This is a genomic window from Lewinellaceae bacterium (genome assembly GCA_020636105.1).
GTDB lineage: Bacteria > Bacteroidota > Bacteroidia > Chitinophagales > Saprospiraceae > BCD1.
On sequence record JACJYL010000002.1, the window covers coordinates 1,676,030 to 1,791,372 of the forward strand.

The window sequence follows — 115,343 nt, forward strand, 5'->3', positions numbered from 1 at the left end:
GGGCGTGATGGATCTCATCTGGTTTACGGGTATCCACTGGCTTGAAAAATCGCTGGTGGTAGGAAAAGAATATGTCGTTTACGGCAGGATATCCGCTTTTCGCAACCAGTTCAACATGGCCCATCCGGAGATGGAGGAAGTCAATGAAGACAACATGGAAAAGGCTGCGACTTTTTCCCCGGTATATCCGAGCACTGAGAAATTAAACTCAAAAGGCGTAGAATCCAAGGCCCGGCGGCGCATGATGGAAGCCCTTTTTGAAAAGCTCTCCCCTGCCGATCTGCCAGAGAACCTGCCAAAACAGTTGGTCGCGGCATTCAAATTCCCTTCCCACTTCCAGTCTATGAAGCATATTCATTTTCCGGAAAATCAGGAAAGTTTGTATGCGGCCACCCGGCGATTGAAATTTGAAGAATTGTTCTTTTTACAACTGAGGCTGCTTCAATTAAAAATGGGCAGAAAACAGGCCGTCAAAGGCTATGTTTTTGAACAGGTAGGGGATCAATTCAACGGTTTTTATAATGAAAAACTGCCTTTTGAACTGACCGGAGCCCAAAAGCGGGTCATCAGGGAAATTCGCCGGGATCTCGGTTCGGGTATCCAGATGAACCGGCTGTTGCAGGGCGACGTAGGAAGCGGAAAGACGGTGGTAGCGCTCATGTGCATGCTCCTTGCCCTGGACAACGGGTACCAGGCCTGTATGATGGCTCCGACGGAAATCCTGGCACAGCAGCATTTTATTTCAATCAGTGAATACCTCGAAGGAATGGACATTGAGGTAGCGTTCCTTTCCGGAAGCATTAAAGGGAAAAAAAGGCAGGCCATTCTCGAAAAACTCGCCAACAATGAGATTCAGATTCTCGTGGGCACGCACGCCCTGATCGAAGATCCCGTCCAGTTCAAAAACCTCGGACTGGCTATTACCGATGAACAGCATCGTTTCGGAGTGGCCCAACGGGCTAAATTGTGGAAAAAGAGTACGCCCTACCCTCCCCATGTGCTGGTCATGACCGCAACGCCCATTCCCCGAACGCTGGCACTGACCCTTTATGGCGACCTCGATGTTTCTGTGATTGACGAATTGCCGCCGGGCAGGAAGGAGATCAGTACCATGCACAGAACAGAACATCATCGCCTGCGAGTCATCGGTATCATGAAGGAACAGATTAAGCTGGGTCGACAGATTTATGTAGTGTACCCTCTGATCGAAGAATCAGAAACACTGGATTTGAAAAACCTCGAAGAAGGATATGAAGCCCTATCCCGTGACTTCCCTAAACCTGAATATCAGATCAGCGTGGTTCACGGGCGCATGAAGGCGAAAGATAAAGATTTCGAAATGCAGCGGTTTGTTAAGGGCGAAACACAAATAATGGTAGCCACCACCGTTATAGAGGTAGGGGTAAACGTTCCCAATGCGTCCGTAATGGTCATCGAAAATACGGAACGTTTCGGTTTATCCCAATTGCACCAGCTTAGAGGACGGGTCGGACGAGGCGCTGAACAGTCTTTTTGTATCCTGATGACCGGCTTCAAACTAAGCGCTGAAGGCAAAGAACGCATTCAAACCATGGTTCGAACCAACGATGGGTTTGAAATAGCCGAAGCAGACCTCAGACTCCGCGGGCCCGGTGACATTGAGGGAACGCGTCAAAGTGGTATCCTGGATTTAAGGATTGCAGACATCGCCAAAGACGGGCGCATTCTGCAAACCGCACGGGAAATCGCCTCGCGAATCCTGGAAGAAGATCCCAATATTGAAAAACCGGAAAATAACCCAATCAAACACTACCTGGCCAAAAATAAAAAAGTGCTGAAAGGATGGATTAGGATTAGTTAATGCGGGAATGAGACAAATGAGACAATGAGGGAATGTTGGAGTTTCACCAGGTTAAAAACAACACTTTGAACAATCCCGACCTGCGGTACGGGATGAACTTGGATTTAATTCAAAAAAATAAGGTAACTCGAAATTAAAATACATCAATGAATAAATTAATGCTAAGCGGTCTGATGATATTTTTCATCCTGGCCTTTTCGATAAAAGGGGAAGCCCAACGATTTAAAGGCGGAGTGGTGGTCGGGGCCAATTTCAACCAGATTGACGGGGACGATCTCATTGGATTTCACCAAATAGGCTTCCAGGGCGGGCTGAAGGTGTACACCATCTTCACGGAACGCTGGGAAATGGGGTTGAGCATTTTATATTCCCAACAGGGAAGTAAGGCCGCTGCCACGGATTATAGCTCTTCTTATGATAAATTAAAGTTCAATTTAGTGGAAGTGCCCGTACTGCTGCACTTTAACGAATGGAAATTCAAGTTAGGCACCGGCTTTTCTTATGCCCGGCTGATCAACTATACAACAATAGACATCACCGGGACTGATATTTCTGCTTTACAGGATTATAATTCAAACATTTTTACCTTTATTGTGGAAACCAGTTTGATGACCAATGAGCACCTCTCTTTTAACCTGAGATGGTCCAAATCATTGAGTAATTTGCAGGGGAACTCCGATAACGGGAAATTCCTCAGCAGAGTGATCGGGCTGCGGGCCATTTATCTGTTTTAGCGTTATCTTCAACTAATAATATTAAGCAAAAAAAACTTTTTGAAATGAAAAATTTATTCATGCTAGCGATCTTATCTTGTATCATCTGGGCCTGTGGACAAGGTGGAACGCCAAAAGAAACTCCTGCTACCCAAAGTGCCCCCACTGTTACCCCTGGCGAAGCCAACACATTGCCGGGTTACCCGGAGGAAAAGGCTAAGTTGCTTTTCGACAGTGCTGATTATGTGGATGTAATCTTTTACTATGAGGACTTTTCCATCAACCAAAAAAACCAGTCAGACATCAGGGGAATGCTCAATTACATTTCCACCAATGTTCCGCAAACAATCAATAATTCCTGTCAACCTATTGGGAGGATTTTCTTCCAGATCCAGGGGCGGAATGAGGCCGAGGCCGATATATTCTTTAAGAATGAGTGTTTGTATTTCCTTTTTTACAAAGACGGGAAGTACGCTTATGCCAATAATTTCACCCAGTCAGGAGTAAACTTTTTTACGAATATTTTTGCCCAGGTCAATGCCCAGAAACAAAAGGCAGTCCAGCAAAATTTACAACAGGGACAATAAACACCTATGTACAGATACGCCGTCATGGACTTAGGAACCAATACTTTCCATCTCCTCATTGCCGAGGATGATGGGATTGACGGCTTTCGCGAAATTTACAGGGAAAGGAGGTTCGTTAAACTTGCGGCCAAAGGCATTGGCACCATTTGCCCTGAAGCTATTGAAAGGGGCCTTGAAGCCATGAAAGAGTTCAAAAATAAACTGGAAGAGTTTGAGGTTGAAATCCAAATGGCCCTGGGCACTGCAGCACTGCGTACCGCAACCAATGGTGAGGAGTTTATTAAGAAGGTAAAAAAAGTAACGGGTATCGACATCCAGCTGATCAGCGGATCAAGGGAAGCCCGCCTGATTTACGAGGGGGTCAACTATATGGTGCCCTCCCACAAGGAACCTGACCTGATCATGGATATCGGCGGGGGAAGTGTGGAATTCATCATCGTAAACAAATTCGGGATATTATGGGCACAGAGTTTTCCGGTGGGCATTGCTGTGTTGTTCCATGATTTTCACAAAAGCGACCCCATTTCCATGGAGGAGCGGGAGGCCATACACCAATTCCTGGATGAAGTCCTTACCCCCCTGAACCGGGCTTTTGAAAAATACAAGGTCAAAAGGCTCATCGGCGCAGCCGGTTCCTTTGATGTATTGCAGCATCTGAGTTTACAGGAAGATCCCACCAAACCCTTTTCCATAACCATCGACCAGTTCAAAACTTTTTTCCAGTCCATCGTTTCTGCCACTTTCAACGAACGCCTGGAGATGGAAAACCTGCCGGAGAAACGGGTGGATATGATCGTAGTGGCTTTTATCCTGATGCAACACATTCTCAAAAAAACAGGCGTTCAAAAAATCGTTTTTTCTCCCTATGCAATGAAGGAAGGGGTGCTCCTGCAGATGTTCAATACAAGCAAAAAACATCGGGAAGGAGAATTTCGTGTTTTTTACAATCACAGTATTTACCCGGAATTACTCCGCATGGAAAACAGCCGCAAGCGTTTATTAGTCCTGCTTGGCCTGTCTGCAACACTTCTCGTCATGTTATTGATCCTGGATATTTACATCAATATATTCTTTCTCACCCTGTTGTTATCTCTTCCGGTGGGCGTATATATATTTTTCCTGGCCTCAAAAATCCGGCAATTCGTCCGCACCTTTAAACCACGCATTGTAAACCTCATTCTCCATTTTATGAATGAGCAACTGGTCAATTACAGGGAACTGTCCTATGATCCCAAAAAATTCATCAGTAAAAAAAGATTCCTGCAAAGCGGTATCTTTAGTACAAAGGCTGATTTTTATAAAGGGGAGGATTATATCCATGGCAAGATCGGTGAAATGGATTTTGAACTCAGTGAACTCGATGTCAGGGAAGTATCCCCGGTGAGTAATAAACTACAAGGCATCTTTAAAGGCATTTTCCTCCACGCCATTTTCAACGAGGAAACAGAAGGGAAAATTATTTTGTGGCCCCGAAGTCAAAGACAGTACCTGACGAAAGCCATAAAGAATTTCACCTGGCAAGAGGGAATAAACGTGGATAATGAGATCCTCAATGAATCTTTCAGGGAAAAATTTACCGTTTACGCCACCGAAGACACCCATGTGATCAGCATCCTTTCCGACCCAATGCAGGAAGCCATTGTCCATTTTATCGAAAAGAACAAAAAAGACATCTATATTTCCTTTATCGACAAGCAAATTTATGCCGGCATTACTTCTAAAAAAGATATCCTGGAACCGCGTATCCTGCGTTCGAACCTGAGTTTTGTCCTGATCAAAGCATTTTATGACGATATTGACATGGCCCTCCGGATCGTCCAGGATTTTGACCAGACCCATTAAAGGTTTAAACGCAGACGGGATTCATATAAAACCATTTGATGAACCACCATTAAAAATTCAATTGGGAGCAAAACGACCTCCCTGATCCTAATAGGATGAATCAAAACGTAATTTAAAGGACCAAAGGGACTTTTCTCCAATGATCTGATAATTCAAAAGCTTTTTAATCGTTATTGCATTAAGCTTTTAAAACTCAACCATTATGTGGCAAAAGATATTATTATTTACATTCCTGATCAGTTTTATACTCTTAGGAAACAGTTGTAGTAACAGTTCAGGCAATGAAACAAAAGGCGGGCTGGAAAATCTTGAGGAAGCAGCGTCCGATGCCAACCGGCTGAAAAATTTTTCTTTCGACAAACTCGATGACAACCTTGAGGTGGTAACCATAAAAGACGAATACCACCACACCCTTGAATACAGCCGAAATAAATCGGATTATGCCCGTCAGGGATTGTTTTTACGCAAAGATTCTCTGGGCCGATTACTAGAGGCAGCCAATTACCTCAACGACACCCTGCACGGCAGCAGAATCCTTTTTTTTCCTGAAACAGAAACCAAACAAATTGTGGAACATTACGATCATGGCCAATTTCACGGCAACTTCCAGGCCTATTTCCCCAGTGGCAAACTGGAACAGGAAGGCAACTACGTCCATAATGTAATGGATAGCATCTGGGTGCGCTATTATGAAACCGGGCAAATTAAAGAAGAAGTGACGTTCCGCGACAATGACGAAAACGGCCCTTTTACAGAATACTACGCCAACGGTAACCTAAAGGCTGAAGGATTCTTCAAAGACGGAGATAACGAACACGGGCTGCTCAAACTATATGACGAAGAAGGGGTACTCGTAAAAACAATGGATTGTAAAAACGGTATCTGTAAAACCATCTGGAAAAAAGAAGACATTCAGTAACAAGCGACCACCAACCAGTATCATGACAAAAAAACTACTCCCTCTCCTGTTTTTGACCAGTATAATCGTCCCTTGTTTGGGGCAGATTGGCGGACAAACGACTTATGAATTTATGAACCTGGCAGCCTCCCCGAGGATTTCTGCCCTGGGCGGCCAGGTGATCAGCGTGATGGATGATGATGTGGCACTGGCCTACCATACGCCTTCGTTGCTGAACGAGCAAATGCACCAAAGTCTTACCTTCAACCAGGGATTCCATGTGGCGGGGATAAAATTCGGGTATTTCGGTTACGGTCATCACGTGGAAAAATGGAAAACGACTTTTCACGGGGGCATACAATACACCAGTTACGGGACTTTTGATACAACAGATGATCATGGAGATGTCCTGGGCACTTTTAAAGCCAAAGAGTTTGCCATCACCACCGGAGCCGCTTATCATTGGCAGGAACGGCTTACCATTGGAGCAAACCTCAAACTGATCACTTCTTCCTTTGAATCTTATCACTCTTTGGGGCTCTCTACCGATCTTTCGGTCACCTATTCCGATACTTCCAAAAGATTTACGGCCACCCTGCTTGCCAAAAATCTTGGGGCTCAACTTTCAACTTATGGGGAAGGCAACAGAGAAAGAATTCCTTTTGAAATGCAGGCAGGCATTTCAAAGCAACTTAAATACCTGCCCTTCCGCTTTTCGGTTGTGTACCGTTATTTTGATAAATGGAATATCCTGTACGACGATCCCAATGCAGAAGACCAGATCCTCTTTTTGGGCGAGGAACCCCAGGAACGAAGCCAGGCCTCTATCCTTTTTGACAATCTTTTCAGGCATTTTGTGTTCAGCGGTGAGTTCCTGCTCGGCAGGAAGGAAAACCTCCGGCTTAGGTTTGGCTACAGTCACCTTCGTCAAATGGAAATGACCATCCAGAATTATCGAGGATTCTCCGGTTTCTCTTTCGGTTTCGGCCTAAAAGTAAAAACTTTCCGCCTCGACTACGGCCGCTCGAATTTTCACTTAGGCCAAAAGGTCAATCACATAGGAGTATCTACCAATTTTGGAGACTACCATAGAAAAAGAAGAGTAGTTCGCGGATTTTAGAATCTCCATTCCCCGGCCCAAAGGATTTTAGGGCTTACCACCAGGGAAATTTGATCCCTTTTGCATCCGATTGCCCTGCTTTATCTTTTGAAATTTAAAATTTTACATGAATCATTAATACGCTCTTTCATTCTTTCCTTCCATATAATTAATAAAAGCCTTATTTACCACCTTATTTCCGCCCGGGGTGGGATAATTTCCTGAAAAATACCAGTCCCCCTTATTTTCCGGACAGGCGATGTGGAGGTTTTCTATCGACTGGTAAATGACTTGAACTTCAGGGACTATATTGGGCGGGCTGATGATTTCGGCAATCTTGTCAGACACCTGCTCATAGGTAAATTCATTATACAGTTCGATCAATTCATTTTTGATCTTTTCTTTCGGAAAATGCTCCGTTGCTTTACAGCGCTTATAGGTTTCCTGCAAAAGATGTTCTTTTTTATGGTCTTTCAACAATCCCACCAAAGCTCTGAAAGCTACAAATTCGTTGATTTTCGACATATCAATACCATAACAATCCGGGTAACGAATCTGGGGTGCCGATGACACAATGATGATCTTTTTAGGCTTGAGTCTGGCCACCATTTGGATGATGCTGTCGCGCATGGTGGTTCCCCTGACAATTGAATCGTCAAGCAAAACGAGCGTGTCTACATGATTTTGAACAATGCCATAGGTTACATCGTAAACGTGTGACACCATATCGCCCCTGGAGTCGGTGTCTGCGATGAAAGTGCGGAGTTTCGCATCTTTGACCACGATCTTCTCCACGCGGGGTTTTCGGGAAAGAATCTGTTCCAGTTTTGTTGCATCGAGTTGATCCCCGAGTTCGAGAATTTTCTGTTGTTTGATGACATTCAGTCGTTTTTCCAACCCCTCCACCATCCCAAAGAAGGCGGTTTCGGCCGTGTTGGGAACCGCTGAAAAAACCGTATGTTCAAATTCACCATCAATGGCCTGGGTCACCGTATCTGCAAGTAATTCCCCCAATTTTTTACGTTCGAGATAAATATCACGATCCGTTCCCCGGGAAAAATAAATCCGTTCAAAAGAACAGGCATTTCTTTCCAGTGGATGCTTAAATTGTTTCAGTTTCACCCGCCCGTCATGTTTAATGATCAGGGCATGACCAGGTTCGATTTCCTTGATCAAAGAGAAATGAACATCCAGGGCCGTTTGGATGGCCGGGCGTTCAGAAGCCGCTACGACGATCTCATCATCCGCATAATAATAGGCCGGCCGGATTCCCGAAGGATCCCGCATCATAAAAGCATCTCCATGGCCGATCATCCCAGCGATCACATACCCACCGTCGAACTTTTTAGAAGCGCGCTTGAGGATCCGGTTTACATTGAGCTTATGAATAATCAGTTTATTGATCTTTTCGTTTGAAATTTCGTTGGGTTTGTACCAGGTAAAAAGCCGCTCCACCTCGTCATCGAGGAAATGGCCGATTTTTTCGAGTACAGTCACCGTATCTGACTTCTCCTTCGGATATTGCCCCAATTCCACCAGGTGCCCGAACAATTCATCCACATTGGTCATATTGAAATTTCCGGCGAGGATGAGATTCCTGGTGATCCAGTTGTTTTGTCGCAAAAACGGATGGCAGGTTTCAATGGAATTATCCCCGTGTGTCCCATACCTCAGGTGCCCCAGCAAAACTTCCCCCACATAAGGCTTATTGCCCTTGAGCCAGGCGGAGTCGTTGAGTTTGTCCTCCGGAAGATTTTCAAAGTGCCAGTAAACCTGCTTGAAGAGATCCTCAAGGTAATTGGTGGCCACACTTCTTTTCCGGCTGATATATTTTTCACCGGGGTTCGGATTCAGTTTGATCGTTGCCATTCCGGCGCCATCCTGTCCCCTGTTGCGTTGTTTTTGCATCAACAACCGCAATTTGTTCAGACCGTAGAGTGAAGTACCATATTTTTCCTGGTAATATTCGAGAGGTTTTAACAAACGAACTAAAGCAATTCCACACTCGTGTTTTATTTGTTCACTCATGAAGTATGTATAGAGGTGATTCAAAAGCGCAAAGTTAAGCAGTACAAAAGAAAAATCACGCATTTTTAAAAACACTATTTTGGATTTGTTTTTTACTTTTGCATCAGGTTTAGTCAAACTGCACCATCAGGGTGAACTTTTCCTGACTTCAACAGGTTGAATAATCAGGATGAATGGGCAGGAATATGAAAGAATGCTAATAAACAAACAATGTGCATTCGCTTCATTTTTAAACGATTACAACATTATTAAACAGGCGAAAATAATTATTTAAAATGATAAAGGAACTCGAAGCGTTGAAGGCTGAAGAACGTGAATTGATGATGGATGCCATATCTTTGGTCACATTACTCGTCGCAGGGGCGGACGGTAAGATTGACTCCCGCGAAACAGAATGGGCCACAAAAATCACCAAAATCCGTGGATACAAGGAAAAAGCAGAACTCAAACCCTTTTACCGCGAAGTCGGAGAGACATTTGAGGAAAGGTTACAATATTACCTGGACAAGTTACCTGAAGATGAAACTGAAATGCACCAGTTCATCAGTGACAAACTGGCTAAACTCAACGATATTTTACCCAAGATCGATAGTTGGTATGCTCAATTGTATTATGAAAGTTTATTGAGCTTTGCCAAACACGTGGCCGAATCTTCAGGAGGAATTTTTGGATTTATGGCTATCGATGCCAAAGAAAAAAAGGTCATAAAACTATCGATGATCAACCCGATTGAATTCCCGGAATAATCCGTGCACGCCAGCAATTTCCTGATCCTTCCGGGCATTGGGAATCTGCATAAAACCTGTGTATCTTGGATAATAAAATAGTCGATAATATTGCTGATGCTTTCAACTCGGACCTGCCGCCTGCAGATACGATGGATGAGTATTTGGACAAGATCATCCCACAGATCAGACACCATAGTGAAGACCTGAGAGAAGAAAAATTCTACGTTGAAAAACACTGGATCGAATTCAGGGATGACGATGATTTTCATGAAATCACCATGCACATCTTCAACCCCGAAGGCGAGTACCTTCGATCCATTGACGGCGATTACCATGCCGGTGAATGGCGTTACCTGAGTAATAAACTGATCTTCGGGTTCAAGGAAAGTGAAGGAGAAATATACGAGCTGGCCTTTCTTGACGGCGATTTTTTTATCCTAAAAAAACACGGTAACCCCAAAGCCATGGAAAGGAGGTATTTTGTTCTGGTCAAGGAAGCTGTGGCCCGAAAGGTAGAATGGAGACAAGCCCTCGAACTGCTTTTCAACAAATACAAAAACAACAACAGCTTTTACATCACTGTGGCTGTCATCATTTTGTTGATTATCGCCATTATTTTCGCACTGTCGTAAACGAACTGATAAATATTAATCACCGGACTTGTTACGGCATACCCACCAAAACAGGAGTCATCCCGGCATTCCATGCCGAGGACAGGTTCCCGGAATTTCAAAAACTGTCTGAACTGGAAATTATATGATTATTTGAAGTATTTTTTAAATGTAAAACCTGCGTGCAGACGCAGGAAGGCAGGTTTTGCGGTTTATCTCTTTTTGTAAAAGAAAAATCCCGAATTATATCTAATCAGATAAAATTCGGGATGTCTCATGTTTTAAATTTCCTCTTTTTGCTTATCCATTCATGGAAGCGAGGAATTCTTCGTTGCTGGAGGTATGCAGCATATTCTTCCGCATGAACTCCATAGCTTCTACCGGTTTCATATCGGCAAGGTGCTTGCGGAGAATGATCATCCTCTGCAAAGTATCTTTGTCTAAAAGCAGATCGTCCCGACGTGTACTGGAGACCGTAAGGTCGATGGCTGGATACAGGCGTTTATTAGACAATGCACGATCCAATTGAAGTTCCATATTACCTGTTCCTTTAAATTCTTCAAAGATGACACTATCCATTTTCGACCCGGTTTCGATCAGTGCAGTAGCCAGGATGGTGAGGGAACCTCCCCCTTCAATATTTCTGGCAGCACCAAAGAATTTTTTAGGTTTATGCAGTGCGGTTGCTTCCACACCACCGGACAATACTTTTCCGGAAGCAGGGGCAACGGTATTATAAGCTCTGGCCAGACGTGTGATGGAATCCAAAAGGATCACCACATCGTGTCCGCATTCTACGAGGCGTTTTGCTTTTTCCAAAACCACTCCGGCAACTCTTACGTGATTATCGGCAGGCTGATCAAAGGTAGAGGCAATCACCTCCGCATTAACGCTGCGTTTCATATCCGTTACCTCTTCCGGGCGTTCATCCACCAACAGAACGATCAGGTAACATTCAGGATGGTTTTTAGCGATCGCATTGGCCATATCCTTCAACAGGAATGTTTTACCTGTTTTAGGCTGGGCTACGATCAAACCACGCTGACCTTTCCCGATCGGCGTAAAAAGATCGATCATCCTGTTGCTAAAGTCTCTGCCTGTAGGAGAAACTGTCAGGTTGAGTTTTTCATCAGGGAACAAGGGAGTCAGGTAATCAAAAGGTACCCGGTCACGAACATCCTGTGGATTGAGTCCATTGATCTTGCCCACACGAAGCAGTGCAAAATATTTTTCGCCTTCTTTCGGAGGACGAATGGCGCCTTTAATGGTATCGCCGGTGCGCAACCCGAATAATTTTATCTGGGAAGGAGAAACATAAATATCGTCAGGAGAAGTCAAATAGTTATAATCAGAAGAGCGGAGAAAACCATAACCGTCGGGCATCATTTCGAGGATTCCCTCTCCTTCAATGATCCCATCCAGTTCAATATCGAATCGTGGTTCATCGTCATTATCGGAATATTCCTGTCTGGAATCTCCTTCATATTTATCGTCCCTGTTGTATTTAGGTTCAATGTTTTTTGAAGGAATATCCTCCCTTTTACGTTCATGTTTTACATTACGCTCAGGCTTTTCAACACGTTCAGGCTTTTCGATACGTTCGACTTTTTCGATGCGCTCGGTTTTTTCAACCTGTTCAGGATTTTCGACGCGTTCAAGTTTCTGAATGACTTTTTTCTTTATGACCTTACGCGGTCTTCTTTTTTCTTCCTCAGTAGCCTCGTCATCAACCTTTGAATTTTCTTCAACCTGGGGTTTATTTCTTGCTTCTACAGCAGAGCGTGAGATGATTTTCTTTTTCGGGGGATTTTTGCCTTCCTCAGAAGGGGGGGTACTGGCCCCTACGACAGCTTGTTGATCCAGGATTTTATGAATCAGCTCTTGTTTATTAAACTTCTTATAGCCTTTAAGGCCAAGTTTTTCTGCCAGTTCCTTCAGTTCAGGAACCAACATGTCATTAAGTTGCAAAATATCAATCATAATATTTTTAGTAGATTTCTTTTTGAATGATCCCTTGCCGGGATGAGGGTAAGTAAAATGAAAAATTTAAAATGAAAAATTATAAATATCCGATCACCATTTCTTTACTCCGGATCATGCATTTTATCTTTCCACTTTTTCCCGTTAATAATATTTTTTCGAAAATGAACGTCAGTATTAAATGCCTGGAGGATTCGATTAATGTGAATTGTGTATTATCAGCAGCACAAAGTTTTCTATCAGGGTTATTTAAGAAAATGGCAAAAATCAAACTTTATTATCAACGGTAAACTTTGTGATGAATAAAGGGAAAATGCCAGAATTGGAACATAATCCCACCTTTCAAAATTTATACAAGGTTACAATTGAATTTTTGCAATAATAGTGGAAGATAGAATTGGCTTGGCGTGCCTTAAATGATAAATGCCCGGCAAAAATACATTTATTTTTTGATTTCAAATAGTATCTTTGCAAAAATTAATTAAAACTTAAGAATTAAACGCACAACCATTGTGTAATATTATAAAAAACCGTAAGGAAAATACGCTGAATTTATGTTACAAATAAGCTTTATCAAAGAGAACAAAGAAAGAGTCATCGAAGGTTTAAGAACCCGCAATTATAAAGAAGAAGACCTTAAGATAATAGATGAAGTTCTCGAAATGGACGACCTGCGAAAAGCCTCCAAAACAGACCTGGACAATTCACTGGCAGAAAAAAACAGATTGTCCAAAGAAGTAGGCGATTTGTTCAAACAGGGAAAAAGGGCGGAAGCGGATGCCATCAAAGACGAGGTATCCCTTTTGAAAGATAAAATCAGCGAGCTGGAAAACAGCCTCAGAGAAACCGAAACCAAGCTGGCGGATGCCCTTTACACCCTCCCCAACATCCCGCATCCTTCTGTCCCTAAAGGCAGTACTGAAGAGGACAATGAAGTGTTTCGGGCCTGGGAAGGCAAAATGCCCGATCTTGCCCCCGATGCCATTCCCCATTGGGAACTGGCCAAAAAATACAATATTTTCGACCTGGAATTAGGAACAAAAATCACCGGTGCCGGGTTCCCGGTCTATCGCGGTAAAGGAGCACGGCTGGAGAGAGCCCTCATCAATTTTTTCCTCGATGAAGCCACCGATGCCGGTTATGAAGAAATCATCCCTCCGCTGATGGTCAATGCTGAAAGTGCCCGGGCTACCGGCCAGTTACCTGATAAGGAGGCCCAAATGTATTATGTTGAACGAGATGACTTCTATCTCATCCCCACCGCAGAAGTGCCGGTAACCAACATTTACCGGGATGTCATTGTTGAGGAAAAGGATTTCCCTATGAAGCTTACGGCCTATACTCCCTGTTTCCGCAGAGAAGCAGGATCCTATGGTGCTCACGTTCGCGGGCTGAACAGGGTACACCAGTTTGACAAAGTGGAGATCGTTCAGTTTCAGCATCCTGATAAATCTTACGATACTTTACATGAAATGCTGGCCCATGTCGCAGGGGTACTCGACAAGCTGGGGCTCCCCTACCGTATCCTCAGACTTTGCGGAGGAGATTTGGGTTTTACTTCTGCCCTGACTTTTGATTTCGAGGTTTTCTCCGCCGCCCAGGAAAGATGGCTGGAAGTGAGTTCTGTCTCCAATTTCGAAACCTTCCAAAGCAACCGGTTGAAAATCCGGTTCAGAGACGGAAAAAACACCCGGCTGGCTCATACCCTGAACGGAAGTGCCCTGGCCCTGGCCAGGATCATGGCGGCATTGCTGGAAAACAACCAAACAGCAAACGGAATTGTTATTCCTGAAGTTTTAAGACCCTATACCCGTTTCGATATGCTGGATTAAAAAAAATGTGACCAAAACTTGCATGCTTTGTCCTAACCTCGAAGCGGAACCCGAAGCTGGAAATATTCGTTCACAAAATTTTAATCATGGGAGGATATTTTGGATATATTGTTTTAACGGGAATTTTATCCCTGATCGGAATGGCCGTCGGGAACAGGCTGAAAAGCAAGTTCGCCCACTATTCCAAAATTCCTGTAAAATCAGGAAAAAGCGGTCGGGAGATCGCCGAAACAATGCTGCGGTATTACAATATTAATGATGTGGTAATCACCGAAGGACAGGGCGCGCTGACAGATCATTACAATCCCCTTAAAAAGGTGGTAATGCTGAGCCCGGAAGTCTATCATGGCAGAAGCATTGCCTCGGCAGCTGTAGCCGCTCACGAGTGCGGTCATGCCGTACAACATGCCAATGCTTATGCCTGGTTAAAAATGCGTTCAGCTATTGTACCTGTTGTCAGTTTTGCCGCCAAAGCACAGCAATTTTTGCTGCTTTTTGCCCTGGGAATATTTGGCGTAGGAAATAATCCGACGCTCATTTTAATAACAATTGCTACCTTTGCCATCACGGCACTTTTTAGTTTTATCACTCTGCCGGTGGAATTTGACGCCAGCCGGCGCGCTTTGGCATGGTTGGACAACAGCAACGAAATGGCCGCTGCCGAGCATGAAGGAGCGAAAGATGCTCTTTGGTGGGCTGCAATGACCTATGTTTCTGCAGCACTGTCGGCATTGGTTGTACTGTTGTACTTCATCATGAGGTACAGGGACTAAATTAATTAGATTAAAAAGAGACCGGTTATAAAGGAAAGGACAAATTCCTTTTTTTTGATACACTAAAATTAGCAATGACCTGCCGCAGACCAGTGGTTTATGCCGGCAGGAATATTATAAATAAAAATTACTGATATGGTTAATCATGCGGAAGACATTAAGCAACTGATGATTGAAACAACGGATTCGATGAAACAGGCAATCAAACACCTGGAGCAGGAACTGTTAAATGTAAGAACAGGGAAAGCCAACGCAGGATTGGTGGCAGGGATTATGGTTTCCTATTATGGCAACCCTACTCCTCTGAACCAGGTCGGCAACGTGTCGAATCAGGATGCCCGTACGCTGATCATTCAGCCGTGGGAGAAAAAAATGATCGCCCCCATCGAAAAAGCTATCTTTGAAGCCAATCTCGGGGTGACCCCGCAAAATGACGGGGAAGTCATCCGAATCAGCATCCCTCCTCTGACGGAAGAACGGCGGAAGGACCTGGTCAAACAGGCAAAAACCCTGGGCGAAGATGCAAAAATAAGCATCAGGAGTGCCCGGCAAAAAGCTAAGGATGCCATCAAAAAATCAGTCAAGGACGGTTATCCAGAGGACATGGGCCATGACCGGGAAAATGAAGTACAAAAACTTACGGACGAACACAATAAGCATGTTGACGAAATGTTCGCTGCCAAGGAAATAGATATCATGACCGTTTAGAAAAGTAATGGGGAATTTCATCCCGGTTGAGTGCGGCAAAATCGAGTATTGGAAATTGGTTAAAGTGTTTTTTCTATTGAAAGACGATCCGCTGACTCAAAGGTTGCCGTTACGAAACAGTTACCATTTTTCTTTACCGTCAGAAAAATAATTGATTAATAAATAGAGTAAATCAGGAGGTTACGAGTTTCGGGTTCAGTGTTTATTAACCCTGAACCCGAAACAAATCGGTTATTACAGATTATTGATAATCAGCCAATTAAAATCCCTGAAAAAATTCGGGAACCTGTTTTCGGTATAAATTGCCGGGAAGACTCATGTTTTATCGGCTTATAAAACCCAATATGGCAACACCAAAGACCGTATCCTTTTATACCCTCGGCTGCAAGCTCAACTATGCGGAAACTTCTTCTATTGGCAGAATGTTTGAAGATGCCGGTTATGGGGAGATAGGCTTTCCGGACGGAGCGGATATCTGTGTCATCAATACCTGCTCCGTCACTGAATTTGCCGACAAGAAATGTCGGAAAATCGTGCGTCAGGCTTTGAAAAGCAATCCCCAGTCGCTGATTGTGGTTACCGGGTGTTACGCACAACTCAAACCGGAAGAAATTTCCGGTATTCCCGGCGTGGATCTCGTTTTGGGTGCCGCCGAAAAATTCCGCATCCTCGATTATATCGACGACCTTTCAAAAACCCAGAATAAGGGTATGGTTAGCGCCGGTGAAGTCAGCGCCGCCAAAGATTTTATCAATGCTTTTTCTTTTGGTGACCGCACCCGGTCTTTCCTGAAAATACAAGATGGTTGTGATTACAAATGTACCTTTTGTACCATCCCCAAAGCACGCGGGGCCAGCAGAAGTGATACGGTTGAAAATGTAATTTCCAATGCCCGGAAGATCGCTGCCATGGGGGTCAAAGAAATAGTCCTGACCGGTGTTAATATCGGCGACTTTGGCAATGGCACCGAAGTCATTGAAGGCCTGAAACCCAAAAAAGAAGCATTGTTTATCGATCTCATCAAGGAGCTCGACGAAGTAGAAGGCATAAACCGCTTCCGGATATCTTCCATAGAACCAAACCTTTGTTCCGATGAGGTGATCGAATTCGTAGCGCAGTCAAAACGGTTCGCGCCGCATTTCCACATTCCGCTGCAATCGGGCAACGACAAACAACTAAAAATGATGAAACGGCGTTATCCGCGTGAATTGTACGCACAGCGGGTGGCCCGTATCAGGCAATTGATTCCACATTGTTGCATAGGCGTGGATGTCATTGTTGGTTTCCCGGGGGAAACAAAAGAAGATTTCCTGGAAACCTACCGTTTTATCAATGAGCTCGATGTGGCTTATCTCCATGTATTCACCTATTCTGAACGGCCAAACACGCCTGCCTATGAAATGCAAGATATCGTGCCGATGGAAGAACGCCGCCGCCGGAATAAAATGCTGACCATCCTGAGTGAGAAGAAAAAACGCGCCTTTTACGAAAAACATTTAGGCGAAGACCGGACCGTGCTTTTTGAAATGCATAAAGACAAAAGCCTCATTTCAGGTTTTACCGATAATTATATCAAAATCGAGATGCCTTATGAAGAGGGGCTCGTCAATACACTCGGACAAGTTGACCTGGTCGCGATAAACTCTAATGGTGCGATGGATTGTCAGGTCAAAAGCATGGTTTGAGTTGGATCCGCTCTACAAATCCGGAGGGCGAAAACCCGGAATTTTTTGTTTTAAAAATCATACCTGTAACACATGTACCCTGATTTATCCTACATTTTCCACGACTTATTCGGCACGCCTCTTGATGGAGGGTTGTCCCTGATCAAAACATTTGGTCTGTTGCTCGTGCTCGCTATTCTGACGGCGGCCTACTTTCTCAATAAAGAGTTAAAGCGAAAAGCCAAAGAAGGGTTATTCCGGCCTATGCCGGTAAAAATAACAGAAGGAGCAGCTGCTTCATGGGGAGATATCCTTTCCAATGGAGCCTGGGGACTGGTACTGGGGCTGAAAATCCCCCACGTCATTGACCATTATGCTGAGATGCTGAAAGATCCTTCAGGGGTGTTGCTTAATGCACAAGGCAACTGGCCGGTGGCTATTGTTGGTGCGCTGATTTTTGGCGGATACACTTATTGGCAGGGTCAACGGAAAAAATTGCCCAAACCCACAACCATCATAAAAGACATGTACCCCCACGACCTCATTGGCCCAATCACCATGATTGCCGCCGTTTCTGGAGTCATCGGGGCCAAAATATTTGCCATCATTGAAGATTTGCCGGCTTTCTTTGCCGATCCGGCAGGAATGTTTTTTTCCGGCAGTGGTCTCGCCATTTACGGAGGGCTCATCGGTGGATTCTTAGGCGTTAGCTGGTATCTGAGGAAGAAAAAAATTCCCATTATCCATGTGTTGGATGCGGTGGCTCCTGCGCTGATCATTGCTTACGGAGTAGGTCGATTGGGATGTCACTTTTCCGGCGACGGAGATTGGGGCGTTCCCCACCTGGCGGCTACTCCGGGATGGTGGTTTCTGCCCGACTGGTTATGGTCTTATGATTATCCCAGAAATGTGATCAATGAAGGGGTATTAATGGAAGGCTGTACAAACCGCTATTGCCACCATCTGGCAGAAGCCGTTTATCCAACTGCTTTTTATGAAACCCTGATGGCCCTGGCTATTTTCGGTATTTTATGGTTCCTTAGAAAGCGCACCTCTATTCCGGGCATGTTGTTTTTTATCTACCTTATGTTTAATGGTTTTGAGCGTTTTTGGATTGAAAAGATCCGGGTCAACATCAAATACGATTTTGCAGGAATACAGGTGACCCAGGCGGAAGTTATTGCCGTGGCGTTATTTTTGATCGGGCTGGTCGGGAGCATAATCCTATGGAAGCGTGCACAAAAAAACAAGGCCACTTAACGCAACTCGTTATAGCCAATATTTATACCAACTGAATGCAAAAAGACAATCAAAAAAAAAATCACTCATCCCTGATCCTGCCAGAACCGGCAAAACCAGGGATGAGTTTTTTTTACTCTTCTTCTTCGTCTATATTTCTCTTTTTATATTTCTCTTTTGGCTGAGGTTTTAATTTTTTCCTTCTTACCCCATCCTGGCCTACTTTTTCTTTTGTGCCCGCAGGCTTTTGTTTCGTTTTTTTGTTCTGATTTTTCATCTGTTTAAAAATTAACTTTAGATATCATATTCATCTTCGTAACCGTATTCGTCGGCAATGTCGTCCAACGAAATGTAATGATCATCTTCTTCGTCATCGTCAAAATTCGAAATAAAATCAAATTCATCATCCTGAATCATACTTAAATCTTCATCCTCATATTCAAAGGCCAGATCCTCATCCGTATTTTTGGCTTTCATGCTGTTAGTTAAAGTCGGTTCCACCAAAAGCCGTTGCTTTTCAATCAGCGCCCCAGTCGCTTCGCAAATTCCATAAGTTTTATTACGTATGCGAAGGAGGGCACGTTGCAAATTTTCAATAATTTTCACCTGCCTTTGAGCCAGTTCGGTAAGCAATTCTAGATCACTCATGGCAGAAGAGCTTTCAGACCAGTCATCGCTATCGTCATTGACATTTTCACTTAGATCCATTATCTGCTCCTGGTAATACCCCAATTCACTTTTTGCCTTTTCCATTTTTGAATCGATAAGAATTTTGAATTCTGCCAATTCAGCATCTGAATAACGTTTAATTTTTTCGTCCATTAGTTTAAATGTTTTAATCAACCTAAAAACATGTTGTTTTTAATGCGCAATACCTGATCACATTTACTGAAACAAAAATAATGCCATTGACTTTCTTTTGACTCTCCGGGCAGGATATTTTTCAATCCAATCCATTCCCCCAAGTCACTATTCTGTTTGCTAAAAAGATTCTTTACGAATCAACATCAAGGATGTTTTTTTACGATTTTTAAAAAAGACGGTTAAATTTAGTAAGGTCACCAGTTTTTCAAAAAAAAAATCAAAAAATCATTTCAAAAAAAAAACAATTCATCCTGCTTTGTCCCTGTTGAATGGTGGTCAACCCTGAATCCCCCCTTCCTTTAAGTAATCTATTCCACGGGCGACCTTAAGGACAAATCAGCATAACTGCCCGAAAAGGTGTTGCCCGAACCTTCATTGTGCAATTATTCCGCACTCACAAACGGACGGTGGATTCTCTCCTGAAACCTGAAACTGGCCCAAAGCCGCTGCAATAATTTGCCTCCGTTTATCCATTTGTTCAAAACCCGGGTAGATGTTTTTCAACAGTATGCTATCCCCCTTTTCATCTATCCCTTGCAGGTCGTATCGGACGACCACTGTTGTTCCGACAGGAGCATGGTAATACAACCGCCACATATCTCCTTCCTTCATCCCTATACACCCATTGGAATAAGCTTTACCTAACGTTTCTGGATTTGTAGTGGGATGAATGAGTTGCCCGTAACGATGCCCGTCCAGCTCTGGTTCAATCCAGGGAGTTCGGGGCAGTTTGGTGATTTTTCCGTCATCCCTTTTTGTAGTGTAGTATTTTTTGTTATTGCTCGGATTGATGAAAGTCGGGGAACGATTGACCCTGATCACTTTACCCGTCCCTGTTTTTGTCCTCAAATCCACCTTTCTCCCCGCCATAGCGAGATATTTTTGCTGTACTCTTCCCACACGAACCGGAAAGGTGTACAAAACCCGTGAGTTTTCGATTATTCGGAGTTTAAACTCAGGAATATTTACATCAATAACAATGGACTCCAGCATTTTTTTTAATGAATCCGCCTGAAGCGAGTCGGGGATAAGCAATTTTTCGCCCTTGCGAAGGGCTGGCAGTTTTTGTGAATCTTCATTAAAAATACCTTTACTCATCTGGTAGTAATAATCGGTATGGGCTAAGGTATCGATCAGCCAGGGGTTCGCCAGCGCGACTAAATATTCATTGACAGGGTAATTTAAGGTAGAGTCCAGGTGGGCGGTAAGGGAGTCCATAAATTCAAAATAGGCCCGAATGGGAACATCGTGGGCAACAGGATAAAAAAGGACAACAATATCCTCCTCAGCGATAGCCTCCGGGAGCAGGATTTCATTTTTGGACTCATTTTTCCTCCCGCAGCACATCATCATCAATACCACGAGAGCCCATCCCATCCAGGGTAAGTCCAATCTAAAACCAAAAGACTTAACAGGTATTTTCATATGAACTGTTATAAAGTCAGTACAAACAGAATCATTCGTTTTTTAATCCCCCTTAATATACAAAAAACCGGGGATAATTCCACGGCTTTTAACCTTGATGAAACGTTAAATTATTCAGGAGTGCCCACTAAGTACCGTGTAACAATTTTTTTTTTATTTTTTTAATAAGTCCCCCAACAGAAATTTTTTCGCGCAGATGGAACAAAGTGACATACCGTACCTCTGGTCGGTATTCCGGAGATGGAACACCCTGTACCAATGGTCGGGGCAAAGCGCAGAATAAAAGGATTTTTCCTAAATATTTCAGCGATAATCTGCGAAATCAGCGTGACAAAAAAGTATCGGGACAGAACATTTAAACTATATAAATGAACTTTTGTTACAGTGTACTAAGGAACGGTGAAAAAATAAATTGACATTCCTAATCTTGTAAGTCACTGAACATCAGTACTTTTAAACCTGTTTTCCTGCGTCGGCAGCCAGGTTTTACATTTGCCTAAGGAGATCCATCCCGAGTCCGGGTTTATCCTGCGGGTATAAAATTCCGTTTTTCAGGATCACGCACCCCTCCGCGGGATCATTGATCAGATCGAGATGCCCGTCAAGGTCTGCAAATTCAACATTGATCCTGGAAAGCGCAAAATGCAGCCCTGCCGAAATGCCGAGGGCACTTTCATCCATACAACCTATCATGGCCTCCATTCCTGCAGCCATTGCAACAGAATTGATATGCTTGGCCGGGATAATGCCCCCGACTTTCATCAATTTAATATTCACCATATCTGCCCAATTATTCCTGGCAATTTTAAATGCATCAGGAAGGGTCAGCAGGCTTTCGTCGGCCATAACCGGAAGGTGGGTTTGGTCTGTCACAATGCCCATGGATTCCAGTTCCTTACTCGGCGTGGGTTGTTCCAGGATTTCAATATTACACCGGTGTGATTCACTGACAAAACGAATGGCCTCGTCAATGGAATACCCCTGGTTCGCATCAAAACGCAAAAAGATTCTGTGCCCCAGTTTTTCCCTGATTTTAAACAATCTTTCCACGTCGAGGTCCACATTCATGCCCCCTTTTATTTTCAAAATAAAAAACCCTTCTTTTACAAACTGGACCGCTTTTGCCACGGTTTCCTCAACAGGTAAAATGCCAATGGTGATGCTGGTGGGAATGGAATGACGATACCCTCCCAATAACTGGTACAACGGCAAATCGGCCTTTTTGGCAAGCAAATCATGCAAAGCCATATCCACCATGGCCATTAATGAGGGACTTTCATGACATACTTTCTTCAATTCCACCATAATCCATACCATCTGAAAGGGATTCTGGCCCTTCAGGAAAGGTTCCACTTTTTGGTGGAATTGTGACAATACCCTCTCCGGTGTTTCTCCTGTTACTTCCAGGTCCGGCGCAGCACATCCGAAACCGACTATCCCGGTATTCGTCTCCAGCCTCAAAAAAATATTACTGGTAGCGTCTATCGTCTCATAGGCAATGGTATAGGGTTCGGTAAGCGGCATTTTAACTTCCCATACCTCCAGGTGTTTTATTATGATCATGTCAATATCTCTTTTGGTAAATTTCTTCCTGGTTCAGTTGATCAATCACCAAAAGAGCAGGATAAATAACAACAGGCGAATGAACAGCTTTTTGATTCATTTTTGCGTTTTAAACAGATACATTTTGATTTTTCAAATGCTTTATCACCACTTCAGCCAAACCGTCTGCCCCCTGCAATAATACGTCAAAAGCAGGTAAATTTGTTTTCATTCTAATTTCCTCGCATACCGCGGGCACTTTGTGTTTATGGATATCTTCGTGGTTGACTGTTACCGCTACCACAGGTTTTGCCGACAGCATTTGCACCAACTTAATTTGTTTTGAAAGCGGGTGGAGCGGATAACCGGGAAAACCATCATATTCTTTCCTGGCCGGAGCATGTTGCATGATGACGATATCCGGTCTTCCTGCAGCCAGGATCTCAAATCCACCGGGATAGGCCGGGTTCATCAGGCTGCCCTGTCCCTCGATAACAATCACTTCAGCACCCTCCTTCCAGGCGGAAACGACAGCATGTTCGATCTCTCCGGCGACAAAATCATTGACGAGGCTATCCATCACCAGGCTGTATTTAGCCCCTTGCATCCAGGCAGTTTGGCCGGTGCCTACCATTTCTGCTTTGATGCCCATTTTGCGCAAAGCATGAACCAGGAACCAGGCAGTGGTTCGTTTTCCTACGGCACTGTCCGTACCCAGGATGGCAACTTTCAGGCAGGTTACCTTTTCAATATCCCCGGTAAAAAAGTGCAGATCTTTGCGATGGGGTGGTTTGCGGATATCTGTAATGGTTACCCCTTTTGACTGAGCAAAGGCGACCATTTCAGGATCTTCCGAAAGAAAATCATGCAAACCACATACGATGTTCATCTGTTTGCCAATGGCATCCCATACCACTGACCGGGCCTGCTCCGGCAATCGTCCGCCATCGGGAGCCAGCCCGACCACAAAATATTCAGGACGTAAACCATTTGCCATAGCGTCTGAATAAGCATCTTCCAGGCCGGCATGAACGGGAATACCGGCATGAATTTCATCCAGTACCTCTCCTGCATCTCTCCCTGCGTAATGACTGTCGAGGACAGATAAAACATTGAACCTTTCCGTAAAGCGCACCAGCCCATGGGCCGTTTTACCGTTAGGTGTATTGAAAGCACCCTCGCAATAGACGATGGCATTTCCGTCGAGTACTCTTTTCATATTTTTTTCATTAAAGGTTCGATAAAATGGACAATTATTTTCTACTGGTCAGGATGACGACAAACCGGTCATTCTGGACCAATTCGGGATTCAATGGTTCGGACAGAGCCGCCAGTCCTGCTGTAGCAGCAGGAAGTACATTCAAGCCTTCTTTTTCCTTGAGCATTTTTGCCATAGTCACCATCTTTTTATCGGTAACATCACAGGCCCAGCCTTTGGACTCGCGAATTGCCAATAAAGTGGCTTCACCATCGAAAGAATGCCAGTTGATGAGGGGCTCGTTGACTTCGGTTTCCCTTATTGTGAAAGATTCAAGATCCTCACAGAATGTTTTATTCTTTAAATACGCCTGCACAATCGGGTTCTTTTTAGCGGCAGAACCTGCCACCATCATAGGCATTCTGGAAGTTTTTCCTCTCCGGTAAAGGCTTTGAAAACCACGGTAAATCCCCGTCAGAACCGTTCCGTTGGAAACAGGTACAGCCACCACCCTGGGGGCGTCGCGCAATTCATCGTAAATTTCGTAAGCGATCTCCCCGTAAGCTTTCAGTTGCAGGCTTGTATTATCACTCCCTGGGTTGGCATCATACAATTCGTTTTTAGCGGCATATTCCTGGGAAGCAAAAACAGCATGCTCATAATCTCCGGGAATCCTTATGATCTGTGCCCCCATTTGTTCCATTCCCTCCACCCTGTTGGTATGGTAATTTTCAGGAATAAACACGACGCATCCCAGCCCGGCATATTTTGCGGCCAGCGAACAGGAAGTACCGTAATTGCCACAAGTGGCCAGGACAATTCCCTCATATCCGCGGCGCAAGGCATCCTCTGCCTGAGCAAAAGCGATGCGGTCTTTTTGGGTACCGGTGGGGTTGCCTCCTTCAAATTTGAGAAAAATCTGTCGGATCCCCAGCTCTCGTTCTACATTCCTGGCCCGGATGAGTGGCGTATCCCCCACTTCAGAGTCCGTAATAAATCTGAAAGCTTCCAGCCTTTCTTCGAGGCTATTGCTTTTGTCTCTCAACCGAAGGTATTGCTGATCCAGCTCTTTCTGGATATTAAAATTGCCGTTGACTTGTTCTTCCACCTGATAGTTTAAAGTTTAAATAAAAAATATACTTAAAGACTCAAAAAACTTTCCGGGTCACTTTTTAAATCCATACCTGAAAATTAGCCTTAGGTTGGGTTTGATCGAAACTTGGTTTAGGGCTCCAGTAGTTCCAGTTGAGCGCAGCGAAATTCCGTACCGTTAGGTCGGGAGAGTTCCAGTTGAGCGCATACTTGGCTTTAGGTGTTTTCAGAGTGATTTCATCTTTTTCAAGAAGTCAAAATGGAGTTTTTTTACGCGTGAAAATATGGTATCTTTGAAGCATAAAGCATCAGACCGGTAAATAGATCCGGTTGAACCAGACGGGAGGCACAAAGTCCCGTTTCAATGCCAGTTTCATGGAAGATAATTTTTCATCGGTTTTTGAATTCGGAGACGCTGTAATAAAAAGCCTGCCTTACGGGATAATGATCATTGACATTGAGGGCAGTATAATGAATTGCAATGAGCTGGCCCTGAAAAACCTGGGCCTCAACCCCACGACTTCTGAAGCGATCCACAGGAATGTATTTGAGTACCTTGATGAGTTCCCTGTCTTTAAAAAAGTACTTGAAAACCGGCTGATCAAAGATCAAAAAGCATTTGACCTACGGTCGATTTTTTTTCATGAAAAACATCTTCGCATCCAGGGGAACGGCCTCCCCAACGGTATGGTGCTCACCATCGAGGATGTCACCCAAAGGAAAAAACAGGCCCGGATCAATCTGAATGCGGTACTTGAAGGACAGGAAAATGAAAGGAGACGCCTTGCAAGAGAGATCCACGACGGGGTGGGCCCGGTGATGTCGATCATAAAACTCCATCTGGATGCCGTAAAATCTGAGTTAAAAGAAGTCCCCGAACCGGTCATGAAAAAGATCAACTCCATGAGCGAGCTCATCCATGAAGTTTCAGAAAGCATTCGCGACATTTCCCATGACCTTATGCCCAGTGCCCTGACGGACTTCGGCTTAGTGGCTGCTTTGGAAAATCTTTGCCGGAAAGCCAATGAAAGCGAAAAAATCCATGTTCGTTTTTACCATTCAGGCATGAAAAACCAACCCGACAGCCAGATCGCCCTTTCGATCTTTCGCATTACCCAGGAATTACTCAACAATGCCTTTAAATACTCCGACGCTCAAACCATAACCATCCAGCTGATCAGGCATCCGGAAAGCATTATCCTGATGGTGGAGGACGACGGCACAGGCTTTGACAAATCAGAATTGAACCTACTCCTGGAGAAAGGAATCGGGATCAGAAATATTCAAACCCGAACCGCAGCAGTCGGTGGCCTGTTTAACCTCGATACCCAAAAAGGAAGAGGGGTGCTGGCCACCCTGGAAATTCCGTTAAAAAACTAAAATCATGATTACCATTCTCATCGCCGATGACCACAAAGTATTCAGAGAAGGCATCATCTCCATTCTCAATGAAGTGGAAGATATTACGATCATCGCGGAAGCAGGCGACGGCAGAGAGGTCATGGAGCGCCTGAAAGAAGTCCGGCCACAGATTATCCTTATGGACATTTCCATGGGCGATACCAGTGGCATCGAAACTACCCGACAGGTCAGGGAAGCTTATCCCGAAATTAAAGTACTGGTGCTTTCCATGCACTCAGAGAGTGCTTACATCGTCAAAATGCTGCAGATTGGCGCCTCCGGGTACCTGCTCAAAGATACAGGAAAAGAAGAAATGATCCGCGCCATACGCACCGTGGCCGAAGGGGACACCTATTACAGTCAAAAAGTATCCTCCGCCATTGTGGAACATCTCTCTGCTCCGGGCAAAGCCAAAAAAGAAAAAGGCGGCATCCCGCTGACCAAAAGGGAGGTGGAAATCCTTCGACTGATCGCCGAAGAATACTCCAATCCTGAGATTGCCGAAAAACTTTTCATCAGCATCCGTACCGTGGATACACACCGCAGGAATTTGCTGGAAAAACTGGGCATTAAAAACACGGCAGGATTGGTAAAATACGCCATAAAACACGGCATTGCGGAATGACCCCACTAAGAGAATTACCTATAAATACGAGAAATACCGCTTTTGAAAAAATACGCTTTTTAACGCTAACACTGTTCAATATTCCCTACTACATTTGTATCAGCTAATCATTAAAATGCAGTGAATATGTCGGGTTTTGAAATTCATGACCTTTCCGATGAACAATTGGTGCTTCAATACCGGGAGACCCAAAACAATGAGTACTTCGCTGAAATTTATAACCGCTACTATAAGAAAGCTTATCATACATGCCTCGACATCGTGAAAGACCGCGATACTGCATACGATCTCGTTCAGGATGTAATGATCAAAGTGATGCACAAACTGCCCACCTTAAAAAACGGTTTCCTGCTGGGCTTTTGGATTTATCGTATTGCTCAAAATTACAGCATCGATTATTGCAAGGACAGGAATCATTTTGCAAGTATGGTTTCCGAGGACTGGCTTGAAGGGGCAGATGAGGGGGCGGACAAAGAAGCTCTTGAAGCCCGCGAACATCTTTTAGACAGCCTTGAACCTGCCCTTCAGCGATTGAAAGAGGCCGACCGGCAACTGCTCATCCGAAAATACCTTGACAATCATTCAGTAGAAGAGCTCGAAAACGAATACCAGCTTACCGGCAGTGCCGTCAAAATGCGTTTGTCCAGGGCCAGGAACCGCATGGCTGCCCTCTACCAAAAAGAAAAAAAATTTCGCGAACTCCGACCTGCCATGTGACCCAGATAAAAACCAGGGTCTTTCTTGCATAAAAAAATTTTCATGATGAGGAAAGCGGTTTTATTTCCTTTTAAGAGCTTGTCTAAATTTCCATGATTGAGCGAAAGTGAGCAAATTTTATTCTGATCAAGGCAAAAAACGCAGGCATACCTGGAAGGTAAGGCGAGGCTTTTTAACGCAGAGCAGGATGAAATTTGCCGCTTGCAGCCAATTGATGGAATTTTAGACAAGCTCTAAATTTCACCAACACAATGCAATGGATTTTTTCTATTCCAGAAAAATCCGGCAAAAGCCTGATAATCTACCCTGAAAAATATTCCCCCCGGACCAAAATGAAAAAATAATACTTTAGGAATGTCGGCAATCTGTTGGAATCTCCTTTGACAGGCGCCGGCCTCCTGAAGTTTTACTTGCGCATCTTTCGGTGAAAATAACCCTGTCTCATCCTGAAAGCCAGCCGCCCGTCCTCTCGTTTCATCGGAACGCCCAGCACTTCTTCACACGCAGGACATTGCAGGTTCTGCAGATCGGTTGCGTTTTTGACCGACTCGTCGTATTGAAGTTTTTCCAGCTTCGGCGGCTCAAGTATCCGGCTGAGGTAACAGCGAAGGATGCCTCCTTTGCCCAATTTAAGGTAAGTAAATACATAGTGCCCGCACTTGCCGCAGTTTATATCAAAGACTTTATCGTTACCGCTAAACCCTTTCTGTTTTTTTATCTTTGATTTTGACATGTCATGATTATTCTTCTTTTTATTCTCGAGATGACACCTTTTACAGGCCCGATAGCCATCGCACGAAGATGTCACCTCGTACCTAGAGGTGTCACTCCCCGGGGAGGTAAATATGTCCTGTGCGGTCGGCATATCCCTCGAACGGGCCGGTCTGAACCAAAAAGACGCCGTTGAAATTAAGGAACTTAACCCTGGAAAAGGTCGCATCAAACAGCCTTTTTCCGCTCCTGGCAGCTACGCCGAAAAGGTCTCCTTTTTGAAGTTCGAAGTAACTCCTGCCTCCTTTTTCGCGGATGACATCATATTCAAAAGGGGTGAGCACCTCCCCTGAATGGTGCACGATACCGAATTTTCCGTCCTTTTTGCCCATAACGATATCCACGCCATACCCTCTGGCGGAAGTGTAATTTCTATAGACTTCCACCACTTCATCAAACCCGGAAATGGTATCCAATACTGTTTTATTGGGTCGTCCTGCATAGGTGGTCATAAATTCAAAAGCTTCTTTATCCCCGACTTTTATTTTTTTGAAAGTCGTCTGCGGAGGGTTGGCCTCGGCAGGAGATTCCTCCACCATCAGATCATCGAATATCAAATCGTCATCGTCATAAGCATGCCCCGGAGCTCCTTTTTTGACCGGTTCGCCAAAGCAATCTATCGCAATGGCGGAACCATCCTCTCTGGTTAATCTGAGATTCGGAAATTCACCATAGGCATCCCGAACTTTTATGGATTGGTAAACGGGTTCCGCGATCAATTTCCCGGCTTCATTGATGGCACCATACCATTCCCCTTTTCGAATGACTGACACGCCCATTTTTTCTCCCTGGAAACGGCCGATGGATTTGTATTCCGTTTTGAGGATCTCCTTTTTATTTTTGGTTTTCACCAGTCCGTACAACCCTTCGGGGTTTCTAACGATAAGAAAATCACCCTTACCGTCGAGGTCAACGAATTGATATTTGATTTTGGCCACCAGTTTACCCTTTCTGTTGATGGCTCCCTGCAATCCCTGGTCATTGGTCACCGAAGCTATCGCGTTGGCCTGATCCTCACGAGTATACAATGAAATTTTTTGGTATTTGGGTTTGACCAGAATCTTGCCTTCCTTGTCGATCACGCCCCATTTTCCGTTTTCAGCATAAGGATAAACAGGCGGTAATTCAGCCTGGGCAAATAACCCAACCACTCCACTGAGCAGGAGCAATGATAAAATGTACTTTTGCATTTGTTTAAGTTTTTTAAACATCTGGAACTTTCTTTTCGCAAAGATGGTTTTTTTTTCAAAATAAAAACAAATTGAAAATAGATACAAGACATGAATAATGACCTGAAAAAAATAAGCAAAAAAATGTCTTACGCATTGAGGCATGCGCCGGAAAAATTCGGACTGCAACTGGATGCCCAGGGATGGTGCCAGGTACAGGACCTTTTGAGCGCTTTTCGGAAAAAGGGCATCGAAATGACGCAGGAACTCCTTGATGAAGTAGTGGAAAAAAATGATAAAAAACGATTTGCTTTTGACGATAGCCGATCCAAAATCCGGGCCAGCCAGGGCCACTCCATTCCGATAGACCTGGGCTATGAGCCTGTGAAACCTCCCGATGTGCTTTTCCACGGTACCGCCCGTCAACATTTGGATTCCATCCTAAGGGAAGGCCTTCAAAAAAGAAACCGACACCACGTACACCTTTCTCCAGACCGGGAAACGGCCACCCGTGTGGGCGGAAGGCACGGCAAGGCAGTGGTGCTTTTGGTCAATGCTAAAGTCATGCATGAACAGGGAATTCCTTTTTACCGCTCCTCGAACGGCGTTTGGCTGACGGAATCCGTAGCGCCTGAATTTTTATCCTTTTAATGTGATTAATTTTAAACACAAAAAATCATTTGTTTGCACCGGCTACAGATGGTCTCTATCTGATCATCGAACTTGTCCGATGGCCAAACAGACCCAAAGGGATCGGTGAGGATACCAGGCCATTTTAACTGATTTATTTAAGAAGGTACGCATCAGGTAAATTTAATATTCTTCTTAGCTTTGGGCGGGATTGAATTTTACTAAAGCAAATAGCACACCTTATGGAATCTTTTTTCAAGATGGTAACATGGCTTTTCAGGTATATCCCGTTTAAAGGACTGTACATACTTTCTGATATGCTCTACACCATATTATGTAGAGTCACAAAATATCGCTACCAGGTGATCTATGAAAACATCAAAGGATCCTTTCCTGAAAAATCGCCGGAAGAAATTGCAGCGCTTACTAAAAGGTTTTATAAAAACTTTACAGACATCCTCCTGGAAACGCTTAAAGGCCTTGCCATTTCCAAAAAAGATATCCTGGAACGATACCAATTCATCAATGGTGAACTGCTCGACAAAGACTTTGAAGCCAATCAAAATATAATTATCCTGGCCTGCCACCACACCAATTGGGAGTGGGCAGTCCTTTCCGTTAACCTTTGGCTCAGGCACCAGGTCGTGGGGGTTTATAAACCGCTAAAAAATAAAAAAATCAATGCATTTTTTAATGAACAAAGAAAAAAGTGGGGACTTGAACTGGTAAGCATGTCAAAAACGGCGCGGGCCCTCGCCCAAAAGAGAACCGTTCCCGCCGCTTTTGTATTCATCGCCGACCAAACGCCTTCCGATGTAAAAAATGCCCATTGGGTAGATTTTCTAAACAGACCAACCGCTTTTCATCACGGCATGGACAAAATTGCCCGCCGAACCAATTACCCGGTTTACCAGGCCGAAATCAAAAGAGTAAAACGAGGCTTCTACGAAGTGGAGTTTTCCCTATTATGCCTTCATCCGGGGGAACAAAAAGAAGGAGACATCACCACCCTCTACGCCAACGGCCTCGAAAAAACCATCCAAAAAGATCCCGCCAACTGGCTTTGGTCGCACCGGCGCTGGAAACGCAAACGAGAAGATTGGGGATAAAAAAGTGGTTCGTTACGCCTGGGAGTGATAGGGACTGTTCAACGTTCAACGTTCCATGTTCAAAGTTCAAATGTTATTAATTATCGCGAATATTAATTTAACGATGTCTCTCGCAATCATTTCCCTTAGAATATGTTTTAAAAATTAATTCCGAATTCTTGAAAGAATGATATCGATAAATGTAATTTGAACGAATGCCGGGTGAAATTTTAAAAAATGCAGCAGGTATTAAAATTGATGAATTTTCCTCAAAGAATTTATTTGAGCCTTTGGGAGGTGGTGAATACAATTCTGGGACAAACCAGTTTAACCTTTTTGAAGACTATATTTTGCCAGCAATGAAGTAAAAACGCAGTACAACATTTTGTATAAGAAATGGCAGGAGATATGGTAGGTTTGTAGCGCTACGCTGTTTGAGCGGGGAACTACCACGCAATCTGCCGCTACTCATACAATTTAGCGTTATCTGCAAGTAAAAAAGAAAATCAGTATATATTTACTAAATAAAAGAAATAATGTAATGAATTTACTTTCAATATTAAGCGATCCTAAAGCACTGTCTGCCATTGTTGCAACTTTAACTACTGTTTTAATTAATTTGATTTTCAAAGTTTCTCAAGAAAAGAAGATTCTAAAAAATAAACTTTTCATTGAACACCAAAATGAACAACAAAAGAAAATTAAAAATGCGTTGTCTAAATACAAAGTTCAAATACTGGAAAGCAGTGAATTTTTAAACCACCGGTTGATAAATATTTCAAGAAATTATAAAACTACTAGCCACTATGTTAATAAAAAATATCCTAGCATAGAAAACACTTTTTTCATCTCTAATATTTATAGAATATTACGTCTTTTATCAGGAATTAAATTATTAGAAAAGGAATTAATTTTTCTTGATACCACAGTAGCAGATAAAGAAGATTTATATTTCATAAAATGGATAAAGGTGCTTCGACAAGCACTACAAGACAACGATTTATATAATAATGTTAAAATTGATCCTAAATTAAAAGGGGAGAAAATAAATCGAGATGATTTAGAAGCAATGTCATTTGTGTTAATCAGGGATAATGACATTATTTCTTTTTTTGAATTTAAAAAGATAGCCCAGGAAACAATAGGTACTTATATTTCTATGTGTGAATTCTTTGATGGAATAAGCTTTGAAGAAAATAGATATAGGTGGGATAGATTAAAATGTTTCCATATATTATTGATTTCATTCCTTAATACATATGGCTATGATTTTCAAAAAGTAACTAAAAAGGAGATAGAGGATATATCCTCAAATATAAATTCATTTGAGATTATTAAAAATTTAAACAAAATGGTCATTCCATATAAATTGCTTGAAAATTATGAGTACAAACAAGTATTTGAGACAGTAAAAAGGAAATTCCTTAAAAAATAAGCAAGCAGGTAACGCCTTGGGGAACGACAAGCCTCCTAAACGTCGACGTGCGTCTCCATCCACGCACGTTACCTGCAAGCAAAACAATAAAAACTCTGAAATGAAAGAGATATTCGACATCAATAAGATTATTTTAATATTACAATTATGCCTGTGTAGTCTGGCAATCTCTGCACAATCTGTAGAATTAATAAATTTAATCAAAGGTGAAACTCAAGACTTGCCTAATGGAACAGAATTAAGTATAGGAGTTCTGGAGAATGGGAAGTGGGTAAAAGTTGAATATCGATTAGAAAATGATGAGTTTGTAGAAGTTAAAAATGACGATAAAATTTTTGAAATTGGATCAATTACTAAAACTTTTACTGCTTCGCTAATAATGAAACTTCTTAAAGAGGGTAAATTGGCTTTATCAGATCCAATACAAAAATATTTACCAATTCAAATGGCTCAGGACAGCTTCGAAGAAAAAACAATTACTGTGCAACACCTAATAACACATACATCAGGATTATCTTCGGGACCTTCAAGTTTCACATTACCATATCTGAGAGCCTTACTATTTACACCGAAAAATCCTAACAGGAATTTCAAAGTAAAGCACTATTATCGTTATCTTAAAAAGTTTGAGCTTGATTATCTACCCGGAAAAGAATGGAACTACAATAATGCGGGTTACGGACTTTTAGGAGAAATTATTAGTAACGTAAATGGAATGTCATGGGAAAAATCTGTTCAAAAAAATATTTTTATTCCATTAGGCATGCGAAATAGTTATTTTGAAATTGACAAACATAATAGAGATCAGCTTGTTGTCGGGATTACAGCGAAAGGAAAAAAGTCTAAGCCCTGGGAAATGAAATTTATTAATCCCGCAGGAGCAATAAAATCCACACTAAACGATATGATAATTTATGCATCTGCTCAATTAAATTCATCGCAAGAAAATCTTAATTTTTTTAAGTTAACTCAAGACCCTTTAAATTTTTCAATAAAAATGCCTGAAGATAAACTTTGGAAAGGAAATAAAATGGGGCTTGGTTGGTGGCACAACCTTGAAGATACACAAAATACATTCATGTGGCATGGAGGATCATCTGGAGGTTATACTTCATTTGTAGGATTCTCAAAATTAAAAGGAAAAGCTGTAGTAATTCTTTCAAATATTAGCAGTTCCAACCCCTCTGCTCGAGCAGAAAACCGTATTCCTAAACCTATTTTATTAGGTCAAAAAATATTGCGAATGTAATAGTAAATAGCAGTAAAGAAAGCCTACAGGCAACAATGTGGATAATGTTCAGTGCCTCCACAAGGTCGGCACCGCCATATCCACTCACGTTACCGCAAAGACACAAATATCTGAACGGAGCCCCTCTCCTTTTGTCCTTTTGTCCTTCTCAACCTGAATCAGGCTTTATTTAAAAAACCTTGAGCTCCCCCATATAAAAAATGACAATGTCCCGCACATCATTGGCTATTGTTTTATCCTGCACTTTGAAGGAATCAAATTCTTCGCGTTTCATCGTTCCCAGCATTTCGAGATTTGCCTCCTTGCCGGAAGCTAAAAATTGAGGCATAACCACTTTATACTTTTTCACCGGATCGATCCGTTTTCCGCTAACCCTCCATTGGCCTTCAGCCGTTTTATCAACCTTCCAGGTTTGAAAATAGCCGCCTTCTCCCTTATTGGTCCCAAGTCCGATATCGAGCATTTTTGCGAGGTCGGCACCGGTCATTTCGACTCTTGAAATGGGTCCGCCATAGGGATATACCCTCAGGATGTCGTATTCAGTAATAACGCCCAGGAGATTGTCGTCCAACCGCATGGAACCACTGTTCAATAAAAAAGCATCTGCCTGGGGTAATACTTTCTCGAAAGCCTTGGAAGTCAGGATGCCAAAATTCGTTGGCATGTTCCTGATTTTTTCTTCGGTGCAAATCAAGGGCGTTTTGGTCACCAGGATTTCGTTATCGGGATCGTAACCCATTTCCTCAATGATGCCATCCACTTTCCCTTCCCAGCTCATGACGACTTTATGGGCTTCAGGCTCATCCGCTATAGTATCATCAATGGTTTTGAGTGTTGATTTTATCGTCGTTTTGCCGGTGGAAGGATGGTAGGTAAACCGATGAATATAAACCGTTTTCGCATTGGCATCTGCTTTGGTGATGAGGGTATTGCCAATTTGATATTTCATATTCACATGTTCGTGGCCACCGAAAATAGCGCGATAATCCTGATTTTTCTGTGCCATTTCCTTATCCTCATCGATGGAAAGGTGGGTGATGGCCAGCATAATATCCGTCTGAGGTTTCATTTCCGAGGCGGTAGCCTTCAGGGCCGTTTCAAAAGAGGTATATTGAACATAAGGCTGCTTGTTGAAAGGCAGCACCACTCCTGTTATGCCCACACGGACTTGCTTCCCTGAAGCATTTTTAAACGTTTTTATTACATAGGAGGGTATGGCTTCTCCCCGTTGGGTGAATGGTTCTGTTTTGCCGTCTTCATATTGGCGAAATGCATTGCTGCACACATATACAAACTCACTTTGATCCATCCGCGTTTGAAGCAGATCTCCCGTTTTGAGATCAAACTCATGGTTGCCAAAAGTCACATAATCCAACCCAATGGCATTGAGCGTTTCCACCATTTGCCGGCCGGCAATTTTACCTCCGTCCTCATCATTGAGCATCCCGATCAGGGAAGGGCTTAAAAAATCTCCGGAAAGCAGTGTAATTGTATTTTCATTTTCTGCTTTGAGCTCTTTTATAAGAGTTCCTACACGGGCCAGCCCGCCGGATTTTCCCCCATCCAGGGGCGAAATTTCGTATACGTCATTCAGTTGCAAAACGGTGAATGTAATATCGTCCCTGGAGGCCTGTGGAAGATGACAACTCCACTGGAAAATCAGGGCCAGGAAGAGGATTGGTAAAAATCTGTTTTTCATAATGGAAAATTTAAACATTTAACTACTTTTCACTGTGAAAGATAGGCAAAACAAGGTTGTTGTTTTTTACAAAAATAAAAAAACTTGTCCATAAGGACGGATCAGACTCCGTGTTCCCTTTTGAACAAGTTTTTTATGCGACAAATCCTTAAGGGATCAAGCCGCCAAGCAAGGCATTACAAACGGGTTTGCTATTTCAGGTAATTCAACTCAAAGAAGGTATCATACCCTACTATCGTTTTATTTTTCAACACTTTACGATAGTTATCCTGAGAAATAGGCAATACGGAATAATCAATACTCCTGTCGATAAATTCGCCTTTATTTTTTTGGATGCCGTTGTAATATTCCATGGCTGTTTCTACGTCTTTATATCTTCTTAAAACGAGTACCGGGACATCGTTTTTCTCGCCAAGGAAGACATTGGATATCCGGATTTTATCCAGTTTATGGTATTTCCTGTTGTAGTCAGAAACCACGATCTTCTGATCGTTCAGTTTTACGTCTCCATTGAATACAATGATGACATAATGAAGAGCCTTTTCATTAAACTCAAAATCAAATTCACCTTCTGTATCGGAAGTGCCTCCCGGCAGCGCCGCCCCCCTTACGCCGAGAATCCTCAGGATCTCTTTGGCCCGGGTTTCCTCCTCGGTATTGGGATAAGAAGCGATCAGGGAATTCAGATTTTCAATATAAGTATCTCTACCTTCAGTGTTTCCGGAACAAATGGCCATTAAAAGAGCATATTTAGGTTTCAGAGGATGCTTTCCAAAGATGTTCTTGAGGTTTTCCTCGCTCACCTGAATAGCTTCAGCATACCTGCCCTGGGAAAACAAAACATAGGCCTGGTCGAACTTGAGATTTTGCTGTAACTCCTCATCCATGTATTTGGCTGCAAATTCAGGATCGGTAAGCATTTTCGCATAGTTCGTGGTAGGATATTTTTCAATTATTTTATCGTAATATTCGCGTGCTTTAACCTGATCATTCAAATCAGAATAGGCCAGATACAAGATATACCACGATTCAAGTTCGTAAACGTTAGCAGGATAGCGACTATTGAGTTCTTCGAGAATTTCTACTGTTTTTTGGTTATTTTTCAGTCGTTCCCGGTACAAGGTTCCCAAGGTGGACATCGCCTTTTTGGTGGCGAGGATCATGGCAGTCTTTTCACCGTTTGATTTAGGTACATCCCCTAATATCTGGTCAATTTCCTCCTGCGTCAGCGCACTTACGGCCTCAGTTGAAAAAGTAAGGGTTTCTTCGACCCCGGTAACCTGTTTTGCGGAACGGCGCCAGTCATCCTCCAATGGTCTGCTGCCCCATTTTCTTTGGAATTCCCTTTTGCCTCGTTTTACAGATTTATCGTTATAGGCAAAGAAGGAACTTTCTTTGGTGCTGCCGTTAAATCCGGAACCTCCCGTGTCAGGCAGTTTCTGTTTTTCAAGCATTTTTTTCTGCTCATCCTGTTCCGCTTTTTTGATATCAAATGCGAGCGAGCGCTTTTCTTCATCTGTCATTTCGGCTACCCGCAACAAGCTGTCGTTCAGGGCTATAAGCTTGATATTGTCAGCAATATCTTTCAGACTGAGGGCTTTGTTTTCCACTTCGGAATACCGATCATCCATTTTAGGAAGTACCTGCAATGTACTATCGTAATAAGCGCTGGCTTCGACATAATCCTGGTTCTCATAAAAAAGATTTCCCAACTGGTAATAAGCCTCCGCTTTTTGAGCCGTATTGCTGAGGTTGCTGGCCAGCGACTGGGAAAGGTAATTCATTGCGCTTTTACGGTCTCCTTGTTTCAGGGCAATTCCCGCCAGGGCATAATAAATCTGATCCTTGAATTCATAATTTTTCTGATCCTTGAGCATGCTTTCCAGGGTAGCAATGGCATCTTCAGCCGTTCCTTTGCCGGAAATCCATTCATTCTGGGCCATTTTCAGCTTACTGCTAAACTGCATTTCATAATTCGGACTGTATTTCAAGGCCTGTTCAAAAGCCTGGTAAGCCTCTGCGCCATTGCCCAGTTCCTGGTTGAGTTGTCCCATAACAAAAGCATATCTTCCTTTGAGTTCCCGGTTATTTTCCAGCTCAATGGCTTTTTGCAAATAGGTGGTGGCCAGGGCCAGGTTTTTGAGTTTAATATGAAGATAAGCCTGCACTACGGGAAGTTCCGTTTGGACGTTTTTATAAATTTTAGGGTTATCATTCAAATTTTTCAAAATCCGCTGAGCCTCGATAAATTTATCTCTTTCAATCAGCGTTTTGGCATACCAAAGTTGAATTTCCTGGAAAGCGGGCTGATGTTGAAGCGGGCCTTTCTTGCCGTCTTTTTTATCGGCAGATTCCTCTTCCTTATTGATTGAAATCAGTTTACTTTCTTCCACCTTAACAGGAGTGGGCGTTTCGGGCGTTTCCGCTTTTTTTTCGACTTCAGGTTTTTTTGAAACCGGCTTTTTACCTGAACTTCCTTTTTTCTTTTTCTTTAAGGCCCGATTGGCCGCTTTGCGTTTTTTTGCTGCGCTCGCCTTACTGTCCTTACCTTTGGAAGAAGATGTTTTTTTGCCCTTAGAGGAAGATGTTTTTTTATTTTTGGAAGAAACCCCCTTTTTCTGCTTGTTCTTTTTGGTGGCTCCTGATTTTTGTTCCGCCTTTTTAATCTTCTCCGGGCTAAATTCCGTCACGGCAAACTGGAAAGTTTCTTCAGCAGTTTCATACTCTTTTTTCAAAAACTGGGCCTTTCCTAATAGCAGATAACAATCGTCGGTCCATTGGCTGTAACGATGTTGATTCACCACCAGCCCTACCTTCTCAATAGCCTTGTCCAGATTGGGTGCAACGGCCTGGGCATTATCGGCAGCAATATATTCAAAGAGGTTTAATCTTTTATTGTAATTGTCCTGATGCTGCTGTTCGAGCTGATAAAAGCTTTCCAGCAAAAGTTCGTTCGCATTGAAGTAACCATTGTAATGGGCCGTGGTATTATGATAGGCCTTTCCCAAAGCAGAAAGATCCCCTCTTTTCTTTTGTGTGGTACATGCCTGAACCAACAAAAAAATCAACATAATAACTCCTAGCCTGTATATTCGTTTCAAACTAAAACTATTTTTATTTCGTTAAAAGTAAAATTCCCGGTTTGAGCGTAAATCGTGCACAGCTTTAAGTTGGTCAATAAATTTACTTTTTTAGCCTGTGGTGTATTTATCTCTCAGGAATCTTTAAATTTGCACCTTTGAAATACCTTCCGGGCGAATCCGGTCGGTTTTTATCAACAAATTGCCCCTTTCGGCATACAATATTAACCAATAAAGGGCAAATTTATTTTATTATCTACATACTACAAACACCGAAAACGATTTATTAGTATTTAAACTGGTGTATTTAATAAGTAAAATGACTTTAGCAGGCAACTTGTTTAGCCCCAGGCTAAAAGTTCTGCATATCAAAATAAATAATGGAAGAGAAAAAAATAAGCAAGTGGCAGCGGTTCAGAGAAAGAATGAGACATACCTACCGGTTGGTGGTGATGACGATGGATTCTTTTGAAGAGGTGGCTTCATACAAGATCAGCCTGATGAATGTTTATTTGCTCGTCAGCAGTGTTGTGGTAATTGTAGGACTTCTTGTCGTTGCGGCCATTGCATTTACCCCATTGAAAAAATATGTTCCCGGATACGGTGATGCGTCAAAAGACGAAGTGGTCCAGGAAGCATACAAAAGAATCACGGATCTCGAAAAATCACTGGAAGCCCACCAGGCTTATGAAGACAACATAAAGCGTATCCTGGTCGGTGATGTTCAAACGGAGGATGAAGTCCCCCAGGGCCATGAAACCCATATTGACTCTATTGTCGAAGTACTCCCCTCTGAAAAGGAACAACAGCTCAAGCAGGAACTCAAACTCGAGGAAGTAGCCGATGCCGCCCAGGAATCGAAAACCGTCAGTTTTATGCCCCGTGATGTACCTCTTGAACAATTATATTTTATCGCACCGGTAAACGGGGAGGTGAGTTCAGGATATATGCCTGATCAGGAACATTTCGGCGTGGACATTCTCGCTCCAAAAAATACGGCCGTAAAAGCCGCCGCCGACGGTTATGTGTTTTTATCAGACTGGACCCTGGAAACCGGCAATACCATTGGCATCCAGCATTCCAATAATACCATCACCTTTTACAAGCACAATTCCGTTAACCTCAAAAAAGCCGGTAGCTATGTAAAAGCCGGAGAAGCAGTAGCCATCATCGGAAACACAGGAACGCTATCGAGTGGCCCTCACCTTCATTTCGAGCTTTGGCACAAAGGAAAACCTGTCGACGCTACAGAATATATCCGGTTTTAGGGGATATGCTGTATCAGCGATGCGATGGGCTATGGTTTCAAGTAGGAATGCGGACAAAATTATTTTAAATGCCATAATTTAACCGCATTTACAATCTGCTTTTCTATAAGCCTCACACCAATTTGGGGAGCCCAAACAACATGGCGTCAATCAGGGCACCACTTTTATTCCTGAATTCATTCCGAAGGTCGCCTTCCCTTGAAAATTCACATTTTCGAGCCAGCCGTTGTGCGGGATAATTATCCATTGCTACCCTGAAGGCCAGTTTTTCGAGCTGCAACTGGTTAAAACTAAATTCTGTCACTTTTTTCAGCGCCTCCGTCATGATCCCTTTTTCCTTGTGTTGCATATCAATGAAAAATGCCAGCTCTCCTTTGGGAATATGCCAGTCGATACCAAAAACCTCAATATATCCGATCAACTCGGCTCCTTTGGTTTCCCAGATTCCGAAACAATAAGCCTTGTCCAGGAGCCAGTCGGCTATTTTCCTGCGGACAAAAGTTTCGGCACTTTCTTTGGAAATGCATTCTTCTACCATTTTAGGAAGGACATCATAGAGCATCGTGTAATTATCCTGTATCAGTTGATAGAGCGCACTCCCTTCATTTTCACGAAAACGACGAACGACTATCCTCCGGCCTACCAAAGCCGTGTCTATATCAAATAAATAAGTTCTGTCTCTGTCCATACTTCATTTTATTACGTTTCAACCTTTTCTCCTTAAATCATTTACAGTAACCTATGTGCGAAATCATGGATGATAATTTTCAATGATTTCATTGATAAAAATCAGTTAAATTTAAGCCTGAAAACCAAAAAATTGCAACCAGAGCCGTTTGACGTCCAGGCGGGGTATTTTTTTACAAAAAAAATGGCCTGGATGAAATATAAAGATATGGTTATCAGTAATTTAAAATAATGAATTAATCACTTTTAATTTATCATTTAAAATGATCATTTTCCTATCTTTGTGGCACTTTCCGAAATATACAATAAATAAAAACAAAAATAATGAACTACAGAAAAGAAAAAGACAGCATCGGTTATATTGATGTACCGGCTGACAAGTATTGGGGCGCTCAAACACAACGTTCTTTTCAAAATTTCAAAATAGGTGGGCATCTTATGCCGGTTGAAATCATTCGTGCTTTCGCCATTCTAAAAAAAGCTGCCGCCATCACCAACCTGGAAGCAGGGGTACTTTCCAAAGAAAAATCGGACCTTATCGGAAAGGTCTGTGATGAAATTCTCAAAGGCAAACTGGACGATCAGTTCCCGTTGGTGGTTTGGCAAACCGGATCGGGTACCCAATCCAACATGAACCTGAATGAGGTCATCGCCAACCGCGGACATATCCTCCACGGGGGAGAATTGACGGACGAGAAAAAATTCTTACATCCCAATGATGACGTAAATAAATCACAGTCTTCCAATGATACGTTTCCTACGGCCATGCATATCGCAGCCTATAAGATCCTGGTAGAGACCACCATCCCGGGTATCGAAGCATTGCGGGATACGCTTGATCAAAAAGCAAAAGCCTTTAAAGATGTCGTAAAAATCGGCCGTACCCACTTCATGGATGCTACCCCACTGACGGTCGGACAGGAATTTTCCGGCTATGTTTCCCAACTGGACCACGGTCTTGTTGCCATTCAAAACACACTGGATCACCTTTCTGAACTTGCCCTGGGAGGAACGGCAGTAGGAACCGGGCTCAATACCCCTCCGGGATATGATGTAAATGTGGCCAAAAATATTGCGGCCCTGAGCGACCTGCCTTTCAGAACCGCTGACAATAAATTTGAAGCACTCGCTTCTCATGATGCCATCGTGGAAGCGCACGGTGCCCTTAAAACCGTGGCCGTTTCCCTTATGAAAATAGGCAACGACATCAGAATGCTGGGCTCGGGGCCACGAAGCGGTATCGGCGAATTGATCCTCCCGGCCAACGAACCAGGCTCATCCATCATGCCTGGCAAAGTAAACCCTACCCAGTCTGAAGCCCTTACCATGGCCATGGCTCAGGTAATGGGCAATGATGTGACCATCAACATTGGCGGCATGACCGGACATTTTGAACTGAATGTATTTAAGCCGGTAATGATCTTTAACTTCCTCAATTCAGCCCGACTCATTGGTGACGCCTGCCAAAGTTTCAATACCAATTGTGCAGTGGGTATAGAGGTAAACGAAAGCCGGATCACTGAGTTGGTCAACAATTCACTGATGCTGGTAACCGCTTTGAATACGAAGATCGGCTACGACAACGCCGCTGCCATCGCCAAGAAAGCATACGCTGAAAATACTACCCTGAAGGCTGCCGCCATGGAACTGGGCCTGGTGACCTCCGAACAATTTGACGAATGGGTCAGACCTGAGGATATGTGTTAATATTAAGCCCCGGAAATTTTTATCGTTGTCACAAAATATAGATGTTATTGCCCGGAAAGTACCTTCATTTTTACCTTCCGGCAATAACATCTCCTGTGGTGGCTTTCATTTTCAACCCCTTCAACCTGATGTAAACAGTCAAACCTTTTCCCTTTGTTCTCGTAACACTGTACCTTTGTGCTTTTGCAAACATTCTTTCTATGTACAAGTTACACCTTGTTGGCCTTTTCTTGCTGATTACCCTCGTCGGATGTAAATCAAAACAGCACATTCCTGACCCCCTGACGGAAGATAATTTCCCTTTTGAAATCCTGGACAGTGTTCAGGCCTCCAAAGCCATTGTCGTGGATAAAAAAGATGGCTTTTTCGAAAATATCACTCCCCTGGATATGTCCATCCAAATGAAGTTCTCCTTAAACGGGAACGAATCCAGGGATGCTTTGCTGGAATCCTACCGGTCTTTTTTGCAAACCGAGGTGATGGATTTTTCGGAAGAAGAAAAGGTTTTCCTTAAAAAAGTAATGATCCGGGCAATGAATTTATGCAATGGCATGTCCGCGAACCTCGTTCCCGGCCCGGTCAGACTCATCAAAACACGAGGAAACCACTATGGAGACGGTGCCTTTTACACCCGCGAAAAATGTATTGTTATCCCTGAGAGTGATCTTGGCAATTTTAACGAGGATAAATTCCTGGCCATTTTGCTTCATGAGTTATCCCATATTATCACCCGTTATACTCCGGAACTTCGGGATCAATTGTACCATACCATAGGTTTTGAAAAAATAATAACCAATGAAGAACAGTTAGAGATACCGGAACCCTTAAAAAGTCATTTATTGAGTAATCCGGACGGACTCAGCATGTGTTACGCCATCCGACTGGTAAAACCCAATGGGAAACTGTTTTGGGCACTGCCCCTGATCCATTGCCCTTATGACCATTATTCAACCGATGTGAATTTGTTTTTTGGCCATCTTAAATTTGAATTGTTCGAACTGGACAAAAAGGCCGACGGAAGGTTTGAAGTAGTGACGAACCAACAGGGGCAATCAACTTTGCATATCCAGGAATTTCAGGACTTTTTTGAAAAAATCGGGGATAATACGCAATACATCATCCACCCCGACGAGATCATTGCCGAAAATTTTTACATGATGATCCTGGCCACCCATAAAACGGCCGGCTTCAGTATGGATAATTTTTCGGATCGCGGAAAAAAGCTGATCAATGAGGTAAAAAAAACAGTGATGGCTCATTAGCGTTTTGATAAAATTACGCCGACCTTCAGGTCGGCGTTGCTGAGTATCTAAGTTTTACTCAATTAATTTTGTCCATGTACTTAATTTTAAGGTTTAGATCGTTATGTTTCAGGTGGTTTAAAAAGTTTTCATCCTAATAATGAAAAAATTCAAATGGACAAGGCGTCGTAAGGTCATCCTCGTTGCTGCGGGGATATTATTCCTTTGGTATTTGTTCAGCTTACCGCTCACCTTATTTGACCATCCCACCTGTAGGGTGCTGGAAGACAAAGAGGGCAATCTCCTGGGGGCCCGGATCGCCACTGACGGCCAATGGCGTTTTCCTGCTGGCGAAAATATCCCCGAAAAATTTAAAACAGCTCTTATTGAATTCGAAGACCGCCGGTTTTTCAGGCATCCGGGCGTGGATCCGAGAGGCTTGGGAAGGGCTATTTTTCAAAATATTAAAAACCGAAAAATCGTCAGCGGAGGAAGTACCCTGAGTATGCAGGTCATCCGTATGTCGCGCGGACAGAAGTCCCGGAATATTTTTCAGAAATTTATTGAAATGATCCTGGCGACCCGGCTGGAACTGAGGTATTCCAAAAAAGAAATCCTTGGCCTGTATACCGCCAACGCCCCCTTTGGGGGCAATGTAGTTGGGCTGGAAGCCGCCGCCTGGCGATATTTTGGCAAACGCCCCAATCTGCTGAGCTGGGGGGAAGCGGCCATGCTGGCTGTCTTGCCCAATAGTCCAGGCCTCATTCATCCGGGCAGACAAAGGGAAGCCCTGCTCCAAAAACGCAACCGGCTCCTGGTCCGACTGAGAGATAACGGCACCATTGATGACCTGACCTGTGAGCTGGCCAGCAGTGAGCCGCTGCCTGAAAAACCGCTGCAACTGCCTCAACTGGCTCCCCATCTTCTCGACCGGAGCTTCAGCAGTTTGTCAGGAAAGTCGGCAACTCAAAAGTCGCGCATCCGCACCACCCTGGATGCCAATTTGCAATCCCGGATTACCGCAATTATCGAACACCATCACAAAAACCTGGCCGCCAACGAAATCCACAATCTTGCCGCTGTCGTTATCGAAGTGGAAACGGGTAATATTCTCGCCTATGTCGGCAACGCCCCCGGTGCAGGTGAAGATCACGAAGCAGCAGTTGACATTGTCAATGCACCAAGAAGTACGGGGAGTATTCTTAAACCTTTTCTCTATGCCATGATGCTTCAGGAGGGCCAAATTTTTCCGCAAACGCTCATTCCCGATGTTCCGACTATACTCAGTGGGTACCGGCCCGAGAATTTTCATGAAAAATACGATGGGGCAGTTCCGGCAAAAAAAGTACTGAGCAGATCACTCAATGTTCCAATGGTGCACATGTTACATGATTACGGGCTCGAAAAATTTCACCACAACCTGAAAAAATTCGGCTTCTCCACCATTAACAAACCTCCCGGGCACTATGGACTGACGCTGATCCTTGGCGGGGCGGAGATCAATTTACTGGAAGTGACCAATGCTTATGCCTGTATGGCGCGTATGCTCAATCATGTTTACCTGTTCGACGGCGAATACGACCCGGTAGATTTTCGGCCTGCGAACTATTTTCAAGACTTCAAAGTCACCCCGACCCCAAAAGAAAAGCTGGAAAAGACGCCCGACGTAATCAGCGCCTCTGCCGCCTGGCTCACTTTCGACGCCATGCAGGAAGTAGAACGTCCCAACTCGGAGGGAGGATGGGAAAACTTCCGGTCGCGGCGGCGGATCGCCTGGAAAACGGGAACAAGTTTCGGCTTCAGGGATGCCTGGGCCGTTGGCGTAACCCCCAAATATGCCGTTGGAATATGGGCAGGAAATGCGGACGGGGAAGGCCGCCCGGGACTGGTAGGAGTGCTGGCCTCCGCGCCGGTATTGTTTGACATTTTTAATGCCTTGCCCCCCGACAACAAATGGTTCGATCAACCATTTGACGATATGAAAAGAATCCCTGTTTGTCATGATAGCGGGTATCTTCCATTGCCCATTTGTCCCGTGGATACGGTCTGGGTACCGGCCAACTCCGTCAATGCAAGACCTTGCCCCTACCATACCATTATCCACCTGGATGAAAGTGAACAGTGGCAGGTCAACGCCGGTTGCGAAGCCCCTGATAAAATAGTGCACCGCCCTTGGTTTGTGCTGCCTCCCTTGTCCGAATATTACTTCAAAAGTAAAAATCCTACTTACGCCGTACTTCCTCCTTTCCGGAAGGATTGTATCAGCGAAGCGCAGGAAACCAATCCCATGCAGCTCATCTACCCTAAACACCCTACCCGGATTTACGTACCTACAGATCTGGACGGCAAACTCTCCAGAACGGTTTTCTCCGTAGCACACAGAGACCCGGCCGTGACCATTTATTGGCACATTGATGACGAATACATCGGGAGCACCAAAGACTTTCACAACATGGAACTCAATCCTCCCGAGGGCGATCATTACCTGACTCTTGTGGATGAATCCGGCAACCGTTTGGTGCAAAAATTTGTTATTATCAAGAAAAATTGATTGTTCAAGCATCAAAACAGGCCTTTGAAAAAACTGCTTGCTGTCTTATTCCTTTTTACATTTCTTCACGCCGCTCCGCTTTCGGCGCAATGCCCCATTTATGCCAAAATTCCCGATTCCGTTATCTATGACGTGGAAAAACTGGGCCTTGCCCTTACCCAAAATGTCGAAAAAGAAAACGACAAAGCCTGCCATATCTTCCAGTGGATACGTACAAATATCAAATACGACAGCGAAGCCTATCGCAGGAATAAAAAGCGGATCAACGCTACCACCGCCGATGTATTGAAACGAAGGGAAGCCGTGTGCCTCGGATATTCACAGCTTTTCGCTGAAATGTGCCAGGCAGCCGGGTTAAACGCGATGGTCATTGACGGATACAGCAAACAAGGAGCCATACCGCCGGATATGGAGGAAGGGGATCATGCCTGGAATGCCGTTCAGATCGATGGCCAATGGTACCTGGCGGATGTAACGTGGGCGGCGGATTCAAGGGGCGAAACTTATTTTTGCAGCCCTCCCGAAGATTTTATAAAAGAACATCTGCCTGCCGATCCCATGTGGCAGCTTCTGGACCACCCCGTTTCCGCCGACCAGTTCAGGCAGGGCACTGTTACCCCACAGAAAACCTATCCTGCCTTTTCTTTTTCGGATAGCATAAAAGTCTTTTTGGAGCTGTCTCCTGCAAACCAGAAAATAAAGAGCGCCGAAAATGCCTATATTTTCAATCCCACCGGGTCCAACCGGGAATTGCTTGGACACGCCTATGTCGATTTTGCCCTGTCAATGACCCCTGAAGCGGAGCGACTCCAATCCTCAGGAAGCATGGATTCACTTACCCTCCTACAATTGGAAATGATTCGCTTTTTCAGGTTGGCGCACCAATACACGGCATTGCTCGACTGGCAAAGAGATAATTTTGCTAATATCCTCATCAACCAGGCCGTCAGCTATGCTGCACAATTACCCAATGCGCCTTCCTTTCCGGAGGCCAAAGAGATCCTCGACCAGATGAAAAATTTGCTACTCGAAGCCAAAAACTTACTTGAACAAGAAAAAATTGAACATTTCCCTTCCCATACTTTAGAAATTTGCGAAGAATATTTAAAATGGGTGGAGACCTATTGGGATTAAAATCCTATGCTTCAAAGAAATATTTCAAGATGCCTTTTCTGTGAGAGATTAAACTGACCAAATTTAATTTTCCCACATTAAAATAAACGTTAGTGTAAAAATTACATAAAGTGTGCTATTTTTTTGCCTTAATAGTTGACTATCAACAAAATGAGATATATCTTCGCGCAAAATTTAGAAAAATCTTATACTCACGATGATTAAGAAACAGTATTCAAAAAGCAAATCACTTTGCAAAGTGACCTTTACTCTTCCCAAAGAAGCCGCTTCTGATGCAAAAGAAGTACGCATTTTGGGTGAATTCAACGACTGGAACTGGGAGAAAGCTCCTGCGATGAAAGCCGACAAAAAGGAATTCAAAGCTACCCTTGAGCTTGCCACAGGACGCCCATATCAATTTCGCTATATGATTGATCACGAACGCTGGGAAAACGATTGGAATGCAGATGACTACGTTATCTCTCCATTCACCGGCGCTGAAAATTCAGTGGTGATCGTTGAAGAAAAACTGGATGTTGCTCCTGTAGCGAAAAAAGCAGCTCCTGCCAAGAAAGCACCTGCTGCAAAAAAAGCAACTACTGAAAAGAAAGCAGCTCCGACGGCAAAAGCAACTCCGGTGGCTCCAGTCGCAAAAGCAACTCCGGTAGCTAAGAAAGCTCCTGCAACTAAAGTAGTTAAAGCTAAAGTTGAAAAAACGGCTAAAGCTACCGCCAAAGGAGGAAAAAACGCTAAGAAGTAATAAATAATAACGGACAAATAATTTATTTAAAATACTGGTAATCAGTAATTTATTTCAATTAATTATCCATTTATTTGACTTTCTCAGCAAAGTAAAGATTTAAAGAAAAAAGGCTAAAGTGGAATTTCCGCTCTAGCCTTTTTCTATTTCTATAAACTTTGCTCCGTCTTTAGCCTTTCTTCTCGGCCTTCATCTGAGGAAAGAAAAGCACCTCCTGGATGGACCGCTGGTTGGTCAGCATCATGGTCAATCGATCCATACCAATACCAAGTCCTGATGTCGGAGGCATGCCGTATTCGATGGAACGGAGAAAATCCTCATCCAGCACCATCGCGTCATGATCACCCCGCTCGGCAAGTTTGAGCTGATCCTCAAAACGCTCCCGCTGATCAATGGGGTCGTTGAGCTCTGAATAAGCATTGGCAATTTCCTTTCCATTGACAAATAACTCAAAACGTTCCACCAACCCCTCCACGGAACGGTGTTTTTTCGCCAAAGGCGTCATCTCTATCGGATAATCCGTGATATAAGTCGGCTGGATCAGGTTGGCTTCCACTTTTTCACCAAAGATCTCATCGATCAATTTTCCTTTCCCCATACTGTCGTCCACCGCGATGTGAAGGTCTGTGCACACTTTCCGCAAAGCCGCCTCATCCATTTCAGAAACATCGATTCCTGTAAATTCCTTGATGGAATCGTACATGCTCAAACGGCGGTAAGGTCCGGCAAAATCTATCTTTTTATCTTCATAGTTCACCACTGTGCCCCCGGTCACCTCTTTAGTGATATATTCCAGGCAGTTTTCCACCATCTCCATCATCCAGTTGTAATCTTTATAGGCCACATAAATTTCCATACTGGTAAACTCAGGATTGTGGGTTCTGTCCATCCCTTCATTCCTGAACATTTTTCCAATCTCATACACCCCTTCAAAACCGCCCACGATCAGTCGCTTGAGGTAGAGTTCATTGGCAATACGCATATACAAAGGCATTTCCAACGTATTGTGAAAAGTCTCAAAAGGACGAGCCGCTGCGCCACCGTGAATAGGCTGCAATACAGGCGTTTCTACTTCGAGCCATCCCTTGTCGTCAAAAAACCTGCGCATAGACGACAGGATCTTGCTGCGGGTGATAAAAATGTCCTTCACATGAGGGTTAACCGTGAGGTCCACATAACGCTGACGGTAACGCATCTCAGGATCTGTAAAAGCATCATGGACATTACCCTCTTCATCTGTTTTAACAATGGGCAACGGGCGAAGAGATTTGCTCAGGAATTTGAACTCGGAGGCATGCACGGAAATTTCCCCCACCTGGGTACGAAAAGCATAGCCTTTGATTCCTACAAAATCACCAATATCCAGCAATTTTTTGAACAACGTATTGTAAAGTTCTTTATCCTCTCCCGGAGCAATTTCATCCCTTTTGATATAGACCTGTATCCTTCCTGTTGAATCCTGGATTTCGGCAAATGCAGCTTTTCCCATCACCCTGCGGGACATGATCCTACCGGCAATGCTGACTTCCTTGAAGTTGTCCTCCCCTTCCGCCGGCTCATCTTTATAATTGGCCTTGATCTCTGTGGCGTATGCCGTAACCGGATAGGCTTCCGCAGGATAAGGGTCAATGCCCAGTTCTCTGATCTTTTGAAGATTCTCTCTTCTTACAATTTCCTGTTCACTTAATTGCATGTGTACTTTTTTTTAAAATACCGGATCTGTTCCGGTTAAACATAATTTTTTAAGAAGCGCAAAAATAAGCTTTTCTTCTGTTATTGCCTATAATAATCAAAGTCCTTCAAGGAAAGTTCCCCGCCTATCCTCAATTGAGGTCTATTTTCCTCCCTGGGATCGCTAAAATCTGACCAAACAAAAATATAATAGTCCGAAAATCTCCCGCTCTCAAAAAAATATCCCCTTTCAGTAACCTATTCTTTTTTCAGCGCATAAAGTAAAATCTAATAAACCTAAAATTTGACCACCATGAGAAAGTTAATCAACTTTTCTGGCACCGACGGTGCTCCTGCCTTTTCATTCTTAAACATTCAACATTCATCCACAAAAAAATTACTTTCCTTGAATGCCGGAAAACCATTCCGAGCTTTCGCCCTGCTCATGTTAATATGCTTTAGCGTGAGTTTTTCTGGTTTATTTGCACAGGCACTGAACATTAAAGAAGCCGTTCAAGGGGAAAACAGCGTATTCCCCGAACCTGACTGTTTTCAGGATCCATGTCCCTGTGAAGGGGGCATAAAACAAGTTAAAGTATTCTATTTCGGAGAAGACAACGTCGACATCGAAGTGTATGGCAACAACAGCCTTTCCATCTTTATCACTTCTTTTTCCGGGGTAAACAAAGGGGATTTACTGATCGTTGATGGCACGGGTACTCCTTTGGGAACCCTTTACACCAAAACATTCTTTAAAGTGACCAATTCCCTTGGGGAAACTTGTATCACCAGGATAGACACCAAATGCCCTACCAATGCATGGCCCGGCGCCCTGGAAGACCTCAAAATTGTGGGAAATACCTTTGCGGATTTCACTGTTTACTCGATTACTGACAATGGCAATAACAACGAATGTACCATAGACAATGTCGACCAGGATTGGCACGTAGGTGGAAACATCATTGGCCCGACCAAAAACACCATGGGCACCCGAAACAATGAGGACGTGGTTTTCATCACCAATGATACCCCTCGCGGGGTGATCACTACTTCCGGAGATTACGGGATCAACACCCTGACCCCTTCTGCAAAACTCGATGTGCAGGGCAATGTGCTCATCGAAGAAACACTTGACGTCAACGGCATTGCAAGCATGAATTCCGGTACAGCTTCCACCAATAGCACCAATGGGGCACTGGTCGTCACGGGAGGCGCCGGTGTAAGCGAAAACCTAAATGTGGGCAATGATGCCAATATTGGCCACAACCTGGACGTATCAAATGATGCAGCGGTAGGCAATGATCTTGCGGTTTCCAATAATACCGCCGTGGGCAATGACCTGAGTGTAACTGGCGACGGTACTTTCGGTGGAGATGTAAGGATATCTTCAAGCCCCGGATTATCCCTGGACTTAAGTACCAATGCAGCGGGAAACACCTTCAGTTCAACCGGTGCCAATTTAATTTTAAGTACCGTCAGCACAAACTTACTCATCAACACCCAACCCGGGGACGGCAAAGTAGCCATCGGAACCGTGAATATCCCGAATGCCGTGATGGGCACAGATGTGAGCGGGTACAAACTCTTTGTCCAGGGAGGCATTCTTACCGAGGAAGTCAGGGTCAGGAGCGATTGGGCGGATTTTGTTTTTGGGGATCAATATTACCTGCGTCCTTTGACTGAAGTGAAACAGTTTATACAAAAACACGGCCATCTGCCGGGCACTCCTTCTGCTTTGGAAATTCAAAAATCCGGACTTGAGCTGGCGTCCAATGCCACCAACCAACAGGTAAAAATTGAAGAACTTTTCCTTTACCTCATTCAACTCGACGAAAAGGTCAATGCGCTCGAAGCCGAAAATGCAAGGCTGAAAGCTTTATGGGAACAAAAATAATTCACCTCTAAAAACGTAATAAAATGCAGACCTTTTCAAAAATATTAACCATCGGGCTCGGTGTCAGCATCATGATACTGGCAGGAACTTTCTTTCTACAAGAAAGGATGCCCGGGCCAATACACCAGGAGGAAGAATTTGAGGAAGAAGAAGGCCTCATGGCCAAAATTGCAGGCAGGTACGAACAGGAATTCCTGATGACCAGGGATCCGAAAATCAACAGGGTCCCAACGGAACGACTGATGGCAGCAAAGGCCGTAGCCGACCAAAAACGAATCCTGAAATCAGCAGAATCCTTCCCTGTTTACTGGGAAGAACGCGGTCCCAACAATGTGGGGGGAAGAACGAGAGGCCTTATTTTCGATGCCAATGATCCCACGCAAAAGACCGTTTGGGCCGCCGGAGTGTCAGGAGGATTGTGGCGGACCACCAATATCGATGCTTCTCCACCCAACTGGACCCGGGTGAATGACCTTTTTGAGAACCTTGCCATCACCACCCTTGCCCAGGATCCCGGCAATCCGAACATCCTTTACTTCGGCACAGGGGAAGGATACTGGAACTTCGACGCCGTGGCCGGGTTAGGCATCTGGCAAAGCACCGATGGAGGCGTGACCTGGAACGTTCTGGGTTTCACATTGGGAAATGGCAACTTCAGCTGGGTCAACAAGATCGTCGTAGCCGCCAACGGAGATATTTACGCGGCAACCTCTACTGGAGGCGTACAGTTTTCCAACGACAGCGGCACCAGTTTCACCACCGTTTTAGCCAACGGGATTGGAGGAGCGAACACCAACAGGGCCGACGATCTGGAGATTGCGGCCAACGGAGACATTTATGCCGGAATGCGCAACGACGGTATTTACAAATTGACCAATGGCGTTCCGGGATGGGTGGCTTCTACCAATAACCTCCCGACCTCCGGATTTGGCCGAATTGAAATAACTTCCGCACCCGGCAATGCACAAACCATCTACGCCGCTTTCGCCGATACCACATCTGCCAACAATGGAGGATGTATGGGCGTTTTTCAATCCACCAACGGGGGAACCAACTGGACCGCCAAAACAGTTCCGGGAGCCATCGGAACCCAATGCTGGTATGATTTCATCATGGCCGTGGATCCCAACGACGCCGCACGCGTGTGGCTGGGGGGCGTCCGGCTTTTTGTTTCCGGCGACGAAGGCAGCAACTGGACACAAGCCAATGTCGATCATTCTGACCAGCATGCCATTGTTTACCGGCCTGGCAATTCCAATGAAATGCTTTTGGGGAACGATGGTGGGGTGGAACGCACCCTGGCAGGCAGTGCCGCAGTGCCCGCCTTTTCGCCAAAAAACGATGGCTACAATGTCACACAATTTTATGCCATTTCCATGAATCCCGTCAGCGGCTCCAACGAGATCATTGGAGGAACACAGGATAATGCCACCCCTGTTTTCAGTTCATCCGGACTGGGATCCACGACCTGTGTGTTGTGTTGCTGCGATGGTGGCTGGGCTCATATTGATCAGGATGACCCTACGATTCAAATAGCATCCACCCAGGACGGATCCTTTAACCTGTCCACCGGTGGGTCAGGCGGGGCTTTTAATAATATCGTGCCGGGGTCTCCGGATGTCCGGTTTTTCATCACCCCTTCCTCCTATGACAGCGGCAATGATGTATTCTATTTTTCGGATGATGTGGATAATTTTGGCCGGGTGACCGATATCGGAGGCACCAACACCCTTACCTTCGAGCCTGTTGCCGCTTTTGGCAACGGTCGGGTTTCGGCATTCGCGGTGTCCCCGAATACGGCTGACCGGGTTTTTATGGGCATTGAAAACGGCACCCTTTTCCAGATCGACAATGCCAACATGAACGGTGCCATTACGGTTACCAACCTGAATGCGCCAGCGGTTGGGTTTATGTCCTCCGTTACCGTGGCCGCCGGTGATGACCAGCACCTGCTCATCACCTACAGCAACTACGGCGTGCAAAGCATCTGGGAAACCACCAACGGAGGAACCAACTGGAGAAGCGTGGAAGGCAACCTGCCGGATATGCCGGTACGCTGGGCCATGTTCCACCCATTTGACCCGGAACAGGTTCTGGTGGCCACCGAACTGGGGGTCTGGACCTCGGCAGACATTACCGTGGTGTCCCCGGACTGGCAGCCCACCAATGGTTTTGGCCTGGCCAATGTACGGGTGGACATGCTCGTTTACCGGTCTTCCGACCATACCATCGCTGCCGCCACACATGGACGCGGCGTGTTCACAACCGATTATTTCGGGATGCTGGCCAACTGTCAGCCCAACCTGAATTTATCGGGTATCATTGCACCCGGAATTTACACGGCAGAGGATGTGCTTACCACCGACGGAACCGTCCAGGGAGCGACCGCCGTGATTCTTCAGGCCGGGGAAATGGTGGTTCTGGAACCCGACTTTACCGCCGAACGCGGCAGTGATTTCTGGGCGCTCATTTTACCATGCGCCCCTCCGGGAAGTTTCGCCCCGGATGAAGAGCAATACTTCCTGAAAATGCCTGATGAATCGGGCATGGAGGCGAAAACCATTGAGGATAAAAAGGATAAAACACCGGAAGGAAAATTAAGATGTTACCCCAACCCGGCGCAAACCTTTGCCACGGTGGAATTCGAGCTTACTGAAGCGACCAACATGCGCATCGTAGTGATGAATGCCAGGGGACAACTGGTTGATGTGCTGGCAGATGGAAACTTCACGGAAGGCACCCTGAAGTTCCCGTGGAATACCAATGCCCTGGAAAGCGGGTTGTATTTCGTACAGGCACAAATGGCCACAAAAGCCGTTACCGAAAAAGTTTTTGTGGTTAAATAGATTAATACGGTCGACGACGGACGGACGACAGCTGACGATTTTATATTTTTTACGTTAAAAAGTATAGTTATCCCGGATTTTGCCTTTTGGTAGAATTCGGGATTTTTCATTTCCCCCCATTACATTTTGTTAAATATTAATGGATAATGCGAATCAAGGGTTGAACCCCCTTTCGGGGTTCTAGCGATATTTTTTTAATTTCTACGGGTTACACCCGCAGTTATCAATATTTTATCCTTTCAGGATAGCTAAAATGTCTGAAAGACATTAATTTTAATAACCCAGGGCGAAGCTCTGGGGTTGTCAAATAATGAAATCAACCCCGAAAGTGGGTTGAATATGTTGATTCAGAAATCAAAATATTCAACCCTTGATTCGCATGGATAGTGAATCTCTATTGCACTGAAGCGTTTTATAGGCAACAAAATCAAAAGTTATGAGTGTGTAACGAAATTATTTAATTGCAATCCAGGTGATATTTTGTTCTTATCCCTCTTCCATTTTTATATTTACGTTGAAACTCCAAGCCAGTTTTTTAAAAAAAATGGTAGGAATACAAAAAATCTCTATCAGTAGAATTCCGAAATAAGTTCCTCTCATTTTCTTTAAATTTTTCAAGATTTGAAACTCTGCTTTTATTCATTTTTTTTTAATTTTTACCACATTTTCCGAACTTACCAGATTGTTGCAAAATGAAAAATGAGAAAAATGTGGCTTCATGATTCATTAGTCTATATTTAATCATTGAAGTTGTTTAAAGTTTTTTTGAATTTGGGATAAAAGTTGCAGAGAGTTAAGTTTGAAAATCCTACTTAACTCACAAAACCACCTGCAACGATGGTCAAGTTAAGCAAAAAGATGATTAACGAATATCTGATACTCTATTTAAGTGTGGACAAACGTGGCCCAAAATGTCAGTATGGATTATGGCGAATCGTAAGAGCCATTATGCATAAATTGAAAACTGGTTGCCAATGGCGAGAATTACCCCTTCGGCAATTCTTTAATCGGTTTTCAATTACCTGGAACACAGTGTATTACTATTTTCAAAAATGGAGCAAAGACGGTAGCTGGCAACGTCTTTGGACATCGTTTTTAAAACTTCATAAATCGCTGCTGGATATGTCAAGTATTCAATTGGATGGTTCACATACGCCAGCAAAGCGAGGAGGAGAAGAAGTTGGTTATCAAGGCAGGAAAAAGTCCAAAACGACCAATATGCTTTTTCTAACTGATAAACAAGGTATTCCGCTTGCTTGTGGCAGCCCTGTTGCTGGTAACCATAATGATCTATTTGAGATTGAAAAAAGCGTGTCCAAAATAGTAGACACTTTGAAAGCCTCAAATATTGATTATGATGGACTTTTTATGAATGCAGATGCCGGATTCGACGGGGTTGACTTCAGAGAATTTTGTGAATATTTTAGAATCATCCCCAACTTCGACATCAATAAAAGAAACTCAAAAAATCCAGATAAACATGATTATTACTTTGATTATCAATTATATAAAGAACGTTTCGTTGTGGAAAGAACAAATGCCTGGCTTGATGGATTTAAGGGACTGTTGGTCCGGTATGAAACTAAAGCCTCACATTGGTTATCTTTCCACTATTTAGCATTTACACTTATCTTGTTAAGGAAAGTGTTGAATACGGAGCGAAAACTTTAAACAACTTCAAAAAAAAATGAATCTGCAAAATTTTCTCCATGATTTTTTATTATTATTTTAATTTGGAAATATTCTAAATAATTTTCCGTTTCAGCCAATTTTTCACTACCTTTCCTCACCATCAAAACGATCCACATGGCCTACGACGAACACCTGGCAGAGCGCATCCGAAGCATCCTCGACGCACGTAAAATCAATTATCTCGATAAAAAAATGATGGGTGGCCTCGTCTTCATGGTTGACGACAAGATGTGTATTGGTATCGTAAAAGACAACCTCATGGCAAGGATAGGAGAAGAAAAATATCCTGAAGCCCTTCAAAAGGACGGCTGTAAGGAAATGAATTTCACCGGCCGTCCCTTGAAAGGTTACGTTTTTGTGGAACCCCAAGCCGTTGACATGGAGGACGAGCTTGAGTACTGGGTAAAACTTTGCCTGGATTTCAACCCGCTGGCCAAAGCTTCGAAGAAAAGGAAGTGAAGGAGGGGTTATTCCCCCCCATCATCGTCATCTTCCTCCTCCCCGTCTTGCTCTTCCTTTTCCTTTTTGATCACTTTACCTGAGGCATCAAGTAATACTTCTATGGTTTTCAACCCTGATTTTAGTTCTACTTCATAAGCCACCTCCATTTCCGGGTTGGACAATAAATTTGCCTCCTTGATTTTGTAATCTTTAAATTGATCGGCGAGGGTGGCTGTCACCGCTTCGGGCAGGTCTTTTTTGTCAATGGACTTTTCGGTTTCCATCCATTTTCCATCCATGGAATAATTAGCGCTGTATTCGGATTGCTGCCATTTGAATTCAGCTTCAAATTCACCATCTTCTTTTTCCCATTTTATGGAAGTGGCTCCGGGAAATTTTTCAGCAAAAGCTGCTTTAACAGCATTCGGAATATTTTTTTGAGCGCAGGCAGAGGCGACAAAAAAGAGTAAAAGGCCAAAACTCGTTGATAATTTCATTAATCTTTTTTTTGTTAAATAATAATCCAAAATTAGTCCCAAAATCTGTGATGAACCTGAACCGACTTTTTATGTATCAGAGATTAGGGAAAATAATATAAAAATGATGAAATCCTTTCTCAAATTGATAGCCCGGCTGACAATCGTTCAGGTCGGCTATTTTTTTTACAATGGCCAGTCCCAACCCCAGGGAATTTTCATTTCCTCCCCGGGTATAAAATCTTTTAAACAATTGGTCGGAAAACGCTAAAGGCTGATTTCCCGGATTCGAAAAAGCAAGCCTTCCATTTACGAACTCAACAGCAAGTGTATCTCCGGGTCGGCTAAATTTGATCGCATTGCCAAGCAGATTTTTAATGATAATGGCGAGCAGGGTTTTACTCATCCTTACCTCCCGGTTGTGGTCCAAATTTTGATTAACCGTTATTTCCCTCGTCGCCAAAATAGAATCTACTGCCGCCAATTCTTCCTGAATCAATTCAGCAACAATTATACTTTCAACATCATTAAACTGGTGGTTATCAATTCGGGTCAACAGAAGCAAATGTTTATTGAGCCGGCTCAACCGATTCGCCCCCTGGTAGATATCTTCCAGGACTTTCATCTGATGTCCGGGCATTTCTTCTGTTTCCATCAAGGCCTCTATTTTTGAAGTGATCAGGGTAAGTGGGGTCTGGATTTCATGGCTCGCATCTTCGCTAAATTCTCGGAGGCTTTGGTAATCATGATGCGCTTTTCCCGTCAATTGCACCAAAGATTTTCGAAGTTCTTCAAATTCATCGACCTGGCTTTTCTCAAAATCGAAAAGGTCTGATTTGCTAATATCGTACTGCCGAAGATGATCCAGGTATTGGTAAAAAGGACGCCAAAGTTTACGGGTGTATCTTTTATTCCACCAAAATAAGGCGCCCCCCAGAATAAAACACAAAACAAGCAGGCTAATCCCGAGTGCAAAAAACAGGTCCTCCGTTTCCACCAATGAAGCTCTTAGGGTAATTTGGTAAACATTTCCAATTTGATCAGCATAGAGGGAAGTCAATTGCCGAAAATTTTCCTTTTCCTTTTCCAAAGGGTCAAAAATCAGGGTGTCCAGTATTTTCACTTCAGGGCCAGTGGGCATACTGCCCCATTTCTTCACTTCTATTCCGGGTGGAAAATGCGGGATCGGCTCCCCTGCCTCAATCCGATTTTCCATACGCGTTAAATTATTTTTCAATTTCTCATCCACCTCATTGAGCACAATACGATTGATGACCCAGAAAAATAAAACAGCCCAGGCCAACAAAGCCAGCAGGGTAAACTGAAAAAAAATCTTATTATTTTTTTGAACCAATTTCATTAGATGGACAATTTATAACCCATCCCATAGATGGTTTTGATATAATCCTCGCCTCCGTTTTGAAGGATGCGCTTTCTCAGATTTTTTACATGGGTATAAACCAGGTCAAAATTGTCGGCGAGGTCCATATAATCTCCCCAAAGATGTTCGGCAATGGCTGCTTTGGTCAGTACCCGGTTCTTATTCATCACAAAAAACAAAAGTAAATCGTATTCCTTTTTATTTAACTCAACGGCCTTATCCAGGACAAAAATGGTATTGGAGAGCAGGTCTATCTTCAGGCTCCCGAATTCAATGATTTGATTTCCCTGGAAAAATCTGCGTCGGATCAGGGATTTTATCCTGGCGTTGAGTTCCGGAAAATGGAAAGGCTTGGTCAAATAATCATCAGCCCCTTCCCTCAGGCCCAATACTTTATCTTCCAGCGCATGCCTGGCAGAGATGATCACCACCCCCGTTTCCGGATGCAACATCTTGAGCCTGTTCAATACTTCCAATCCATTTCCATCTGGTAAACCGACATCAAGCAAAACAATTTCATACTGGTAAAGCTCAATTTTTTCAAGGGATTGCTCCAGGTCAATAGCCGTTTCGCAGCGGTAACCTTCCTTTTCAAGCTGGTCAACCATTGTCTCCCTTAAAACCGTTTCGTCTTCGACGATCAAAATCTTCATCTATGAAAACTTTTATTTTTCTTATTCAATAAGATTGGTCAGGATAAAATTAGGGCTTAATTCTGGAATGGGGCTGAAATACCGAAACAAGTAGACAATGAAAACCTGGACACTCGACTTCCACACGGCATTAGGCACCAAATTATGTACAATGCCTTTCAATTCTAATAAAAACACGGTACCCGACAAACACCAGTTTTGCTTTTCAAATCAAATTTACCTATCTTGCTCAGCGCTTATTACTCAACCATAAACCCATATAAGGTGAAACTAAACTTTTACGCCAGACTCTTTCTGACCCTGACCGCTTTCCTGACTTTTTCCATTTCCGGTTTCGGACAAACCGCCTCGATAGTGGAAGGATGTGCACCACTGGAAGTTCAGTTCTCCCCACCGGCGGGACAGGCTTCTTTTTTCTGGAATTTCCAGACCGGGGCCACCTCTACCCTTTCATCGCCCATCAATATTTTTATCAACCCCGGCACCTATGTGGTAGAGTTCAAAAACACTTCCGGCGGACCTGTGATTGGAACCGTAACCATTAACGTTTATCCGGAGCCTACCATCACCCTGGTAACCGATACCACAATCGGATGCCGTCCCTTGCTGGTCCAATTTACCGCGGTAACCGACTTGTCTCCGGAAATACAGATCCTTCAATACGAGTGGGTATTCGGGGATGGCAATCTTGGAATATCCGCGTCCAGCGTTTCACATCTTTATAATACTTCAGGCCATTTCAGCCCCTCGCTGGGCCTTGAGACCAATATTGAAAGTTGCAATACCACTGCTATCTTTCCCGACCTGATCACTGTTTCCAGCGTGGATAATGTCAACTTCGTCACCTCTCCGTTCCCGGCATTGGCTTGCGAACCGCCTTTGGAAGTTTCCTTTTTCAATTTCACCCCCGGAACAGAATACATGTACGAATGGAATCTTGGCGATGGTGGCACCTTTAGTGGTCTGACACCTCCTGCCCACACTTATACGGAAGAAGGTATTTTTGAGGTGAGCCTTACCGTGACGGATACCAACCAGTGCTCCGGTGTATTGACCCGCGTAGTGGCCATCGGTGGACCACTCGCAGATTTTATCGTTCCCGACACCGTTTGTATTCTGGACAGTGTCATCGTTGTCAATACCTCCGATCCGGGGCTTTATTCATGGAATACGGACCCAAGTGTTCATTATTTTCACAGGATAATGGCCGACGAGGAAGGATTTGTATTTTCAGAAGCCGGTTACCATGACGTGAGTCTTACAGTGACCCTGCCAGACAGCTCCTGTTCCTCCACCATCACCAAAACCGTTTATGTTGACGATCCTGACCCGTCCTTTGATTCTGACCCTTCCTATTCCTGTTATGTCCCCTTGACGGTCAATTACACGCCATTATCTCCGGATGCGATCGCCTGGGAGTGGGCCCTGCCCGACGGGACGGTTTCTTCCGATCAGTTTGCGACGGCAACCCTGGAATACCCTGATGAAGATCCTTTTTCAGAATACGGCAGAAAATTATATTATGCCCAACTGATCGTGACCAATCCTTCCGGTTGCCGGGACACCCTCGTTGCCGCGGATACTTTATTCCGGCCCGATGCCCTTTTTATGCCGGATGTGATCAATGGGTGTGCCCCGTTGACCGTTCAATTCAGCGATTCGAGCAGCTCTCACGAGGCCATCATGAACTGGTATTACACTTTTGGGGACGGGGAATCCATTTCGCTCGACAATTCGGGCGATGTTTCCCACACTTTTGAAAATCCGGGCACGTATGAAGTGCAGATGTCTATCATCAATGAGGCCGGTTGTGTGGACACTTCCTATGTGGTCACCATTGAGGTCGGCGGACCTCTGGATATAGATTTTGAAGTCGACCAGGCAGCGATATGTCCGGGCGACACCGTTCATTTTACGAGCCTTTTCGATACCGACGAAATAGATGCATGGCACTTTGAAACGGATGACGGGAGATCTTTCCATTGTTTCGGAGCCAATGATCTCGACTGGCCTTTCACCGCCGCCGCCGGTACCTACGACGTGACCCTGACGGTGGAATACAACGGATGTTATTCCTCGATCACCAAAGAAGATTTTATACTGGTCAAAGGCCCCATTGCCAAAATAGATTATGAAATAGACTGCGATCATCCGTATATCGTGGCCTTCAGGGATTCCTCTTACGAGGCTACTTCAGTGGTTTGGGAATTTGGAGACGGAGACGGTACCAGTACTCCGGTCACAGCACATGAATATCAGACCACCGGGAATTATACCGTTGTGCTCACCGCTTTCAATGAAAGTTCAGGATGTGCCGCTTCAATGGATACGGCCCTGGTTTGTGTGCGGGATTTACAAGCAGCCTTCACCACTGATAAGGAAAAATATTGCCTCGGCGTGCCCATGATTCTGGATGCCTCCGGTTCCGTGGATGTGGATGCCCATTGTGGTCAGGGTTACGACTGGTTTTTTGAGCATAGCAACAGACCGATCACCACCGATACCACCTACCTGGAAATTCCCAGCCAGGTCCCCGAGGAAGAAACCATCATTATGGTTGCGACCGACATTAACGGTTGTCGAGATACCGTTCGGCACACCGTCGATATTTTTCATACGGTAGCGGATTTTAGTTTTGATCATACCATTGTATGTGCCGGGGGCGACAATCCCACCTCATTCACGGATATGTCATTCGGAGACACTACCCTGGTTTCCTGGCAATGGACCTTTGGGGACGGAACAACTTCATCCCAGCAAAATCCGGTTCACCCTTTTAACAATAATCCCTTATTTCCGGACACCTCTTACATTGTAACTTTACTCGTCGATGACGTATTAGGGTGCGAAGGCCTCATCAGCTACGAAATAAACTGGTACCAGCCCGTTTCTCAAATTTCAACCTTTCCGGAAACGCCGAATATCTGTGTGGGAGATGAGGTAGAGTTTACGGCCAGTGATTTCACTGCGCAGGGATCGAACCTGAATTTTGCATGGAATTTCGGAAATATGCAACAATCTACGGCACAGACGGCCACCACGACTTACACTCAATCGGGGTTTTACCAGGTTATTTTGAATTACGAGGAGCAAAGCAGCGGGTGTAGTGGCACGGTCAACAGTTTTGTCAATGTGCAATCCTACCCGGATGCCGGTTTTACCACCAGCGTGGACGGGCAGGGCATTGTTTGCTACCCGGAAAACATCATCTTTTTTGATGACAGTGAATCAGAACATCCTTTAGCCTTTTTCTGGGATTTCGGCAACGGACAAACCGCCATAGGCGCGAACCCTGCCGCTTCGTTTGGAAAAGGAACTTTTACCATACAAATGATCGCCTCGACGGGCAATGGCTGCCAGGATACTGCCTACCAGCAGATCACCCTCGTTGGGCCGGAAGGTGACTTTTTTATGGATAACAATACGATTTGCCTGGGAGAATCCATCACCTTCCAGTTGATTGATACGGTGGATGTGAACTCATATACCTGGAACTTCGGCGACGGCACCCAGCAATCTGATGCAGATCCGGTCACTCATTCCTATGAGGTATTTCCTCCCGGCGGGCAAACCGTGGCCACGCTGGTATTGGAAGGCCAGAACGGAGCCTGTACCTATGCGGTGGAAAACCCGGTTTTCATCAAAAATCCGGTCGCCTCTTTCCTGGTCAACGGAGGCAATGAACTCGTGTTTTGCGAAGGAGAGGTAAATTTCAACAATACCTCCTCCGGGGCAAACAGTTTTTTCTGGAACCTGGGCAATGGTCAAAGTTCGACCGCTTTGAATCCATTTATGGTCTATGATCCCGGAGCTTACGATGTAGTACTGGTCGCCTCCGACAGCCAGTATGGGTGTATGGATACTACTTCCCGGCATATCGTTCTGGGCAACATTCCCGATGTTTTTATTTTGGAAGACACCCTTTGTCCGGGAGGTACGGCAACCTTGATGATCAACAGCCCCATTGAAAACGGAGTGTACATCTGGTCGCCGGCAAGTTTTTTTGAGGACCCTTTTGCTGAAATACAAGAAGTGACTTTGGATCAGACGACGACTTTCTCCGTTATTGTCAGAGATTCTACGGGATGTGAAGGCGTTGATGATGGCACCATTTCCGTCATTCAACCCTTGCCATGGATGGATATTGACACCTCCATGTGTCCTTCAATGATACTCGATGTGCCGATACCCGTTAATGATGGCTTCCACCTGTACAACTGGTCGCCAACCGCCCCGCCGTTTGCTCCGGAAGAAAATGCCGAATTCACACTGGCCATCAGCGACCTGCTCAATTGTGAATCGGCTGAATACCTATACAGCATAGCCGTTTTCGGGGATGATGAATACCGTATTCCCAATGTCTTTTCTCCCAATGGCGATGATTTCAATGATGTATTCAAAGTCTATTACAACGAACAGTTTACCGACCAAATCGAGATCCTTGACTTTTGGGTCTATAATCGCTGGGGCGAAAAGGTTTACCACGACAATGGTTCTGATGCAGCCTGGGATGGCACTTACAAAGGCGAACCTGCCCAGGCGGATATGTATATTTACAAAATGGAAATTCTGTTGGTCTGTGAAGGCAGGAAGGTAACGACTTTCGGGGAGGTAACTTTACTACGCTAAGGGAATAATTCCTTTTCGAAAAGTTAAAAAAGAAAAAACAGCTGTTTGCAATGTCACGTTTCCATAACCCGCGGCTTCTATAGAAGGGAGCTTCGAAGCGCCAGACCTCCGAGGTTTTAAAAACCTCGGAGGTCTGGCGCACGGGCTAAAAAAAAACATCCAAAGCTTCGCCTGACGGCAAAACCCGGGATGTCTTTTTTTTGCTTAAAAAGTCGTCTGGCCGACAGGAATTATTCTCCGTGCAACCAGGCTTTTTTAGCCATGAGTTCATCTTCCGACTCTCTATGGTCCTCATCGTCAACACAACAGTCAACGGGACAAACGGAAGCACACTGCGGTTCATCGTGGAAACCTTTACATTCCGTACATTTATCGGTCACTATATAGTAGAACTCATCTGAGATCGGATCGTGCTTTTTATCTGCATCAACCATACTTCCGTCAGGACGTTCAATCATGCCGCTCAGTTCGGTACCGTCAGCAAATGACCATTCCTCATCCGGTTCATAAATTGCGTTGTTCGGACATTCCGAAATACAGGCATCGCAATTGATGCATTCATCTGTGATTTTAATTGCCATCTTAAATCAATTTTATGTTGAATAATTGTGTTAAAAAAACCTTCTGAAAAGTTTCAGAATGCAACATTAAGAAGGTTTGTAAATATACTAAAAAAAATTCAATAATTTTTATGTAATTTAGAGCCAATATAAATTAGCATTGTATGATCTATGCTATTGGATATTGGAGATGATTACCCTAAATTAGCGCGTCTTTTAAAATAAAAAAAATAAAACATGGCAGTTGAAGATATAAAAACAACACGGCAGGAGTTATCAGATTCGAATGTGTTGGAAAAGGTCGTAATCCTTTTTGTCGGTGATTCCGGTGACGGGATGCAGCTTACAGGTACCCAATTCTCTGACACTTCAGCAATGTTGGGAAACGATATAGCAACATTTCCTAACTACCCTGCAGAAATCAGAGCTCCGCTCGGCAGTGTTTATGGCGTATCTGGTTTTCAGGTGCATATTGGCCAAACGGAGATCAGTACCCCCGGTGATGATGTTGATGTACTGGTAGCCATGAATCCGGCCGCATTAAAGACTAATTTACATACTGTTCCTCCGGGAAAGACCATCATCGTTGATTCTGATAGTTTCACGAGTAAGAATCTATCAAAAGCGGGTTACGAATCGAATCCACTGGAGGACGACAGTCTGGCTAACTTCAAGGTTATCCAGGCACAGATTACTACCCTTACACGAACAAGCATTCTGGACATCGGTCTCGACAATAAGAGTATCAACCGGAGCAGGAATATGTTTGCCCTGGGCATGGTTTTCTGGATGTTCAGCCGCCCTCTAACGCATACGGAAAATTTCCTCGAAAAGAAATTCAAGAATAATCCTAAAGTAGTTGAAGCCAACAAACGCGTCTTACGTGCAGGGTTCAATTATGCAGACACCCTTGAGTTGTTGCCTTCTGCCCATACCATTCTCCCTGCCAAAATGGCTCCGGGAAAATATCGTATTATTATGGGTAATGCAGCTACTGCCTGGGGTTTTATTGCGGCAGCAGAAAAGGCAGGCCTCGAGTTATTCCTCGGATCTTACCCTATTACTCCGGCTTCTGATATTCTCCACGAACTGTCAAAACACCAACACTTTGGCGTTAAGACTTTCCAGGCTGAAGATGAAATTGCAGGGGTATGTTCCGCTATTGGTGCCTCCTTTGCCGGCGACCTTGCCATTACGACTACCTCCGGCCCTGGGCTTGCCCTGAAAGGAGAAGCTATCGGTCTTGCAATGATTACCGAATTACCATTGGTAATTGTCAACGTACAACGGGGCGGCCCATCCACGGGTTTGCCAACCAAAACCGAACAATCTGATTTACTGCAATGTCTCTATGGAAGAAATGGAGACAGCCCGGTAATCGTCATAGCAGCCAGTACACCGGCCAACTGTTTTGATTATGCCTACGAAGCCTCCCGGCTTGCCCTGGAACATATGACCCCCGTTATTTTGATGACCGACGGTTATATCGCCAACGGTTCAGAACCATGGAGAATTAAATCCATGGAGGATTTGGCGCCCATTACGCCAAGAGTTGCCAAAACTCCGGAAGAAGGAAAAATATGGAATGCCTATGCCAGAGATGAAAAGACCCTGGCCAGAGAATGGGCCATTCCGGGAACTCCTGGTTTGGAGCACCGCGTGGGTGGCTTAGAAAAAGATAAATTAAATGGTAATGTTTCTTACGTCCCTGAAAATCACGAATACATGGTTAAAATCCGTGCGGAAAAAATCAAACGGGTTGAAAACGACATTCCTGAATTAGTGATCGAAGGAGCTTCATCAGGTGAATTACTCATCGTGGGATGGGGAGGAACTTATGGCAGTTTACATACTGCCGTAAAATATTTGAATGATACCGGAGATAAGATTGGTTTTGTGCATTTCAACTACCTCAATCCTATGCCGAAAAATACAAACGAAGTATTCAGCCGTTTCAAAAAGATATTGGTTTGCGAATTGAATATGGGACAATTGGTTTCTGTGTTGCGCTCCCGTTATCCGAACCATAATTTCTTGAAATACAACAAGATACAGGGACTTCCTTTTACAATTATGGAATTGGTTCAAAAATTCACACAGACACTTGGAACACCGATTGATGAGCAACTAATTTAAAATATCCCAGAGCGATTGACTAAGAGCGAAAGAAACTAAAAAATTAAAAAAATGGAAAATCCTACCTATACGTTTAAAGATATGGCCAGCGACCAGGAAGTGCGCTGGTGCCCGGGTTGTGATGATTATGTGATTTTAAGGTCAGTACAAAAGGCCTTGCCACTAATGGGCGTCAAAAAGGAAAATTTTGCCTTTATTTCAGGAATCGGGTGTTCATCCCGTTTTCCTTATTACATGAATACTTATGGGATGCACAGTATCCATGGTCGAGCCCCTGCTATTGCAACAGGTGTAAAGCTTGCCAATCCGGAATTAAGTGTATGGGTGATCACCGGCGATGGGGATTCCATGGCCATTGGTGGCAATCACTTTATTCATGTAATCCGCAGGAATGTCGATCTCAATATCATTCTGTTTAATAATGAAATTTACGGTCTGACCAAAGGGCAATTTTCTCCGACCTCTGAAGTAGGGCTGCGCACCAAATCTTCTCCTTACGGAAATACTCAGCCTCCTTTCCATCCGGCAGGTTTAGCCCTGGGTGCTCAGGCGAGATTTTTTGCCCGCATTCCCGGGAATCTGCCTAAAGAATTGACAGATGTTTTTGTGGAAGCAGAAAAGTTTCATGGCACTTCCGTCATTGAAGTCTTACAGAACTGTGTGATTTTCAATGATAAGGTATTTGATGATATTGTCAATAAAGATGTGCGTGATGATGCGCAGATTTGGGTCGAGCATGGAAAGCCAATGATTTTTGGCAAAGAGCGTAACAAAGGGCTAGTACTTAACGGATTAAAACTCGAGGTAGCCACCATTGGAGAAAATGGTATTACCGAAGCCGATATTCTCATACACGATGCTGAAGACCCGGATAACACCTTGCATCAAATGCTTGGAAAACTTCATGCGCCTACCGTTATGGGTATTATTCGAAGAGTAGATGACGCTACCTTAGGAGATAGAGTAAAAGTCCAAATGGAGGAAGTCAAGAAAAATGCCAAGTTTCATTCGGTTAGCGACTTGTTATTATCCGGAGAAACATGGGAGGTCAAATAAATAGATTTTAATTTTAAATAGGTTGCGAAACATTACCAAAGGTAAAATTTCGCAACCTAATAATATAATAAAACCTGGCATTATGGGATTAGAAGCGATAATTGTTTTTTTGGTTGCAGGAGTTGTTTTTGTTGGCGGAGCTATGGCTGCTTCAGCACTATTGGCCCCTAATTCCAAAAATGAGTTCAAAAATGATCCTTACGAATGCGGGCTGCCTACCGAAGGACCTACACACGTTCAGTTTAAGGTGGGCTATTACCTTTTTGCCATTCTTTTTCTCGTTTTTGATGTGGAAATGGTATTTCTTGTTCCCTGGGCAGTGGTTATGAAAAGTATTGGCGGTGTAGCCCTGGTCGAGGCCCTGATCTTTTTGATCATCCTTGGAATGGGACTCCTCTATGCCTGGAAGAAAAAAGCATTGGTCTGGGAGTAATCCTATCTATTGAATCGCTACAATAATTGAACACCAGAAAAAAATATCATGGAAGAAGCAATCAATCAAAGTGAACTGGGTACTGTAATAAATGGCGGTAACGGAGGCAACATCCTTATCACCTCCATTGATAAAGTGGTCAACTGGAGTCGCGCTAATTCCTTATGGCCCCTGGTTTTTGGAACGAGCTGCTGCGCCATCGAAATGATGGCTACAGGTGCTGCACGTCACGACTGGTCACGTTTTGGTACCGAAGTGGCCAGGGCTACGCCTCGTCAGGCCGATCTTATCGTCATTGCGGGAACCATCGTCAATAAAATGGCTCCTGTATTACGCACACTCTATGACCAGATGGCCGATCCAAAATATGTCATCGCCATGGGTGCCTGTGCTATTTCCGGCGGACCTTTCTTCTACAATACCTATTCTGTTGTCAAAGGTGCTGACCACGTAATTCCTGTTGACGTTTATGTTCCGGGGTGTCCGCCACGCCCGGAGGCCCTGCTTTTCGGAATCATGGAACTCCAAAAAAAGATCAAAACCGAACGTTCCGGAAAAAGGATCCATCCCGATGAAAAATTTGCGGAAGGATTTTAACCCTCCAACAAATGAACAGCCCTTTGGGCCGCATTAAAAGTAAAACGAACTAGCATGGATAAGACAGCATTGAAAAATCTTATTTCTTCCTGGGCAGAAGGTATTGAGTTTGACGAAGAGCAGGAATATTTGCAGGTAACCCTGCCGGGAGAAACCCTTCACGAAGTGGCGTTGCAATTAAAAGATCATCCCGAAACAGCTTTCGATTATTTGTTTTGCCAAAGCGGTATCGACTGGCCGGATCATCTTGAAGTTGTTTATCATCTCGAATCAACCAAACATAAACATATCATTGTCGCCAGAACAAAAACGGAAGGCAGGGAAACGCCCGAAGTGGATACCGTTTGCGACATCTGGCCAACGGCCGAATTTCACGAAAGAGAAATATATGATCTCTACGGGGTGGTATTCAGGAATCATCCTGACCTCAGACGTTTGTTGCTGACAGATGACTGGGAAGGTTATCCCCTGCGCAAAGATTATGTGGATGATGTGAATATGATCGATTATTAATCAGGAATTAAGGGATCGGGACAAAAAAACCTCTGTGCTAAAAATACCGGAGGCGAATTTCAAAAAAATGTCCCCGGTACAAAAGTCATAAGATATGGAAGTTGTCGACAAGGAAAAACTAGCCCAGCAGGCGGGCATGAAGAGCGAGGAATATTTTATCAATATGGGGCCTCAGCACCCGTCCACCCACGGGGTGTTACGCCTGGTACTCACCATTGACGGTGAGACCGTCAATAAGATCGAGCCTCATATCGGATATATCCATCGCTCCATTGAAAAAATGTGTGAGAAGGACAGTTACCGTCAGATCGTACACCTTACTGACCGGATGGATTACCTCTCCTGTCACATCAATAATGCTGCAGTTTGTCTGACCGTTGAAAAGGCGTTGGAAATCGAAGTTTCCGACCGCGTGAAAGTCATTCGTACTATTATCGACGAACTGACTCGTCTGGCTTCGCACCAATTGTGGTGGGGTGTTATGGGGATGGACCTCGGCGCCATCACCACCTTCCTTTACGGATTCCGCGACAGGGAAATGATCACCGACATTTTCGAGGAAACCTGTGGGGCACGCCTCACCATGAACTACAACCAGCCGGGCGGGCTGATGTATGACATTCACCCCAATTTCCAAAAAAGAACCAAGGAATTCGTGGCGCACTTCAAAAAGAAACTCCCGGAATACGACCAGCTGCTTACCGGCAACGTGATCTTCCAGGAAAGGACAAAAGGCATCGGGGTGATGACCAAAGAAGATGCTATTGCTTTTGGCGTCACAGGACCTGCCGGCAGAGCCTCTGGTTTCGAATGCGACATCCGTAAAAGAATTCCTTACCATGCTTACGATAAGGTTGAATTCAATGAAGTACTATTTACCGAGGGGGATTCTTTTTCACGCTACAAGGCTCGAATCCAGGAAATGTGGGAATCACTCAGCATCATAGAACAACTGATCGACAATATTCCTGAAGGAGAATTTCAGGAAAAAACCAATGCAGTCATCAAACTGCCTAAAGGAGAATTTTACCAAAGAGTAGAAACGGCTCGTGGAGATTTTGGCGTGTATGTTGTCAGCGACGGAAAAAAGAGCCCCTATCGCCTAAAGTTCCGTTCTCCCGGGTTTTCCAACCTTTTCGTATTGGACAAAATTGCCCGTGGATCCAAAATTGCGGATCTCGTGGCCATTATGTCTACCCTTGACCTGGTGATGCCGGATATTGACCGATAAAAACGCTAAAGATTAAAGATAAAAGTATGTACGATTTTACGAATTTAGTTAGATCAATTCATGAAAGTCTTGCGGCAAGTTTATCGCCGGGGATGGCTGCTTTGGTGGAATGGATCATCATCGGAGCTATTTTCTTAGGCTTTTTTGCCATTTTGGGGCTGGTGCTGGTTTACGTCGAACGTAAAGTTTGTGCTTTTTTCCAGCTTCGCCTGGGCCCTATGCGCGTTGGTTTCTGGGGATTGGCCCAAACGGTGGCGGACACGCTGAAGCTCCTGTTGAAGGAGCCTATCATGAATAAAAAAGCGGATAAGTTTCTTTTCAACTTTGCGCCTTTTATTATCATCATCTCTTCCCTGATTGTACTGTCCCTGACACCTTTTGCACCGGGATTACAGGCTTTCGACCTGAATATCGGGTTATTTTTCGTCATTGCCATTTCGTCCATAGGTGTGGTAGGTATCCTGCTGGCCGGCTGGGCGAGTAATAATAAATACTCCCTGATCGGGGCGATGCGGAGCGGGGCCCAGATTGTAAGTTACGAGCTTTCAGTAGGGTTGGCTCTAATGACTATGGTGGTCATCACGGGAAGTTTGCAGCTGTCGGAAATCATTGCAAGCCAGGCCGACGGATGGTGGATATTTAAAGGACATATTCCTGCTTTCATCGCCTTTATCCTGTTTATTGTGGCCTCAACCGCTGAAGTGAATCGCGGGCCTTTTGACCTGGCAGAAGCCGAGTCGGAACTCACCGCAGGATTCCATACGGAATATTCAGGCATGAAATTCGCCTTTTTCTTCCTGGCTGAATTTGTTAATATGTTTATCGTGGCGGTCATTGCGGCTACCGTATTCCTGGGAGGTTGGATGCCTTTCCATATCGGAGGCCTCGAAGGCTTCAACCATATTATGGATTTCATCCCTCCAATCCTTTGGTTCTTTGGAAAAGTATCTTTTATCATATTTCTGATGATGTGGTTCAAATGGACCTTCCCCCGTTTGAGAATCGATCAACTGCTCACCCTGGAGTGGAAATACCTTTTGCCACTGAATCTGATGAATATCGTTTTGATGGCCTTTGTGGTTTTCATGGGATGGTATTTTGGAAATTAGAAAAACAAACCTGATGAATAGTATCGTAAAATATTTTTCGGAAATAGGCCACGGAGTAAAAACCCTCTGGAAAGGAATGATGGTGACGGGTTATTATTTTGCCCATGCCCGAAAAGAGATCATCACCCAGCAATATCCTGAAAACAGGGATACCCTCAAGATGTTTGAGCGCTTCCGAGGAGAAGTCATTATGCCACATAACGAAGATAATGAGCATCGGTGTACCGGATGCCAGGCCTGTGAAATTGCCTGCCCTAACGGTACCATCGAAATTATTTGGGACAGAAAACCCGATCCGGAAACGGGGAAAAAGAAAAAAAGCATCAATAAATTCATCTACCACCTGCAAATGTGTACGATGTGCGGCCTGTGTATCCCGGCCTGCCCCACCGATGCCATTAAAATGGGCCAGGATTTTGAACATGCTGTAACAGACCGGTCGAAACTGACTAAAATACTGAACAAACCCGGATCCAAATTGATGAGCGGTGTGGAAGAATAATAAAAAGGTTAAAGGCTAAAGGTAAAAGACTAAAGACTAAAGTTTTTTTTTAAGGGAAAAGGCTACTTCGAAGGACCGAAGAACGGAAGGATAAAAGCAACTACTGAAACCATTTGAAACCGCCGGAAACCATCTGGAACCACAAAGGCTACATAACCTGTCGCGCACCTGATAAGTTCGGGATAGGAAAGTTTTATAAAATTAGCGGCTTAAGTTTAGTTTTAGATTTAAGACAAAACGAAAAATAATGGAACGTATCATTTTTTACATTTTAGCGGCAGCAATCATCGTATTTTCGCTATTTTCCGTGACCAGTCTCCGGATTCTCCGTGCAGCGGTTTACCTGTTCCTGGTATTGATTTCCATCGCCGGACTTTACTTCATGATCGGTTACACTTTCCTCGGGGCCGTGCAACTTACGGTCTATGCCGGAGGGATTGTCGTGCTTATCATCTTTTCCATCCTGCTCACTGAGCAGATCGACAACAGGATGCCTGCCCCGAAAGTGAGCCGGATGATCGTGAGCGGAGTCATAGCAGCGATCGGAGCTGCGTTGAGTATTTTTGCCATTACCAGCCATGTTTTTAAAACCAGCCCTGAGTTGGCCAATGCCGGAACGGTGGAAAACATTGGCGCACGCTTGCTCAGTTTTGGCGAGGGGGGATATGTGTTGCCATTCGAAGTGATCAGTATTTTATTGCTCGCTGCGATGATCGGAGCTATCGTGATCGCCAAACGCCCCAAAGACAGCGAAAATGAAGTGATGTGATCTTTTGAAAAAAATTGAAATCATTCGAAACTAAAAACTTGAACTAAAAAATTCAATATAATGATAGCCGGAGTAAGTATTTACGAGATTTTAATTGTTTCCTCAATCGTTTTTTTTATCGGTGTATATGGATTCCTGACCCGTAAAAACCTGATCTCTGTTTTATTGTCCGTTGAGTTAATCCTGAATGCAACGGCCATCAACTTCGTCATTTTCAATAAATATTTATATCCAGGCCATGTTCAGGGATTGTTTTTCACCTTGTTCCTGATCGCTGTGGCGGCAGCAGAAGTGGCGATTGCCATTGCCATCATTATCGATCTTTATCGACTGGTGAAAACGGTAAATGTGGACGATACGACGGACATGAAATATTAGGAATGTAAGATTCTAAATATAAAAGTGGGTTTGAGGCCGGAGAGTGAGTTTGGTGAAACCAGAAAAAATCATTCAAACCCAATTCAATATTAAGCTAAAAAAATCATATAAGAATAAATTTTCAAATAGTTGGTTGTCAGTAATTTATGATTTATTCTTTATAATTTAAAATTTACCATTTAACTAAGCTATATGGACTTTAGTTATACCATTTGGATACCGCTGATCCCTTTCCTCGCATTTTTTGTGGTAGGAATTTTGGGCAATAAAAAATCTCCTGTTTTTTGGGGAATGGTGAGTACAGGAGCCATTGCGGCGTCCTCTGTGCTTTCCTTTTTGACTGCCTACCGGTATTTTTCCCACGCTGGAAAAGTGGAGGAAACCTATCAGAAGATCATTGCCTACAATACGACCTGGCTCAATTTTACGGATAAGCTGCATATTGATGTCGGGGTTTTACTCGACCCGATTTCCGTAATGATGCTCATCGTGGTGTCTGTAGTCTCCCTTATGGTTCATATTTACAGCTTCGGTTACATGAAAGGAGATGATGGTTTCCATCGTTTTTATGCGTTCCTCTCCTTGTTTAGCTTCTCAATGTTTGGGCTGGTAGTGGCTACCAATCTTTTCCAGATGTATATTTGCTGGGAGCTTGTGGGCGTTTCCTCCTTTTTGCTGATCGGTTATTACTACTACAAACCTTCGGCTGTGGCTGCAGCAAAAAAGGCATTTATCGTGACCCGTTTTGCAGATTTGGGTTTCCTGATCGGGATACTCATTGTTTCTTACCTCACAGGGACTTTCGATTTCCAGGAACTTACCAATCCCGAGGGTGCCGCCATGGCCCAGGGCAGTTCTATAGCATTCCTGGGGTTGTCCACTATGACATGGGCTTTGATCCTGGTCTTTATAGGAGGTGCCGGCAAATCGGCCATGTTCCCGTTACACATCTGGCTGCCTGACGCGATGGAAGGTCCTACGCCGGTGTCTGCCCTGATCCATGCCGCTACGATGGTGGTTGCCGGGGTTTACCTGGTAGCCCGGTTGTTTCCCCTGTACTACTTTGCAGCCCCTACCGCCCTGGAGTTCATCGCCATTGTGGGTGGGTTTACCTCCCTTTTTGCTGCGGTGATCGCCTGTACACAAACGGATATCAAGCGCGTACTGGCCTTTTCCACCATGTCTCAACTGGGATATATGATGCTTGCGCTGGGCGTTTCAGGTTATGGCGGACATGAAGGCCTTGGATTTATGGCTTCTATGTTCCACCTCTTCACCCATGCCATGTTCAAAGCTTTATTGTTCCTCGGTGCTGGTTCTATCATCCACGCTGTTCATAGCAATTACATGCATGATATGGGCGGTTTGCGCAAGTATATGCCCATCACCCATATCACGTTTCTCATCGCTTGCCTGGCCATTGCTGGTATTCCGCCTTTCGCCGGGTTCTTCAGTAAGGATGAAATTCTGGCCGCAGCGCTTCACAATAATACGCTCTACTTCGTCGTGGAATACCTCGTTGCCGGGCTCACTGCATTTTATATGTTCCGGCTTTATTTCGGCATATTCTGGGGAGAAGAGAAAAAGTACGAACATGCCCCGCATGAATCTCCGATGAGCATGGCCATTCCGCTGATCGTTCTGGCTGCTGCCAGTGCCACTGCTGGATTCCTGCCTTTCACAGATTGGGTGACCACCGACGGAGCGGCTATTGAGGGCCACATCGACTGGACCGTAGCAGGCGCTTCGATTGGAATTGGCGTAGTGGGTATTTTGGTTGCCATGGCCTTTTACCGAAAAAAAACAAATCTGCCCGAACGGGTATCCAAGTCTTTTGGAGCCTTTTACAGATGGGCTAATCATAAATTTTATATCGACGAGGTGTACCTTTTCGTAACAAAGAAGATTCTCTTTAATGGAATTTCAAGGCCGGTAGCCTGGTTTGACCGCCACATAGTGGATGGAACGATGAATTTGATCGGAAACACTACGGCAGCTTTTTCATCAAAGATCAAGGGCATGCAATCAGGCCAGGTACAGCAATATGCTTTTGCCTTCGTTTCTGGGGTGATCGTGATTGTGCTGTTTTTTGCTTATATCTGGGGACAGTAGAGATTTATATCCCGATTTGGCGGTGCGGAATGTCGCTTCGCTGCAGGGGTGGATTAATCGACCGAATGAATTCGGTTGTTACTTTTTGGATTCACCGAATAAATTCGGTGTTACTTTATTGATTATTGCCGGGCAACCGGTTTAAGGGTTCAATTATGGATATTTTAACTTTACTAGTTGTTATTCCAATTTTGACCATCATCGGTTTGATGATCAGTCGGGATTATAAACAGGCGAGAGTGGTAGCTGCCGTGGGAATGGGGCTCCAGTTTTTGCAATCTGTTTATTTGCTTTTTGCCTTCCTTCGGGAGCGGGCTTCGGGCAATGAAGCTGATATGCTTTTTACCAGAAGCATGGTTTGGTTCAAGCAGTTCAACATCCATTATGATATTGGGGTGGACGGCATTTCCGTAGCGATGATCTTATTGACCGGGATCGTCACCTTTGCCGGCGTTTTCATCTCCTGGCAAGTGAAGGAATTATCAAAAGAATTCTTCATTTCCCTTATCATCCTGGCAACGGGGGTATTTGGCTTCTTCATCTCCCTCGATTTGTTCACCATGTTTGTATTTTACGAGATAGCGGTTATTCCGATGTACCTCCTTATCGGAATCTGGGGAAGTGGTCCGAAGGAATATTCGGCGATGAAACTTACCCTGATGCTTATGGGAGGATCAGCTTTTCTGCTGGTAGGGCTACTCGGAATTTACTTCAATTCAGCAGGTGACGGCGGAGCACTGACCTTTAATATCATGGAAATTGCCAAACAGCATATCCCAATTGAGGCCCAGCGTTTTTTCTTCCCTTTAACTTTTGTGGGTTTTGGCGTTTTGGGAGCGCTTTTCCCCTTTCATACGTGGTCTCCTGACGGCCATGCTTCTGCCCCTACAGCAGTTTCCATGTTACACGCGGGAGTATTGATGAAACTGGGAGGATACGGTGCTTTCAGGGTAGCCATGTTCCTCATGCCTGAAGCCGCCAGTGAAATGGCGTGGTTTTTCATCATTCTCACAGCGATAAGCGTCATTTACGGTGCGTTTGGAGCGATTGCCCAAAAAGACCTGAAATATATCAATGCCTATTCCTCAGTGAGCCACTGCGGATTGGTTTTATTTGCCGTGTTGATGATCAACAAGACGGCCTTCAACGGAGCCGTACTGCAGATGCTCTCCCACGGCCTGATGACGGCCCTTTTCTTTGCCCTTATCGGAATGCTGTATGGAAGAACCCATACCCGTGATGTGTATAAAATGGGTGGTTTGATGAAAGTCCTGCCGTTTATTTCTGCCGTTTACGTCATTGCCGGTCTGGCCTCTTTGGGATTGCCCGGACTGAGCGGATTCGTAGCGGAAATGACCATCTTCGTGGGCGCTTTCCAGCATCCTGATGCGTTCCACAGAATTGCGACCATCATCGCCATATCAGCCATAGTGGTCACCGCAGTGTATATTCTCAGAGTCGTAGGCATCATGCTGATGGGACCGATCAAGCATGACGAATTCAACGACCTGCCCAGGGCTATGTGGTTTGAAAAGGTAGCAGCCGTTTTATTGATCATTCCAATCTTAGGAATGGGTCTTGCTCCACTTTGGCTTTCGAATATGATCGGTGACAGCCTTGGCCCCTTGATGGAAAAATTCAGTTTCCTTTTGGGAAATTAGCAACAAGAAACCAGTAACCAGCAACAAGAAACATGGAATTAAGTAGTTTATTATTGATGAGACAGGAGCTATTGCTGACAGCGATCATCCTGATCATTTTAGGGGCAGAGATTTTTCTTTCCAAAGAACAGAAGGGGTTAATTGTCCCCATCGCCCTTGGCCTTTTTGCCATTCAACTCGTGGTGGGTTTTTTCCCGATGGAATATGGTAGCCTTTTCGGTAAAATGTACCAAAATTCAGGACTGACGCACCTGATGAAAAATATCCTCAACATAGGAGTGATGATCATCTTCCTGCAATCTGCCTCCTGGCTTCGTCAGGATGTCATCAACCAGGGACGAGGTACGGAGTTTTACCTGTTGGTATTGTCCACTCTGCTCGGGATGTATTTCATGATCTCGGCCGGGGACTTTTTGATGTTCTACCTGGGACTGGAACTTTCCTCCCTCCCGTTGGCAGCCCTGGCAGCCTTTGACATTTATAAAAAACGTTCTGCTGAGGCGGGGATCAAATTCATCCTTTCGGCGGCGATGGCTTCCGGCGTATCCCTTTATGGAATTTCGATGATCTACGGGGTCACCGGCTCATTGTATTTTGACGAAATCGCTACCACTTTTAATTTCGGCGGGCTTGAGGTCATGGCGCTGGTATTTTTCTTTGCAGGGCTGGCCTTTAAAATGTCGCTGGTGCCTTTTCATTTCTGGACCGCAGATGTTTATGAAGGAGCGCCCATCTCTATTACCTCTTACCTATCCGTGATTTCAAAAGGAGCCGCTGTATTTATTTTGACGATCATTCTTTTTAATTTCATGAAGTCAATGCAGGATGTCTGGAAGGATATTGTTTACATCATTGCAATCCTCACCATGACCCTGGGTAATTTATTCGCCCTGCGTCAAAAAAACATGAAACGATTCCTGGCCTTCTCCTCTATTGCCCAGGCAGGATTCCTGCTCCTTGGTGTCATAGCAGGTACCCAAAGCGGGATGGCTGTAGTCGTATATTTTGTATTGATTTACATCTTCTCTAACCTCGGAGCCTTTGGAGTGGTACAAGCTATTTATGTGAATACCGGGAAAGAAAATATGGATGATTATGAAGGCCTGTACCTTACCAATCCAAAATTGAGTCTGGTGATGTTATTGTCACTATTCTCTCTTGCAGGAATCCCCCCCGTGGCAGGTTTCTTTGGAAAATTTTTCCTGTTTATGGCCGCAGCCGGTGAAGGATATTACTGGCTGGTATTGGTAGCTGTGATCAATGTTATTATTTCCTTGTACTACTATTTACTGGTCGTTCGGGCCATGTTTTTGAGAAAAAGCGATAATGCTATTCCAATGTTCACTTCCGATAATCTTTTAAAACTGGGATTGATCATTTGTGTATTTGGCATCCTCGTTGCGGGGCTTTACAGTCCACTTTACGAGTATATTTTCGCCTTAAGCGCGTTGAAATAGATTGAAGGAGATTGAAATAGATTGGAACTCTTTGAACCCTCCCGACCTACGGTGCGGGATGTCGCTGCGCTCCATTTGAACCATTTGAACAACTGAAACCATTGGAACAATTTGAACGGCTTGAACAATCTGAAACAAAAAAATTATGGCATTAAATAGCGGAAGACATCTTTTTGGAGAACTTGAGGACGGCACCCAGGTCACCTACGTGGAGAAAAAAGTGGAAAAAGAACGCGCTGACTTTCTGAAAGAACTTTTGGAGCACAACGGTTATCATGTGATCATTGAGGAAGAAAAAAGAAAGACGGAAGAAGAACCTCAATACTATACGGTCTGTGTGGATGACATCACTTTTAACCCTGTTATCGCTGTTTACAACAGGCACCTGCATACCCATGACGGAAGGAAGGTCACCCCGGATTACTGGAATCAGATCACAGAAAAAACGGTTCCTACTTACTGGGAAAAGGATTCAAAGTGATGTATTATTTTTATCTACAACATAAAACAGCAGCATTGGAAATGGCTGCTGTTTTATGTTGTACACCTAACAAAACTCCATTTAACTCTTGTTTTTCCTATCTGCCTTTCATCTCAATTTGAAATTTAAAAAATAAGAGATTACTTTCGCATTCGATTAAACATGAATGAAAGGGGAGCCCGCTTTTCGATAGAGCCTGAATTCCCAATCCATTCCCTTTAAATGCCTTTTTTAACTTTGAGATTACTGACACTATCGTTCCTGTACTGCGGGATCGACAAACAAAAAATTACACAAAAAATACTTTGATTCAACATGAAAATAATGAATTCTTCCATTTCAATAGTGCTTTTTATTTTGGGGATCACTATGCTCACGATATTGGGATGTACCAAAAACAAAACGACAGCAGACGATATCCCTGCCATTTGTGAAACGCTCAATATCGCCTATAACGATGAAATAAAAACCATCATAGACCTGAGCTGCTCCGTTAGCGGATGTCACGACGGGACTACCGGAATCGGAGATTTCGCGTCGTACAACGGATTATTGAGCAGACTGGATAATGGGCTGATCCGGGAAAGAGCGATTGACACCCCCGTGAGCAGTACCCTGCATATGCCCCCTTCCGGCATGCCTGAACTTACACAGGAAGAAAAAGACATGCTGCTCTGCTGGATATTGGAAGGCTATCCTGAAAATTAACCATTTTATAAAACCCTTTAACAATAATCATTGATTATGCTGCGACTAAGTTTATTCCTGATAGCAATGGTCTCTTGCATCCTCCTGAACGGACAGGAAGTATTTCAGACTTTTAAGGACAGAAGAATCATCAATGCCCAATCGGTGGAGATGCTTAAAAAATACGAACTGGATGTCCGCATTACTCACCGTTTCGGAGATCTCGCCGGAGACAACGGCGGCTTTCAGACCTTTTTTGGGTTCGAAAATGCCACGGATGTAATGATCGGGGCTGAATACGGCATACTGAATAATCTAAATGCAGGAATTTACCGGGCCAAAGGAGCAGGAAGTTACCCTAGCGGAAGATCCGGTCTGCGCCAATTGATGAACGGTTTTGTAAAATACCGGATTCTGCAGCAATCCGATCAGGATGGCAGCCCCATCACCCTGGCTGTTCTGGGGGTAGCATCTGTTTCCTCGGGGCCAAAATCTGAAAGCCCCAGCAGTATCAATAACTTTTCCACCTTTACGGACCGTATGGCGTTTGCCGCCCAACTGCTGATCGCCAAGAAGTTTTCCGACGGATTTTCCCTCCAACTCAATGGAGGATATGTACACCGCAACCTGGTTGCCTTTGACGATGTTAACGGCATCATCAGCCTGGGGATAGCTACACGGGTACAGGTCAACAAGGTTTTTGGGTTAATCGCCGACGTAACCCTTCCCTTTTCAGAGAACAGAACTACCGCAGAGGGATTTTATCCTTCCATCGGAGTTGGATTGGAAATCGACACCGGAGGTCATATTTTCCAGGTCAACCTGACCAATTCCAAGGGTAGCGTGGAAACGGATTATATTCCTTACTCCACTTCCAATTGGGGAGACGGCGAATTCAGACTCGGATTTACCATCTCCAGGATTTTTCACCTGTAAAGCAACCATCCATGCAAAAATTAATCATTGGTTCCCTCGTGTCCGGATTTTTGTTTTTCATCAGCATGGGCTCTTCGGATCACCCTGAAATAGTCTTTGATGAGGAAACTTCCGTGGCCAATATTCTTGAAAAACTGGGCGATTTGCCCCAGCCCCATAAACCTGACCTTAGGTTACCCGGCGTTTCGGCAGAAAATGGCCGCAGCATCCTTTTTGAAGGCATCAGCCTGGATGCTTCCGGCCATAAAATGCCGCGCCAGAGTAAACATTTCGTTTGTACCTCCTGCCACAACATGGTAAAGGAAGATCCCGATCTCAGCGTTTCCGATCCCGAGGCCCGACTGGCTTACGCCAGGGAACACCAACTCCCCTTTCTCCAGGGAACAACACTTTACGGAGTGGTCAACAGAACACATTTTTACAACGGGGATTACGATAAAAAATACGGCGACCTCGTAAAAGAAGCCCGCAATGACCTGAGGGGCGCCATCAACCTGTGTGCCGTAGAATGTTCACAGGGCCGAAATCTGGAAAAATGGGAAATGGAATCTATCCTTGCCTACCTTTGGACTATTGACCTTAAAATGAGCGACCTCATCCTTAACGAGCGGGAACGTTCCTCCATCACAGCCGCATTAAACGGCAGATCCGATAAATCGGAAGCTATCGAACTCCTGAAATCCCGTTATCTTCAAGCCTCACCGGCGACCTTTCTCACCCCGCCGGAAGACCGAACGAAAGGCTACGGACTCAAGGGAAATCCCGAAAACGGTAAAGCAATCTACGAACTCAGTTGTCTGCACTGTCACGACAAGGGCAGGTACGCCTTTTTTGTATTGGATGACTCCAAGTTTTCTTTTGACTTCCTGGACAAACATGTCGATCGTTATACCCGGTATTCCATTTACCAGGTGGGGCGTTATGGCACTTATCCGTTGAACGGGAAGAAAAGTTATATGCCACAATACACGAAGGAAAAAATGAGCAACCAGCAAATGGAAGACCTGCGGGCTTACATCGGGCAGATGGCAAAGGGGATATAAAAAACAGTAAAAAAGGCTCCATTAGAAAAGAATTGGTTAAGTCTGTGAAGGATGGCCCGGGCACTGCCATTCAAGTTATTTTGAGCGGCCATACAATAGAAATTTTCTTTAAAAACAGCCTCCTTTACTTCCTTATTTCTTCCATTTTTATTTTCTAATAAATTCCACAGACCTGTATATTAATGTTTGTATATTTGGCCTTTTAGTGCGATGATGAAATGAGAAACTAAGCAATGAAAAGCAAAAGCCAAAAATTAGGGGAGCTAGGATCCACCGCCATTTGTGGCAATGATATAAGTTCTTCCGTCCTTTATGTTTCAGCCTTATCCAGACCTGATCAAGGAACTTTCGTCAAAGTGGTCCATCCCGATCAACTTTATGTTCATTGGGTCACCGAGCAATAAATTTCCCCACCTCATTGAAGATCTGGGCGGGGTAAGGCTGATTATTTAACAAAACTTCCCTCCTGAAAATCTTTGAGGGAAAAAACATAATTCCACCCCCGGCAAAGCCGTAAGCATCAATTACCAAACAGCAAAAATGACCAGTATGACCATCAAATGGGGAATTATCGGATGCGGCAGGATCGCGCATAAGTTTATCCAGGATTTTGAATTTGTGGAAAAAGGAATCGTCGTGGCCGTGGCTTCCAGATCTATGGAGAAGGCTGCGGAATTTGCCGGGCAATACGATGTAAAAAAAGCCTATGGCACTTACGATGCCCTGGCTGCCGACCCGGAAGTTGATGCGATCTACATTGCCACTCCACACAATTTCCACCTGCAACACATGAAGTTGTGTTTCAATCATGGTAAAAACGTATTATGCGAAAAACCTGTTACGGTCAATGCCATTGAGTTTGAAGAAGCCACAGCCCTGGCCAAAGCAAAAAATGTTTTCCTCATGGAAGCCATGTGGACCTGGTACCTCCCCGCAGTTAAAAAGGCGAAGGAATGGATCGGGCAAGGCAAAATCGGGGATTTGAAATTCATCCGGGCGGATTTTGGCTTTAAGGCTCAATTCAATGCAGAAGACCGAACCTATAATCCCGATCTGGCAGCAGGCGCCTTGCTCGATATCGGCATTTATCCGCTTGGCCTGGCGGCCTTCCTGGTGGACAGCGAGATCAAAAATGTACAATGCGCCGGATATCTCGGGACCACGGGCATAGATGAATATAATGCCATCAGCCTGGTATATGAAAATGGCGTTTTTGTGCAGGCCTCCAGCGGCGTGGTGTCTGACCTCCACAACGATGCCTACATCGTGGGCACCAAAGGGTATATCCGTATCGTCGATTTCTGGAAATCAAAAAAAGTGATTCTCGAAACGCCCGAAGGGGTGAAAATCTTTGAGGATGAATGTCCTTCTCACGGATATAATTATGAAACTGAGGCCGTAAACGAATTGCTGCTGGCCGGTAAAAAGGAAAGCCCCGTAATCACATTAGACCATTCGATGAGATCGATGAAACTGATGGATGCCATCAGGAAGGAAATGGGGCTAAGATATCCTTTTGAGAATTAAGCCTATTTTTTTCTTTTTTTCTTCTTCCTGTTTTCAAAGGCTTCGGCTTCTTGCATGAGTTCTTTTAAACTGGTCGAAGCATCCTGGGAAAAGTCGACCGTTTTTTGGTATTCTGAATTGGACAACTCCATTACCTTGATTTTTTTGGTAATAAATCCTTCAATTTCCTTGAGCATCTCTTGTTCCTCCGGGCTGCAAAAAGACACAGCAAATCCCCTTTCCTTGCCTCTTCCCGTCCGTCCAATGCGGTGAACGTAATTTTCAGCCTTATCCGGAAGATCGTAATTTACTACATACTGCACATGAGGGAAGTCGATGCCCCGGGCACTAACATCTGTGGCGATCAATACTTTTAATTCCCCAGATTTAAAGCGATCCATCACCGTAAAACGGTCTTTTTGTTCTTTATCGCTGTGAATGGTGGCTGCGGATATTTCAACCCGCTCCATGGCTTTGAGGACCCTTTCTGCGCGGACTTTAGTACGCACGAAAACGATAATTTTTTCGTCGGGATGTTCATTGATGAGTCGCTCCAGGAAGAATCTTTTGTCATCCATATCAACAAAGGCAACCGAGTGCTCCACGTTTTGAGTCACCGGATCATCCGGGGATAATTGTATCCGGATAGCATTATTATTGACCAGCGAGTAGGCGAGTTTTTTAATATTGGCATTGATGGTAGCAGAAAAGAAAAGCGTTTGTCTGCGCTTGGGCAAAAACTTCAACAGATCGCGAATATCCTTGATAAAACCGAGGTCGAGCATATGGTCGGCCTCGTCGAGGATGAGAATTTCCACCCTGTGCAATAATAAATGTCCCTGGCTCACCAGGTCAAACATCCGGCCGGGAGTGGTGACGAGAATATCTATTCCATCCTGCAATTTGGCAATCTGCGGCCCCTGCTCTACCCCACCGAATACACAAAATGTTTCCACCCCGGTTTTTCGCCCAAGAAGCTTAAACACTTCCGTAATTTGAATGCCCAGCTCTCTGGTGGGCACCATAACGATACACTTGACCCCTTCCGTCCGGCGGTTGCGTAAACGATCCTGGAGGATATTTAACACGGGAATGGCGAAAGCTGCCGTTTTACCCGTCCCCGTTTGCGCAATGGCGAGGACATCTTCCCCTTTGAGAATATTCGGAATCGATTTGAACTGGATATCCGTCGGACGCTTAAACCCCAAAAGATCCAGATTATGCTTAATTTCGGAAGAAATGCTGTAATTTTCGAATTTCATGGAAGTGTCTGTGTTACTGGTTGCTCGTTCCCCGAGGTGACATCTTCGCAGCGTGGGCAATGTGCGCGGGCAAAAGGTGTCATCTCGTAGCTGGATTGTTTTTGAATACCCGGCAAAGTTACGGTTTGAGAATTGTAACTTGTAACTTTAGGCGATAAAACAAAAAAAGGTAAACGGTACATCACTTTTTAAAGCCCAAATTTGACCCCTTAAAACACCTGGACCCCTTGGAACCATTTGAACCCTTGGAACAATTTGAACAATTGGAACCCTCTAAACAACAAAACCATCAAAACCATCACCACACATATCGTCCCGGAGGGCATAACAAATATCCGACTGCAGGATTACGCTAAGGTAGTCTTCAAACCCTTCCTGTTTTCCGGCCAGGGTGCAAAAAAAGCCATAAAGAGAGGGAATGTCCTGGTAAACGGAGCCGTTGCCCTTACGGGATACTGGATCCAGCCCGGGGATATCATTGAACTACGGGAATCAGCAGAAACGCCACCTAAAATCTTTGAACTGCCCCTGGAGATCATTTACGAGGACGAACACCTCGCTGTGATCAACAAACCCTCCGGTATTCCGGTAAGCGGCAATCAGTTTAAGACCATCCGGAACGCTTTGTTGTTCAATTTAGAAAGATCAAAAGACGAGGATGCCCTCACCTGGCCGAAACCTGTGCACCGGCTGGATGCCCCCACTTCGGGATTATTACTCATCGCCCGCACCAATCTGGCAAGCATTGCCCTGGGACAACAATTTGAAGCCAAGTCCATACAAAAAAAATACCACGCCATCGTCATCGGGAAAACGCCGGATCATGGCCATTGGGATTCCCCGGTCAATGGTCAGAGTGCCTATACCGAATATAAAACACTGGAGTCCGTTCCTTCCCTTAAAAACAAATGGATCTCGCTGCTTGAATTATGGCCCAAAACGGGAAGAACACACCAAATTCGCATCCATCTTTCCGAGGCCGGTTACCCGATCATGGGCGATAAAATTTATGGTACGGAAGGGAAGGTTATGAAAGGAAAAGGCCTTTTCCTGGCTTCAACGGGGCTTATGTTCAGGCATCCCACCTTCAACAAAAAAATGATTATTGAGATTGAAATACCCTATAAATTCAGATCCCTGCTGGACAGGGAAAAGAGGCGTTGGAAAAAATACGACCCCTGAGATTTTTTGAAGGTTTCCACGCAATTTTGGGCAAAAACGGTCCATTAAGTTTAAATTTTGCGACCTTGCATTTCAATAAAAAAGAATAGCATTTATATGAAAGTATTTATCTCCGGAGCGGATGGTTTTCTGGGTAGTAATTTAATCCGCGAATTACTCACAAGAAACCACGAAGTCGTTGCTTTTGTCAAGGAAGGGGATGATCCCAAAACGATTAAAGAACTTGAGTTAGAGATCAGGTACGGCGACCTGCTGGATGCCGCTTCCATTGAAGCAGCGATGGAAGGATGTGACGCCGTGGTGCACACTGCCGCCAGCACGGGCATCTGGCCCTATCGCTCAGAAATTCAGAAAAAAATCAATGTTGATGGTACCAAAAATATGGTGGCCGCTTCCAAGGCCAATAAAATCAAACGGTACATCCATATCGGCACGGCGAATTCTTTCGGGTATGGATCCAAGGAAAATCCGGGTGATGAAACACTGCCTTATGCTTCCGGCATATACGGCATGGATTATATGGATACCAAATACGAAGCGCACCAATTTGTACTGAAAGAAGCAAAGGAGAACAACTTCCCGGCCATCGTCATCACGCCCACTTTTATGTTTGGCCCCTACCCTGCCCGACTCGGTAGCGCCAAAATGGTGGTCAGTGTTTATCAAAAAAAAGTAAATGGGTACACCAAGGGCGGCAGGAATTACATTGCCGTTAAGGATGTATGCGTGGCCATCGCCAATGGGCTCACCCAAGGCAGAATCGGTGAAAGTTATATTGCCGGCAACAGAAACCTGAATTACAAAGAAATCTTTACCCTCATCGCAGGAGTGGTCGGGGTAAAACCGCCGAAACTTGCCTTTCCTGGTTTCATTGCGAAAACGGTAGGCTGGGTCAATACGGTACTCGCCAGGACTTTCAACTTTGAACCCGTCATCAGCACTTCAATGGCCCAGATGGCGCTGGATGAGCATTATTATTCTCCTGAAAAAGCCAGGAAGGAACTGGGACTCCCGCAATCTTCCCTGGAAGACGCTGTCAGGGAGAGCTTTGAATGGCTTAAGGAAAACAAGTATATTTAAACATGAGAATGGATTTCAAGGATAAAGTTGCCATCATCACCGGCTCCAACCAGGGGATCGGGAAGGAGCTGGCACGTCAGTTGGGACTGGCAGGGGCTAAAGTGGTCATCAATGGAAGAAATGAGCAAAAACTCGCCCTCGTCCAGGAAGAATTCCAAAAACTGGGCATCGATTCTTTACCGCTAAACGGAGATATTTCAGACTACAGGTTTTGCCAATCCCTTATCGGCAAAACGATCGATCATTATGGTCAACTGGATATTTTGATCAATAATGCAGGCATGTCGGCCAAAGCTTCTGTGGAAGAGGGCGATCCGGATTCTTTTAAAAAGATCATCGAGATCAATCTCCTTGGATCAACTTACACGACAAAATACGCCATTCCCCATTTGCGTGAAAGGGAAGGCAGTGTAATGCTTATTTCGAGTCTGGCCGGGATCCACGGGCTTCCCTACTTTGCGGCTTATTCCACGTCAAAAAAAGCCCTGACCGCCCTGGCAGAATCGCTGAGGGTAGAACTTCATCCGAGTAATATCCATGTAGGCATCGCTTATGTAGGTTTTACGGAAACGGATGAACAGAAAACTTTTTATAATCACAAGGGCGAGTTGGAATATCTTGAAAAAAGGAAGAATATGAATCCCACCCCCATTTCTGTAACCGCTGAAAAGATCATAAGTCAGATCAAAAACAGGAAGAAGTCGAGCTATCACAGCCTCGTCGGGCAACTGAACCGTTTCTTGTACCGCCTCTATCCTCCTTTTGTGGAAATGTTTCTGAAACGATCCTTGGGTAAGTTTAAATGAAACACATAGAACTTAAACACATAGGCACATAGTGCACATAGACCACATAGAACTTAAACACATAGACATATAGTTCACATAGACCATATAGAACCAAACACATAGGCACATAGTGCACATAGTTTTTTGAAGCACTCCCAAACCAACAACCTGAAACAACCTGAAACAATTTGAAACAACCTGAAACAATTTGAACACTCCCGACCTGCGGTACGGGATTTCGCTGCGCTCAACTTGAAACAACTTGAACAAAAAAAATCAGTTTAGCTCCTCACGAAAACCACACACCAAAATTTTAAAATTTGACATCTTCTCAAGGAAGTCTTATTTTTACGAAAAACTACCTGATTCAGCTATGAAAATTAAATGGACTATTCTTGCAATTCTAATGTTGCCGATGCTAAGTGTTAACGCACAAAAAGAACTCAAAGGCAAATGGGAAGGCACAATCACCTTCGGCGGTTATGACAAAAAGGAAGGAGATAAATTTGAAATGCAGCTCGATATCAAGGGAAAACTTGTTACCGGTTACACTTATATTTACAAAAATAATGCTGAGGTGATTATCCGGAAATTCAGCGGCCGGATTTTTGAGGATCGCTCCTTTTATTTGGAAGAACTGCCTGATGCCCAGGCCAGCAAAGATAAGGAACCGGGGCAGGAAAGTACCTTGCGCAAGTATCAGTTCGTCTTTACCCGAAGTGTATTTGATTCTACTCTGGAAGGCCACTGGCAGGATATCACCAATGACCCTTTTAGTCAATCACGTGGTCGGGGACGCATTTATTTACACAAAGCGGATAAGTCGAAAGCTTAACATTTTTATGCTTCCAGCATTTTCACCATGGTGAGGATCGTGGCAATAGCTACGGTTTCTCCTGTCTCATCATAAACATCCACCAGGAATTTAACGATACCTTTACGGAAATCTTCCCCTTCTTTTTGCTCCTGGGCGATTTTTTCCTTCACCGTAAACCGCACCCCAATGGTCATGCCGGGGTAAACAGGCTTGGTAAACCTACATTCTTCAATCCCGTAATTCAACAAAACGGGTCCTTTTTTCGGGTCGACAAAAAGACCGGCCGCTTTTGACAATACGAAATAGCCGTGCGCTACCCGACGCTCAAAAATGGTCCCTTCCAGGGAAGTGTCATCCATGTGGGCATAAAAATTATCCCCGCTGACATTGGCGAAGTTGGTAATATCACTCTCCGTGACGGTATGTTTGTGGGTGATGACCGTCTCACCTATCTCCAGTTCCTCAAAGTGTTTGCGGAATACATGAACCGGTTTTTCCTTATATTTTCCACCGTATTGATAAACGCCTGTAACCGCCGTCACCATGCTTGGATGCCCCTGGATGGCAGTGCGCTGCAGGTAGTGTTTCACCCCGCGAATGCCCCCGAGTTCTTCTCCGCCGCCGGCTCTGCCCGGCCCGCCGTGGGCAAGTAACGGCATAACAGCACCGTGGCCGGTACTTTCCGGGGCACTTTCCCGGTTGAGCATGAGTATCCTCCCATGCCATGCCGCCGCCTCGGCGACATATTCCTGAGCAATATTTTCATCAAAGGTACAAATGGTACTCACCAGCGACCCCTTGCCCTTATTCGCCAGCTCAATGGCTTCTGTGAGATTTTTATAGGGCATGATCGTACTTACCGGCCCAAAAGCTTCGATATTGTGAGAATCCTCTTTCACAAAAGGATCATCATTATAAAATACGATTGGGGAAAAAAAGGCACCTTTTGATTTATCCGCGCCCACCACTTCAAATTTATCCATATCTCCAATGACCACGGAACAGCTTTCGCTAAGTAATTCTACTTTCCTGCGTACGGTTTCCTGCTGGGATTTTGCCACCAGCGCGCCCATTCTGACGCCTTCCACCTGTGGATCTCCAATGGTAGTTTTAGCCAGGGCAATCCGCAGCGCCTCCTGAACATCCCCCACCAGGTTTTCCGGCACGATGATCCGGCGGATAGCGGTACATTTTTGCCCGCATTTGATGGTCATTTCATTGCGAATCTCCTTGATAAACAGATCAAATTCCGGCGTTCCGGGGACCGCATCGGCTCCCAACACAGCCGCATTAAGGCTATCTGCTTCCATATTAAATGTCACGCCTTCTTCCGTCAGTCTCGGATAGGCTTTCAACATTTTCCCCGTAGCCGCCGAACCGGTGAAAGTCACCACATCCTGGGTTTGAGTTCCTTCCAGGATCCCTACGCCGCTGCCCTGCAACAACTGCAGTGCACCTTCAGGTAATATCCTGGAATCGATGATGTCACGTACCATGGCTTCAGTGAGAAAGGAAGACAATTCCGACGGTTTGACCACAGCAGGCATGCCTGCCAGCAAATTCACGGCTATTTTTTCCAGCATCCCCCATATTGGAAAATTGAAGGCATTGATGTGAACAGCAATTCCGTGACGCGGGGTCATGATATGACGACCGATGAAGGTACCCTGCTTGGATAAATTGGCCATTTCCCCATCCACGTACACCTTACTGTCAGGAAATTGACGACGCAGGCTCGCATAAGCAAAAACCGTCCCGATGCCCCCGTCGATATCGATCCAGCTATCGGTTTTGGTGGCCCCTGTTTTATAACTTACCGGGTAGTAACTTTTCCGCAACCCGTGCAAATGAATAGCCAGTTTTTTTAGCATCAATCCACGTTCCAAAAAAGTCATCTTCCTCAGAGCCGTACCTCCTGTTTTGCGGCCATAATCCATAATGGCTCCAAAATCGAGCCCTTCAGTACCTGAAGTACCTATCAATTCACCGGTAATGGCGTTGAACTGAGGAATGCCTTCCCCTGTATGATCCGTCCACTTTCCCTGGATATAGTGCTGTAATTTCATTATTATTTGGTTATTATTTTCTACGAATGGTCGTTCGTTTACCAAAGGTAAGGATTTGTTTCTTATGCAAAAAAAATCCCGACAATTGTCTAAGGAACCAATTGTCGGGATACAGAGAAAAATTACTTTAAACTATTACATTTAGTCTTTAACCTTTCTCACGGTCTTTCTACACAAACTTCGGCATAAATACGTGCGGCCTGAATCAGTCCGTCTTCGGTATGTTCAATTTCACCGGCACCCACAAGTTCCGCTAAATCTGCGCAATCTTCGAAATATTTAGCCAATCCTTTTTTGAACAACAAAAACGGCGTACTCGAAGTAGATGTGGGAGCGGGTTCTCCTTTTTTCAATAAGGCAAATTCAACTTTTTTATCCCCTAATTGATCATCAAAAGGATAATATTTAAACAACTGGATTCGTGGTGAATCATAGATCACTTCGAGCAGGTGTTTCCCTGCCATTTTGTTTCCTTTGGCACCGGGCGTAAAATCCATCACTTTAAAAGATCTTCCATTAAAGGCAAACCCCTGAATTTCAGAAGGATCTAAAGTGTTGGCAACCTCCTTTCCATCTACCTTATAGTTGAAAATAATATTACCCTTAGGTCCGAAAACAAGATCATTTCCATCTTCAGTATTGACAATAACATCTCCTTCTATTTCATCACCATTGGCCAATACAAGTGTCCCTGTCATACTCGCACTATCTTCCTCATCCTCTTCCGGAGCGGCCACGTCAATGTTATTACTCGGTGGAGTGGCTGATGCTACATCAATGGCGAAGTGGCGGGAAGTAACGCCATTCAACTCAAAGGATTTTTTCAGCTGTTCAATTTTGTCGACATGTCTTTTGACCGCACCGTCTTTATAGTCAATTTCAATACATTGTTTGGCGTATTTTTCCGCATTTTCCAAATCGTCCATCCAATAGTAGGCTATGGCCAGATTATATAAACAAGCATAACGAACCTTTTTAAGGTTTTTATCATCGACAGGATATTTATCATAATTCATCCAGAAATCGATGGCAGGTTTTAAATCTGTAGCAAGGGCTTCAGCGGGGGCGTCGGCTTTTACTTTTTCAAAGGCAGCTTTGGCTGTTTCATACGCTTGCAGGAAAGATTCATCTTCAAATTTTTTGGTCACCTTAAGTTCTTCCCGCTCGCTTCTGGCAAGATAACCGTATAAATAATTGATGTCTCCGTTAACAGAATTTACCGCATTCCTGACATAGGAAGCTGCGCTGCTATTTACTTTGCTCAACCTCCTATTCTTCCAGTCTTCATAAGCCTTGGAATAGGTATTGAAAGAACCACCTTTGATTTTTTCTATATCTTTTGCGTCCGTAACATAAGTCTCGTGAAGCAGGTTACCATGATAATCGTACACCATGTATTTCACAGGAATATAGTAATGGTATTCCATATAATAACTCGTGGTTTTGGAAACTTTCCCATCTTTGGACTTACTTTCGGTTACCTTCGTTGCCATTTCGTTTTTCACGACGCGGGCATTTCCTACCGACACATTAACGCGCACATGGGCATTTCCGTTAACTTTTTTGAAGCCACCCAGGTTGATATTTTTTTCCAATCCGGCTTGTGTCAGATTCCCACTTTCAAAAATGGAATGTCCGTTCACATAACCGCTGCCGTAGAAATTGACTTTGTAAGTGGTGAATTCGTTGTCCAATGGTTTTGCAGGTAATTGAGTGTAGGCAATGTCAAATTTTTCGTTCTTAATTTTCTGGGCTGAAAGCTGGAAGTTAAGACAAAACAAGGCTGCCATAAGCAGTGTAATAATTTTGCTTTTCATAAGTCTAATTTTGTTAATTAATAGAATTTTTCAATTGTTTTATTGGGTAAAGAGCGCTAACAATTTACCAAATCGGCACAAATATAATTAAAAAAATGACAAATAAAAAGTTAATAACTAATTTGATTTCACTTCTACCTTATCACCCGATCTACAGCTCCTTGATTTTTGAAATCAATTCCCCGAAGCAATTATTTTTTGACCATTCTACCTAAATATTTTCTTCAAACTCACCTTCTGCCCCGTCGTAACATCCTCATTTTTAAACACACGAGAGGCCAACCAAAGCGCAATTACCGCGTAAGCCAATACCGAAGCCGCCACCACGCTGATGAGCACAACATCATATGTGCCTTTGAGTACTGCCCCTAAAGCCAGGGCGATGTTCAACATAGGAATCAAGGCCGTTGTCATCGATAATTCCATGCCCGGCATCTGTGACAGCACTGCCGGAATGATGATCACCATCATCATGGGCGACACATAACTTTGTGCTTCTTTATAGGAATTGGCCAACTGTACCACCGCCAGCGTAAGTGCCGCCAGGAAAATCGTCGTCAGAAAAACGATGAGGCCGATCCACAACCACCCTTGGGTTGAGATGCTGAGGGTGAAAGACCCCAGCTCATCCCCGGCCATCAATTTAACCTGGATGAACATGGCCACCATCAAACTCAGCACGTTCATGATGGCAGAAATGAGGCCGATGGTGAACACCGCCAGGAATTTTCCGGCAATGATTTCTTCCACCTTAATGGGCGCGGTAAAAAGGGTCTGCAAGGTCTTGCGCTCCTTCTCTCCCGAGGTAATGTCGATGGCAATATAAACACAGCCGACAAAAATGAAGATTAGCAACAGCATGGGCAAAAAGGAGCCGAGGATCTTCCCGGCAATCTGTTCGTCCGATGCCAGATTGACCTCCTGAATTTCAACCGGGTGGATGAAATCAGGATCCAGGCCCCGTTCTGCAAGTCTTTGCTGGATGATCTGCTCTTCATAGGTTTTGATCATCCCAACAATCTGTCGCTTACGGATGCTTACCAGGTCCTTCGAATCGTCGTAAAATATTTCCACATTTATGGTTCCCGCCAACTCACTATTTTCGGTGATTTGCAATCCAATGGTGGTTGACAAAGTATCAATCATCTCCCGGGTAAAGGGAATTTTCTGAACATTGAGGTTGGGCATTGCCTCCAGCGACTTGACTATTGGAGCATCCCCTGCTTCCGGGTTGACCAGCAGGGTGACCTTTTCTTCGGCCATTTTCACCTGTTGACTTTGTCCTACTTTTCCGATGAGCGTAAAAAGCACAGGATAAGTAAAAAACGGCAACAGGATGATGAGATAGATCATACGTTTGTCACGCAAAACCTCTTTGATCTCTTTTTTGAATATGGTGGTAATGATATTTTTTCTCATGGTTGATTTTTTATTGTAAAGGAGCGGAAACCAAACTAAAAAAGGCCTCTGCAAGGGTACTTTTTCCGGTCACATTTTTGGCTTCGGAAATGGTACCATAATGCCTGAGACCTCCTTCATGAATAATGGCAATGCGGTCACATAGCCTTTCCACTTCATCCAGGTGATGGGTGGAAAAGATGACTGTTTTCCCTTCTTCTTTCGCCATTTTCCGGATAAACTGAAGGATAAATTCGCTGGCCATTATATCGAGTCCGGTAGTAGGCTCATCGAGTATCACTACACTTGGATCATGCACCAGGGTGCGGACGATAGAAACCCTTTGTTTTTGCCCGGTCGATAATTTTTCACAATAACGATCCTTAAAATCATTGATTCCGAATACCTCGGCGAGGCGTTCGATACGGTCTTTCAATTCTTTGGGCGGCACTTCGTACAAGGTTCCGAAATACTGGAGTAGTTCCAGAGGTTTCAACCGCCTGTAAAGATCCATATCGCCTGTGAGGAATCCAAGGGATTTGCGGGCGTTGATCTTTTGGGTTTTCATGGAATTCCCATTAATGAATGCATCCCCTTCGGTAGGCGTCAACAATCCGGAGAGCATTCTCAAGGTTGTCGTTTTACCGGCTCCATTGGGTCCCAGCAATCCGAATATCTCGCCGGATTTGACCTCGAAACTAAGATCATTCACGGCACGCAACTGTTCGAAATCCTTGGAAAGATTACGCGCTTCAATTTGTACTTGCATAAAATTGGACATTTGTTAATTAGTTCGGTGCCTAAAATAATAATCCGCTGACGAGCAGATGAAATTTATCGACAAAATAAAGGTTAAAGTTGATGGGGAATGCAGGAATTAAATTCATCTGTTTATTTTTACGCAAAAAACAAACTTATGCAAAGAAGACAATTTGGAAAAAAGATGGCCACAGCCCTCCTGGCCGGAAGTTTGATCAATCCAGGGAGTGTTTTTGCAAAAGGCACCCAGAGCAAGTATAAAAAAGTAGTAAAGCCTGCAAAACTCAAACCAGGGGATACCATTGGCCTGATTACTCCAGGAAGTTATATTTCTGATGAGGGACTGGAAAAAGCGGTTAAGAATGTTGAATCGCTGGGATTTAAAGTAAAGCTCTCAAAAAATATCCGCGCCCGGCGAGGCTTCAATGCCGGTACTGACCTGGAACGATTACTCGATCTGCATACCATGTTTGTAGACAAAGAAGTGGCAGGAATATGGTGCGCCCGCGGCGGATATGGATGCACAAGGTTATTGCCTTACATCGATTACAACCTGATCAAAAAACACCCGAAAGCGCTCATCGGGTACAGCGATATCACGGCCCTGCTGAACGCCATTTATCTCAAAACGGACCTCGTTGGTTTTCACGGCCCCGTAGGTGCTTCGGAATTGACAGATTACACCAAAGAAAATTTCCTGGCCGTTTTGGTCGAAGGGAAAGCCAGCCATGTCATCCAGCTTTCGGAGAACAACAAAACCAATGAAGATACCGCCTACCATGCCCGGCAAATTCGCTATGGAAAAGTGGAAGGCAGGTTGATCGGAGGCAACCTTTCTCTGCTCGCTTCCATGTCCGGAACAGAATGGGAACCGGATTACAAAGATACCATCACCTTCATTGAAGACGTAGGCGAAAAACCCTACCGCATAGATCGTATGCTTACTCAACTCAGCCAAACCGGCAATTTCAAAGAAGCTGCTGCACTGGCTTTGGGTATTTTCAATGACTGTGGGGCGCCCAAAGAGGAGGATTCCCTCTCCCTGGATGAAACCATAAATGGTTACTTGAGCGAACTCACTCTGCCAAGCTTTTACGGGCTTTCATTCGGGCATATCAAGGATCAGTGTACATTACCGGTTGGCATCATGGCCGAATTGGATACCAGGTTGCAGACGCTTACCCTGATGGAAGAAGCGGTGGAAACAAAAGACTAAAGACTAAAGGCTAAAGATTAAAGATTAAAGTAGGTTCAAGTTTAGCGCAGTTGAAAGGAGTGAAATCCCGTGCAAGTAATGCCGGGGCGAAATACCGTACCGCAGGTCGGGAGTGTTCAAATTGTATTAGGGCGGGGTTGTTCAATTAGGTACGTCATGAGAACGATTTGGACTTTAAATACTGTGAGTATTGGATTTACGGTGTAATCATGCTTATTTTTGCGGCGAATTTTAAAACCTAACCATTTTTCAACCAAAAAAAATCGATCATGCCTAAAGCGAATCAGCATGTAGAAATCTATCATGATGAGTTGGACGATTACATGAGCAGAAAAAAAGCTGCCGTGGATCTTCAAACATACATCGGCAAACTGCTCGTTGACAAATCTGTCGAACTGGTCCTTTTCAGGAATCAAATTACGGACATTACCATAAGTGACCTTTTACGGTTACACAAATATGCGCGGGAGGTGGTCCAAAAAGAAATAAGCATTTTTGACTCTTCGGCATTAGCCAAAGATATCTTTGAAATGAACCTCGCACCGGCGAAGATAGATATCGGTAAACTGGCAAGCGAATGGGCCTCAGAAAAAGACAACCATGCTTCTCGTAAAGATTTTCTGCACGACAAACTCAACCACTGCCTCGTCGAGAACAGCCATCCTTTTGTGCCGAGAGATGTGGTGCTGTTCGGGTTCGGTCGTATCGGAAGACTCGCCGCCCGCGAGCTCATCCGCCAGGGCGTGGGACAACAATTGAGACTCAGGGCTATTGTTCTGCGTAGCGTTGATGAAAAGTCGATCAAAAAAAGAGCCGACCTTTTCGAAAATGATTCTGTACACGGACCTTTTAAAGGCTCCGTTGAAATAGATTATGAAAATATGTGCTTACTGATCAATGGACAGCGCATATACATTATTGCCTCTACCGATTCATCTACTATTGACTATACGGCCTATGGTATCAAAAATGCCCTGGTCATCGATAATACCGGCGCTTATACTACTGCAGAAACGCTGAAGATTCACACCCAGGCCAAAGGGGTCGATATGGCTTTACTCACCGCTCCAGGATCCGGTATGCCCAATATCGTGTATGGCATCAATCACAAAGAACTGGACAGAGAAAATACCACGCTCTACTCCGCTGCCAGTTGTACCACCAATGCCATCAGTCCGGTACTCAAGGTGATCAATGATCATTTGGGCATTATCAAAGGACATGTGGAGACCATCCACGCTTACACCAACGACCAGAATCTGCTCGACAATATGCACAAAAAGCCCCGGCGGGGAAGGTCAGCGGCAATCAACATGGTGATTACCTCCACCGGAGCGGGGAAGGCCGTCGCAAAAGTTATTCCTGAGCTCGAAGGAAAACTAACCGCCAATGCCGTGCGCGTCCCTACACCCAATGGTTCACTGGCTATTTTGAATCTCGATATTGAAAAAACCACGACTAATGAAGAGGTGCTGGCCATCATGAAAGCCGCAGCATTAAAAGGTAACCTGGTCAACCAGATCTATTATTCCATCAGTGAAGAGCTGGTATCCAGCGATATCATCGGCAACGATTGCTGTGCCGTTTTTGACAGCCCGGCAACACTCGTCTCCCCTTCAGGAAAAAATATCATCCTGTACGTTTGGTACGACAATGAATTTGGATACACCAAACAAGTGATTCGCCTGGCGAAGTACATTGCCAAGGTGGGCAGGAATATTTATTATTAAGTCGTTACGAAGGTGGAATTAAAAGTGTTCAAAAAAAATTAAACGCAAGGTGCGCTGAGGTTGCGCAATGGCCGCAAATGGAATATACCGCATCAACGGTCGGGAGTGTTCGTTGCGGACCTTGCGCCTTCTTTGCGCCCATTGCGGTTAAGTTTTTGTTTTTCACTTGCTCTTTTATTCACAATTACCTACCGTTTCGGTTTATACTTCGATCGTTCCAGCATAGCCTGTGCATCCCGCATTTCGATGAGCTCGTACATGGTGGTTTGAGGGTTGAGGCGCATATATTTTTTTACGATCTGCCAGCCCAGCCAGTTGGCCGTCCTGCCGGGGGCGACATCGGGCATTCCCGGCGAATTGGGGCTTGGCGTTACATACTTTTTGATCTTTGACCAGTCGGTCGAATAAAGAAGGTCCTCCGAAAGAAAGAAGGTCCACATATCGTATTCGTTGTTTTTCATCCAATCCACCTGTTCCTGCGTCATTTCCAGTTTTATACTATCGGCCGTATAAGGGAACAGGTGATCCATGATGTAAAGTTTTTTTCCGTTATGGACCATCAGGTCGATCAGCCGGTTATCGGCGGGGGCTTCCCCGCAAAGATCCTCCACCAGGGGGCGAAGTGCTTTGGTGACCATATGCTCTTTGGTAAATGACCTGGTGAGGTAGTTTGAAAAAGAAGGATTGCCCTGGTTGTATTGAAAATAGGGGTAATCAGCCCCGAGGAAAAAATCCAGCCCGACCGCCAGGGAATTATCTCCAAAAATAAACGCCGCGTAACTATACTCAGAAACAAAAATCGTTACATCAGGAGTAGCCAGGTCAGGAAAATAATACTTGAGGAACCGAAAAGCCTGTTCAAAAGATCTCTCCTGGGCGCTCATATCGTTATACACCACCAAACAAGTATCAAAGAGGTGGCGTACTGTTGGAAATTCGAGAAAACCCTTCACATAAGCTTCATGGCCATCGGGAGCGACTTTGGGATTTTTAGATTCCAGGATCTTTTCGAAATATACCGCGCTAAATTCAGGATACTTTTCTTCGAGAGCCGCTAATCCCGGGGCGATGTTATTGGTATCCAGGGCAAAAAGATCCTTGTCAAACCGTTTCAATTTGACAGAAATGTCAATGTCAGACACGTCGGGAACATCTTCTTTGTATTCCCTGGAACACGCGAATAAACCCATGACAATAAAAACAAAATAAAAATAGTTCTTTTTAAAACTCATATTGGTAAAACGTATGATTTATTGATTCAAGGATTAACTTTGCAGCATTTATTAAGCTTAATAAAAACTAACAGACCATGAAGAAAATTGTAATGCTCGGGCTCATTTTTTTATTTATTCAAAATCTCAACGCCCAGGGTGATATCAGATTTGGTTTTCAATTGTCACCGGCAGTTTCCTGGTTGACTACGGATAATAGCAAAATAAATTCCAGCGGACCTAATATTGGTTTGAAATTAGGCCTGAACGGAGAATATTACTTCAGAGATAATTACGCCTTCACCAGTGGGATCGGTTTCCATTTCAACTCCGGCGGAACCCTTTTACACCAATATGGCGGAACCTATTGGACGAAAACCGACCTCCCCACCGGCCTGGATACCATGAGCAACGATGTAAAACTAAAATATTCTATCCAATATGTAGAGATTCCTTTTGGTTTAAAAATGAGAACCAAAGAATTTGGTTTCCTAAGATATTTCATCGACCCGGCCATCACCCTTGGATTCAAAACCCAGGCGAGAGGGAAAATTACAGATAGTGGAAAGGTCGGCGCGGAAGATGAAAAATACGATATTCGCCCTGAAGTCAACGGAATCAACCTTTGCTGGGGACTTACCGGCGGCGCCGAATACAATATCGGAGAAAACAGCAGCCTGGTTTTCGGGCTGGGCTTTCAAATGGGTTTTACCGACCTGACTGATGACAACGGCACCGTTTTTGATCCCGAAAAGGGCAACCGCAAAGAAAATTCCAAAGGATTGTTCAGAAGCATCGTACTCAAACTGGGCGTGATGTTTTAACGAACACTCCCGACCTGGAGTACAGGAACCTGTCCTCGGCATATAATACCGGGATTTCGCCCCGCTCAATTTGAACAATTTGAACAAATTGAACAACTTGAACACTCCCGACCTGCGGTACGGGATGAACACTAAAAACCCATCGAACCATTATTAAGATAAAAAAACCTAATCAATGGATTTAAGTAAAAAGTTAGACGCCTTTATCGATGAGGCCCTGCAGGAAGATATTGGCAACGGTGACCACACCTCTCTGGCCTGTATTCCCAAGGATAAAAGAGACCATGCTCGCTTACTGGTAAAAGATTCAGGAGTCATCGCAGGTGTGGAAGTAGCCAAACGGATCTTTGAAAAAGTTGATCCGTCCTCACGCTTTGAAGTATTGATAAAAGACGGGAGCAATGTTGACTTCGGGGATGTTGTTTTTGAAGTGGAATGTAATACCCAGGCCTTGCTCAAAGCAGAACGTCTGGCCCTGAATACCATGCAACGCATGAGCGGGATTGCTACCCTGAGCAACCGTTTTGTATTTGAAGTGGAAGATTTGCCGGTAAAATTGCTCGACACCCGGAAAACCACTCCCCTTATTCGTTTCCTCGAAAAATGGGCCGTCCGCCTGGGGGGATGTACCAACTATCGGGATGGTTTATACGACCGGTTTATGGTCAAAGACAATCATATTGACGCCTGTGGCAGTATTGAAAAAGCGATTGAAAAAATACTGGAATATAAAAAGACCCATAACCTGGATCTTCCGATTACCGTTGAGGTGCGCAACCTGGTTGAGCTGCACGAGGTGTTGAACGTAGGGCATATCGACCGGATCATGCTCGATAATTTTGAATTGCCGCTGATGAAAGAAGCCGTGGAAACCGTCGCGGATCGTTACGAGGTGGAAGCTTCCGGCGGGATCACCATCCACAAAGTCCGTGAAGTAGCCAAAACCGGCGTTGATTTCATTTCCATAGGGGCCCTGACCCATTCGGCGACCAGCCTGGATATGAGCCTGAAGGTGGTGAAATAACCCTTTTTGTTCACAGGGCTTGCCGGACGGTATGTTCCCGACTAACATTATTTCCTAAAATCATATTTTCGAAATTCGTTAATCGACGTTCCTGGTTTAGTTTTCGGATATCTTTCCCAAAACTCCAAACAAGGAACCTCGATTGACGATTTTAGGGACCTTGCACTTGAGCAACCAGGGTTCCGCCCCTCCTCCTTGCTCTCTCCATACAAGTTCCCGGCTCATGCTATACCCGGATAATGACTAACTGTTATCCAGAATAAAAGGGTCACGGCCACAATCAATAACCAAAACCGGATATCTCTGCTAAAGCTCTTTTTTTCTGAAATCATGTTGTTGTTGTGTTCGTTTATTATAAATTTGTTTTATCAATAGCGCTCAGCAATAATGCCTTTATTCATTAGGATTTTAGGCCCGCATAAGGTAAATTACCCGGGAAAAATTATTACTGCCTGACAGGGTATCCGAAAGCGATATGGAGTGTTTTACCTTTTCGCTGTTTCGGCTGAAAAAAGGGCGAAAACGAAATTTGAACAAACGCTGAGCATACTACCTAATTCAAAAAGGATGCCAGTTTTTTTCAAATGGCTAATATCAAGTTAAAATGAAACATCTTTCCCTCACCTTCGCCTGCGTATTTTTACTCTCCGCATTTTTTGCCAACGCACAGGAATACGATCAAACGCTTAGGGGGATAGTAAGAGATGCCGACACCGGGCAACTGCTTGAAGGCGTGAGTATTTTTCTTGAAGGAACCGATCGTGGCTGCATCACCGATAGCCTCGGAGCCTTCAGGATGGATGATATTTCCATCGGGCGTTATAGCCTGAGTATTAGCTTTATCGGGTATCAAACCATTGAATTGAGTCCCGTCATTTTAGATTCCGGGAAAGAAACGGTTTTGGAGATCAGCCTGGAAGAGACCGCTTCACTGCTCCAGTCTGTCGTCGTGAGTGCTCCACAGAGTAAAACGACCACCCAATGTCCTACGGTATCGGTGCTCACTAATGAAGAGACCCTGAGATTTCCGGCCACCTTTGATGACCCCGCCCGCCTCGTTATGTCTTTGGCCGGAGTGGCAGGAGATAACGACCAGGCCAACGGTTTGTCCATAAGAGGCAATTCGCCCAACGGGATGCAATGGCAACTGGAAGGACTTGAAATCGTCAACCCCAACCATACCCCCAATGCCGGTACTTTCAGCGACAGGATCACCCAAAACGGCGGCGGCGTAAACATCCTCAGCGTGCAATTACTCGACGCTTCATACTTTTACAAAGGCGCTTTCCCTTCCGAATTCGGCAATGCCCTATCCGGCATCATGGACATGAAACTGAGAAAAGGCAACGACCAGACCCATGAATTCACGGGGCAGGCGGGCCTCATCGGTATAGAAATGGCTTCAGAAGGTCCGCTGCCGACGCAAGGAGGCTCCTACCTCGTCAACTACCGTTATTCAACCGTAGGATTGCTGCAAAAACTGGGACTGGAGCTCGGCGACGAAGCCATCAGCTTCCAGGATCTGTCATTCAATGTCAATATTCCCCTTGGCAAAACGGCACAAAGCACCCTTTTCGGAATGGCCGGAGTCAGTGACAATTTCTTTAAAGCAAAGCGAGATTCGAGCCTCTGGTTATTCACCAAGGACGGATTTGACATCAACTTCACCTCCCGTATGGGCGTTTTGGGCAGTACGCTTTCGGTGCCTCTCGGAAAAAAGAGTTCCTGGAATTCAGCATTGGCTTTCTCCGGGCTTGAAAGCCAGCGTTATGCCAACGTCCTGGATGCCGATTACCAACCTGTACCAGCTGAAAAGGATGAGACCATTAATACCAAACTCGCCTTTCGAAGCACTTACCTGTACAAAATTAATATTCACAATCGCCTGCGGTTAGGCCTGTCGTTGACCAACCACTATGCTAAAATTACTTCGGTGATCGAATCCCTCACCGTGGCCTATGGAAAAGGAAGTGGCCTCATGGTGCAGCCTTATATCGACTGGCAATTCAGGAAAGGCCCCTTCATCACCAATGCCGGGCTTCACTATAGCCGTTTTACTTATAATGAAAGTGCCGCCCTCGAACCACGTTTTTCTGTCGAATGGCAAGGCAGTGAACGAAGCTCGCTGAGCCTTTCCTACGGACTGCACAGCCAATTGCAGCAGGCACCACTGTATTTCAGCAAAACCACTATGGGCGACAACAGCCACCTCGAACTCAACAAGGCCCATCACCTGGTGTTTGCTTACAAACAATTTTTGAACAACAATATCCAGTTCAGGACCGAACTTTTTTATCAAAGACTTTTTAACCTGCCTGTCTCGGCCGAAAGGCAAAGTACGTTCTCTGCCTATAATATGCTGGAGGGCTTTGTCAACGAACCGCTGATCAATACCGGAACAGCCGAAAATTACGGCATCGAACTCAGCCTCAGGAAGTTCCATACCGACAATTATTACTACCTCGTGAATGCCACTTTTTACCAATCAAAATACCGGGGCAGTGACCTCATTGAAAGAGACAGCCGATACAATGGCCATTATATCTTTAACGCTGTTTTTGGAAAAGAATGGGAATGGACTTCAAATAAAGGAAACATAAAAACTTTAGGCGTGAACCTTCGGGGCAACCTGGTCGGAGGATTCCGCGAAACGCCCATCGACATCGAAGCCTCCTCCGCTGCCGGGACAACGATTTACAAAGAATCTGAGGTTTTTACCCTCCGGCAAAAAGATTATTTCAGGGTAGATCTGCGCCTTTATTATCAAAACAATAAGAAAAATTTTGCGGGCAGAATTTCATTCGATATCCAAAACCTGCTGAATACTCAAAACACAGCTTTCAGTTATTACGATATTCGGCAAAAAACCATCGTTCAAAAATACCAACTGGGGCTGATTCCGATGCTGAGTTACAGGGTGAAGTTTTAGGAAAACTGGTTGCTGGTTTTAGAACATTCACAAATCTGGCGAAACATCTACCCCGCTTGCGGGGTCAAATTTGACGGCAACTGAATTCCCAGTTTAGAAAAAATCCTCATGTCAAATTTGGGGGTGTCTACGCTTGCGGGGTCAAATTTGACGGCAACTGAATTCCCAGTTTAGAAAAAATCCTCATGTCAAATTTGGGGGTGTCTACGCTTGCGGGGTCAAATTTGACGGCAACTGAATTCCCAGTTTAGAAAAAATCCTCATGTCAAATTTGGGGGTGTCTACGCTTGCGGGGTCAAATTTGACGGCAACTGAATTCCCAGTTTAGAAAAAATCCTCATGTCAAATTTGGGGGTGTCTACGCTTGCGGGGTCAAATTTGACGGCAAATGAATTCCCAGTTTAGAAAAAATCCTCATGTCAAATTTGGGGGTGTCTACGCTTGCGGTAATAAAACAGGCTTTATTTTTTAGGCCAACATTTTCCTGATCAACACAATCTGCCCCAAATGATAATAACAATGCTCAATCATACCCTCGAGATTTCTTTGGTAAGTTCCGTATTTTTCATCTACAAAAACATCGAACAACTGGTCGTCAGCCATTTGCTCCACTTTGTCGGCAAATTTTTCAGCATTGCTCCACATATTGTTCAATAGATCTTCCCAGGCTTTTTGTGATGTTAGCGGAGGCAGGTCAAAGCTGTATTTATCCCTGATGTCAAGCGAACCACCTTCCAATACATTTAAAACCCCGGCGATATAATAATTAATGTGAAAAGTTAAAGCCGCGATGGTGTTTAATGAGCCGACCTTTGTGGTAGCTTTTTCCCAGGTCATATCGGAAAGCTGTTCCTTGAAATTAGTGTTGGTCACCCAATGTCCATTTAAAAGAATCTCTCTGAAACGGTCCGCCAGTGGTTTGGTTAACTTTTTCATATCCATTAAGGTTTTATCATTATGTTATTCCAAATCAAAACATCACAGGATCAAAAGCATCAAAGCATTGTTTCCTCAAACCATACTAACGGACGTTGATCCTTATCGCCCGTAAGGGTATCGCAGCGAAAAAACATGGCGTATAGTTCAAGATTGTCCCCGATCCGGTTTAGAAAAATTTGTTTGCGGCATTCCCCTTTTTCGGTATTATGGTAAAAATGAAAAAACCGCCAGATATGGTAAACATCGTCATGCAACTCAATGATATCAAGAATGGCCGGATCGTCGGTCCAGTTTTCCATGAACTTCCGGGCCAGTTTGGAATGGTGGAGATCCCAGTTCCGGGGATGGCTCCGGTCTTCGAGGTGTTTGAAGGAATCATGGGCAAAAGCAATGATCCGCAATTTTTTACGGGTGGTTTCATCAACGCCTAACTCATCAATGTTGTCGAGCACCTCCCGGATATGTTTATATACCTCTCCTTCAGGATGCCCTGGACGCGGTCTGCCCCACAGAAGGCCTTCCCTGAACTCGGGGTTTTCGATCAGTTGTTTTTCAAGGGGTGTTTCCGGCTGGAGAATGGCTGTTATTTCTTTTTCGAGTGTTAAATTATTCATGTCATGGTTGTGCTGCTGCTTGTCCTTCCAACTAATCACAACAAAAGGTTGAGGGCAATAGTTGAAAAAATTTCACGTAAAACAATACAGGCTTTAAAGGTCAAGCGGGCGGTAACCTGTTCAAAAACGGGACAAATTTACATCAATTCCCGTTAACAGAATAAAACCATAACGAAAAAGGAGCCAAATTCGATTCTTCCGGCAGGTATTTTTTTTATAAAAAGGCAGATCATCCACCTGAAATATTCTTCAGTTTACATCTTTTCCAATAACAACCTGCCGATTTCGGGGTTGTGCAAAACAGGCTGAAGGTCAGTCTTTTGTGCAGAAATAATATCCTGCAACATGGCCAACCGAAGGTCATTGGGCAGAAAGTCCATCAGCAGGAAGGACTGTATATTTTTCATTTCTTTTGGGACGGGAGATATTTCCTTCAGGGTAATGTGGTTGATCAGACGGGTACAAATAACGGAAAGGATATCAATTCGGAATATATCTTTCATGATCGTTTCTGCGATCACTTCATAAACTTCGGTTTGGAAATTCACTGCATTGAGAATGTTTTCCGGTTCGATGATCTCATTCAGATTCTTCTGCACAAAAGAGATAAAACTGGCCGCTGTACTGGTATCAAGACTGGCATCGGCCAACAATTGTACTAAGGGTAGTTCTGCCGAAAGATCCCCTATCTCTTTGATAGAATCAAAAAATTGCACCAATGTCCTTGGAGTCGTTCGGCTGCCGGTCACCGCTTCCGGGTAAGTGAGTACAAAGTTGATGCCCCGCTCATCGACTCCTGCCCGTACCGCCCATTTAGCCCAGGCTTTGGCATCAAAGTCCATCCGGATATGCATCATCCTGGTAATCATCGCATCATCCATCGGGGTAACAGAATAATCCCCTCCGTCCGGGTTGGCGGTTAAGATAATGTTCCATTGAGGGGGCAATTTCCAGCTCACCAATTCGTAATTTTGCAACAACTGCATGATCCCGCGCAGTATACGGTCATCGGCCCTGTTCACATCATCGATCAACAGAATACCCGGCACATCCTCCTTCGGCACCCATTCCGGAGCCACAAAAACCGTCTGGTCATGGGCTATCTTCGGCATCCCCAACAAATCGCCCATCTCTTCGAACTGTGCCGGGGCAACATACCTAAAAGCATACCCGTTGTTTCGGGCAAAATCCTCGATCAGCTCCGTTTTGCCAATGCCATGACGCCCCCAGACACAAAGCGGAATTCGCTTACGCCCCTCTGCACTGGCCTTTTCATTCACCCTAATCACATGGGTGATAAAACTTTCGACCTCCTCGGCGGTGCTTTTACTTCCGTAATATAAATAGTTATGGTTGGACATAGGCTGGTTGCTGGTTACTTGTTGCTGGTTACTTGTTACTTGTTTTCCGAGGTGACATCTTCGCCGGGGAGCTAATCCGCGCTGGCAAAAGGTGTCGCATCGGGCTGGTTGCTGGTTACTTGTTGCTCGTTACTGGTTGCTCCGAGGTGACATATTTGCCGGGAAGTTAATCCGCGCTGGCAAAAGGTATCATCGAAATGCAGGCGTACTGTTTAAATAATAAGTTCACAATATCGGGGGAGTAATTTTTTTAACCTGATTTTTTCGGAAATATTTTTTGCTAATGGGTTATCATGCAGGTTTAAGGATCTGAGTTTAGTCAATTGTCCAAGTTCTTCCGGAACCGTATTGATCTGGTTTCCTTCTAAATTTAAGACCTCCAAATCACCCATTTCTCCAATAAAGGAAGGAATTTCCGCAATGGAGTTAAAGGCAACACTAAAGTGTTTTAAGGATTTCATTTTTACTATTTCGGGCGAGAGTTCCCGGATGAAATTTTTGGCCAGGAAAAGCCATTCCATTTTTTCCAGCCGGGCAAACTTGGGCGAAAAATCGGGAAGTTCATTCTCTGAAAGATCCAGGAACATCAGGGACTTTAGACTGAAAAGAGCAGGGGAATAACTATTTATGTTATTTTTTCCCAACACCAACTCCTCCAGCTGATCGAGTGAAGCGAAGGAAGCCGGCAATTGTTTTATCTTATTATTGAATACATTCAATCTTTTCAGTTGATTGAATGCTCCGACGACTTCAGGTATTTTTTCAAGCCCCATCCCTTTTAGGTTGAGTTCGGTATCAAAATTCAACACTTCCTGTTCGACTTTCTGAGCAACCGCCCAATCTTCAAACCGATGTCCTTTGAAAACAAATTCAGCGGGAAAGCAGGCAACAAATTTATTCGGATCGACTCCGGTTGCTTTCATTTTTTGGAAGGCGGTCTCTCCGTCTTTAAAAACAGGATGCAGCGGATCGGGAAAAATAAACTCGTCGTAACCAAATTTTATCAATAAACTTTCGATTTCAGACTTCACCCCGATCAAAACTTTGGTTTCTGAATACCTTTTGGTGTAACCCGTACGCTTATCGAGGTACAACTGCAGAACATCCGCCACCAATGCATTGGGAAGGCCGCCGGTTTGCATCATTCCAATAGCCAGCAACTGGTTTGTTTTCTGGTCGCTGTGCAGGAATGTTCTCAGGTTTTCCAGCTGAGCTGCAGAGGCATTAAAAAGATAATATTCGTTTGAATCCATAATCAATAAAAGCCAAACAATCTTTAACGTACTTTGTTCATCGCCACCTTTCTGCCGGGCAAAGCTGTCCAGGCAGGCGTTTCGGGTTGAATACCTCCTGAGGTGATGACCCACAGGAGGGGCACTCGCGGGATGGTTTGAGGCGCGGAAGCATAACCGTCCGTAAAATAAATGACCGCATCGGGCAGGTATTCCTCATTGGCAAAAATGAGCGGTTCTTCAAAGCTGGTCCACCCACGCCCCGAAACATAATCCGGCATTTGCCCACGGTAGGGATATTTTCGTTTAATGGTATCGTCGCATTCAAGGATCATAATTTCGGCTCCCTGGCGGTAAATATGCTGAATTTCATTAAAAAACCGCTGATGGTCCAGGGAAGAAGTACTGCCGGAAGTATCGATGGCCACCAGCAACTTGTTTTTATGTTTGACCTTGATGCCGGGTACGGTTTCGTAACGTTTGGAGACCCGTTTGATGGTGTTTTTTAAAAAAGTTTTGGAACTGGTCCCTGAAAATAGGCGCAATACGCGCCGCCAATCCAAAGTCGGAGCGTCCACCTCATTGTGTTTTTTCAGGTAGGCCCGAATCCCTTCCGGAAGGTTGCCGGATTGCGGGTTATTTTTTATCCGCTCATAGACATTGTCGATCAGGGAATCAATACCCGACTGAATCACTCTTTTTTCCGCTTCCGAAAATTCCTTCCAAGCCCGGTGGTCACCGATACCCTGTTCTGGTTCTCCCCCGCTAAACGAAGACAGGTAACGCTTCAGCGCTTCAAAAGCAAGATCGGGTTCCGCATTATTTTCTTTGCTGCGATAAAGTTTTAGCAGTTTTTTGTAATAATAATCGACACTTTCATGGGGTTTGAGGTTCAGACCGGGAAAACTTTCCAGCAAAACGGGCTCGCCCGGCAACTGTTCTTTTTCAATGTATTGGTTGACGACAATATCCATGGCCACATTGGCAATCTCACGGTGGGTAAAATCCCCGATCATGAGAATATGTTTGAATAAAACATGAAGAATCTCGTGTTTTATTACGCCATATTTGTAGGCATCGGTTTTCAAAAATTCATTCCAGAAATTTTCGTTCAGACTCAGGGTGACCAATCCATCACGCCGAACCGAGACGGCCAGCGTACCGGTACGATCCGAAATTTCCCTAACGAGGTTGGAGAAAAAATGCCCGTAAAACGGCTCATTAAGGATGAGCTGAATGCTGGTGCGGGTGACTTCATCGAGGAGGGTTTGATGGTTCATGAAAATAGTTAAAGAGATTCCTTATCCCTAAATACGGAATTGAGTTTTTAAGCATTTCTATACAAATCCATAATAAGACAGGAAGATACGCCCCTGTTGCTTTCATTATATTTTTTGAGCAAAACAGCGCCAAGTTTCTGCCCCATAAAAAAAGCGAGCACCATAAACACATAGGTGTACCAGGCAAATCCGAGCCCCGAAAAAATGCGCATGGCAATGATAACAGGGACAGGCAAATGAATGGCCAAAACCCATTGAAAAGAAAATTTACGCACGTTGGCGCGCCAATATCCGAAGGGAATATTGAGCATAAAAACCAGCATGCTAATAATTATCAACTTGGTCATGTGCACAAGAATTATAAGTAAAATGATCTATAAAGAATTTAAAAGGTGATTGTAGTATTGCTCTATTTATATACACAGGTCATAAAAACACTCCCATACCAATTAATTCCTGCTAAAAATACCCAACATAATCCATCCATGCAACCTCAAGGGAATTATTCTTTAAATACAGTACCCGTTTTTGTACCTCACGGATGGAACGAAGTCACATCCGGCAGGGTATGCCGCGGACAGGTAACCGTACCTCTGGTCGGTATACCGCAGATCTTCGCAGATGCTTTTTTGAAATCGTCCCCTTCCATTTTGCGGCCGAGATGCCCCCTTTTTGCCCGCCTTAATGGCCACCCGCAAAGTTGTCACCTCGTCTTAGCAAGCCCCCTCCTTTTTCTCCTCCCATCAAAAATCAACCTTAATCTGCGCCCTCACCCCAATCCCCGAAACGTTGGGATGATCCAGGTAGGTCAGCCTTTTTATCACATCTATTCTGAATACTTTGAAAATATTTTCTAAACCCACACTTACTTCCATATAAGGTTTGCTTTTTAAGGAAAAAGTGGAGGGGTTGCCTGCTGCATCTTCAGGAAAATTGAGCAGCCCGTGCGTGATGTCGGGATTGTTGGCGTCACTGATGCCCCCGTAAAGTCCTTTGAAGGTTACGACCTCTCGCAATTTTAGATGTTTTACCAACGGAATCTTATTGAGGATAAAGCCGTAAAAATGGTGCTCGGCAAAAACGGAAACATATTCGTCGCTGATAAATTCGAGGAAATTCATCAGGTTATAGGAGCGCAACTGATAGGCATAGGTTTGATTGGCCCGCGGGATGAATAATAACGGGAAGGGAATGCTTCCTCCAAAAATTTTGCCGGCTTCGGCTTCGACATAGGTATTGCCTATTGGTGAAATGGCAAAACGTTTGAATGCATTAAAAACCAACCTGTTATATGCATAATCCGCATCCAGCACGCCTTTGCCCCCCCGGGCGTAGGAAAGTTTGAATATGGGGTATTTTGTATTGAGTTGTGTCCTGTAATTTTCGCCCTGGAAAAACTGTTCATTGGGCGCAAACCTAAGGGTAGCAGAGAGTTCACTTGAGTTGATGTTTTCCAGGGTAAAATCTTCTCCTTCAAAGGCCAGGGTGCCCCCGGGGGCCTGTTGTTTGTTTTTGAAATTGACCAGAGTAGATATCCCGCTGCCCCAGTCCCTGACATGCTCCAGCTTAAACAGATTGTAATACAAAATCTTATCCGGCGCCCCGCGGGTAAAGGACAAAATAAAATTATCCTCATTGATCCCCTGGAGATCCATGCCCGGAAACTGTGTTTCGAACTGGTACATCACCTCAAGGCTATGCCGCTGTTTGGACACCAGCGGTTGGTTGTTTAGCGACCAGATGGCATTGCCGGAGTACTTGACCCGTTTGTCCGCAAACCCGTAAAGGCAATAGCCTTCAAGCCTGAATTTTTCACTAAACTTTGCGTTGGTTTTTCCTCCAAACCTGAGTCGGGAACCTTCCACGGCATTAAAGCTGTAAAATGAGTTAAAAGGCCCCAGTGAAATGGGTCCGATATCCACATAACCTTCCATAAAAAACAGCAAAACATCCAGTGCTTTGGTAAAGGAAGGAACCTGCTTAATGCTATCTACCAGGGAATAAATTTCTTTTTCCTGCTGCGACAATTCAACCATTCTGTTTTGTGCCCAAAAAACACTGTCCCGGTCGTCAAATCCCTGGGCTTTCACCAAGGTCTCAATACCGCTGTACAAGGAATCAGGCTGCTCTTTATCCAACAGGTAATGGTCATAGTAAACCGTCTTTTTCCCGAAAATTCCGATACCTTTTTTGACAAGATTGAAATCAACGATCAGGGATTCCCGACTGATCAGCCACAGATCGTTGGTATATTTAAATTCCTGGACCAGCTGAAAGTCTTTTACAAAGTTGAGGTTAATTCCTTCCGACACTTTTATCTCTGCCTTGGCCAGTGCGTAACGGTCATCATTGGTGATATAAATGTTGCCGGAAAAAGCCAGGTCTTGTTCATTTCTGGGCTGGAAAGCCAGATTAATCACGCTGACCCCGTTGAAGGCCAAAGTATCGATAATATGAAATTTGTACACCAATGGTGCCGTGACAGATAAAGGGCTGACAAACTGGTTGGTCAGAAAAAGGAGGTTATTCTCATACAGATCAATATCCTCGTAAAGATTACTGACCATAAGGTCTATCCCTTCTGTATTCAGATAATCTTCCAGCCCGATAATTTTGGAACCGGAAATGTATTCCTTTTCTGTTTTAGGGGTTTTGCGGTAATATATTTTCGACAAAGTCTCCTGTAGGAAAACGGGCAGGCTGGGCTTCCCGTTCATCGGAGAATCCTCCATATGCTCGAACACAAACTGGTAGTCCTTAAAAACCCTTCGGTTGGTAAACGCTTCGGTAATATTATTCAGGTCAAATTCGATTTTTTTATACTTATCATACTCCAAAAAATCTACATTCTCCTTCCTGTTCAGATCTTTGTTTTCAATGACTTTACGGATCAGTTCAACGGCCGGATTCCCCTTGTTCTTATATCTTTTTTTACTGGCTACGACATCCACATCCCCAAGGTCTACACTTGACGACTCCAATTCAATATTAATTTCCTGGCTTCCCCCAATCTCGATTTCCTTCACCACAGTAAGGTAACCGAGGTACGAAATTTCAATTTTATTGGTGGCCCACTGGGTCTCAATGATGAACTTCCCGTCAAAATCCGTGGTAGTGCCAATGTCTTTCCCGACAAATGCGACCGAAACAAATGGAAGCGGTTCTTTGGTTTGCGCATCCATGACGATCCCCTCTATGCGGGTGGTTTCCTGGGCATAAACGCTGTGGGGCAAGATGGAGAAAGCCGTTCCAAAAATAAGCGTTAGGGTAAAAATCCAATTCGATTGCATATTGAATTATTTGACCATGAATATTTGGCATTCAAAAAGCTGATTAAGAAGGTTATCCTGATGCAAGGCATTGGAACTTGGCAATTTTCTTTTGTTCTGTATCAATATTTACGAAAGCAACTTTTGAATTTAAAAGGATAAAAATCATTGCATTCCAGATATCGGGTTCAATCTCACTTCATGCTATTGTCGGCAAATATATACTCTTTGTGGTTCAATTGCCTTTTTTTTATACCGATGACAACCGTTATAATATAAGTATAACCAATATTTGATCGAAGGGTTGCTAATGCGTGGAAAAAAGAGTTGGATTTTTAACAATGCCTATTACTAAGGCCCGATTGGTTCTTAAAATTTTGCAGCAGGATTACTATAAAAGGCAAGCTTGCCTGGCGTTGCCCTGGCAGACAGATTAAAACATGCGGTACGGGAGGCGCATTGCCCTTACAATATTTGCAACTTGGCAAACTTTAGCATGATACGCTTCTGAGGATCATCAATTTCTTTAAAAAAGATGGTTGCTACCCGGTTGGTGGCCGCCCCGTCAATACTGAGTACTTTCCCTTCGCCGAATTTGAGATGTAATACCTTCATGCCCGTTTGTATTTCAGAGGAAGGACTGGGTTTGAAGGTACTCGGATCCACCATGGAAGGCAGATTGCTGGTGTTCGGTTTTTTGAAATTGCCTTTCACACTGGCCGTCGAAGGGCCGGCATTGGAGAAGGAAGGCTCGCTGTTACGTACCTGGGGCGGCAGATTGAGACTAGGTTGAGGCACCTCGTCCAAAAAGCGACTCGGCGGGTTAAAACGCATGTTCCCGTATTGAAAACGGCTTTCCGCATAAGAAAGCGTCAGGAACTGCTCTGCTCTCGTAATGGCCACATAAAACAGGCGCCTTTCCTCGTCCATTCCCTCCGGGGTGTCCATCGACATGAAAGACGGGAATAGTTTTTCTTCCAGGCCCACCACAAAAATGGACTTGAATTCCAGCCCTTTTGCGGCGTGTACCGACATGAGCGTCACGTAATTGTCCTGATTGGTGTTTTCATCAAAGTCGGTCAGCAGGGCAATGTTTTGAATATAAGCGGCCAGCGATTTGTCAGTTTCATCTGCAGAGGCTGTCTCTTCTACGAAGGTTTTGATCCCGTCGAGCAGGGCATTCAGGTTTTCGAGCCGCCCCATGCCTTCAATGGAGGTATCCGATTTCATCAGGTCATAGAGCCCCGACTTTTTCACTATCTGGACAGCCACCTCGTAAGCATCCGCGGTTTCGGATTTTTTGGCAGCAGCCTTTATCATCTGTATAAAATCCGTAATAGAATTTTTGGCTCGGGCACTTGCCGGAATGGTAGGCAGGCACTGCCACATTGGTTGTCCCAACTGATCGGCCATGGCACTGAGTTTCTCTATAGTCGAATTGCCAATCCCCCTTCTCGGGTAATTCAGTACCCGGCGTAAAGCTTCTTCATCATTCGGGTTGATCACCAGGCGAAGATACGCCAGCATGTCTTTGATCTCCTTTCTTTGGTAGAAAGACTGCCCGCCAAACACCCGGTAAGGGATATTGTACCGGCGCAGGTATTCTTCAAAAACACGCGACTGGGCATTGGTCCGGTAGAGGATGGCAATCTCACTGTTGGAAAGATGATGCCGGCTCTTTTGTTCTGCAATGGTATCTGCCACTCTTTTTCCTTCCTCGCCATCGGTTCTGGCCTTGATCAGGTTTATTTTTTGTCCTTCTCCTTTATCCGACCATATTTTTTTCTGTATCTGGCGGCTGTTATTGACAATGACGGAATTGGCCGCTTCGACGATATGGGAGGTGGAACGGTAATTCTGCTCCAGTTTAAACACCTTGATTCCATGGGGTTTAAAATCCTGCTCAAAATCGAGGATATTCTGGATCGTAGCCCCGCGGAAGGCGTAGATACTTTGGGCATCATCGCCCACCACACTAATATTCCGGGGACTATTGTCGTAATTCACCAGTTTTCGGATGATGGCATATTGCAATTCATTGGTATCCTGAAACTCATCGACCAGTACATAGGGGAATTTGGCCCGGTATTTATCGAGAACCCCATCTTTATTGCTTTGAAAAAGTTCATACAGGCGGTAGAGCAGATCATCAAAGTCCATGGCGCCCGACCTTTTACAGCGGGCGGTGTAAGCTGCGTATATTTTATACAGGTAAGGCATTTTGGCCATGCGATCCTGGCTCAGTAATTCCTGGTCTTCGGCATACAACTTCGGCGTAATGAGTTTACTTTTTGCCGAAGAAATACGATTTCGGATAGCATTGACATTGTAGATCTTTTTGTCGAGGTTCATCTCTTTGAGAATGACTCCAATCAGGCTTTTGCTGTCATCGGTATCATAAATGGTAAAATTCGAAGGATATCCTATTTTTTCAGCCTCCACCCTTAATATCCGCGCAAAAACGGAGTGAAAAGTACCTGCCCATACATTGTTGGCTTTGGTCCCGACCACCTTTTCGATCCGCTCTTTCATTTCACGTGCCGCCTTATTGGTAAAAGTGAGCGTCAGGATATTCCATGGAGCCGCTCCTTTGTTTATGAGGTGGGCAATACGATACGTCAGCACCCTGGTTTTTCCTGACCCCGGGCCAGCCACAATGAGCACAGGGCCATCGGTGGTTTCCACGGCCTGACGCTGAATGGGATTTAGTTCATCAAGATAAGAAGGGCTGTCAGCCATAATGAAAAAAACTTTTATTGCTCTGAAGGTTGTGATGCAGGCAAAGGCCAGGATAAATTTAGAAAGGAATATTCCCGAAATTCAAAAACCTAATCGATTTACTTAGAAATAAAAAAAAATGAATTTCAAAATATTGACAATCAACATTTTAAAAATTATTATATCAAATTCACCCCTTCCTATAGCCTCTTCCTTAACCTAAAAAGCATTAATGAAGAAAACCAATAATAAAAACCAAAACTTATCCTGCTGGTGCCCGTTAACCCAAAAAGAGGTGTAAAGAGGGCGGCACATTAGCACCGCAATGTTACAAACTTTATCCCGAAATGCGATACGAAAAACAGAGTTTTAGCCGCACAAGAAAAAAAAGGGATGAATTTGTGTTGTTGAAATGGAATTAAAAAGAAGGAAAAACAATCAATCACAGGAAAAGAGAACAAGAAAGGTCAAAATCCAAGGTGATTGACTTCTTTAACAGAATTCATGGAGTTGTTGACATCTTTGGATTTTTTACTCAGTGAAGGGGGCAGATCCTCGGCGGTGAATAAGGTGATTTTCTGAGTATCTTTGATCACGCTGTCCGTTTTAAGGTCATCGACGACCCAATGCCTCAAAATCACAGGGCGTTCCTCTTCGATAATGAGTTCATCGGTCCACTTCAGCACAAATTGACAGGCCCCCTTTTCGATGGAAATCCTGTCAGTGGTGGTAAAAAAGAGGCCATCGGTATCGAGCATTGGGAAACCCGTTTCATTAGGAGAATATTTTTCCACGGCTTTGACATTACCGGGAAAGACGATATCAATGAGATTGGCACGGATGATGCTAATGAACTGGGAAAATCGTATATTTGCCCCTTCGAGATTGAAAGCCTTCCAGTTGCGTTCCATTACACCAAGAGCATTGGTCAAAAATTCCAGCTCTTCGAGCAGTAACCCCTGTTCCAATTTACCCTGGTTTTCTATTTCCAAAATAAAAACGTCACCCTCATGTAACAATTCGGAAAAAAAAGTCCCGCTTTTGTCTCTTTTAGAAACAATTTGCTTTTTTTGTCCGTTAAGAATTAAGGAAATAAAAATGGAGCCCCCATTTTTGTTCCAGT

At 44.5% G+C, this 115,343-nt stretch carries 93 protein-coding genes (2 of these 93 running past the window's edge); 60 read left to right on the top strand and 33 right to left on the bottom strand.

Features of this window, described 5'->3' with window-relative positions; all coding sequences use genetic code 11:
• From recG to porQ, 6 genes are all read left to right on the top strand, one after another.
• Positions 1-1,840 carry the 3' portion of an ATP-dependent DNA helicase RecG gene (recG, locus tag H6571_23735; GenBank protein MCB9326760.1) on the top strand. 278 nt of this gene lie to the left of the window's left edge, so only the last 1,840 of its 2,118 coding nucleotides appear in the window; the start codon falls outside the window, past its left edge; its stop codon occupies positions 1,838-1,840.
• A 146-nt stretch (positions 1,841-1,986) separates the two neighbouring features.
• Entirely contained in the window at positions 1,987-2,574 is a 588-nt protein-coding gene (locus tag H6571_23740) for an outer membrane beta-barrel protein (protein MCB9326761.1), read from the top strand.
• Positions 2,575-2,618: 44 nt separating this feature from the next.
• A complete protein-coding gene (locus H6571_23745) occupies positions 2,619-3,140 on the top strand; it encodes a hypothetical protein (GenBank protein ID MCB9326762.1) in 522 nt (173 codons plus the stop codon).
• 6 nt (positions 3,141-3,146) lie between these two features.
• The gene (locus H6571_23750; GenBank protein MCB9326763.1) at positions 3,147-4,982 is read left to right on the top strand and encodes a DUF3137 domain-containing protein; all 1,836 of its coding nucleotides are present in this window, start codon (positions 3,147-3,149) and stop codon (positions 4,980-4,982) included.
• Positions 4,983-5,184: 202 nt separating this feature from the next.
• Positions 5,185-5,901: a toxin-antitoxin system YwqK family antitoxin gene (locus tag H6571_23755; GenBank protein ID MCB9326764.1), complete on the top strand. Its 717-nt coding sequence runs from the start codon at positions 5,185-5,187 to the stop codon at positions 5,899-5,901.
• Positions 5,902-5,923: 22 nt separating this feature from the next.
• Positions 5,924-7,000, top strand: coding sequence for a type IX secretion system protein PorQ (gene porQ, locus H6571_23760; GenBank protein ID MCB9326765.1), 1,077 nt, complete (start codon positions 5,924-5,926; stop codon positions 6,998-7,000).
• Between the two features lie 114 nt (positions 7,001-7,114).
• Here the strand turns inward: porQ and H6571_23765 are convergent, their stop codons facing one another.
• Entirely contained in the window at positions 7,115-9,007 is a 1,893-nt protein-coding gene (locus tag H6571_23765; protein MCB9326766.1) for an amidophosphoribosyltransferase, read from the bottom strand.
• A 275-nt stretch (positions 9,008-9,282) separates the two neighbouring features.
• Between H6571_23765 and H6571_23770 the strand changes: the two genes are divergently transcribed.
• On the top strand, positions 9,283-9,753 hold the full coding sequence (locus H6571_23770; GenBank protein ID MCB9326767.1) for a hypothetical protein: 471 nt from the start codon (positions 9,283-9,285) through the stop codon (positions 9,751-9,753).
• 65 nt (positions 9,754-9,818) lie between these two features.
• Entirely contained in the window at positions 9,819-10,367 is a 549-nt protein-coding gene (locus H6571_23775; GenBank protein ID MCB9326768.1) for a hypothetical protein, read from the top strand.
• Positions 10,368-10,646: 279 nt separating this feature from the next.
• On the opposite strand, the gene rho is transcribed toward H6571_23775, so the two are convergent.
• A complete protein-coding gene (gene rho / locus H6571_23780) occupies positions 10,647-12,326 on the bottom strand; it encodes a transcription termination factor Rho (GenBank protein ID MCB9326769.1) in 1,680 nt (559 codons plus the stop codon).
• Positions 12,327-12,880: 554 nt separating this feature from the next.
• Here rho and serS point away from each other — a divergent pair.
• The 5 genes from serS to H6571_23805 all read left to right on the top strand — a co-directional run bounded on the left by serS (position 12,881) and on the right by H6571_23805 (position 18,563).
• Positions 12,881-14,158 (top strand): serine--tRNA ligase, encoded by a 1,278-nt coding sequence (serS, locus tag H6571_23785; GenBank protein MCB9326770.1) that lies wholly within the window; start codon positions 12,881-12,883, stop codon positions 14,156-14,158.
• An 86-nt stretch (positions 14,159-14,244) separates the two neighbouring features.
• Entirely contained in the window at positions 14,245-14,931 is a 687-nt protein-coding gene (locus H6571_23790) for a zinc metallopeptidase (protein MCB9326771.1), read from the top strand.
• Between the two features lie 135 nt (positions 14,932-15,066).
• Complete coding sequence (gene frr, locus H6571_23795) at positions 15,067-15,639, top strand: ribosome recycling factor (protein ID MCB9326772.1); 573 nt, start codon at positions 15,067-15,069, stop codon at positions 15,637-15,639.
• Between the two features lie 344 nt (positions 15,640-15,983).
• Entirely contained in the window at positions 15,984-17,324 is a 1,341-nt protein-coding gene (mtaB, locus tag H6571_23800; protein ID MCB9326773.1) for a tRNA (N(6)-L-threonylcarbamoyladenosine(37)-C(2))-methylthiotransferase MtaB, read from the top strand.
• Positions 17,325-17,396: 72 nt separating this feature from the next.
• Entirely contained in the window at positions 17,397-18,563 is a 1,167-nt protein-coding gene (locus H6571_23805; protein MCB9326774.1) for a prolipoprotein diacylglyceryl transferase, read from the top strand.
• 112 nt (positions 18,564-18,675) lie between these two features.
• On the opposite strand, the gene H6571_23810 is transcribed toward H6571_23805, so the two are convergent.
• The 6 genes from H6571_23810 to H6571_23835 all read right to left on the bottom strand — a co-directional run bounded on the left by H6571_23810 (position 18,676) and on the right by H6571_23835 (position 24,679).
• The gene (locus H6571_23810) at positions 18,676-18,819 is read right to left on the bottom strand and encodes a hypothetical protein (protein MCB9326775.1); all 144 of its coding nucleotides are present in this window, start codon (positions 18,817-18,819) and stop codon (positions 18,676-18,678) included.
• 17 nt (positions 18,820-18,836) lie between these two features.
• Complete coding sequence (locus H6571_23815) at positions 18,837-19,364, bottom strand: hypothetical protein (GenBank protein MCB9326776.1); 528 nt, start codon at positions 19,362-19,364, stop codon at positions 18,837-18,839.
• A 414-nt stretch (positions 19,365-19,778) separates the two neighbouring features.
• The gene (locus H6571_23820; protein MCB9326777.1) at positions 19,779-20,831 is read right to left on the bottom strand and encodes a L,D-transpeptidase; all 1,053 of its coding nucleotides are present in this window, start codon (positions 20,829-20,831) and stop codon (positions 19,779-19,781) included.
• A 486-nt stretch (positions 20,832-21,317) separates the two neighbouring features.
• On the bottom strand, positions 21,318-22,394 hold the full coding sequence (locus H6571_23825) for a dipeptide epimerase (protein MCB9326778.1): 1,077 nt from the start codon (positions 22,392-22,394) through the stop codon (positions 21,318-21,320).
• Between the two features lie 109 nt (positions 22,395-22,503).
• Positions 22,504-23,592, bottom strand: a complete 1,089-nt coding sequence (locus H6571_23830) for a DUF1611 domain-containing protein (GenBank protein MCB9326779.1) — start codon at positions 23,590-23,592, stop codon at positions 22,504-22,506.
• Positions 23,593-23,626: 34 nt separating this feature from the next.
• Entirely contained in the window at positions 23,627-24,679 is a 1,053-nt protein-coding gene (locus H6571_23835) for a pyridoxal-phosphate dependent enzyme (GenBank protein ID MCB9326780.1), read from the bottom strand.
• A gap of 359 nt (positions 24,680-25,038) precedes the next feature.
• On the opposite strand from H6571_23835, the gene H6571_23840 reads away from it, so the two are divergent.
• The 3 genes from H6571_23840 to H6571_23850 all read left to right on the top strand — a co-directional run bounded on the left by H6571_23840 (position 25,039) and on the right by H6571_23850 (position 27,406).
• Positions 25,039-26,043, top strand: a complete 1,005-nt coding sequence (locus H6571_23840) for a PAS domain-containing protein (GenBank protein ID MCB9326781.1) — start codon at positions 25,039-25,041, stop codon at positions 26,041-26,043.
• Between the two features lie 4 nt (positions 26,044-26,047).
• Positions 26,048-26,689 carry a response regulator transcription factor gene (locus H6571_23845; protein MCB9326782.1) on the top strand — a complete coding sequence of 214 codons (642 nt, stop codon included), beginning with the start codon at positions 26,048-26,050 and terminating at the stop codon, positions 26,687-26,689.
• A gap of 126 nt (positions 26,690-26,815) precedes the next feature.
• Positions 26,816-27,406, top strand: coding sequence for a sigma-70 family RNA polymerase sigma factor (locus H6571_23850; GenBank protein MCB9326783.1), 591 nt, complete (start codon positions 26,816-26,818; stop codon positions 27,404-27,406).
• Positions 27,407-27,812: 406 nt separating this feature from the next.
• Here H6571_23850 and H6571_23855 read toward each other — a convergent pair whose 3' ends face one another.
• Positions 27,813-28,139, bottom strand: a complete 327-nt coding sequence (locus tag H6571_23855) for a hypothetical protein (GenBank protein ID MCB9326784.1) — start codon at positions 28,137-28,139, stop codon at positions 27,813-27,815.
• Between the two features lie 91 nt (positions 28,140-28,230).
• Entirely contained in the window at positions 28,231-29,367 is a 1,137-nt protein-coding gene (locus H6571_23860) for a WG repeat-containing protein (GenBank protein MCB9326785.1), read from the bottom strand.
• Positions 29,368-29,457: 90 nt separating this feature from the next.
• On the opposite strand from H6571_23860, the gene H6571_23865 reads away from it, so the two are divergent.
• From H6571_23865 to H6571_23885, 5 genes are all read left to right on the top strand, one after another.
• Positions 29,458-29,997, top strand: a complete 540-nt coding sequence (locus H6571_23865) for an RNA 2'-phosphotransferase (protein MCB9326786.1) — start codon at positions 29,458-29,460, stop codon at positions 29,995-29,997.
• A 221-nt stretch (positions 29,998-30,218) separates the two neighbouring features.
• Positions 30,219-31,085 (top strand): lysophospholipid acyltransferase family protein, encoded by an 867-nt coding sequence (locus H6571_23870; protein MCB9326787.1) that lies wholly within the window; start codon positions 30,219-30,221, stop codon positions 31,083-31,085.
• 194 nt (positions 31,086-31,279) lie between these two features.
• On the top strand, positions 31,280-31,432 hold the full coding sequence (locus H6571_23875; protein ID MCB9326788.1) for a hypothetical protein: 153 nt from the start codon (positions 31,280-31,282) through the stop codon (positions 31,430-31,432).
• A 173-nt stretch (positions 31,433-31,605) separates the two neighbouring features.
• A complete protein-coding gene (locus H6571_23880; GenBank protein MCB9326789.1) occupies positions 31,606-32,499 on the top strand; it encodes a hypothetical protein in 894 nt (297 codons plus the stop codon).
• 100 nt (positions 32,500-32,599) lie between these two features.
• The gene (locus tag H6571_23885; GenBank protein MCB9326790.1) at positions 32,600-33,748 is read left to right on the top strand and encodes a beta-lactamase family protein; all 1,149 of its coding nucleotides are present in this window, start codon (positions 32,600-32,602) and stop codon (positions 33,746-33,748) included.
• 169 nt (positions 33,749-33,917) lie between these two features.
• On the opposite strand, the gene H6571_23890 is transcribed toward H6571_23885, so the two are convergent.
• Together H6571_23890 and H6571_23895 are read right to left on the bottom strand one after the other, a co-directional pair.
• Positions 33,918-35,447, bottom strand: coding sequence for a bifunctional metallophosphatase/5'-nucleotidase (locus tag H6571_23890; protein ID MCB9326791.1), 1,530 nt, complete (start codon positions 35,445-35,447; stop codon positions 33,918-33,920).
• A 191-nt stretch (positions 35,448-35,638) separates the two neighbouring features.
• Positions 35,639-38,548: a tetratricopeptide repeat protein gene (locus H6571_23895; protein ID MCB9326792.1), complete on the bottom strand. Its 2,910-nt coding sequence runs from the start codon at positions 38,546-38,548 to the stop codon at positions 35,639-35,641.
• A gap of 359 nt (positions 38,549-38,907) precedes the next feature.
• Between H6571_23895 and H6571_23900 the strand changes: the two genes are divergently transcribed.
• Positions 38,908-39,795, top strand: coding sequence for a M23 family metallopeptidase (locus tag H6571_23900; GenBank protein MCB9326793.1), 888 nt, complete (start codon positions 38,908-38,910; stop codon positions 39,793-39,795).
• Between the two features lie 112 nt (positions 39,796-39,907).
• On the opposite strand, the gene H6571_23905 is transcribed toward H6571_23900, so the two are convergent.
• Positions 39,908-40,483: a GNAT family N-acetyltransferase gene (locus tag H6571_23905; GenBank protein ID MCB9326794.1), complete on the bottom strand. Its 576-nt coding sequence runs from the start codon at positions 40,481-40,483 to the stop codon at positions 39,908-39,910.
• A 323-nt stretch (positions 40,484-40,806) separates the two neighbouring features.
• Between H6571_23905 and fumC the strand changes: the two genes are divergently transcribed.
• The 5 genes from fumC to H6571_23930 all read left to right on the top strand — a co-directional run bounded on the left by fumC (position 40,807) and on the right by H6571_23930 (position 47,854).
• Positions 40,807-42,189 (top strand): class II fumarate hydratase, encoded by a 1,383-nt coding sequence (fumC, locus tag H6571_23910; GenBank protein ID MCB9326795.1) that lies wholly within the window; start codon positions 40,807-40,809, stop codon positions 42,187-42,189.
• Between the two features lie 200 nt (positions 42,190-42,389).
• A complete protein-coding gene (locus H6571_23915) occupies positions 42,390-43,451 on the top strand; it encodes a hypothetical protein (protein ID MCB9326796.1) in 1,062 nt (353 codons plus the stop codon).
• Between the two features lie 139 nt (positions 43,452-43,590).
• Positions 43,591-45,981, top strand: a complete 2,391-nt coding sequence (pbpC, locus tag H6571_23920; GenBank protein ID MCB9326797.1) for a penicillin-binding protein 1C — start codon at positions 43,591-43,593, stop codon at positions 45,979-45,981.
• 24 nt (positions 45,982-46,005) lie between these two features.
• The gene (locus H6571_23925; GenBank protein MCB9326798.1) at positions 46,006-47,115 is read left to right on the top strand and encodes a hypothetical protein; all 1,110 of its coding nucleotides are present in this window, start codon (positions 46,006-46,008) and stop codon (positions 47,113-47,115) included.
• 196 nt (positions 47,116-47,311) lie between these two features.
• Positions 47,312-47,854, top strand: a complete 543-nt coding sequence (locus H6571_23930; GenBank protein MCB9326799.1) for an isoamylase early set domain-containing protein — start codon at positions 47,312-47,314, stop codon at positions 47,852-47,854.
• A 169-nt stretch (positions 47,855-48,023) separates the two neighbouring features.
• Here H6571_23930 and lysS read toward each other — a convergent pair whose 3' ends face one another.
• Complete coding sequence (gene lysS / locus H6571_23935; protein ID MCB9326800.1) at positions 48,024-49,547, bottom strand: lysine--tRNA ligase; 1,524 nt, start codon at positions 49,545-49,547, stop codon at positions 48,024-48,026.
• A gap of 291 nt (positions 49,548-49,838) precedes the next feature.
• Between lysS and H6571_23940 the strand changes: the two genes are divergently transcribed.
• The 4 genes from H6571_23940 (at position 49,839) to H6571_23955 (ending at position 56,416) form a co-directional block, all read left to right on the top strand.
• Entirely contained in the window at positions 49,839-51,419 is a 1,581-nt protein-coding gene (locus tag H6571_23940) for a hypothetical protein (protein ID MCB9326801.1), read from the top strand.
• A gap of 23 nt (positions 51,420-51,442) precedes the next feature.
• Positions 51,443-54,265, top strand: a complete 2,823-nt coding sequence (locus H6571_23945; GenBank protein ID MCB9326802.1) for a T9SS type A sorting domain-containing protein — start codon at positions 51,443-51,445, stop codon at positions 54,263-54,265.
• A gap of 837 nt (positions 54,266-55,102) precedes the next feature.
• On the top strand, positions 55,103-55,936 hold the full coding sequence (locus H6571_23950) for an IS5 family transposase (GenBank protein ID MCB9326803.1): 834 nt from the start codon (positions 55,103-55,105) through the stop codon (positions 55,934-55,936).
• A gap of 135 nt (positions 55,937-56,071) precedes the next feature.
• Positions 56,072-56,416 (top strand): TfoX/Sxy family protein, encoded by a 345-nt coding sequence (locus tag H6571_23955; protein MCB9326804.1) that lies wholly within the window; start codon positions 56,072-56,074, stop codon positions 56,414-56,416.
• Between the two features lie 8 nt (positions 56,417-56,424).
• Here the strand turns inward: H6571_23955 and H6571_23960 are convergent, their stop codons facing one another.
• The 3 genes from H6571_23960 to H6571_23970 form a co-directional block, all read right to left on the bottom strand.
• Positions 56,425-56,895, bottom strand: a complete 471-nt coding sequence (locus H6571_23960; protein MCB9326805.1) for a PepSY-like domain-containing protein — start codon at positions 56,893-56,895, stop codon at positions 56,425-56,427.
• 76 nt (positions 56,896-56,971) lie between these two features.
• On the bottom strand, positions 56,972-58,234 hold the full coding sequence (locus H6571_23965; protein ID MCB9326806.1) for a HAMP domain-containing histidine kinase: 1,263 nt from the start codon (positions 58,232-58,234) through the stop codon (positions 56,972-56,974).
• Positions 58,234-58,908 carry a response regulator transcription factor gene (locus H6571_23970; GenBank protein MCB9326807.1) on the bottom strand — a complete coding sequence of 225 codons (675 nt, stop codon included), beginning with the start codon at positions 58,906-58,908 and terminating at the stop codon, positions 58,234-58,236. Before H6571_23970 ends, H6571_23965 begins: the two co-directional genes overlap by 1 nt.
• A 264-nt stretch (positions 58,909-59,172) precedes the next feature.
• Between H6571_23970 and H6571_23975 the strand changes: the two genes are divergently transcribed.
• On the top strand, positions 59,173-63,537 hold the full coding sequence (locus H6571_23975; protein ID MCB9326808.1) for a PKD domain-containing protein: 4,365 nt from the start codon (positions 59,173-59,175) through the stop codon (positions 63,535-63,537).
• Between the two features lie 230 nt (positions 63,538-63,767).
• Here H6571_23975 and H6571_23980 read toward each other — a convergent pair whose 3' ends face one another.
• A complete protein-coding gene (locus H6571_23980) occupies positions 63,768-64,118 on the bottom strand; it encodes a 4Fe-4S dicluster domain-containing protein (GenBank protein ID MCB9326809.1) in 351 nt (116 codons plus the stop codon).
• Positions 64,119-64,334: 216 nt separating this feature from the next.
• Between H6571_23980 and H6571_23985 the strand changes: the two genes are divergently transcribed.
• From H6571_23985 to H6571_24075, 19 genes are all read left to right on the top strand, one after another.
• A complete protein-coding gene (locus H6571_23985; protein ID MCB9326810.1) occupies positions 64,335-66,233 on the top strand; it encodes a 2-oxoacid:acceptor oxidoreductase subunit alpha in 1,899 nt (632 codons plus the stop codon).
• Positions 66,234-66,284: 51 nt separating this feature from the next.
• Entirely contained in the window at positions 66,285-67,289 is a 1,005-nt protein-coding gene (locus tag H6571_23990) for a 2-oxoacid:ferredoxin oxidoreductase subunit beta (GenBank protein ID MCB9326811.1), read from the top strand.
• Between the two features lie 82 nt (positions 67,290-67,371).
• Positions 67,372-67,722, top strand: coding sequence for an NADH-quinone oxidoreductase subunit A (locus H6571_23995; GenBank protein MCB9326812.1), 351 nt, complete (start codon positions 67,372-67,374; stop codon positions 67,720-67,722).
• A 48-nt stretch (positions 67,723-67,770) separates the two neighbouring features.
• A complete protein-coding gene (locus tag H6571_24000; GenBank protein ID MCB9326813.1) occupies positions 67,771-68,319 on the top strand; it encodes an NADH-quinone oxidoreductase subunit B in 549 nt (182 codons plus the stop codon).
• A 54-nt stretch (positions 68,320-68,373) separates the two neighbouring features.
• Positions 68,374-68,832 carry an NADH-quinone oxidoreductase subunit C gene (locus H6571_24005; GenBank protein ID MCB9326814.1) on the top strand — a complete coding sequence of 153 codons (459 nt, stop codon included), beginning with the start codon at positions 68,374-68,376 and terminating at the stop codon, positions 68,830-68,832.
• A gap of 163 nt (positions 68,833-68,995) precedes the next feature.
• Positions 68,996-70,063: an NADH-quinone oxidoreductase subunit D gene (locus H6571_24010; GenBank protein ID MCB9326815.1), complete on the top strand. Its 1,068-nt coding sequence runs from the start codon at positions 68,996-68,998 to the stop codon at positions 70,061-70,063.
• A gap of 26 nt (positions 70,064-70,089) precedes the next feature.
• The gene (nuoH, locus tag H6571_24015; protein ID MCB9326816.1) at positions 70,090-71,172 is read left to right on the top strand and encodes an NADH-quinone oxidoreductase subunit NuoH; all 1,083 of its coding nucleotides are present in this window, start codon (positions 70,090-70,092) and stop codon (positions 71,170-71,172) included.
• A gap of 13 nt (positions 71,173-71,185) precedes the next feature.
• Entirely contained in the window at positions 71,186-71,674 is a 489-nt protein-coding gene (locus H6571_24020) for a 4Fe-4S binding protein (protein MCB9326817.1), read from the top strand.
• 247 nt (positions 71,675-71,921) lie between these two features.
• On the top strand, positions 71,922-72,443 hold the full coding sequence (locus tag H6571_24025; GenBank protein MCB9326818.1) for an NADH-quinone oxidoreductase subunit J: 522 nt from the start codon (positions 71,922-71,924) through the stop codon (positions 72,441-72,443).
• 60 nt (positions 72,444-72,503) lie between these two features.
• On the top strand, positions 72,504-72,821 hold the full coding sequence (nuoK, locus tag H6571_24030; GenBank protein ID MCB9326819.1) for an NADH-quinone oxidoreductase subunit NuoK: 318 nt from the start codon (positions 72,504-72,506) through the stop codon (positions 72,819-72,821).
• Between the two features lie 192 nt (positions 72,822-73,013).
• Complete coding sequence (nuoL, locus tag H6571_24035) at positions 73,014-74,933, top strand: NADH-quinone oxidoreductase subunit L (protein MCB9326820.1); 1,920 nt, start codon at positions 73,014-73,016, stop codon at positions 74,931-74,933.
• A 155-nt stretch (positions 74,934-75,088) separates the two neighbouring features.
• Positions 75,089-76,594 (top strand): NADH-quinone oxidoreductase subunit M, encoded by a 1,506-nt coding sequence (locus H6571_24040; GenBank protein MCB9326821.1) that lies wholly within the window; start codon positions 75,089-75,091, stop codon positions 76,592-76,594.
• 32 nt (positions 76,595-76,626) lie between these two features.
• Entirely contained in the window at positions 76,627-78,051 is a 1,425-nt protein-coding gene (locus H6571_24045; GenBank protein ID MCB9326822.1) for an NADH-quinone oxidoreductase subunit N, read from the top strand.
• Positions 78,052-78,196: 145 nt separating this feature from the next.
• On the top strand, positions 78,197-78,532 hold the full coding sequence (locus tag H6571_24050; protein ID MCB9326823.1) for a hypothetical protein: 336 nt from the start codon (positions 78,197-78,199) through the stop codon (positions 78,530-78,532).
• Between the two features lie 315 nt (positions 78,533-78,847).
• Positions 78,848-79,240: a hypothetical protein gene (locus H6571_24055; protein MCB9326824.1), complete on the top strand. Its 393-nt coding sequence runs from the start codon at positions 78,848-78,850 to the stop codon at positions 79,238-79,240.
• A gap of 39 nt (positions 79,241-79,279) precedes the next feature.
• Entirely contained in the window at positions 79,280-80,155 is an 876-nt protein-coding gene (locus H6571_24060; protein ID MCB9326825.1) for a hypothetical protein, read from the top strand.
• Between the two features lie 11 nt (positions 80,156-80,166).
• Complete coding sequence (locus tag H6571_24065) at positions 80,167-81,198, top strand: c-type cytochrome (GenBank protein ID MCB9326826.1); 1,032 nt, start codon at positions 80,167-80,169, stop codon at positions 81,196-81,198.
• A 233-nt stretch (positions 81,199-81,431) separates the two neighbouring features.
• Positions 81,432-81,602 (top strand): hypothetical protein, encoded by a 171-nt coding sequence (locus tag H6571_24070; GenBank protein MCB9326827.1) that lies wholly within the window; start codon positions 81,432-81,434, stop codon positions 81,600-81,602.
• A gap of 145 nt (positions 81,603-81,747) precedes the next feature.
• A complete protein-coding gene (locus H6571_24075) occupies positions 81,748-82,725 on the top strand; it encodes a Gfo/Idh/MocA family oxidoreductase (GenBank protein ID MCB9326828.1) in 978 nt (325 codons plus the stop codon).
• Positions 82,726-82,727: 2 nt separating this feature from the next.
• Here H6571_24075 and H6571_24080 read toward each other — a convergent pair whose 3' ends face one another.
• Positions 82,728-83,966, bottom strand: coding sequence for a DEAD/DEAH box helicase (locus H6571_24080; GenBank protein ID MCB9326829.1), 1,239 nt, complete (start codon positions 83,964-83,966; stop codon positions 82,728-82,730).
• A gap of 255 nt (positions 83,967-84,221) precedes the next feature.
• On the opposite strand from H6571_24080, the gene H6571_24085 reads away from it, so the two are divergent.
• From H6571_24085 to H6571_24100, 4 genes are all read left to right on the top strand, one after another.
• Entirely contained in the window at positions 84,222-85,148 is a 927-nt protein-coding gene (locus H6571_24085) for an RluA family pseudouridine synthase (GenBank protein ID MCB9326830.1), read from the top strand.
• 96 nt (positions 85,149-85,244) lie between these two features.
• Positions 85,245-86,228 (top strand): NAD-dependent epimerase/dehydratase family protein, encoded by a 984-nt coding sequence (locus H6571_24090; GenBank protein MCB9326831.1) that lies wholly within the window; start codon positions 85,245-85,247, stop codon positions 86,226-86,228.
• A gap of 2 nt (positions 86,229-86,230) precedes the next feature.
• Positions 86,231-87,034 (top strand): SDR family oxidoreductase, encoded by an 804-nt coding sequence (locus H6571_24095; protein ID MCB9326832.1) that lies wholly within the window; start codon positions 86,231-86,233, stop codon positions 87,032-87,034.
• Between the two features lie 355 nt (positions 87,035-87,389).
• Positions 87,390-87,851, top strand: a complete 462-nt coding sequence (locus H6571_24100; protein MCB9326833.1) for a hypothetical protein — start codon at positions 87,390-87,392, stop codon at positions 87,849-87,851.
• Between the two features lie 5 nt (positions 87,852-87,856).
• On the opposite strand, the gene paaZ is transcribed toward H6571_24100, so the two are convergent.
• From paaZ to H6571_24120, 4 genes are all read right to left on the bottom strand, one after another.
• Entirely contained in the window at positions 87,857-89,899 is a 2,043-nt protein-coding gene (paaZ, locus tag H6571_24105; GenBank protein MCB9326834.1) for a phenylacetic acid degradation bifunctional protein PaaZ, read from the bottom strand.
• Between the two features lie 158 nt (positions 89,900-90,057).
• Positions 90,058-91,716: a tetratricopeptide repeat protein gene (locus tag H6571_24110; protein ID MCB9326835.1), complete on the bottom strand. Its 1,659-nt coding sequence runs from the start codon at positions 91,714-91,716 to the stop codon at positions 90,058-90,060.
• A 207-nt stretch (positions 91,717-91,923) separates the two neighbouring features.
• On the bottom strand, positions 91,924-93,135 hold the full coding sequence (locus H6571_24115) for an ABC transporter permease (GenBank protein ID MCB9326836.1): 1,212 nt from the start codon (positions 93,133-93,135) through the stop codon (positions 91,924-91,926).
• A gap of 10 nt (positions 93,136-93,145) precedes the next feature.
• The gene (locus H6571_24120; GenBank protein ID MCB9326837.1) at positions 93,146-93,883 is read right to left on the bottom strand and encodes an ABC transporter ATP-binding protein; all 738 of its coding nucleotides are present in this window, start codon (positions 93,881-93,883) and stop codon (positions 93,146-93,148) included.
• 147 nt (positions 93,884-94,030) lie between these two features.
• Between H6571_24120 and H6571_24125 the strand changes: the two genes are divergently transcribed.
• Both H6571_24125 and H6571_24130 read left to right on the top strand, forming a co-directional pair.
• Positions 94,031-95,089 carry an LD-carboxypeptidase gene (locus tag H6571_24125; protein MCB9326838.1) on the top strand — a complete coding sequence of 353 codons (1,059 nt, stop codon included), beginning with the start codon at positions 94,031-94,033 and terminating at the stop codon, positions 95,087-95,089.
• Positions 95,090-95,358: 269 nt separating this feature from the next.
• Positions 95,359-96,819, top strand: coding sequence for a glyceraldehyde-3-phosphate dehydrogenase (locus H6571_24130; protein MCB9326839.1), 1,461 nt, complete (start codon positions 95,359-95,361; stop codon positions 96,817-96,819).
• 188 nt (positions 96,820-97,007) lie between these two features.
• On the opposite strand, the gene H6571_24135 is transcribed toward H6571_24130, so the two are convergent.
• Positions 97,008-98,051 (bottom strand): hypothetical protein, encoded by a 1,044-nt coding sequence (locus H6571_24135; GenBank protein ID MCB9326840.1) that lies wholly within the window; start codon positions 98,049-98,051, stop codon positions 97,008-97,010.
• A 77-nt stretch (positions 98,052-98,128) separates the two neighbouring features.
• On the opposite strand from H6571_24135, the gene H6571_24140 reads away from it, so the two are divergent.
• The 3 genes from H6571_24140 to H6571_24150 all read left to right on the top strand — a co-directional run bounded on the left by H6571_24140 (position 98,129) and on the right by H6571_24150 (position 102,807).
• Positions 98,129-98,854, top strand: a complete 726-nt coding sequence (locus H6571_24140; protein ID MCB9326841.1) for a PorT family protein — start codon at positions 98,129-98,131, stop codon at positions 98,852-98,854.
• 175 nt (positions 98,855-99,029) lie between these two features.
• Positions 99,030-99,878: a carboxylating nicotinate-nucleotide diphosphorylase gene (gene nadC, locus H6571_24145; GenBank protein ID MCB9326842.1), complete on the top strand. Its 849-nt coding sequence runs from the start codon at positions 99,030-99,032 to the stop codon at positions 99,876-99,878.
• Positions 99,879-100,482: 604 nt separating this feature from the next.
• Entirely contained in the window at positions 100,483-102,807 is a 2,325-nt protein-coding gene (locus H6571_24150) for a TonB-dependent receptor (protein MCB9326843.1), read from the top strand.
• Between the two features lie 468 nt (positions 102,808-103,275).
• Here H6571_24150 and H6571_24155 read toward each other — a convergent pair whose 3' ends face one another.
• The 9 genes from H6571_24155 to H6571_24195 form a co-directional block, all read right to left on the bottom strand.
• Positions 103,276-103,743 carry a DUF1572 domain-containing protein gene (locus tag H6571_24155; GenBank protein ID MCB9326844.1) on the bottom strand — a complete coding sequence of 156 codons (468 nt, stop codon included), beginning with the start codon at positions 103,741-103,743 and terminating at the stop codon, positions 103,276-103,278.
• 59 nt (positions 103,744-103,802) lie between these two features.
• A complete protein-coding gene (locus H6571_24160) occupies positions 103,803-104,360 on the bottom strand; it encodes an HD domain-containing protein (protein MCB9326845.1) in 558 nt (185 codons plus the stop codon).
• 254 nt (positions 104,361-104,614) lie between these two features.
• On the bottom strand, positions 104,615-105,721 hold the full coding sequence (locus H6571_24165) for an AAA family ATPase (protein ID MCB9326846.1): 1,107 nt from the start codon (positions 105,719-105,721) through the stop codon (positions 104,615-104,617).
• Positions 105,722-105,933: 212 nt separating this feature from the next.
• Complete coding sequence (locus tag H6571_24170) at positions 105,934-106,974, bottom strand: leucine-rich repeat domain-containing protein (protein MCB9326847.1); 1,041 nt, start codon at positions 106,972-106,974, stop codon at positions 105,934-105,936.
• A gap of 23 nt (positions 106,975-106,997) precedes the next feature.
• Entirely contained in the window at positions 106,998-108,233 is a 1,236-nt protein-coding gene (locus H6571_24175; protein MCB9326848.1) for a hypothetical protein, read from the bottom strand.
• A 47-nt stretch (positions 108,234-108,280) separates the two neighbouring features.
• Positions 108,281-108,580, bottom strand: coding sequence for a hypothetical protein (locus H6571_24180; protein MCB9326849.1), 300 nt, complete (start codon positions 108,578-108,580; stop codon positions 108,281-108,283).
• Positions 108,581-108,976: 396 nt separating this feature from the next.
• Positions 108,977-111,523 (bottom strand): carboxypeptidase-like regulatory domain-containing protein, encoded by a 2,547-nt coding sequence (locus H6571_24185; GenBank protein ID MCB9326850.1) that lies wholly within the window; start codon positions 111,521-111,523, stop codon positions 108,977-108,979.
• 444 nt (positions 111,524-111,967) lie between these two features.
• Complete coding sequence (locus H6571_24190) at positions 111,968-114,241, bottom strand: UvrD-helicase domain-containing protein (GenBank protein MCB9326851.1); 2,274 nt, start codon at positions 114,239-114,241, stop codon at positions 111,968-111,970.
• A 446-nt stretch (positions 114,242-114,687) separates the two neighbouring features.
• Positions 114,688-115,343, bottom strand: partial view of a hypothetical protein gene (locus H6571_24195; GenBank protein MCB9326852.1) — the 3' portion only. Its footprint extends 313 nt past the window's final position; only the last 656 of its 969 coding nucleotides appear in the window; its start codon lies beyond the right edge, outside the window — the gene reads right to left on this strand; its stop codon occupies positions 114,688-114,690.

Excerpts from the sequence above, each read along its gene's own strand:
- nuoL (MCB9326820.1), top strand. The coding sequence starts at position 73,014 with ATGGACTTTAGTTATACCATTTGGATACCGCTGATCCCTTTCCTCGCA.
- H6571_24140 (MCB9326841.1), top strand. The coding sequence starts at position 98,129 with ATGAAGAAAATTGTAATGCTCGGGCTCATTTTTTTATTTATTCAAAAT.
- H6571_24065 (MCB9326826.1), top strand. The coding sequence starts at position 80,167 with ATGCAAAAATTAATCATTGGTTCCCTCGTGTCCGGATTTTTGTTTTTC.
- H6571_23885 (MCB9326790.1), top strand. The coding sequence starts at position 32,600 with ATGAAAGAGATATTCGACATCAATAAGATTATTTTAATATTACAATTA.
- H6571_24000 (MCB9326813.1), top strand. The coding sequence starts at position 67,771 with ATGGAAGAAGCAATCAATCAAAGTGAACTGGGTACTGTAATAAATGGC.
- H6571_24040 (MCB9326821.1), top strand. The coding sequence starts at position 75,089 with ATGGATATTTTAACTTTACTAGTTGTTATTCCAATTTTGACCATCATC.
- H6571_24050 (MCB9326823.1), top strand. The coding sequence starts at position 78,197 with ATGGCATTAAATAGCGGAAGACATCTTTTTGGAGAACTTGAGGACGGC.
- H6571_23985 (MCB9326810.1), top strand. The coding sequence starts at position 64,335 with ATGGCAGTTGAAGATATAAAAACAACACGGCAGGAGTTATCAGATTCG.
- H6571_23900 (MCB9326793.1), top strand. The coding sequence starts at position 38,908 with ATGGAAGAGAAAAAAATAAGCAAGTGGCAGCGGTTCAGAGAAAGAATG.
- H6571_23950 (MCB9326803.1), top strand. The coding sequence starts at position 55,103 with ATGGTCAAGTTAAGCAAAAAGATGATTAACGAATATCTGATACTCTAT.
- H6571_23790 (MCB9326771.1), top strand. The coding sequence starts at position 14,245 with ATGGGAGGATATTTTGGATATATTGTTTTAACGGGAATTTTATCCCTG.
- H6571_23995 (MCB9326812.1), top strand. The coding sequence starts at position 67,372 with ATGGGATTAGAAGCGATAATTGTTTTTTTGGTTGCAGGAGTTGTTTTT.
- H6571_24115 (MCB9326836.1), bottom strand. The coding sequence starts at position 93,135 with ATGAGAAAAAATATCATTACCACCATATTCAAAAAAGAGATCAAAGAG.
- mtaB (MCB9326773.1), top strand. The coding sequence starts at position 15,984 with ATGGCAACACCAAAGACCGTATCCTTTTATACCCTCGGCTGCAAGCTC.
- H6571_23865 (MCB9326786.1), top strand. The coding sequence starts at position 29,458 with ATGAATAATGACCTGAAAAAAATAAGCAAAAAAATGTCTTACGCATTG.
- H6571_24165 (MCB9326846.1), bottom strand. The coding sequence starts at position 105,721 with ATGTCCAACCATAACTATTTATATTACGGAAGTAAAAGCACCGCCGAG.
- H6571_23765 (MCB9326766.1), bottom strand. The coding sequence starts at position 9,007 with ATGAGTGAACAAATAAAACACGAGTGTGGAATTGCTTTAGTTCGTTTG.
- H6571_23965 (MCB9326806.1), bottom strand. The coding sequence starts at position 58,234 with ATGAAATTGGTTCAAAAAAATAATAAGATTTTTTTTCAGTTTACCCTG.
- H6571_23880 (MCB9326789.1), top strand. The coding sequence starts at position 31,606 with ATGAATTTACTTTCAATATTAAGCGATCCTAAAGCACTGTCTGCCATT.
- H6571_24120 (MCB9326837.1), bottom strand. The coding sequence starts at position 93,883 with ATGCAAGTACAAATTGAAGCGCGTAATCTTTCCAAGGATTTCGAACAG.
- pbpC (MCB9326797.1), top strand. The coding sequence starts at position 43,591 with ATGAAAAAATTCAAATGGACAAGGCGTCGTAAGGTCATCCTCGTTGCT.
- H6571_24150 (MCB9326843.1), top strand. The coding sequence starts at position 100,483 with ATGAAACATCTTTCCCTCACCTTCGCCTGCGTATTTTTACTCTCCGCA.
- H6571_24005 (MCB9326814.1), top strand. The coding sequence starts at position 68,374 with ATGGATAAGACAGCATTGAAAAATCTTATTTCTTCCTGGGCAGAAGGT.
- H6571_23770 (MCB9326767.1), top strand. The coding sequence starts at position 9,283 with ATGATAAAGGAACTCGAAGCGTTGAAGGCTGAAGAACGTGAATTGATG.
- H6571_24070 (MCB9326827.1), top strand. The coding sequence starts at position 81,432 with ATGAAAAGCAAAAGCCAAAAATTAGGGGAGCTAGGATCCACCGCCATT.
- H6571_23825 (MCB9326778.1), bottom strand. The coding sequence starts at position 22,394 with ATGATCATAATAAAACACCTGGAGGTATGGGAAGTTAAAATGCCGCTT.
- H6571_23820 (MCB9326777.1), bottom strand. The coding sequence starts at position 20,831 with ATGAAAATACCTGTTAAGTCTTTTGGTTTTAGATTGGACTTACCCTGG.
- paaZ (MCB9326834.1), bottom strand. The coding sequence starts at position 89,899 with ATGAAATTACAGCACTATATCCAGGGAAAGTGGACGGATCATACAGGG.
- H6571_24180 (MCB9326849.1), bottom strand. The coding sequence starts at position 108,580 with ATGACCAAGTTGATAATTATTAGCATGCTGGTTTTTATGCTCAATATT.
- H6571_24075 (MCB9326828.1), top strand. The coding sequence starts at position 81,748 with ATGACCATCAAATGGGGAATTATCGGATGCGGCAGGATCGCGCATAAG.
- H6571_24175 (MCB9326848.1), bottom strand. The coding sequence starts at position 108,233 with ATGAACCATCAAACCCTCCTCGATGAAGTCACCCGCACCAGCATTCAG.
- H6571_24080 (MCB9326829.1), bottom strand. The coding sequence starts at position 83,966 with ATGAAATTCGAAAATTACAGCATTTCTTCCGAAATTAAGCATAATCTG.
- H6571_24190 (MCB9326851.1), bottom strand. The coding sequence starts at position 114,241 with ATGGCTGACAGCCCTTCTTATCTTGATGAACTAAATCCCATTCAGCGT.
- H6571_23990 (MCB9326811.1), top strand. The coding sequence starts at position 66,285 with ATGGAAAATCCTACCTATACGTTTAAAGATATGGCCAGCGACCAGGAA.
- H6571_24185 (MCB9326850.1), bottom strand. The coding sequence starts at position 111,523 with ATGCAATCGAATTGGATTTTTACCCTAACGCTTATTTTTGGAACGGCT.
- H6571_23750 (MCB9326763.1), top strand. The coding sequence starts at position 3,147 with ATGTACAGATACGCCGTCATGGACTTAGGAACCAATACTTTCCATCTC.
- H6571_24160 (MCB9326845.1), bottom strand. The coding sequence starts at position 104,360 with ATGAATAATTTAACACTCGAAAAAGAAATAACAGCCATTCTCCAGCCG.
- nuoH (MCB9326816.1), top strand. The coding sequence starts at position 70,090 with ATGTACGATTTTACGAATTTAGTTAGATCAATTCATGAAAGTCTTGCG.
- H6571_23945 (MCB9326802.1), top strand. The coding sequence starts at position 51,443 with ATGCAGACCTTTTCAAAAATATTAACCATCGGGCTCGGTGTCAGCATC.
- H6571_23860 (MCB9326785.1), bottom strand. The coding sequence starts at position 29,367 with ATGCAAAAGTACATTTTATCATTGCTCCTGCTCAGTGGAGTGGTTGGG.
- H6571_24010 (MCB9326815.1), top strand. The coding sequence starts at position 68,996 with ATGGGGCCTCAGCACCCGTCCACCCACGGGGTGTTACGCCTGGTACTC.
- H6571_23810 (MCB9326775.1), bottom strand. The coding sequence starts at position 18,819 with ATGAAAAATCAGAACAAAAAAACGAAACAAAAGCCTGCGGGCACAAAA.
- H6571_23755 (MCB9326764.1), top strand. The coding sequence starts at position 5,185 with ATGTGGCAAAAGATATTATTATTTACATTCCTGATCAGTTTTATACTC.
- H6571_24045 (MCB9326822.1), top strand. The coding sequence starts at position 76,627 with ATGGAATTAAGTAGTTTATTATTGATGAGACAGGAGCTATTGCTGACA.
- H6571_24155 (MCB9326844.1), bottom strand. The coding sequence starts at position 103,743 with ATGAAAAAGTTAACCAAACCACTGGCGGACCGTTTCAGAGAGATTCTT.
- H6571_24170 (MCB9326847.1), bottom strand. The coding sequence starts at position 106,974 with ATGGATTCAAACGAATATTATCTTTTTAATGCCTCTGCAGCTCAGCTG.
- H6571_23815 (MCB9326776.1), bottom strand. The coding sequence starts at position 19,364 with ATGGACGAAAAAATTAAACGTTATTCAGATGCTGAATTGGCAGAATTC.
- H6571_23890 (MCB9326791.1), bottom strand. The coding sequence starts at position 35,447 with ATGAAAAACAGATTTTTACCAATCCTCTTCCTGGCCCTGATTTTCCAG.
- nadC (MCB9326842.1), top strand. The coding sequence starts at position 99,030 with ATGGATTTAAGTAAAAAGTTAGACGCCTTTATCGATGAGGCCCTGCAG.
- H6571_23870 (MCB9326787.1), top strand. The coding sequence starts at position 30,219 with ATGGAATCTTTTTTCAAGATGGTAACATGGCTTTTCAGGTATATCCCG.
- H6571_24125 (MCB9326838.1), top strand. The coding sequence starts at position 94,031 with ATGCAAAGAAGACAATTTGGAAAAAAGATGGCCACAGCCCTCCTGGCC.
- H6571_23830 (MCB9326779.1), bottom strand. The coding sequence starts at position 23,592 with ATGAAAAGAGTACTCGACGGAAATGCCATCGTCTATTGCGAGGGTGCT.
- H6571_23930 (MCB9326799.1), top strand. The coding sequence starts at position 47,312 with ATGATTAAGAAACAGTATTCAAAAAGCAAATCACTTTGCAAAGTGACC.
- H6571_24020 (MCB9326817.1), top strand. The coding sequence starts at position 71,186 with ATGAATAGTATCGTAAAATATTTTTCGGAAATAGGCCACGGAGTAAAA.
- H6571_23915 (MCB9326796.1), top strand. The coding sequence starts at position 42,390 with ATGTACAAGTTACACCTTGTTGGCCTTTTCTTGCTGATTACCCTCGTC.
- H6571_23960 (MCB9326805.1), bottom strand. The coding sequence starts at position 56,895 with ATGAAATTATCAACGAGTTTTGGCCTTTTACTCTTTTTTGTCGCCTCT.
- H6571_23850 (MCB9326783.1), top strand. The coding sequence starts at position 26,816 with ATGTCGGGTTTTGAAATTCATGACCTTTCCGATGAACAATTGGTGCTT.
- H6571_23840 (MCB9326781.1), top strand. The coding sequence starts at position 25,039 with ATGGAAGATAATTTTTCATCGGTTTTTGAATTCGGAGACGCTGTAATA.
- H6571_24110 (MCB9326835.1), bottom strand. The coding sequence starts at position 91,716 with ATGAAAAGCAAAATTATTACACTGCTTATGGCAGCCTTGTTTTGTCTT.
- porQ (MCB9326765.1), top strand. The coding sequence starts at position 5,924 with ATGACAAAAAAACTACTCCCTCTCCTGTTTTTGACCAGTATAATCGTC.
- H6571_23955 (MCB9326804.1), top strand. The coding sequence starts at position 56,072 with ATGGCCTACGACGAACACCTGGCAGAGCGCATCCGAAGCATCCTCGAC.
- H6571_23740 (MCB9326761.1), top strand. The coding sequence starts at position 1,987 with ATGAATAAATTAATGCTAAGCGGTCTGATGATATTTTTCATCCTGGCC.
- H6571_24135 (MCB9326840.1), bottom strand. The coding sequence starts at position 98,051 with ATGAGTTTTAAAAAGAACTATTTTTATTTTGTTTTTATTGTCATGGGT.
- H6571_23940 (MCB9326801.1), top strand. The coding sequence starts at position 49,839 with ATGAGAAAGTTAATCAACTTTTCTGGCACCGACGGTGCTCCTGCCTTT.
- H6571_24090 (MCB9326831.1), top strand. The coding sequence starts at position 85,245 with ATGAAAGTATTTATCTCCGGAGCGGATGGTTTTCTGGGTAGTAATTTA.
- H6571_23805 (MCB9326774.1), top strand. The coding sequence starts at position 17,397 with ATGTACCCTGATTTATCCTACATTTTCCACGACTTATTCGGCACGCCT.
- lysS (MCB9326800.1), bottom strand. The coding sequence starts at position 49,547 with ATGCAATTAAGTGAACAGGAAATTGTAAGAAGAGAGAATCTTCAAAAG.
- frr (MCB9326772.1), top strand. The coding sequence starts at position 15,067 with ATGGTTAATCATGCGGAAGACATTAAGCAACTGATGATTGAAACAACG.
- H6571_24130 (MCB9326839.1), top strand. The coding sequence starts at position 95,359 with ATGCCTAAAGCGAATCAGCATGTAGAAATCTATCATGATGAGTTGGAC.
- H6571_23745 (MCB9326762.1), top strand. The coding sequence starts at position 2,619 with ATGAAAAATTTATTCATGCTAGCGATCTTATCTTGTATCATCTGGGCC.
- H6571_23970 (MCB9326807.1), bottom strand. The coding sequence starts at position 58,908 with ATGAAGATTTTGATCGTCGAAGACGAAACGGTTTTAAGGGAGACAATG.
- H6571_23845 (MCB9326782.1), top strand. The coding sequence starts at position 26,048 with ATGATTACCATTCTCATCGCCGATGACCACAAAGTATTCAGAGAAGGC.
- H6571_24025 (MCB9326818.1), top strand. The coding sequence starts at position 71,922 with ATGGAACGTATCATTTTTTACATTTTAGCGGCAGCAATCATCGTATTT.
- H6571_24055 (MCB9326824.1), top strand. The coding sequence starts at position 78,848 with ATGAAAATAATGAATTCTTCCATTTCAATAGTGCTTTTTATTTTGGGG.
- nuoK (MCB9326819.1), top strand. The coding sequence starts at position 72,504 with ATGATAGCCGGAGTAAGTATTTACGAGATTTTAATTGTTTCCTCAATC.
- H6571_23875 (MCB9326788.1), top strand. The coding sequence starts at position 31,280 with ATGCCGGGTGAAATTTTAAAAAATGCAGCAGGTATTAAAATTGATGAA.
- H6571_24095 (MCB9326832.1), top strand. The coding sequence starts at position 86,231 with ATGAGAATGGATTTCAAGGATAAAGTTGCCATCATCACCGGCTCCAAC.
- rho (MCB9326769.1), bottom strand. The coding sequence starts at position 12,326 with ATGATTGATATTTTGCAACTTAATGACATGTTGGTTCCTGAACTGAAG.
- fumC (MCB9326795.1), top strand. The coding sequence starts at position 40,807 with ATGAACTACAGAAAAGAAAAAGACAGCATCGGTTATATTGATGTACCG.
- H6571_23980 (MCB9326809.1), bottom strand. The coding sequence starts at position 64,118 with ATGGCAATTAAAATCACAGATGAATGCATCAATTGCGATGCCTGTATT.
- serS (MCB9326770.1), top strand. The coding sequence starts at position 12,881 with ATGTTACAAATAAGCTTTATCAAAGAGAACAAAGAAAGAGTCATCGAA.
- H6571_24100 (MCB9326833.1), top strand. The coding sequence starts at position 87,390 with ATGAAAATTAAATGGACTATTCTTGCAATTCTAATGTTGCCGATGCTA.
- H6571_23855 (MCB9326784.1), bottom strand. The coding sequence starts at position 28,139 with ATGTCAAAATCAAAGATAAAAAAACAGAAAGGGTTTAGCGGTAACGAT.
- H6571_23905 (MCB9326794.1), bottom strand. The coding sequence starts at position 40,483 with ATGGACAGAGACAGAACTTATTTATTTGATATAGACACGGCTTTGGTA.